The sequence below is a fragment of the Pseudomonas sp. AC016 genome (genome assembly GCF_979253365.1).
Genome location: NZ_CEEDCC010000001.1, coordinates 2871794 through 2987136, shown reverse-complemented (window position 1 = coordinate 2987136; position 115343 = coordinate 2871794). Strand labels below are relative to the sequence as shown.

Here is a 115343-nt window from a genome sequence, read left to right as displayed (position 1 = left end):
CTTCGATGGTGCAGAGGTTGACCTCCGAGGTCGCCAGCTTCTTGAGTGTGGTGTACAGCGTCGTGGTCTTGCCGGAACCGGTCGGGCCGGTCACCAGAATGATGCCGTTCGGCTGGCGGGTCATTTCCTGCCAGCGCCGCAGGTCATCGCTTGAGAAGCCCAACTGATCGAAGTCCTTGAGCAGCACCTCGGGGTCGAAGATCCGCATCACCATCTTTTCGCCGAACGCCGTGGGCAGCGTCGACAGACGCAACTCCACCTCGCCACCCTCCGGGGTCGTGGTCTTCACCCGGCCGTCCTGCGGCTTGCGTTTTTCGGCAACGTTCATCCGTCCCAGGCTCTTCAGGCGGCTGACAATCGCCATGACCACCTGCGGCGGAAACTGGTAAACGTTGTGCAGCACCCCGTCGATGCGAAAGCGCACCGTGCCCTGTTCGCGTCGGGGTTCGATGTGGATATCGCTGGCGCGCTGCTGGAATGCGTACTGGAACAGCCAGTCGACGATGTTGACGATGTGCGCGTCGTTGGCATCGGGTTCCTGATCGCTGGCGCCGAGCTTGAGCAGCTGTTCGAAGTTGCCCATGTTGCTGACTTTCTGTTCGGTGGCGCTGGCGCCGCTGACCGATTTCGCCAGCCTGAAGAACTCCACCCCGACGCGCTGGATGTCTATCGGGTTGGCGACCACGCGTTTGATCTGCAGCTTCAGCACGTGCTCCAGATCGGCTTCCCATGCGCGCACATAAGGCTGCGAACTGGCGATGGTCACCGATTCGCGATCAACGGCCACGGCCAGGATCTTGTGGCGCTGGGCGAAGGCGTAAGACATCAGCGGCGTGACGGCCGCGACGTTGATCTTCAGCGGGTCGATGCGCATGTAGGGCTGGCCACAGGCGTTCGCCAGCCAGGCGGTCAGCGTTTCGAGGTCGAGCTTCTTGCCGGGACGTTTCAGGTCATCGAACTGCTGGCTGGCCAGAAAGGCCAGCGGATGCAGCTGAATGTTCGCGGCGCTGCGCCGCTGGGTGACCGCTGTTTCTGCGTCGTCCTGACTGAGCAAGCCTTGGGCGACCAGATCACGGAGTACATCGTTCAGATCGAGCCAGCGATCCTGTGAAGACGGGGCCAGGGATGCCATGCACGCTCCTTGAGGCAGTTCATCATCGGAAGATGAACAAGACTAGCTGCCAAGCGTGCCAGTGTTGGGCCTTCTATGCGACCGGGAATTTCCAAACGGTAGTCATGGACTCAACCAGCAGCCAGCGCGACGAAGGTTTCCGAGGGCTGTAGCGATTCGCTATGTGTCAGTTCGATCGAGAATACATCGATCAGATTGCGCATTTTTTCGCCAATGACGCCTGCCCGGTGCCAGCTCAATCCGTCGACCTGCACGTCGATGGCCAGCAGCCCGTTCTCACGTGTCACCTCGATGTGGCAGGGCGTCAGGTACTGCATCGCGAACAGGTTCAGCACCTGGCACAACAGCGCGGGTTCTGCCTCGGCGAGGATCTGATAGCGCACACAGCAGGTATGGCTGGCGGACGACCAACTGTCGGGGCGGTGTGCAGGGGTGAGAACGGTTTCGAGCGTGGGCATGCCGGTTTCTCCTGTGCGATTGAGAGAAATTCTTGCACGCGCAAAAAGAAATATCTGGTCCATGATGGAATGAATTACGCTTGTTTTGACTTGTTAATGCGTGATTGATGCTTCTGGAGAATTGTTTATGTCTGTCGAGCTGGATGCCTATGATCGCAGGATTCTTGCCCTGCTCCAGGAGGATGCATCGCTGTCCAGCGCGCAGATCGCCGAGCAGGTCGGATTGTCGCAGTCGCCCTGCTGGCGTCGCATTCAGCGGCTCAAGGACGAAGGTGTGATTCGACGGCAGGTCGCTTTGCTGGATCGCAAGAAGATCGGTCTGAACACGCAGATATTCGCCGAGGTGAAACTCAATGCGCACGGGCGCTCCAACTTCACCGAATTCACCGACTCGATTCGCGGGTTTCCTGAGGTGCTGGAGTGCTATGTACTGATGGGGTCAGTGGATTTTCTGCTGCGCATCGTGACGCCCGACATCGAGGCGTACGAGCGGTTTTTCTTCGAGAAACTGTCGCTGGTGCCGGGGATTCAAGAGGTGAATTCGACCGTGGCGTTGTCGGAAATCAAGTCTACGACGAGCTTGCCGTTGCGGTGAGTACGATGCTTTGCATCATCTCACGAGCGGACGCAGAGCGTCCTGAGAGGCATTCCCACGCAGAGCGTGCGGCACGATCAGTGTTGTGGAGATTGATCGTGCCCACGCTCTGCGCGGGCATGCAGCCCGTGACGCTCTGCGTCACAGTCCGCAGCGTGCGCGCTGTTACAAACGCAACAGGGTCTTCCAGGCGCGACCCTGGAACACGGTCAGTGCCTGATGCACGCGAGCGTCCAGCACTTCGTCGCTGATGTCTTGATGAGCCAGTTCTTCCAGTTTTCTCAGCTCGCCATACAGACGATCAAGGTCCGGCAGGTCCAGCGCACCACGTGCCCAGTGCAGCCAGGACTGGATGCGCTCGATGCGGGGCAGCTGTTCGGCCAGATCTTCCGGCTGCTGCTGATACCGACCCAATTGCAGCGAGGTGGCTTCGTCGGCCAGCAAGCGTGGCAGCCAGCTGGCCAGCAGCGCGGCGCCCTGACGGTTGCCACGGTTGTTGCGATCCGTGGTCCAGCTGCGTTCCAGCAACCACCGCGAGGTGTTCAGCGAGAACTCGCCCCAACGGGTGTCCTGCAGCTCTTCAAGGAACTGCTCGTGAGCGGCAGCGCGCACGTCGCCGTCTTCCTGACCGGCCAACACCAGCGGACGCCAGTCTTCCAGCAAGGCGTCCAGCGCCGTACGCAGTTGAGCGGTCGATGCGCGTGGTGCGGCTTGGCCAAGGCTGCTGGTCAGTGCACGCAGTTCGGCGAGCAGTTCGACCCAGTCCTGCAGCAAACGCCAGTGGCCGTTGAAACGGTACTGCTCGGCCAGACGCTGGCTGCTGCCGAGCAGATGCCAGGCCAGTGCCGAGTAAGCGTCATCCAGCGGCGTTTCTGCCGTCAGTTCAGGCGCCGCGAGGCTCAGCGAGTAGCTGCTGGCGTCGAGCAGGCGATAGCCGCGCTCTGCCTTGCTGATGTCGCAGGGCATCAACGGCAGGGTTGCCGCCAGTTCGGCAGCCAGTTCCAGCAACGCAGCAGGCTCGCCTTCACGCAGCTCAAGCTCCAGCTCGCAGATTTCTTCCTTCTGCTTGCCCGCCACCACCTGGCCCAGATCCAGCGCGGCTTCGATCACGACCTTGGCCTTGCCACGGCCCCAGGCGATTTCAGCTTTCTCGCGCACGAAATCGGTGGTGAACAGCGGCTTGATGGTTTTCTTGTCCAGCTCGGCCAGTTGCTCGGGCCAGCAATCGCCTTCCAGCTTCTTGAGGTCCAGCTTGGCCTTGGGCAGGTCCCAGTTGTACTCATTGCGCTCGGACAGACCGGCCACGCTCTGACCACGGGTTTTCATGGTCTGAATGATCTGATCGCCGTCGCGGCGGATGCGCAGGGCAACCTTGGCGTGGGCCAGCTCACGCTCGGGCGTATCGAAATACTGGTTCGACAGCTCGAGGCGCTCCCAGCCACTTTTGTTGCGCTTCTTGAGCAACGGGTGTTCACGCAGTGCAGCGAGGGTCTCGCGGCTGACGCGGAGTTTGATTTCTGTTTCTTTTTGCATGGCCGGGGGAATCCAAACGCTTGAGCTGATATCGGGAGCGCAGCCCGTGACTGAATGGCTGCTGAGGGCGGCAGTGTACAGGACATGGCCCGTAACGGTTTATTCCTGGGTCGTTATGACCCTATGATGGGGCGTGTTTCGACCCGAATACAGGAAGCGCCCATGCCCTTGCCGTCCATGAAAGACCAGTTTGCAGCCTTGATCGCTGCGCCGTCGGTAAGCTGCACCCAGCCTTCCCTGGACCAGTCCAATCGTCCTGTCATCGACCTGCTGGCCGGATGGCTCGGCGATCTGGGGTTCGCCTGCGACATACAACAAGTGTCGCCCGGCAAGTTCAATCTGCTGGCGACCTTCGGCACAGGCCCTGGCGGTCTGGTACTGGCCGGGCACAGCGACACCGTTCCGTTCGACGAGGCCTTGTGGAAAACTGATCCCCTGAAGCTCACCGAAGTGGACGGGCGCTGGGTCGGTCTGGGCAGTTGTGACATGAAAGGTTTTTTCGCGCTTGTGATCGAAGCCGTGCGCGGCCTGCTGGATCAGCCGTTCAAGCAACCGTTGCTGATCCTCGCAACCTGCGACGAAGAAAGCTCCATGGCCGGTGCGCGGGCGCTGGCCGACGCAGGTCGCCCGCTGGGCCGTGCCGCAGTGATCGGCGAGCCGACCGGGCTCAAGCCGATCCGCATGCACAAAGGCGTGATGATGGAGCGCATCGATATTCTCGGTCGCAGCGGCCACTCGTCCGACCCGAGTCTGGGCCACAGCGCGCTGGAGGCCATGCATGACGCCATCAGTGAGCTCAAGGGGCTGCGCAAGCAATGGCAGCTCGAATACCGCAATCCTCAGTTCACCGTACCGCAGCCGACGCTGAACCTGGGCTGCATCCACGGCGGTGACAACCCCAACCGGATCTGCGGCCAGTGTTCCCTTGAGTTCGATTTGCGTCCGCTGCCCGGCATGGACCCGGATGTGCTGCGCTCGGCGATCCGTCAGAAGCTGCAACCGCTCGCCGAAATGCATCAGGTGAAGATCGATTACGCCCCGCTGTTCCCGGAGTGCGCCCCTTTTGAACAGGCCGCTGATGCAGAACTGGTGCGTGTCGCTGAACGACTGACCGGTCATACGGCGGCTGCGGTAGCATTTGGCACCGAAGCGCCTTATCTTCAGCGCCTTGGCTGCGAGACACTGGTGCTGGGGCCGGGCGACATTGCCTGTGCGCATCAACCGGGGGAATACCTCGAAATGTCACGCCTGGAGCCTACAGTGCATCTGTTACGCCAGTTGATCGAACATTATTGCCTGACCCCGCAGTGAGGCGGATCGGATAACCTTGAAAAGGAGAGTGCGCGTGTTGCCAAGCCTGTTCCGACGATAACCGCCCAGCGTTGTGCGTGTTTCTGCCCTTCGTCCATTTTTTCTACAGGCTCTTGCTGTCATGCCCGAATACGTTAACTGGCTTCGCCATGCGTCTCCCTATATCAATGCCCACCGCGACTGCACCTTCGTCGTCATGCTACCCGGTGACGGCGTCGCGCATCCGAACTTCGGCAACATCGTCCACGACCTGGTGCTGCTGCACAGCCTGGGTGTGCGGCTGGTGCTGGTCCACGGCTCGCGTCCGCAGATCGAAAGCCGTCTGGCGCAGCGCGGCATCACCCCGCGCTTTCATCGCGACATGCGTATTACCGATACCGAAACCCTTGAATGCGTGATCGACGCTGTCGGCCAGCTGCGCATCGCCATCGAGGCGCGCCTGTCGATGGACATGGCTGCCTCGCCTATGCAGGGCTCGCGTCTGCGGGTCACCAGCGGCAATGTGGTGACAGCGCGTCCGATCGGCGTGCTGGAAGGTGTCGATTACCAGCACACCGGCGAAGTGCGCAGGGTCGACCGCAAGGGTATCAACCGCTTGCTGGATGAACGTCATATCGTCTTGCTGTCGCCGCTGGGCTATTCGCCGACCGGCGAGATTTTCAACCTGGCGTGTGAAGACGTGGCGACTCGCGCGGCCATCGACCTGGCGGCCGACAAGCTGCTGCTGTTCGGCGCTGAAACAGGCTTGCTGGACGAGCACGGCCGGCTGGTGCGCGAATTGCGTCCGCAGCAGGTGCCTGCGCATTTGCAGCGCCTGGGCAGCAACTATCAGGCGGAACTGCTCGATGCAGCGGCCGAGGCCTGCCGTGGCGGCGTGGGTCGCAGTCATATCGTCAGCTACGCCGAAAACGGCTCGCTGCTGACCGAACTGTTCACCCGCGACGGTGGCGGTACGCTGGTGGCCCAGGAGCAGTTCGAACTGGTTCGCGAGGCGGCGATTGAAGACGTGGGCGGCTTGATGGACCTGATCACGCCGCTGGAAGAGCAGGGCATTCTGGTGCGTCGTTCGCGCGAAGTGCTGGAGCGCGAAATCACCCAGTTCAGCGTGGTCGAGCGCGAAGGGCTGATCATCGCCTGTGCGGCGCTGTATCCGATTGCCGATTCTCAGGCAGGCGAGCTGGCGTGTCTGGCGGTCAATCCCGAGTACCGGCATGGCGGCCGTGGTGACGAGTTGCTCGAACGCATCGAAAACCGCGCCCGCGCACTGGGGCTTACGACGTTGTTCGTGCTGACGACCCGTACCGCGCACTGGTTCCGCGAGCGTGGTTTCGAGCCAAGCAGCGTCGACCGCCTGCCTAGCGCGCGTGCGTCGTTATATAACTACCAGCGTAATTCGAAGATATTCGAGAAGGCGATTTGAGTCGTTGGCAAGCGTAATGATCGGCGTCCCATTCCGCAGTTACGCCATCACAAAGCGATGATGATCGTTCACACGCGCTCATCGTTATACACAAGTCCTCTTGGAGGAATACGATGATGATCGTTCCTACGCTCTGCGTGGGAATGCCTCCCAGGACGCTCCGCGTCCGCTCTCGAAGGTGGCGCAGATGCGTGGACAAGCTCCAGCGTTATCTACGTCATGCGCTCGGCTCACTGAATCCGCAATCTGTGCCATTTGTGACGCGGAGCGTCACGGGATGCATGCCCACGCGGAGCGATGGGCACGATCAGTGTCGAGGCAGACTCGTGTATAACGATGAGCGCTCTGCGTGGGAATGCCGCCCAGGATGCTCCGCGTCCGCTCTCGAATGTGGCGCAGATGTGTGCCACATTCGAGAGCGATGGGCACGATCAAGTCGGCTGCAGCCTCAGTTACTGATTGCCAGAATACTCGCCTGATACGACCCGACGAAGGTGTCGAAATCCACCACTTCTTCGGTCGCTTCCAGTTCGGTCTGTTCGACGATCGAGGTTTTCGCCAGTTCTTCGAAGTGCGCCTGCTCTTCGGCTGTCAGCGGGTGATTGCGGAAGTATTCGGCGTGAAGCTGGCTCTGGCGCAACGAGAACCCGGTGAAGCCTTCGTTGTGCGCCCTCATGCTTTCCAGCACCTGCGCCGACGGCGTCAGTGATGAATCGGCCACCTTCGCGTGCTGCACCGCCATCGACTTCAGATGCTCGTCAGTGCCCTGGGCTTCGTCGAGCAACTGCGCAATCGGTGTGATCTTCTGCAGCAGTTCGTTGGCCCAGTCTTTCAGTTTGATCGGGTCGTTGTTGCGCAGCAGTTCCAGATCAGGGCGACGTCCTTCCTTGACCACGGTCAGGAAGTTGGAGCCTGCATTCGAACACTCGTGGTCAGCCAGTTGCGGGCTTTCTTCAAGGGCGCAATACAGCACGAAGGCGTCGATGAAGCGCGACTGCTCCAGGCTGATGCCGGTCGGCAGAAACGGGTTGATGTCCAGGCAACGGACTTCAACGTACTGTACGCCACGCGACATTAGCGCCTGAATCGGACGCTCGCCCGTGTAGGTCACACGCTTGGGACGGATGTTGGAGTAGTACTCGTTCTCGATCTGCAGCACGTTGGTGTTGAGCTGCACCCATTCGCCGTTGGCGTCGTGCGTGCCGGTTTCGACATAAGGCGCATAGGGCGTGGCAACGGCCTTGCGCAGGCTGTCGGTGTAGCTGACCAGATCGTTGTAGCACGGTGTCAGATCGGCCTGAGCGTTGCTCTGGTAGCCCAGATCGCTCATGCGCAGGCTGGTCGCATACGGCAGGTACAGCGTGTCGCCGTCGAACTGTTCGAGCATGTGCGGTTGGCCGCGCAGGAAGCCTGCATCCAGCGCCGGTGAGGCACCGAACAGGTACATCAGCAGCCAGCTGTAGCGTCGGAAGTTACGAATCAGCGCGATGTAGGAGTGCGACTGGTAGTCACGCGCGTCACCGGCAAAATCTTCGGTCTGCTTCAACAACGCCCAGGCGTCTTCAGGCAGCGAGAAGTTGTAATGAATGCCTGCGATGCACTGCATGGTCTTGCCATAACGCAGGGCCAGGCCCTTGCGGTACACATATTTGAGCTTGCCGATGTTCGAGTTGCCGTAATAGGCAATCGGTATATGTTCTTCGTCCGGCAGCGGGCAAGGCATGGACGGGCTCCACAGCAGCTCGCGGTCCAGCTTGCTGTAGGCGAAGCGATGGATCCTGTCGAGGCTGTCGAGGGTCTGCACCGGGTCTTTGAGCGCCGGGGTGATGAACTCCAGCAGCGACTCTGAATAGTCGGTGGTGATCAGTCCATTGGTCAAAGCCGCGCCCAGAGCGGTCGGATGAGGCGTCTGCGCCAGGTGTGCCTGTTCGGTCACACGCAGGCATTCACGCTCGATACCGTGCAGGCACTGCTCCAGCAGAGAGAGGTTGTTGCGCTCGCCGAGCAAAGCCAGACGACGGTTTAAAAGTTCGCTCAAGGTGGAATCCTTCACGCATCGGTCGCCCCGATATGGGGGTGGACATGACGGTCTACAAGGGTGAAGAAAGGAACTGGCGTTTTCGCCTGGTTGGGGTCTTTTGACACCTGTTCGCAATCACGGCTCTTCGTCGTACCACCAAATGGACTCGGCACCACGCTAATGGTGCCGAAATTAACCCAAATCGGTCGTCTACAGCTAGATTCCGTTCTCAGCGATCACGTTCGTCCCGTGTTCATTGAAGTCTAGATGACGGCGAACGTGCCTTGAGCCTTGGCCACGAGCTTGTCGCCCTGAACGACTTCAGCTTCCACCACCAGCGTGCGACGTCCGGCGTGCAGTACTTTGGCGATGCACAGCACCTCGCCTTCGGACACACCGCGCACGTAGTTGATCTTGCATTCGATGGTCACGCTGCGCTGATCGAAGCCGTGGGAGCTGGAACAGGCCAGCCCCATGCTGATGTCCACCAGGCTGAAGATTGCCCCACCGTGCATCACATTGCCGCGATTGCGCAGGTGCGCCTCCAGCGGCAACGCAACTTCGGCGATGCCTTCGTCCAGACGCCGCAGCTCACAGCCCAGCATCTTGAAAAAGGCGCTGTGGGTCAGGTCTTCAGGAATATCCATCAGCGCTTCTTCAACTGCTTGGCGTTGGCGAACAGCGAGGCCATGGCGTTGTTGACGGGGGCAGCGGTGGTGGTTTCCTTGCGTGGTGCGCTGTTTTGCTGGCGCGGCGACGAGCCTGGACGTGCGCCACGGGCACCGTCGATTTTCTCGCCCGGCGTGTCGCTCATGCGCATCGACAGGCCGACGCGTTTGCGCGGGATGTCGACTTCCATGACCTTCACTTTCACCACGTCGCCGGCCTTGACCGCTTCACGCGGGTCCTTGATGAACTTCTCCGACAGCGCAGAGATGTGCACCAGACCGTCCTGATGCACGCCGATGTCGACGAATGCACCGAAGTTGGTGACGTTGGTGACCACGCCTTCGAGGATCATGCCCAGTTGCAGGTCCTTGAGGTCTTCGACACCGTCCTGAAACTCGGCAGTCTTGAACTCGGGGCGTGGGTCGCGACCCGGCTTTTCGAGCTCCTGCAGAATGTCGGTCACGGTCGGCAAACCGAAGGTCTCGTCGGTGAATTTCTTCGGGTCCAGACGCTTGAGAAAGCTGGCATCGCCGATCAGCGAACGGATATCACGGTCGGTTTCCGCCGCGATGCGCTGCACCAACGGGTAGGCTTCCGGGTGAACGGCCGAGGAGTCCAGCGGGTTGTCGCCGCTCATGACGCGCAGGAAGCCTGCGGCCTGTTCGAACGTCTTCTCGCCGAGACGAGCCACTTTCTTGAGCGCCGCGCGGGTTTTGAACGCGCCGTTCTCGTCGCGGTGAGCAACGATGTTCTGCGCCAGCGTCGTGTTCAGACCGGAAATGCGCGCCAGCAGGGCGACGGAAGCGGTATTCACGTCCACGCCCACGGCGTTCACGCAGTCTTCCACCACCGCATCCAGCCCGCGTGCCAGTTTCAGTTGAGAAACGTCATGCTGGTACTGGCCGACGCCGATGGACTTCGGATCGATCTTCACCAGTTCTGCCAGCGGATCCTGCAGGCGACGGGCAATGGACACTGCGCCACGAATCGACACGTCCAGGTCCGGGAATTCCTTGGCCGCCAGCTCCGATGCCGAATAAACGGATGCGCCGGCTTCGGAAACCATGACCTTGGTCATTTTCAGACCTGGGTATTTTTTGATCAGGTCGGCCGCCAGTTTGTCGGTTTCGCGGCTGGCAGTGCCGTTGCCGATGGCGATCAGATCGACCGAATGCTTGGCGCACAAGGCTGCCAGCACGGCGATGGTCTGGTCCCATTGGTTCTTGGGCACATGCGGGTAAACGGTGGCGTAGTCGAGCAGCTTGCCGGTGGCGTCTACCACCGCAACCTTGCAACCGGTCCGCAAGCCAGGATCGAGGCCCAGCGTGGCGCGCTGACCGGCCGGTGCGGCCAGCAGCAGGTCGTGCAGGTTATGCGCGAACACGTTGATCGCTTCGGTCTCGGCGCCGTCGCGCAACTCGCCCAGCAGGTCGGTTTCCAGGTGGCTGTAAAGCTTGACCTTCCAGGTCCAGCGCACCACCTCGGCCAGCCACTTGTCGGCAGGACGGCTTTGGTTCTGGATGCCGAAACGCTCGCCGATCATCAGCTCGCAAGGATGCATGGTGCCCGGCAGCTCTTCGCCGACTTTCAGCGCGGAACTGAGAAAGCCTTCATTGCGGCCACGAAAAATCGCCAGGGCGCGGTGTGAAGGCATGCTTTTGAGTGGTTCGTCGTGTTCGAAGTAGTCGCGGAACTTGGCGCCTTCTTCTTCTTTGCCGGGTACAACGCGCGCGCTGATCACGGCTTCCTGCTTCAGGAAGCCGCGCAGTTTGTCGAGCAGGGAAGCGTCTTCGGCGAAACGCTCCATCAGAATGTATTTGGCACCTTCCAGCGCGGCTTTTATATCGGCTACGCCTTTTTCGGCGTCGACGAAGCGGGCGGCTTCGGTCTCGGGTGTCAGGCTCGGGTCGTTGAACAGGCCATCGGCCAGCTCGCCCAGACCGGCTTCGAGGGCGATCTGGCCTTTGGTGCGGCGTTTCTGCTTGTACGGCAGGTACAAGTCTTCAAGGCGGGTCTTGGTGTCGGCCAGCTTGATGTCGCGGGCCAGTTCCGGGGTCAGTTTGCCCTGCTCTTCAATGCTTGCAAGGATGCTGACACGCCGGTCGTCCAGCTCGCGCAGGTAGCGCAGGCGCTCTTCCAGATGACGCAGCTGCGTGTCATCGAGGCTGCCGGTCACTTCCTTGCGGTAGCGGGAAATGAAGGGCACTGTCGAGCCTTCATCCAGTAGTGCTACGGCCGCTGCGACCTGTTGTGGGCGTACGCCGAGTTCTTCGGCGATGCGGCTGTTGATGCTGTCCATAAGACCACCTGGAGTTGTGAGCAAAAAACTGGGCTTTTACGGTTTGCCTTGCCAGCGCCTGGCGCGTCGAGGTTTATTTGCACGGCTGGCGAACTGCCATAAGTCTGGTGTTGCCTGACTTTGAGGGCGGCGCATTATACCCGGCGACGCCGGATTAGGGCATCGGCCGACGAGCGCGACCTTTTTGCCTCCTATTAAGAACGCTTAAGTGTGGCCCCCAGTAAAATCTGCTAACAATGCACACGGTGCGCATCACCGCAGCTACGCCATAATGCGCCCCGAGATCAAAGGAGCATCCGATGAGCAGCACCGCACAAAATGCTGAAGGCGAAAAAATCCTGATCGTCGATGACGATCCCGGGCTGAGCAGCCTCCTGGAACGTTTCTTCACCAGCAAGGGCTATCGTGCCCGCGCCGTGGCGAACGTGGAGCAAATGGACCGACTGTTGTCCCGCGAGGTCTTCAACCTTGTTGTTCTGGACTTGATGCTGCCTGGGGAAGATGGCCTTTCCGCTTGCCGTCGTTTGCGTGCAGCGAACAACCAGGTGCCGATCATCATGCTCACCGCCAAGGGCGATGAGTTGAGCCGTATCAAGGGCCTCGAACTGGGCGCCGACGATTATCTGGCCAAGCCGTTCAACCCGGACGAGCTGATGGCCCGCGTCAAGGCTGTCCTGCGCCGTCAGGCTGCACCGGTGCCTGGCGCGCCCGGCAGTGAAGACGAGTCGGTCAGCTTCGGTGACTATGTACTGTCGCTGGCGACCCGCGAGCTCAAGCGCGGTGATGAAGTGCACATGCTGACGACCGGCGAGTTCGCGGTCCTCAAGGCGCTGGTCATGCACGCTCGCGAGCCGTTGACCCGTGACAAGCTGATGAATCTGGCCCGTGGCCGGGAATGGGATGCACTGGAACGCTCCATCGACGTACAGATTTCCCGTCTGCGTCGCCTGATCGAACCGGATCCTTCCAAACCCCGTTATATCCAGACGGTCTGGGGCGTAGGCTATGTATTCGTTCCAGATGGTGCCGGAAATCGCTGACAGCTCGTTTGTCAGAACAGAACACCGAAGATCCTGCCAGCCACGTCGATAATCCTGCACGGATTATCGGCCAGCTGGTTTTTTGCGTTCGTACCTCGGGTCTGTCCCGCGTTCGGCAAACTTGCGAGCCCAGGCTCGCCCTGCAAAGTGTGTAGCTGCAGTTATGAAGACTCCGCTCTGGTTCCCGCAAAGCTTTTTCTCCCGCACCCTGTGGCTGGTGCTCATCGTCGTGCTGTTTTCCAAGGCGCTGACGCTGGTCTACCTGCTGATGAACGAGGACGTGCTGGTCGACAGGCAGTACAGCCACGGTGTCGCCCTGACCCTGCGTGCGTATTGGGCGGCCGATGAAAACGACCGGGAAGCGATTGCCGAAGCGGCCGGTCTGATTCGTGTGGTGGGCGGCGGAGTGCCGGAAGGCGAGCAGCACTGGCCTTACAGTGAGATCTACCAGCGGCAGATGCAGGCTGAACTGGGTGCCGACACCGAAGTGCGCTTGCGTGTGCATGCGCCGCCCGCGCTGTGGGTGCGAGCGCCGAGTCTGGGCGACGGGTGGCTGAAGGTGCCGCTGTATCCGCATCCGCTGCGTGGCCAGAAGATCTGGAGCGTGCTGGGCTGGTTCCTCGCCATTGGCCTGCTGTCCACAGCGTCCGCGTGGATCTTCGTGCGCCAGCTCAATCAGCCCCTCAAGCGACTGGTCTTTGCGGCTCGACAGCTGGGGCAGGGGCGCAGCGTGCGGCTGCCGATCAGTGACACGCCGAGTGAAATGGCCGAGGTGTATCGAGCCTTCAACCAGATGGCCGAGGATGTCGAGCAGGCGGGGCAGGAGCGCGAACTGATGCTGGCAGGCGTGTCCCACGATCTGCGGACACCACTGACCCGGCTGCGGCTGTCGCTGGAATTGATGAGCGACAACGAATTCACCGATGGCATGGTGCGCGACATCGAGGACATGGACGCGATTCTCGACCAGTTCCTGGCCTTCATTCGCGACGGTCGTGACGAGCAAATCGAGGAAGTCGACCTGGGTGATCTGGTACGTGAGGTGGTTGAGCCGTTCAACAGCGCCGAAGACACCATCCGCTTGTGTCTGGAACCGATTCCGCCGTTCCCCCTGCGTCGCGTCTCCATGAAGCGTCTGCTCACCAACCTGATCGGCAATGCCAGGCACCATGCAGGCAACGGCATCGAAGTGGCCGCCTATGTCTCGGGCGACCGGAATGCGCCCTACGTCGTGCTAAGCGTGCTGGACCGTGGCGCCGGTATCGATCCTTCTGAACTGGACACCATCTTCAACCCCTTCATCCGTGGCGACCGGGCGCGCAGTGGCAAAGGCACGGGGCTTGGACTGGCCATCGTCAAGCGCATCGCTGCCATGCATGGCGGCAATGTGGAATTGAGAAATCGTTCGGGAGGCGGCCTGGAAGCGCGTGTGCGTCTGCCGTTGGGGTTGATGTTGCCGAGGGATGCGGTTTAAAGCGTCATGTTGATCGTGCCAACGCGAAGCATTGGCACGATCCTACTCTGTTGAAGACTCAGCCTTTCCCTTTGGTCCGCGTCATGTGCGGGCCGCTGTTCTTTTCCAGGTACTCGATGATCATTCCGGCGACGTCCTTGCTGGTGGTCACCTCGATGCCTTCAAGACCCGGCGACGAGTTCACTTCCATCACCAGCGGGCCGTGATTGGAACGCAGAATATCCACACCCGCCACGCTCAGGCCCATGACCTTGGCCGCACGTAGGGCCGTCATGCGTTCTTCCGGCGTGATCTTGATCAGGCTGGCGCTGCCGCCACGGTGCAGGTTGGAGCGGAACTCACCCGGCTTGGCCTGGCGCTTCATCGAGGCAATGACCTTGTCACCGACCACGAAGCAGCGAATGTCCGCGCCACCCGCTTCCTTGATGTACTCCTGAACCATGATGTCCTGCTTGAGGCCCATGAATGCCTCGATCACCGACTCGGCAGCGGTCGCCGTTTCACACAGCACCACGCCGATGCCCTGAGTGCCTTCCAGTACCTTGATCACCAGCGGAGCGCCATTGACCATCTGGATCAAGTCGGGAATGTCATCCGGAGAGTGCGCAAAACCGGTGACCGGCAGGCCGATCCCGCGACGTGAAAGCAGCTGCAGCGAGCGCAGCTTGTCGCGTGAGCGGGCAATGGCCACGGATTCATTGAGCGGAAACACACCCATCATTTCAAACTGGCGCAACACCGCGCAGCCATAAAACGTCACGGACGCGCCGATGCGCGGAATCACCGCATCAAAGCCTTCCAGTGGCTTGCCGCGATAATGAATCTGCGGCTTATGACTGGCGATGTTCATATAGGCGCGCAGGGTATCGATCACCACCATCTCGTGGCCACGCTCAATACCAGCTTCGACCAGACGACGGGTGGAATACAGACGCGGGTTACGCGAAAGCACAGCGATCTTCATGCAGCACCTGAGGAAGTAGAGGCCGGGAACACCGGCTTGTCTTGTACATAAGTAATGCCCGGATTGACGACCAGTTGGCCGTCGATCAAGGCGTTGGAGCCCAGCAGCAGTCGATAACGCATCGACTTGCGGCATGCCAGTGTGAATTCCACTGGCCAGATGCGATCACCCAGGGCCAGCGTGGTGCGAATGACATAACGCACCTGTGCCTGACCGTTGGAGCTTTTGATGGTTTTCATGGCAACCAGCAGGGCCTCGCAGCGGCGATGTCGCAACTGAACCACGGTGCCCAGATGCGCGTTGAAACGAACCCACTTCTGGCCATCGCGTTCGAAAGGTTCTATTTCGGTCGCATGCAGGCTCGATGTGCTGGCGCCGGTATCGATCTTTGCCCGAAGGCCCGCCACCCCCAAATCAGGAAGCGCCACCCACTCGCGCAGGCCGATGACTGTCAGATGGTCGAATGTTTTCAATGCGATTCCGTATGTATCAAGACTTCTGCCAGGCGTCGGGGCTGATCCGCGCCAGGGCTTTGAACGCAGGTTTGGCGAACCAGTAACCCTGCATCAGGAAAATGCCGCAATCCGCGAGGAAATCCCGCTCCTCCACACTTTCTATTCCCTCGGCGATGACTTTAATCCCCAACTCCGAACACATTGTGACAACCCCACGAACAATAGCCTGACGCGCGCGATCGCGGTGGATATCGCGGATCAGATTCATGTCGAGTTTTATCAGGTCGGGTTGAAAATCGGCCAGCAGGGACAGGCCGGAATGGCCTGCGCCGAAATCGTCGATGGCGGTCATGAAACCGAACTCACGGTACTCGCGCAGGATATTGCTCAAGTGGCCCTGATCATCCACGTGCTCGGTTTCGATTGTCTCGAAAATCAGGCGGTCAATGGGAAAATTGTGTGCCTTGGCCGCTTCCAGTGTGCTGCGGATGCACAATTCGGGACGATACACGGCATTGGGCAGAAAGTTGATCGAAAGACGTTCGGTCATCCCTAGTCGTGCGGCACCCGCGATGGCTGTGGTCCGGCATGCCTGGTCAAAGCGATAGCGGTTCTGGTCCGTGACCTGGCTGAGCACCGAATGCGCGCCTTCGCCGTTGGGGCCGCGCACCAGCGCCTCATGAGCAAAGGTGGAATGGTCGCGCAGATCTACAATGGGCTGATAGGCATAGTCGAACGAAAAATTCAGTTCCGGACTGTTTGTACAGCCTTCGCACCCCTTTCTGGGGGCAGTCAATGAAGCTGGAAAGTCGGTCACGTCGCACTCCCTACGGGGTAAAGGCTGTGAAATTGAAGCAGTCTGTTTTTGACAGGCAAGGATCGGTTACTTCATGTTCGTGTCGATATGAGGTCTTGCACACGCGAACGCCCTTGGGGCCGTCGCTGATTGCAAAACGCCTGTAAACGTTCTGACTGTTATAAGGATGAGGAATTCATATGGCACAAAAGCCAGAAGAAGACGACAAGGTTCGTTTGGACAAATGGCTGTGGGCAGCGCGTTTCTTCAAGACCCGCGCCCTGGCCAAGGCCGCCATCGAAAGTGGCAAGGTGCACTGTCGCGGCGAACGCTGCAAGCCCGGCAAGGAGCCCCGCGTGGGCGACGAGTTTCAGATCCGCATGGGTTTCGATGAGCGCACAGTCGTGGTCGAAGCGCTGTCCGTCGTGCGTCGTGGCGCTCCCGAAGCCCAGACACTTTATCGCGAAACACCGGAAAGCATCACCCGGCGCGAGCATGCGGCCGCGCAGCGCAAGGCGGGCAACCTGGGCGTCACAACCGAGGGACGACCGACCAAGAAGCAGCGCCGTCAGATTTTCGATTTTCGTGGCGTCCAGCGCGACGTTTGAGTCCTGCCACCGAATGGCCAGGTGGTCGACCTGAAATGCCGTTCGGCTTGGAAGACTGCCCTATAGCTCCTAAAATGCCTGTCATACGGCTCGATGCAGTGTGTCTTCGGACACGCTGTGGCGCTTTCACGTCGACTGCCACCACCGATACTCACATCAGATACCTCTTTTATGAACGATACCCCGGACATCGATTTCACCCAGCGCTTCATCTTCGACGAAAGCGACGTTCGTGGAGAACTGGTCGCCCTCGAACGCAGCTACGCCGAAGTGCTCGCCAAACATCCGTACCCGGAACCGGTCGCAGAATTGCTTGGCGAACTGATGGCCGCTGCTGCCTTGCTGGTAGGCACGCTCAAGTTCGACGGTCTGCTGATTCTGCAGGCGCGCTCCAACGGCGCTGTACCTCTGTTGATGGTCGAGTGTTCGAGCGAGCGCGAATTGCGCGGCATCGCCCGCTACGACGAAGCGTTGATAACGCCGGGCGCAGGGCTGCAGGACCTGATGCCTGATGGTTCGCTGACGCTCACGATCGACCCTCGCAAGGGCAAGCGTTATCAGGGCATCGTTGCACTGGACGGCGTAGACCTCTCCGAGAGCCTCTCCAGCTATTTCGTGATGTCCGAGCAATTGGGCACGCGTTTCTGGCTCAAGGCCGACGGCCATCGCGCTCGCGGCCTGTTGTTGCAACAGTTGCCGGTGGCACAGATCCCCGATCCTGAAGAGCGGGACGCCAGCTGGGAGCACGTCATCACGCTGGCCAGCACCCTGACCGCCGAGGAAATGCTGAGCCTGGACAACGCGACCATCCTCCATCGCCTCTACCACGAAGACCCGCTGCGCCTGTTCGACATCCAGCCTATCTGCTTTCGCTGCAGCTGTTCGCGCGAGCGTTCTGCCAACGCGCTGGTCAGCCTGGGGCTCGAGGACGCACAACAGTTGGTTCAGGAGCACAACGGCACTATCGAGATCGACTGCCAGTTCTGCAACGAGCGCTATCTGTTCGATGCCACTGACGTCGCCCAGCTGTTCGCTGGCGGCGGTGTCGATTCGCCATCTGACACGCGTCATTAACCGTACCGCAAACAGCCCCCAGAATACGACGTGGGCCCTGTAATCCAGTTCTGACAGGAGGGTTCTACCATTCCTGAGCTTTTCTGGCATAATCCGGCCCACTTTTACGCTGTAGTAGTGGTAGTTTTTTTACTACAAAACCGTTTGGAGCACTCGGCCACTGGCCGACGGGGAACCTCATGACGCAAACCAACACCGCTGTGTACACCGATCTGAGCACCGACGAATTGGTCAAGGAAGCCCTTGCCCGCAACGAAGGCGAACTTTCCGACACTGGCGCACTGGTTGTGCAGACAGGCCATCGTACCGGCCGCTCGCCGGTCGATCGTTTTATCGTCGAAGAGCCGAGCACTCAGGATGCAATCGCCTGGGGCCCGATCAACCGCAAGTTCCCGGCCGAGAAATTCGACGCCTTGTGGAATCGCGTAGGTGCTTATCTGGCTGAACGCGAGCGCTTCGTTTCCCACGTTCATGTAGGTTCCGATCCTGCGCACTACCTGCCCGTCAAGATGACCACCGAGACGGCCTGGCACAACCTGTTCGGCCGTTGCCTGTTCATCAATCCTGAACAGTACAACCCGGCTGGCAAGGACGAGTGGGAAATCCAGAACGCACCATGGTTCGTCTGCGACCCTGAGCGCGACGGCACCAACTCCGACGGTACTGTCATCATCAACTTCGCAGCCCGCAAGGTGCTGATCGCGGGCATGCGTTATGCCGGCGAAATGAAGAAAGCCATGTTCTCCGTGCAGAACTTCCTGCTGCCGGCGTCCGATGTACTGCCGATGCACTGCGCAGCGAACATGGGTGAAGACGGCGACGTTACCCTGTTCTTCGGTCTGTCCGGTACCGGCAAGACCACCCTCTCGGCTGACGAAAGCCGTTACCTGATCGGTGACGACGAACACGGCTGGGGCGAAGGCGTGGTTTTCAACATCGAAGGCGGTTGCTATGCCAAGTGCATCGACCTGTCCGAGAAGAACGAGCCTGTCATCTGGAAAGCCATTCAGCACGGCGCTGTTCTTGAAAACGTCATCCTCGACGCCAACAAGAAAGCCGACTATGCCGATAGCAGCCTGACCCAGAACAGCCGTGCGGCCTACCCGCGTGAACTGATCGAAAAACGCGCACCGAAAAACCTCGGTGGCGAGCCGAACGCCGTGATCTTCCTGACCTGCGACCTGACCGGCGTACTGCCGCCTGTGTCGATCCTCAGCGAAGAGCAGGCTGCTTACCACTTCCTGTCGGGCTACACCGCACTGGTCGGTTCGACTGAAATGGGTTCGGGTTCGGGTATCAAGTCCACCTTCTCCACCTGCTTCGGCGCACCGTTCTTCCCGCGTCCGGCTGGCGAATACGCAGAGCTGCTGATCAAGCGCATCCGCGGTTTCGGCTCCAAGGTCTATCTGGTCAACACCGGCTGGACCGGTGGTGGCTACGGCGTTGGCAAGCGCTTCAACATTCCGACCACCCGTGGCGTGATTGCAGCAATCCAGAGCGGCGCGCTGATCGGTGCCGAAACCGAGCACCTGGACACCATCAACCTCGACGTACCGAAATCGGTTCCGGGCGTAGACACCAACCTGCTCAACCCGCGCAACACCTGGGCTGACAAGGCTGCCTACGACGAAGCCGCCAAGGCACTCGCTGGCCTGTTCGTGGAGAACTTCAAGAAGTTCGACGTGAGCGACGCCATCAAGGCTGCCGGTCCGAAGTTGTAATTAAACATTCTCGACGCCGCGCCTCAGCGCGGCGCTCGGAAATGCTCAAGCAAACGCCTCGACTTGTCGGGGCGTTTGCTTGTCCGGGATACTGCTCTGGTGTTGCACATCATGACAAGGAGCTGCGTTTTGACCCCGACCGATATCCTGATTCAACGTTTCGAGCCGCATCACCAGCAGGGCGTGTTCGATGTGATCCTGCCCATCCAGCGCGAAGAGTTCGGCATCGCCATCACCGCCGAAGAGCAGCCAGACCTCAAGGCCATTCCCGATTTCTATCAGAGCGGCACCGGAGACTTCTGGGTCGCCACGCACGGTGAGCAGGTCATCGGCACCATCGGGCTCAAGGACATCGGTGCGAGGCAGGCGGCGCTGCGCAAGATGTTCGTCGCCGCGCCGTTTCGCGGACGTGAATTCTCGGTGGCTGCCAAACTGTTGGACCGACTGATCGAAGACGCCAGGCTTAAAAGCGTCAGCGAAATATTCCTCGGCACCACCGACAAATTCCTCGCTGCACACCGCTTCTATGAGAAGCACGGGTTCAGCGAGGTCGCGAAGGTAGACCTGCCTGAAAACTTTCCGCTCATGGCAGTGGACAGCAAATTTTATGTCCTGGCGCTGGGAGGCTGATCGTCTGAAGGCTCGTTCTTCAGGCTGTTGAGCATGTCCAGTGCCGAACTGTCGCCCGAGATCAGGTTGTCCACATAGTTGGCCGGGTATTGCGCCTTTTCTATGGGCGGCAGGGCGTTGTAATGCTCAAGCAGCATGAACAGGGTCTGGGTGCTCTTGCCGGTTTCGTTGTATTCGTCGACGTAGCGTTGGCACATCTCACGGTTCCAGGCTTCCTGTTGTTGATAATTCTCTCGATAGGCAGCCTTTCGCTCATTGAGCGTGAAGTCGCCGCTTTCGTCATAGATGATCAGCCTGAGCGTGTCTTGCGATAGGCCGGCGAATGGATTTTTTGCCAGACCGTTGGTGAATCGAGTGGCTTGGCTGGCTCTTTCGAGCAGATCCGGATCCTGAGTGTCGGGGACCTCGGCATCGTGAATTGCCTTGTTGGTGTGGTAGCTGCTGTCGGTCAATTTGTCGATGACTGACCTGGCCAGCGTGCCCAGTTCTTTTTCGTCCAGCAGAGCATCGCGAGCGTTGGCACGTGCAGCACTGTCATTCAGTTGTTTGGCCATGCTGGAAAATGTAGCGCCGTCCGAGAAGCGACTAAAGGCGGCCGACACGTGGGTACTGGTATTTCTGTTTCCCGGGGAAGGGATGCCGGAGGCTACTTTATGGATGCTGCTGACAACTGCTGTCGATGGGGAGTGAGTGTCTATCATGATCGCGTCCTCGCGGTATTAGCTGGTCCATGGCAATGTCTGGAGACGGTTTAGCGACCATCGCCAAGCGGTGGAGTCTTCTGTGACGGACTGTTGTATGAGGACAGGGCTGGGCTTCCGACCGCTAGATGAATGGCTTTATAGCCTTCAGCTTGTCGAGCTTGTTTTATAGGCGGTAGATCATTGTAGTGGGCGAGGATCATGAAAAGGGTTTTGGTACTCTTGCCAGTTTCGTTGTCTTCATCTTCAAGACGTTTGATAACGATACTGTTCCACGCCTGATCCTGAGCGTAGTCCTCGGAAAATGCTGCATTTCTTTCATTTATCGTGTAGTCGCCTTGTTCGTCATAGATGATCAAGCTCAACTGATCTTGCGACAGACCCTGGAAAGGGTTTTTGGCACGTCCGTAGCTAAATTCGGTGGCCTGCCGGGCTCTCTCAAGTAATTCACTGTCTTTGGTATCTGGCACCTCTGCATCATGCAGCTCGCGATGAGCGTAATAGCCGGTACCGACCACGTTGTCGATAATCCCTGCAGCCAATGCGCCCAATTCTTTAAAGCTGAGAGTCTGATCGCGTGACTGCGCACGTGCTGCGCTTTCACTGAGTTGTCTGGCCAGCGTGGAGAGTGTGCTCTTGTCCGAACCGCTTATAGCCGTAACAGGCTCTTTCAAGGCCGTTGTCCCAAGCGTCACGGTTTCCACTTTGGTGACGGACTTGGTCGTATTGTGTGCTGCGGTGCCTGAGACAGGAAGGATTTCTATCATGCTCGCGTCCTCGCGGTAATAGCCAATCCATGGCGCTGTGTGCGTTATCTGTATCGGCCTGCGCTGAGTCATCTTTAATTTCCGTAAAGGCATGCGCGCCGAAACCGGCGCGCATGCCTCAGTCTTACTTCATCGTAAACTCCGCTGCCCATGCGTGGGTGGAGAAGTTGGTGACCCGAGAAGTGGCTGTGCAGACTGCTCCGCCCTCAGGGCTGGCTGTTCGGTTCCATTTAGGCACTTTAGCTCCACCTGCACCGGGTGCTTTTATGAAGGTGGTAGAGAATGTGCAAACTTTAGATCCCATCACGTAACGAACACTTGCGTAGTTGGTGTCTGGTGAGATAGTACTTTGCACGTTGTAGGAATCTGACGCTCCGGGTTGTACGATTAAACTGATCTGACTTCTGGCATTCAGCTGCGTTGACTTTTCATTACGAGTGACAGGCTTGTACTCGGCATGTTCCGTTCCGAGATTTTTAAACGTTATTGTCACGGCCGGCCCGGCCTGTGCTGTAAAGGTTGCGCCCAGTGTAGTCAGAGCAAGAAAGCTGAGCGCGATGTAGTTGCGTTTCATGGGTATGTCCTTAAGTTAAACGATTAACGTCATGTTATTTGCGGTGTTTCAGTGGCAGACAATCGGCGGCAACAGTTGCCCGAGGCCGAGTGGGATCGTCCGGTTGATAACGGATGTTGAGCGTTGGGGTTCAGGCGATGTACAGAGTCGCTGTTGTCCACTGCCAGAACTGTTAATCAGTTCTGGAGAAGGAAAGCAACAGGTTGTGATGGGTGTCTAAAATAAATAGCGAAGTAACATTTTTACTCTTGTGCTGCGTATAGTTCGGCTATTAACTGCGCGGGCGAAAGTTGATCTAGTAGACTTTGTCGATTGCTTAAACGTTATAGCCGCGCCCTTCATAGTCGAAGGGCACGGCCCGGAAATCACGTCACCGCATAGAACTTGCGTACATACCCTGTGCTGGTCCACTTGCACGGCGCGCCTTGGGCGACGAAGACGGTATCGCCGGTTTTCACCACAACCGCTTCACCGCCCTCGATGCCCAGCGTCACGCTGCCTTCGATGAGGTTCATCAGTTCGTGGATTCTGTGCGGACGCGAGATGCGCTCGTAAGGGGTGGAATCCCAGACGCCGATGCGCAGGGTGCTGGCGGTGTCTTCGAAGAGGTTGTTGCTGCGACACTGCGGCAGCGCGCTGATCATGATGGCGGGGTCTGGCGGAGACGATGGCGTGAGCATCGCGAGACGATCCAGGTGCGTGACGCCGGGCTTGTCCGGCCCGGTGGCCTGTGTGGCTGCGCAGAATGCCCAGAGGCTATCGGGTTGTGCTTCGATGCGCACTTGCGTGCCGCGGCCGATGACGGCGCTTTCGCCGGTACTGATCGTGATGCTGTCGGCGCCTGGGTTCAGGGTGACGACACCACGATGCACGACCAGCATTTCGGTGTAGGGATAAGCGTCTACCGACACTGAGGTGCTGGAATGAACGACACCGGCGGCGATGCCTGCCTCATCGACGAAGGCCGTGCGGCGTTCGTTGGCGAAGGGGTCGCTGGCGTCGAGAGGCCCCGGTGTGAATTCGGTATCGACAGGGCTGTGATCGGCGCGGGCCAGCAGCAGTACGGTGGGTTCAGGCATGGTTCTGGTCTCGAGAATGTTGTGTGGACTGTCGCGCAGCAAACACCGGATTGTGGGAGCGGACTTGTCCGCGAATGCAGTATTTCAACCATTGCATATTCGTCGGATGTACAGGCCCTTTCGCGGACAAGTCCCCACGAAGTGGCGCCAAGCGACGATGTGGCGGGGCTCCCACAACGCTGTGTTTCTGCAGTCAATCAGCGTTGTGAGATAGCAACTGGCGTCAACGCCACTGCGCTCAACCAATCGCCTGGGTAATCAACGTAAACTGGCGCACGCCCTGGCTGGGCTGCGGCACCGCGCCCATGCTCATGCAGGTCACGGCATCGACGCGTTTGAGGCCTGCTTCTTCCAGCCAGTCCGCCAGCCCGCCATTGGAGGGGATGTCGATGCGCACGAAGGCATACGGCACCTTGGCCAGCAACTGCTCGATCATGTGTTTGGCCTGATCCACGTCCTCGGCAACCACCGGGCCGATGCACAGGCCACGACCGAACGGACGCATCAGGGCGAAGGCCTTCAACTGGCTGTCGCGCTCGATGCCCACTGCGTGTTCGAGGTTATCGAGTACGTCGTTCATAACCGTCGAGCGATCCATGCCCGTGCCCGCATTGGCCAGCTCAATGACGCGCGCATGGTCGGTCTCGGTCAGGGCGCGGCAATGTTCGCCAGCCTTCAGGGCGGTCGGCGCTGGCAACTGTGCCTGGCCCTGACGCTGCTGAACTTCACCGAAGCTGACGAAGCCCATCTTCGCGTAGAGCGGCGCACCGTCGAGCGTGGCGTTGAGTACCGCTGTGCGGGGAGCGACGCTGCCGACGGCCATTTCCATCAGCTTGCGACCGATGCCCTTGCCTTGATAATCGTCGCTGACAATCACTAGGCCAATGGTAGAGAACTCGCCCTGATGGCAGGCGAATGCGCTGCCGATCAGTCGGCCGTTGTGCAGCGCGACAAAGCCCTCTGCCACGCGTTGCAGCATGGCCCAGTCTTCCAGGCGATGAGGCCATTTCAGGGCGATGGACAGTTCATGGGCGTTGACCACATCGGCGGCAGTCATCGAGCGGTATTCAAGGTCGAGGCGTTGCTGGGCGAGCATGATGTATCTCCCATCCAGAAGGATGCACAGGCGATAAAAGGATGCGGCAGGCTTGCTGTATCCCACCTGCGCGACGGGGTGACAAGAGGGTGACGAACATTCGGTAGATTTCACGATTGGCAGCTCGCCTGACCACAGTTACTGCTTAAATCGGTCGAGACTCCGGCAGCAAATGCTTGAGGTTTTTCAGCGCATTTCTGCCTTATATAGCTGCGCGAATCGGCTCGTTCCGGGCGCGGTACATTGTGCTGAGCAACAAGGGATGCAAAGGCGCAGTATCTGCGGTGCAAAGCCGCGTGTTTGAGCCGGGGCGCCCTGAAAAGGGTCAAAAAAGCGCCAAAAACCGGGGTTTGCCCAAGGCTGGAGCGCCCCGCAAAGTCTGCTGAGCGCGCACCCCAAAACGGTGCTTTCTATCAAGCAACCAGCACTTTTAACGCCATCTGCTGATTTCACGGTGTTGTAATGAGGGTGTGCTGCAGCGTGCAACGCGGTCCTTGCATCAGGGCCGGAACTGCTCGTCATGCCATGACCCCAACGAACTTTCAGGACCGCACACAATGAGCTTTCTTCGACCAAAATTCATTACGTTCGACTGCTACGGCACGTTGACCAACTTTCACATGGGCACCATGACGCGCGAACTCTTCGCCGACCGTGTTCCGGCCGAGCAGATGGATCAGTTCGTGAAGGATTTCTCGGCGTATCGCCTGGATCAGGTCATGGGTGACTGGATGCCTTACGACGAGATCCTGAAAGTCTCCTTGTCACGTGTCTGCAAGCGCTGGAATGTCGAATACCGTGGCGAAGGCCAGCTGTATTACGACGCCGTTCCGACCTGGGGTCCGCACGCCGATGTGCCGGCCGGTCTGGCGAAGATCGCCGACAAGATTCCGCTGGTGATCTTCTCCAACGCCAGCGACAGCCAGATCATGTCCAACGTCGAAAAGCTCGGCGCGCCCTTCTACAAGGTGTTCACGGCCGATCAGGCCAAGGTCTACAAGCCGCGTCTGGCGGCATTCGAATACATGCTCGACAACCTCGGCTGCGGTCCGGAAGACGTGCTGCACGTTTCCTCCAGCTTCCGCTACGACCTGTTCTCGGCCAACGACATGAAGATCAAGAACAAGGCGTTTGTGGCTCGCGGTCACGAACAGCCTGCGCACAGTTCCTTTGAATATCACCAGATTCCGGACATCGGCGGTCTGGCGGGACTGGTCGGCCTGTAAGCAGGACGACCCGCGACACGGCATTTTTCAAGGTGCTCTTCCATGAGTGACAAGGGGAACAAGATGCGCAGTGAGTCCTACTGGCTCGATACGGCTCCAGATTTCACCGGCGCGCAGGCTGGCGCGGTGGAGGGGCAGGCTGACGTGGTAGTGGTCGGTGGTGGGTTCACCGGACTCTCGGCAGCGCGTGCCTTGGCCTTGAAAGGTGCCAGCGTCGTGGTGGTGGATGCGGGCCGGGTGATCGGCGAAGCGTCCGGGCGCAACGGCGGGCAGTGCAACACGGGCGTGGCGCAGGATTACGCCTCGTTGAGCGCGACGCTGGGTGCAGCTCAGGCCCGCGAGTTCTACAAGGCCTATGAGAGCGCAGTACAAAGTGTTGTCGGCGTGATCGAGCAGGAAAACATTGCCTGCGACATCAAGCGCAACGGCAAATTGAAGCTTGCCGCCAAGCCGGGCCATTACGAAGGACTGGCGCGCACCTGCGAGCTGATCCGTCGTGAGGTCGATGCCGATGTCGAGCTGCTGTCGGCGCAGGACATTCGTTCCGAAATCGGTTCGGACGAGTTTCACGGCGGGCTTCTGCAGCGTAATGGCGTGCAGATTCACGTGGGACGCTTTGGCCTGGGTCTGGCCGATGCGGCGGTGCGTCACGGTGCGCGGATTTATCAGGACACAACGGTCAAGGACTGGAAAGCCAATCGCAACGGTTTTGTGGTCAACACCTCGAAAGGCTCGATTCAGGCGAAGCAGGTTTTTCTGGCAACAGGCGCCTGTCAGCACGGCGGACTGGGCTGGTATCGCCGCCGCATCGTGCCGGTCGGCAGTTTTGTGATCGCCACCGAAGTGCTCCCGCAAGCCTTGATCGATCAGTTGTTTCCCCACCAGCGTGCGTACGTGACCAGTCGTTTGATCGGCAACTATTTCCGTCTCACCCCGGATAACCGTTTGCTGTTCGGCGGCCGCGCCCGCTTCGCCATGTCCAACAGCAGTTCCGACGCCAAGAGCGGCAAGGTGCTGCAGGCGGCCATGATCCAGATGTTTCCGCAGCTGGCGCAGGTGAAGGTCGATTACTGCTGGGGCGGTCTGGTGGACATGACGTCCGATCGTTTGCCGCGTGCAGGCGAGCACGACGGGGTCTTCTACTCGATGGGCTACAGCGGGCATGGCGTGCAGATGTCGGTGCACATGGGCCAGATCATGGCCGACGTCATGGAAGGCAAGGCGCAGGCCAATCCCTGGAAAGACCTGAACTGGCCGGCTATTCCCGGACACTTTGGAAAACCGTGGTTTCTGCCTCTGGTCGGCGCGTACTACCGCTATCAGGACAGTCGACACTGAGTGTTTTGTTTCACCGTCGTCGTGTGTATTTGAAGGACGCTCCGGTCAACCGTGAGCAACTCGGAATTTCCCTTTTTCGACAGGTAGAACTGATATGGCTGACAAGAAAAACGATTCCCCGCTGATCACAGGCGAAGACAGCCTGCGCGTTTTCGAGGGTCTCAATCGCGGCCTTTCGCGTCGTGATGCGTTGCGTATGCTGGGCGTTGCCGGTGTGGTTGCGGCAGGCTCCACCAGCCTGTTCGGCGCCGCCGGCAAGGTCTTCGCCGATGACGACGCGGCGCCTGTCAAAGGCAAACCGGGCGGTCGTATTCGTGTGGCGGGCATGTCCAGCTCCACGGCTGACACGCTCGATCCTGCGAAGGGCGCACTGTCCACCGACTACGTGCGTCACTACATGTTCTACAACGGCCTGACCCGTTTCGACAGCCACCTGGTTCCGCACATGGAGCTGGCCGAGAAGATCGACAACAAGGACGCGACCGTCTGGACCATCACCCTGCGCAAGGACGTGACGTTCCACGATGGCAAGTCGCTGACCGCAGGCGACGTGGTGTTCTCGCTGTCGCGTCATAAAGACCCGGCCACCGGCTCGAAAGTACTGCCGCTGATGGCGCAGTTTTCCGAGATCAAGGCCACCGGCCCGCTGGAAGTGCAGATCACTCTCAGTTCGCCGAACGCCGAACTGCCATCGATTCTCGCTGTTTCCCACCTGCTGATCGTGCCCGAGGGCACTACCGATTTCAGCAAGGGCATCGGCACCGGTCCGTTCAAGGTCAAGGAGTTCAACCCTGGCGTGCGTTCGGTCAGCGTGCGTAACCCCAACTACTGGAAGCCGGGCCTGCCGTACCTGGACGAGATCGAATTCATTGCCATCGGCGACGAACCATCGCGAGTCAACGCGCTGCTGTCCGGCGACGTGCACATGATCAACGAGGTCAACCCGCGCTCCACCAGCCGCATCGCCGCCAGCGCCAAACACCGCGTGGTCGATGCGCCGTCCGGCAACTACACCGACCTGATCATTCGTCAGGACCAGATGCCCGGCAAGAGCCCCGAATTCACTGAGGCCATGAAGTACCTGCTGGACCGTGAACAGGTCAAATCAGCGGTGTTCCGTGGCTACGCCCGGGTCGGCAACGATCATCCGATTGCGCCTGGTTCGCGTTATTTCAATGCTGATCTGCCGCAACGCGCCTACGATCCCGAGAAGGCGAAGTTCCTGCTCAAGAAAGCCGGTATGGAAAAGATCACCATGGCCGTTGCTGCCTCACCTGCGGCCACTGGTTCCGTCGATATCGCCGTGCTGTTGCAGCAGTCGGCGAAACAGGCCGGGCTGACGCTCAACGTCAACCGCCTGCCAAGCGACGGCTACTGGTCCAACCACTGGATGAAGCACCCGCTGAGCTTCGGCAACATCAACCCGCGCCCGAACGCCGACGTGATCTTCTCGCAGTTCTTCCAGTCCTCGGCACCCTGGAACGAGTCGGGCTGGAAGAACGATCAGTTCGACCAGTTGCTGATGCTGGCCCGTGGTGAAACCGACGACGACAAGCGCGCCAAGATGTATGGCGACATGCAGACCCTGGTCAGCCAGAACTGCGGCATTGGCATCCCGGTATTCATCAGCAACATCGACGGCGTGGACAAGCGTATCCAGGGCTATTCCAGCAATCCGCTGGGCGGTTTCATGGGCTACATGTTCAGTGAGCAGGTCTGGCTGGACGCGTGAAAACGGCTGTGAATCGAGCGGGAGGATGCAGATGAATAGCAACACACTCGGGTTGATCCTGCAGCGCTTCGGTGCTGCGATCGTGACCCTGCTGATCGTTTCCATGGTGGTCTTCGCCATTACGGCGGTACTGCCAGGGGATGCGGCGCAGCAGGCACTTGGACAGTTCGCGACACCTGAACAGGTTGCGGCCTTGCGTACCAAGCTGGGCCTGGACCAACCGGGTGTGGTGCGTTATCTGACATGGTTGATGAACCTGCTGGGCGGCAACTTCGGGGAGTCGGTATCCAACGCGATGCCGGTTTCCGATCTGATCGCCGGACGTTTCCCCAACACCCTGATGCTGGCGGCGACCACCGCGCTGGTGTCGGTGCCGGTCGCCTTGATGCTGGGCATCGGGGCAGCCATGGGCCGGGGTGGACGGATCGACAGCGCCCTGAATTTCGTCACCCTGTCGCTGGTAGCTGTGCCGGAATTTCTGGTCGCCACGCTGGCAGTGCTGATCTTCGCCGTCAAACTGGGTTGGCTGTCGGCGCTGTCCTATGGCGGTGACGCCAGTACGCCGCTGCAATTCATCCGCACCTATGCACTGCCGGTCATGACGCTGTGCTGTGTGATCGTCGCTCAGATGGCGCGCATGACTCGCGCCGCCGTCATCGATCAGCTCGACAGTCCTTATGTTGAAATGGCGCGACTCAAGGGTGTGAGCCCTGTGCGTATTGTGTTGCAACACGCCTTGCCCAACGCCATCGGCCCCATCGTCAATGCGGTGGCCTTGAGCTTGTCGTACCTGCTGGGCGGGGTGGTCATCGTCGAAACTATCTTCAACTACCCAGGTATTGCCAGCCTGATGGTCGATGCCGTGACCAATCGCGACATGGCGCTGGTTCAGGCGTGCACCATGCTGTTCTGCGCCGCTTACCTTGGGTTGGTGCTGATGGCCGACCTGTGTGCAATTCTTTCCAACCCGAGGCTGAGAAACCAATGAACCCGATCATTGAGACATCTACGCCCGCCGCTCAAGTGCGAGCGCCTCGCAAGATCGCCTGGCTGGGTCTGGTGGGCGCTTCGGTCTGCTTCTTCTGGCTCATGATCGCGCTGTTCGGCCCGTGGCTCGCGCCGCATCCGGTGGGCGAGGTGGTGTCCGACAACGTCTTCGAAAACATCAGCGCGGCGTTCCCGTTCGGCACGGATTACCTAGGCCGCGACATGCTCAGCCGCGTGCTGATCGGCGCCCGCTTCACGGTCGGTCTGGCGTTGATCTCCGCCGTATTGGCCAGCGGTATCGGCACCATGTGCGCGCTGCTGTCGGTGGTTGCGCCCAAGTGGCTGGACGAAATCATCAGCCGCCTGATGGACGCGTTCATTTCGATTCCGAGCAAAATGCTGGCGTTGATCATGGTGTCTGCGTTCGGCTCTTCCGAAGTGCTGCTGGTGTGTACGGCGGTGCTGAGCTACACGCCAGGCGCGTTCCGTATCGCTCGCAGCATGGCGGTGAACATCGAAGCGCTGGAGTACGTGCAGGTGGCGCGCACCCGTGGTGAAGGTCGTCTGTACATCGCCTGCCGTGAAATTCTGCCGAACATGCTCAACCCGGTGCTGACGGATCTGGGCCTGCGTTTCGGCTTCATTGTGCTGTTGCTCAGCGGCATGAGCTTTCTCGGTCTGGGCGTGCAGCCGCCGGATGCCGACCTCGGTTCGCTGGTTCGCGAAAACATCGGCGGCCTCAATCAGGGCGCGCCGGCCATCGTGATCCCTGCGCTGGCGATCGGCTCGCTGACCATTGGCGTAAATCTGTTTATCGACCGTTTGTCATCGCGGCGCAGCCGACGCTCGGGAGGGCACTGAGATGAGTCAATTGATTCGGGTGCAAGACCTGCGTGTGGTGGCCGACACCGACAAGGGTGAGCTGGAAATCGTCAAGGGCGTGAGCTTCGCGCTGGAGAAAGGCGAAGTACTGGCGCTGATCGGCGAGTCCGGTTCCGGCAAGACCACCATCGCCCTGGCGCTGCTGGGCTATGCCCGACGCGGCTGCAAGCTGGCCGGTGGCGTGGTTCATGTCGGTGAGCACGACATGCTCAGCCTGCCGGAAAGCCAGTTGCAAGGCTTGCGCGGCAATCGGGTTTCGTACATCGCGCAAAGCGCGGCGGCGGCGTTCAATCCGGCGAAAAAGCTGATCGACCAAGTGATCGAAGGCGCGCTGATTCATGGCCTGGGCAGCCGCTCGGATCTGCAGCGAAAAGCCGTCGATCTGTTCCGCGACCTGGCGTTGCCCAACCCCGAAACCATCGGCCAGCGGTATCCGCATCAGGTGTCGGGCGGGCAGTTGCAGCGAGTCATGGCGGCCATGGCACTGATCAGCGACCCGTTGCTGGTCATCCTTGATGAGCCAACCACCGCGCTGGATGTGACCACCCAGATCGACGTGCTGCGCGCCTTCAAACGTGTGGTGCGTGATCGTGGCGCGACGGCGGTCTACGTCTCCCACGATCTGGCGGTCGTGGCGCAGATGGCCGATCAGATTGTCGTGCTCAATGGCGGAAAAATCATCGAGCAGGGCAGCACGGCTGCATTGCTCAAGGGGCCGGAAGACGAATACACGCGCAGCCTGCTCGCCGCCGCCCGGCCCGACGCGAAACTGTCGCCGGCCAGCGACATGGTCAAGGACGGCACGCTGCTGACCATCAAGGGCCTGACCGCAGGCTACGGCAAGAAGAACCTGCAAGGCATGCCGATGATCCGCGTGCTCGAAGACATTGACCTGACCATTCGCCGTGGTCAGGCCATTGGTGTGATCGGCGAATCCGGTTCGGGCAAATCGACCCTGGCCCGTGTGGTCGCCGGTCTGCTGGACCCGGCCAAAGGCAGCCTGACATTCGACGGTGCCGAGCTGTCCGGCGATCTCGCGGGGCGCACCGAAGACCAGTTCCGCCGTATCCAGATGGTGTTTCAGAACGCCGACACCGCGCTCAACCCCATGCACAACGTCAGCGCGATTCTGGCCCGCCCGCTGAAAATGTATTTCAACCTCAAGGGCAACGCACTGCGTGATCGCATCCACGAGTTGATGGACCTGGTAAGTCTGCCGCGCGAGCTGGCGGACCGGCGTCCCAATGAACTGTCTGGCGGTCAAAAGCAGCGCGTCAACCTGGCCCGTGCGCTTGCAGCCAAGCCGGACCTGATCCTGTGCGACGAAGTGACCTCGGCGCTGGATACCGTGGTCGGCGCCTGCATCCTCGAACTGCTCGGCGACCTGCGGCGCAAGCTGGGGGTTTCCTACCTGTTCATCAGCCATGACATTTCCACGGTGCGTGCGCTGTGCGATGACATCGTGGTGATGTACAGCGGCCACAAGATCGAAGAGGGCAGCCGCGACGCCTTCAGCCAGACGCCTTTTCATCCCTACACCGACCTGCTCGTGCATTCGGTGCCCGAGCTGCGTCAGGGCTGGCTGGAAGGCTGCGGCGTGACCAGCGGCAAGCTGCCGCCAATCAGCGCGCCATCGAATACGCCGGAGCTGTGTACCTTTCTCAATCGCTGCCCCGTGCGCATCGAAGGTCTGTGCAACAGGACGGCACCGGGGCGTCGCGTCATCGCAGGCGGCAGCGAAATCCTTTGTCATCGCGACGGCGGTGAATTGCAGGAACGTCAGAACGATCTGGACCCCGTCACCGTAGGAGCCTACGCATGAGTGGCCGTTTTGTAAGACTGGGCGAGCGTGATCGGCCAGTCGTCAACCTGATCGTCGACGGCGCACCTGTCGAAGCCTTGCAGGGCGACACGCTGATGGTGGCGCTGCTGACCGGAGGCAATGCCTTGCGTCAGTCCGAGTTCGACTCGGGACGTCGGGCCGGTTTCTGTCTGATGGGCGCCTGTCAGGATTGCTGGGTCTGGACCCGCAGCGGCGAGCGCCTGCGCGCCTGTTCCAACGAAGTCCGCGACGGGCTCGATATCGTCACCACCCAACCGGAGGCGAAATGGCCACTTCTCCACGGCTGAATGTCAGTCACACCGCCAGCCCGCGTGTGGTCATCGTCGGCGCCGGTCCTGCGGGCACCCGTTGCGCCGAAACGTTGTTGGCCGCTGGCATCAACCCGATTCTGATCGATGAAAACCGGCGTGATGGCGGACAGATCTACCGCCGCCAGCCCGAAGGCTTCAAGCGCGACTACTCGGCGCTGTACGGCACCGAAGCGGCCAAGGCGCGCGACCTGCATGAAAGTTTCGACCGTCTGCGCAGCCAGATCGATTACCGCCCCGACACCCTGGCCTGGAACCTGACCGCCGGCCAGCTCTGCTGCGTCAGCAAAGGTGTACACACGGTCTTGGAGTACGACGCGCTGATTCTTTGCGCGGGCGCCACCGACCGACTGATGCCGATCAAAGGCTGGCAACTCGCAGGCACCTACAGCCTGGGCGGCTCACAGATCGCGCTCAAGTCGCAGTCGGTTTCCATCGGCAGCCGTGTGGTATTCATGGGCAGCGGTCCGCTGCTGTATCTGGTCGCCAGCCAGTACGTCAAAGCCGGTGCCGACGTGGCGGCCGTGCTCGACACCTCACCGTTCAGCAAGCGTATCGGCGCGATGCCCAAGCTGCTGTCGCGTCCAGGTTTGTTGTTCAACGGCATGAAGCTGCTGGCTCAGTTGTACAGCGCCAAGGTGCCGGTGCATCTGGGCATCAAGCCTGAAGAAATTCTGGGTGACGAGAAGGATGGCGTGACCGGCGTACGCGTGAGGCTCGCCAACGGCAACGCCCTGACAGTCGACTGCGATGCGCTGGCACTGGGTTACCACCTGCGACCTGAAACCCAGCTCGCTGATCTGGCCGGTTGTGGCCTGCGTTTCGACGAAGCGTCCGGGCAATGGGTGCTGGCCGTGGACGACGACGGCCGCACCTCTGTCGCGGGTGTCTATGCCGCAGGCGATGGCGCGAAAATTCGGGGTGCCGATGCGGCCGAACAGGCAGGGCGTCTCGCCGCGCTGACCTTGCTGAGTGACCTGGGCAAGCCTGTGGATAACCAGCATGTGGATAACCTGCGGCAGAATCTTGAGGTCATGGATCGCTTCCGTGTCGGGCTGATGGAAGCCTTTCCCTGGCCGTCTGCGCAGGCGAAGGCGCTGCCTGATGAAGCCATTATCTGTCGCTGCGAAATGATCAGCGCGGGCGAACTGCGCGGCGTAGTGCGTGAAAAAGGCGCCTGTGAAGTCAACCGCGCCAAGGCTTTCAGCCGGGTCGGCATGGGTCGCTGCCAGGGGCGTTATTGCTCGCAGGCCGGAGCCGAAGTGATCGCTGCCGAATCCGGTGTGCCGGTCGAGCAGGTCGGCCGCCAGCGCGGACAGGCACCGGTCAAACCGTTGTCGATGATGACAGACGAGGTGGTGTCATGAAGCAGCCTAAGGTCGATGTACTGATTGTCGGCGGCGGCGTGATGGGCGCGGCGTCTTCGTTCTTTCTCCGTCAGCGCGGCAAGTCGGTGACACTGCTGGAGCGCGACGTAGTCGGCCAGTACGCCAGCGGCGTCAACTTCGGCAACGTGCGCCGTCAGGGTCGTCATCTGGATCAACTGGAGCTGGCCAACCGTTCCTTTGCGCTGTGGAAGCGCCTGCCGCAGCTGATCGGTGAAGACCTGGAATTTCTGCCCAGTGGCCACATGCGCGTCTGCTACCGCGAAGACGAAATTCCTGAGCTCGAAGCCTACGCTGCTGCCCCCGAAGCGCGTGAGCTGGACCTGCAAGTACTTCAGGGCAAAGCGCTGCACGAGCGTTTTCCGTTTCTGGGGCCGGACGTGAAGGGCGGCTCCTACGCGCCACACGACGGCCACGCCAACCCGCGTCTCGCCGCGCCTGCCTGGGCGCGTGCGGCGATACGTGCCGGGGCGAGGATCGAAGAGCGCACTGAAGTGCTGCACGTCGAAAAGGTCGGCAAGGAATTTCAGGTCACGACCACCGATGGCCGAATCTTCACAGCTGATCAATTATTGATCACCGCCGGAGCCTGGGGCGAAAAGCTCTCGTCGCAGTTCGGCGAGCCGGTGCCGCTGGAGACCTTTGGCCCGCAGATGTCGGTCACCGAGCCTGTGCCTTACGCGCTGCCGACGGTGATTGGCGTGTTCACCAAGATCCCCCACGAAGTGGTGTATTTCCGCCAGATCGCGCGCGGCAACATCGTCATTGGTGGTGGCGTACGCACCAGGCCGGACATGGTCAACCGTCGCGCGTATTTCGACCCCAACAGCCTCATCAATCACATGCAGCAGATGCGTCGCCTGCTGCCTGGCGTCGGCAACCTGAACATCATCCGCGTGTGGAGCGGCATCGAAAGCTACACGCCGGACTCATTGCCAATCATGGGCCCCAGCGGCAAGGTCGACGGCCTGTACTACGCGTTCGGTTTCTGCGGCCATGGCTTCCAGCTCGGCCCGGGCGTGGGCGATGTCATGGCCGAACTGATCAGCACCGGCAGCACCAGCACGCTGATCAGTCCGTTCGATATCCGCCGTTTTGCCGCCTTCTCAGAACTTGCGAGTAAAGCCTCATGACACCGCGTGCGCTGGACATCTTCAAACGTCTGATTGCCTTCGAAACCGTGTCGTCGGAGCCGAACATGGCGCTGATCGAATACGTTCGCGACCTGCTGGCGACCAAAGGCATCGAGTCGCTGATCGTCAAGGACGAGACCGGCAAGAAAGCCAATTTGTTCGCCAGTACCGGCCCGCGCGAGCAGCCCGGTGTGTTGCTCTCCGGGCACACAGACGTCGTGCCCGCCGCAGGGCAGGCGTGGACGATGCCGCCGTTTCAGGCCACGCTGCGTGACGGGCGCATCTATGGGCGCGGCACCTGCGACATGAAAGGCTTCATCGCGCTGGCCATCGACGCCATGCTCGATGCCGCCGACATGACCCTGACGCGACCGCTGCAAATGGCCCTGTCCCACGACGAAGAGATCGGCTGTGTCGGCGTGCGGCGCCTGCTGGACGTGCTTCATCTGGCACCTGTGCGCCCGTTTCTGTGTGTGGTGGGCGAGCCGACGCTGATGCAGTTCGCGGTCGGTCACAAGGGCAAGAGTTCTTACCGGACTTACTGTCGGGGTCAGGAAGCGCATTCCTCGCTGGCACCGCGTGCGGTCAACGCCATTCACCTGGCTAGCGACTTCATTGCCGAACTGCGCAAGAGTCAGAAACAGGTCGAACAGCAGGGCGTGCGTGACGAGGGCTACGACATTCCGTACAGCACCGTCCACATCGGCCGTATCGATGGCGGCAAGGCGCTGAATATCGTGCCCAATCTATGCACGCTGGAGTTCGAATACCGCAACCTGCCGGGCGACGATCCTGACCAATTGCTGGAGCAGTTGCGTGAGCGTGCCGAAGTGCTGGTGCGTGAAGCCAGGCAGCTGTCCGGCGTGGCAGCCATCGACATCGAAATCATGAACGAATATCCGGCGCTGGAGACCCATCCCAGCGTTGAAGCCGTGCGCATGCTGCACGCCTTCGCCGAGCCCGGCACGCAGCACATCAAGGTCTCGTACGGCACCGAAGGCGGCCTGTTCGCCGGTCGCCTCAACGTGCCAGTGGTGGTCTGCGGGCCGGGCTCCATCGAGCAGGCGCACAAGCCTGACGAGTTCATCGAAGAGAGTCAGATGAATGCAGGCGAGCGTTTTCTGCAAAGTCTGCTGGGCTCGCTGAAGCAGTAGAGGCTGCCGTGCGGGCGCGAAATTCAGCAGCGTTTGCCGCCCGCATTCCCTGCTTTCAGCATCCTGGACTGTGATGGCTGCTTAGACTGGCAGTCATCCCGGAACAGGACTCGACCGACCATGCTCAAGCACCATTTGAAAGACCCCAGCCTGCTGGTAGAACGCGCCTACGTCGATGGGCAGTGGATCGTGGCCGACGATGGCGCGACCCTGGACATTACCGACCCGGCCACCGGCGACGTCATCGCCCAGGTTCCGGCGCTGCAAGGCGCTGAAACCCGCCGAGCCATCGAAGCTGCTGACCGCGCATGGCCTGCCTGGCGCGCGCGTCCGGCCGCCGAGCGTGCAGCGTTGCTGGAGCGCTGGCATCAGGCGATGCTGGAAAACGTCGAAGATCTGGCGCTGATCATGACCCTTGAGCAGGGCAAGCCGCTGAACGAATCTCGCGGCGAAATCCGCTACGGCGCCAGCTTCGTCAAATGGTTCGCCGAAGAAGCGCGTCGCTCGTATGGTGAAACCATTCCTGCGCCGAGTGCGGATCGTCGTCTGATGACGCTCAAGCAACCGGTCGGCGTTTGTGCGGCCATCACGCCGTGGAATTTCCCCAATGCGATGATCACGCGCAAGTGCGCGCCAGCCCTCGCGGCAGGCTGCCCGATCATCGTCAAACCATCGGACCTCACGCCGCTGTCGGCGCTGGCACTGGCGGTGCTGGCCGAGCGCGTGGGTATCCCTGCAGGTGTGTTCAACGTCATCACCGGCATGCCGGCCGGCATCGGTGAAGAACTGACCGGCAACCCGGTGGTGCGCAAGATTTCCTTCACCGGCTCGACCGCGGTGGGCCGGTTGCTGATGCGCCAGAGCGCCGAGCACATCAAGCGTTTGAGTCTGGAACTGGGCGGCAATGCGCCGTTCATCGTGTTCGACGATGCCGATCTGGAGCAGGCGGTCACCGGCATCATGCTCAGCAAGTTTCGCAACGCCGGACAGACCTGCGTGTGCGCCAACCGCATTCTGGTGCAGGACGGCATCTACGACCGTTTCGCCGCACGTCTGGTAGAAGAAGTCGCCAAACTCAAGGTCGGCAACGGCCTGGAAGACGGCGTGACCATTGGCCCGCTGATCAACCCGGCAGCGGTCAGCAAAGTCGCTCGGCACATCGACGATGCCCTGAGCCAGGGCGCAAAACTGCTGTACGGCGGCATGCCGGACGGCGACAGCCAGTTCGTCCAGCCGACCGTGCTGGGCGATACCCACGCAGGCATGCTGCTGGCCAACGAAGAAACCTTCGGCCCCGTCGCCCCGCTGATGCGCTTCACCGACGAAGCCCAGGCACTGGCACTGGCCAACGCTACGCCTTACGGCCTGGGCGCGTATTACTTCACCCAGGACCTGCGTCGTTCATGGCGTTTCGGCGAGGCGCTGGAATTCGGCATGGTCGGTCTCAACACCGGCATCATCTCGATGGAAGTCGCGCCGTTTGGCGGGGTCAAGCAGTCGGGCCTGGGCCGTGAAGGCTCAAGCTACGGATTGGACGAATATCTGGAAGTGAAGGCGTTTCACGTCGGCGGGCTTTGAGGCGCGTCTAAAGTCGCCCGACACAACAAAAAACGCCGCAGCGCTCAAAGAGCCTGCGGCGTTTTTTGTTGCTCAGCCTCAATCAGACTGTATGCAGGTACCAGTTGTACTCGAGGTCGGAGATGGAGTGTTCGAACTCCTCCAGCTCGCTCTCTTTACAGGCCACGAAGATATCGATGTATTTCGGGTCGATGTACTTGGCCATGACCGCACTGTCGTCCAGCTCGCGCAGGGCATCACGCAAGTTGTTCGGCAGGCTTTGCTCATGCTGCTCGTAGGAGTTGCCTTCCACCGGTGCGCCTGGCTCGATCTTGTTGACGAGGCCGTGGTGTACGCCTGCCAGCACGGAAGCCATGAGCAGATACGGGTTGGCATCGGCACCGGCTACGCGGTGTTCGATACGCACGGCATCGGCTGTGCCGGTCGGAACCCGGATGGCAACCGTACGGTTGTCCAGGCCCCAGGTCGGCGAGTTGGGTACGTAGAACTGGGCACCGAACCGGCGATACGAGTTGACGTTCGGGCACAGGAACGCCATCTGCGCCGGCAGGGTCTCGAGCACACCGCCGATCGCATGACGTAATGCGGCGTTCTGCTCGGGATCCTCGCTGGTGAAGATATTCTTGCCATCGCGATCCAGGATCGAGATGTGGACGTGCAGACCATTACCTGCCTGACCCGGATAGGGCTTGGCCATGAAGGTCGTGTCCATTTCGTGGTCGTAGGCGATGTTCTTGATCAGACGCTTGAGCAGTACGGCGTAGTCGCACGCCTTGATGGCGTCGGCCACGTGGTGCAGGTTGACTTCGAACTGGGCCGGGGCGCTTTCCTTGACGATGGCGTCAGCCGGAATGCCTTGCTCTTTCGCACCTTCCAGAATGTCCTGAAGGCAGTCGACGTATTCGTCGAGGTCGTCGATGAGGTAAACCTGGGTCGAATGCGGGCGTTTGCCAGAGATCGGCGAGCGCGGCGGTTGCGGACGGCCGTTCACGTTCTCCTGATCGATCAGGTAGAACTCCAGCTCGAATGCGGCGCAGATGGTCAGGCCCATTTCGTCGAACTTGGCGACGACTTGGCGCAGCACTTCACGCGGGTCGGCGAAGAACGGATCGCCTTCGAGTTCGTGCATGGTCATCAGCAATTGCGCGGTAGGGCGCTTTTGCCATGGCTCGTTGCACAGGGTATCGGGGATTGGATAGCAGATTCGGTCAGCATCGCCGATGTCCAGGCCCAGGCCGGTGCTTTCCACCGTGGAGCCATTGATATCCAGAGCAAATAAAGAGGCTGGCAGGTTGATGCCTTTCTCGTAAACCTTATGGAGGCTGGTGCGTTCGATGCGTTTGCCACGCACCACACCATTCATATCTGCAATCAGAAGGTCAACGTACAGAACCTCAGGATGTTCCTTAAGGAACGCGTTCGCTTCATTAAGCTGAACGGCACGCGGGGGTACCGACATGATGCAACACCTTTGTTGTTAAAAATATCAATCATCAATGATTACGGGTCTCAGTCAATCCGAAAGCCATGATGAAGTCAATAGAGCCTGTATGTGCCCTAAAACTGCTCCAGAAAGCCTTTTTTGCTGCTATTTGGGGCGTTTTTTTGGGCCTTCGGCTGCCTTGGAATACGCGCCAGGACTGCCTGTCTTCTATTTTTAACGGATTGTTGTATAAAAAAATGAACAAGGCTAAGCTCGATCGCAACCCATAAAGCAATAATACCGGGGGTTCAATGCTGCGCCTTCCCTTGACCGGCATGACCAAGTCCAATCCGCAGAACGGTCATCATGCCTGTGATATCAGTGCTCATGGTGCGCCATCGCTGATGATGAGGGCACCCGGACTGCCATTGCGCGTTACCCGTTTCATTCCCAATGCTGGACACTACCACTATAGCGGCCTCGTCAGTGTGACGGCGGCTATGTGGAATTGTGCCTGCACAGGTGTCACCTTACGCCTTCTTGGCTCCTTAAACGAGTTGTACACCATGACGCCGACGCGTCGAAAAAACGCCTGATCGCGATCAGGACACCAAAACCCTGAGGTATTTATGAGTACCAACCTCGACCAGCTCACCGATTGGTTGAAAGAACACAAGATTACCGAAGTCGAATGCATGATGTCCGACCTCACCGGGATCACTCGCGGCAAGATCTCCCCGACCAACAAATTCATCGCTGAAAAAGGCATGCGTCTGCCTGAAAGCGTGTTGTTGCAGACGGTGACCGGCGACTACGTAGAAGACGATATCTACTACGAGCTGCTGGACCCGGCCGACATCGACATGATCTGCCGCCCCGACCAGAACGCGGTGTATCTGGTGCCCTGGGCCATCGAGCCCACTGCGCAGGTGATTCACGACACCTACGACAAGCAGGGCAACCCCATTGAGCTGTCCCCGCGCAACGTCCTCAAGAAAGTCCTCAAACTCTACGCCGACCAAGGCTGGCAGCCGATCGTGGCGCCGGAGATGGAGTTCTACCTGACCAAGCGTAGCGATGACCCGGACTATCCGCTGCAGCCTCCGGTCGGCCGCTCGGGACGTCCGGAAACCGGCCGCCAGTCGTTCTCCATCGAAGCCGCCAACGAATTCGATCCGCTTTTTGAGGACGTCTACGACTGGTGTGAGTTGCAGAACCTTGATCTGGACACGCTGATCCACGAAGACGGCACGGCGCAGATGGAAATCAACTTCCGTCACGGCGATGCCCTGTCGCTGGCCGACCAGATTCTGGTGTTCAAGCGCACCATGCGCGAGGCCGCACTCAAGCATGACGTCGCAGCAACGTTCATGGCCAAGCCCATGACCGGCGAGCCCGGCAGCGCCATGCACCTGCACCAGAGCATCATCGAAATCGAGACCGGCCAGAACATCTTCTCCAACGAAGACGGGACGATGAGCGAGCTGTTCCTCAACCATGTCGGCGGTCTGCAGAAATTCATTCCCGAGCTGCTGCCGCTGTTCGCGCCAAACGTGAACTCGTTCCGGCGCTTTCTGCCGGACACTTCCGCGCCCGTGAACGTGGAGTGGGGTGAAGAAAACCGCACCGTCGGCCTGCGTGTGCCGGATGCGGGTCCGCAGAACCGTCGGGTGGAAAACCGCCTGCCGGGCGCCGACGCCAATCCGTACCTGGCCATTGCCGCCAGCCTGCTGTGCGGCTTCATCGGCATGGTCGAGGGCATCAACCCGAGCGCGCCGGTAGTGGGCCGCGGTTACGAGCGCCGCAACCTGCGCCTGCCGCTGACCATCGAGGATGCGCTGGAACGGATGGAAAACAGCAAGACCATCGAAAAGTACCTGGGCAAGAAATTCATCATGGGTTACGTCGCGGTCAAGCGCGCCGAGCATGAGAATTTCAAGCGCGTGATCAGCTCCTGGGAACGCGAGTTCCTGCTGTTCGCCGTCTGACCCGGCAGGGCGTCGCTGCCTGAAACGGCGACGTCCCGCTGACTGACCTGATTAAAAGGAAGTGCTGCATGAGTGCCAACCACAACCCGCAAACCCTCGAATGGCAAGCCTTGAGCAGCGAGCATCACCTGGCACCGTTCAGCGACTACAAACAACTGAAAGAAAAAGGCCCGCGCATCATTACTCGCGCCGACGGCGTTTATCTGTGGGACAGCGAAGGCAATCGCATTCTGGACGGCATGTCCGGCCTGTGGTGCGTGGCCATCGGCTATGGCCGCGAAGAACTGGCCGATGCCGCCAGCAAGCAGATGCGCGAGCTGCCTTATTACAACCTGTTTTTCCAGACCGCCCATCCACCGGTGCTGGAACTGGCCAAGGCGATTTCCGACATCGCGCCTGAAGGCATGAACCACGTGTTCTTCACCGGCTCCGGTTCCGAAGGCAACGACACCATGCTGCGTATGGTCCGTCATTACTGGGCGCTCAAGGGCCAGCCGAACAAGAAGACCATCATCAGCCGCATCAACGGCTATCACGGCTCCACCGTCGCGGGCGCGAGCCTGGGTGGCATGACCTACATGCACGAGCAGGGCGATCTGCCGATTCCGGGCATTGCGCACATCCCGCAGCCGTACTGGTTTGGCGAGGGCGGTGACATGACGCCGGATGAGTTCGGCGTGTGGGCAGCCGAGCAACTGGAGCAGAAAATTCTCGAACTGGGCGTCGACAATGTCGGTGCGTTCATCGCCGAGCCGATTCAGGGCGCGGGTGGCGTCATCGTGCCGCCTGACACCTACTGGCCGAAGATCAAGGAGATCCTTTCGCGCTACGACATCCTGTTAGTCGCCGATGAAGTGATCTGTGGTTTCGGGCGCACCAGTGAGTGGTTCGGTAGCGATTTCTACGGCCTCAAGCCGGACATGATGACCATCGCCAAAGGCCTGACCTCAGGCTACGTGCCCATGGGCGGTCTGGTGGTGCGCAACGAAATCGTGGCCGTGCTCAATGAAGGCGGCGATTTCAACCACGGTTTCACCTATTCGGGTCATCCGGTGGCCGCCGCCGTGGCGCTGGAGAACATTCGTATCCTGCGCGAAGAAAAGATCGTCGAACGGGTCAAGTCTGAAACGGCACCATATTTGCAAAAGCGTCTGCGTGAGTTGAGTGATCATCCACTGGTGGGCGAGGTCCGTGGCGTGGGGCTGCTGGGCGCCATTGAGCTGGTCAGGAACAAGGCAACCCGCGAGCGTTACACCGACAGGGGCGCAGGCATGATCTGCCGAACCTTCTGCTTCGATAATGGCCTGATCATGCGGGCCGTGGGCGATACCATGATCATCGCGCCGCCACTGGTGATCACGTTCGAGCAGATTGATGAACTGGTGGAGAAGGCTCGCAAGTGTCTGGACCTGACCCTGGCGGCATTGGAAGGGTAGGTATAACGCGCACCTGATTATGGGAGCGGACTTGTCCGCGAAGGGGTCGTACAGCCGATGAATGTTCAGCGACTGAAACGCAGCATTCGCGGACAAGTCCCACCAGGTTTGCTGCGTCTCAGTGGCTTGCGTTTTGTTTGATGGAAGGCAGTTATCCACAGAAAAAAGCGTTTCTTCAGCGGGACAAGGGCTGTTCGACAGGTGTCGGCTTGAAAGCCTGCCCATGAACTTGCCAGACTAATGGCTACAAGCCGCTAATCTAATCGGTCAGTGATAAAAAACATTGGAGCTACGCATGAAAAAATTTGGCAAGACCCTTCTCGCCCTGTCCATGATGGGCGTCGTGGCAACCGCTGCGCAGGCCGATGACAAAGTGCTGCACGTCTATAACTGGTCCGATTACATCGCGCCTGACACCGTTGCCAAGTTCGAGAAGGAATCGGGCATCAAGGTCGTCTACGACGTGTTCGACAGCAACGAGACGCTCGAAGCCAAATTGCTGGCCGGTAAGTCCGGTTACGACATCGTGGTCCCGTCCAACAACTTCCTCGCCAAGCAGATCAAGGCTGGCGTCTATCAGGAACTGGACAAGTCCAAGCTGCCTGACTGGAAGAACCTGAACGAATCGCTGCTCAAGGCGGTGTCGGTCAGCGACCCGGGCAACAAGCACGCCTTCCCGTACATGTGGGGCTCGATCGGCATCGGTATCAACCCGGAGAAGGTCAAGGCTGCGCTGGGTGCCGATGCGCCGGTGAATTCCTGGGACCTGCTGTTCAAGCCCGAGAACGCGGCCAAGCTGAAGTCGTGCGGCATCAGCTTCCTCGACTCGCCGACCGAAATGCTGCCGATTGCCCTGCATTACCTGGGTTATCCGACCGATTCGCAGGACAAGAAGCAACTGGCTGAAGCCGAAGCCCTGTTCATGAAGATCCGTCCTTCGATCGGCTACTTCCACTCGTCCAAGTACATCTCGGACCTGGCCAACGGCAACATCTGCGTCGCAGTGGGCTACTCGGGTGATATCTACCAGGCCAAATCCCGTGCCGAAGAAGCGGGCGGCAAGGTCAAGGTTGCCTACAACATTCCGAAGGAAGGTGCTGGCAGCTTCTACGACATGGTCGCCATCCCCAAGGATGCCGAAAACGTCGAAGGCGCCTACAAGTTCATGACCTTCCTGATGAAGCCGGAAATCATGGCCGAGATCACCAACGCGGTGCGCTTCCCGAACGGCAACGCAGCGGCCACGCCTCTGGTCGACAAGGCAATCACCAGCGATCCGGGCGTCTACCCGCCTGCTGACGTACAGGCCAAACTGTATGCCATCGCGGATCTGCCTGCCGCGACTCAGCGGATCATGACCCGCAGCTGGACCAAGATCAAATCAGGTAAATAAGCCTGTCATGAAACCTGTGGAAGCTGCGTAGCCCTCGGCGCGCAGCTTCCAACAGACAGGAAAATTGCCGAAAACTTTGCTGGTTGGACTCATAGACGGTAAGTTGCGCGCCGGTTTTGTCGTCCGGATGCCATCCGGCTTTCAGGCCTCTCTGTTAAAAGGATTCATGTTGTGTCTATTTCTAATCTTTCCAAAGCCTTGCTGGTGACTGCCGGTATGACACTGGCAGCCAGTGCTCAGGCCGAATCCACCGTGCATATTTATAACTGGTCCGATTACATCGGCAAGACCACGCTGGCCGACTTCGAAGCCGCGACGGGCATCAAACCGATGTACGACGTGTTCGATTCCAACGAAACCCTGGAAGCCAAGCTGCTGGCCGGTCGCACCGGCTATGACGTAGTTGTGCCGTCCAACCATTTCCTCGGCAAGCAGATCAAGGCAGGCGCCTTCCAGAAGCTCGACAAGTCGCTGCTGCCCAACTACAAGAATCTCGACCCGGCGCTGCTCAAGCGTCTGGAGAAGAACGATCCCGGCAACCAGTACGCCGTGCCTTACCTGTGGGGCACCAACGGCATCGGTTACAACGTCGAGAAGGTCAAGGCGGCGCTGGGCGTCGACAAGATCGACTCCTGGTCGGTGCTGTTCGAGCCGGAAAACATCAAGAAGCTGTCCAGCTGTGGCGTAGCGTTCCTCGACTCTGCGGACGAGATGCTGCCTGCCATGCTCAACTACCTCGGGCTTGACCCCAACAGCACCAAGGAAGCCGATTACAAGAAGGCCGAAGCCAAGCTCATGGCGATTCGTCCTTACGTGACCTACTTCCATTCCTCCAAATACATCACGGACCTGGCCAACGGCGACATCTGCGTCGCGGCCGGTTTCTCGGGCGATGTGTTCCAGGCCAAGGCCCGCGCCGAAGAAGCAGGCAAAGGCGTGAAGCTTGCGTACAGCATCCCGAAAGAGGGCGGCAACCTGTGGTTCGACATGCTGGCAATTCCGGCTGACTCGAAAAACGTCAAGGCCGCCAGCGCGTTCATCAACTACCTGCTCGATCCCAAGGTGATCGCTCAGGTCAGCGATGAAGTCGGCTACGCCAACCCCAACCCGGCCTCGGGTGAGTTCATGGATCAGGCGATCCGCTCCGACGAAGCGGTCTATCCGCCGCAGGAAGTGCTGGACCGGTTGTTCGTGAACAGCGAGTTGCCACCCAAGGTGCAACGTCTGATGACCCGCAGCTGGACCAAGGTCAAGTCGGGCAAATAACAATCCAGCGCCCGGCCGTTTTGGCCGGGCTGCCTATCATGTTGGGAGTTTCACCCATGGCAGTTGCCTCCGGCGCCTACAAGAAAGCCCTCGAAGGCGGTCAGCAACCCAAACAGGTGCTGGTCAAGATCGATCGCGTCACGAAAAAATTCGACGAGACGATTGCTGTGGACGACGTGTCCCTGCAAATCAACAAGGGTGAGATCTTCGCCCTGCTCGGCGGATCGGGCTCCGGCAAGTCCACTCTGCTGCGCATGCTGGCAGGCTTCGAACGTCCGACCGAGGGTCGCATCTACCTCGACGGCGTCGACATCACTGACATGCCGCCGTACGAACGTCCAATCAACATGATGTTCCAGTCCTACGCACTGTTCCCGCACATGACCGTGGCCGACAACATCGCCTTCGGTCTCAAGCAGGACAGGCTGGCCAAGTCGGAAATCGACGCCCGCGTGGCCGAAATGCTCAAGCTGGTGCAGATGACCCAGTACGCCAAGCGCAAGCCGCATCAGCTTTCGGGCGGGCAGCGTCAGCGTGTCGCCCTGGCCCGCTCGCTGGCCAAGAAGCCCAAACTGCTGCTGCTCGACGAGCCCATGGGCGCGCTGGACAAGAAGCTGCGTTCGCAGATGCAGCTGGAGCTGGTGGAAATCATCGAGCGCGTGGGTGTGACCTGCGTGATGGTGACTCACGATCAGGAAGAGGCCATGACCATGGCCGAGCGCATCGCGATCATGCACCTGGGCTGGATCGCCCAGATCGGCAGCCCGATCGACATCTACGAAACCCCGACCAGCCGTCTGGTGTGTGAATTCATCGGCAGCGTCAACCTGTTCGAAGGCGAAGTGATCGAGGACATGGAAGGCCATGCGCTGATCCGCAGCCCCGAGCTTGAGCGCAATATCTATGTCGGCCACGGCGTGAGTACGTCCGTGGAAGACAAGAGCATCACCTACGCACTGCGCCCGGAAAAACTGCTGATCACCACCGAGCAGCCTGGCTTCGAGTACAACTGGTCGCGCGGCAAGGTCCACGACATCGCCTACCTGGGCGGTCATTCGGTGTTTTACGTCGAACTGCCCGGCGGCAAGCTGGTGCAGTCCTTTGTGGCCAACGCCGAGCGTCAGGGCGCACGTCCGACCTGGGGCGATGAAGTCTACGTGTGGTGGGAAGACGACAGCGGCGTGGTACTGCGCTCATGAAAATCCGCAAGATCAAGCGCGCCTTCGAGCGCATCATGCCCACCGGTCGGCAGATGGTCATTGGCGTGCCGTTCCTCTGGTTGTTTCTGTTCTTTGCGCTGCCGTTCCTGATCGTCATCAAGATCAGCTTCGCCGAGGCTGACGTCGCCATCCCGCCGTACACGGAAATCTTCAGCTACGCCGAAGAGAAGCTGCAGCTGGTGCTGAACCTCGCCAACTACACCTTGCTGACGGGCGATGACCTGTACGTTTCGGCGTACCTGGGTTCGCTGAAAATGGCGTTCATCAGCACGCTGCTGTGCCTGCTGATCGGCTACCCGATGGCCTACGCCATCGCCAATGCGCGCAAGGACATCCAGACGGTTCTGTTGCTGTTGATCATGATGCCGACCTGGACCGCGATCCTGATCCGCGTCTATGCCTGGATGGGCATTCTCAGCAACAACGGCCTGCTCAATGCGTTCCTGATGTGGCTGGGCCTGATCGACGAGCCGTTGCAGATCCTCAACACCAATCTGGCGGTGTACATCGGCGTGGTCTATTCCTACCTGCCGTTCATGATCCTGCCGCTGTACGCCAACCTCGTGAAGCACGACACCAGCCTGCTGGAAGCCGCGTCCGATCTGGGGTCGAGCACCTTCAACAGTTTCTGGAAGATCACTGTGCCGCTGTCCAAGAACGGCGTGATCGCCGGCTGCATGCTGGTGTTCATCCCGGTCGTCGGCGAGTTCGTGATCCCCGAACTGCTGGGCGGGCCGGAAACCCTGATGATCGGCCGCGTGCTGTGGCAGGAATTCTTCAACAACCGTGACTGGCCCGTGGCTTCGGCGCTGGCGGTCATCATGCTGCTGGTGCTCATTGTGCCGATCATCCTGTTCAACCGCAGTCAGGCCAAAGAACTGGAGGGCAAGGCATGAAGACCTTTCGATTCTCGAACCTGATGCTCGTCCTCGGTCTGCTGTTCATCTATGCGCCGATGGTCATTCTGGTCATCTACTCGTTCAACGCCTCGCAACTGGTGACGGTCTGGGGCGGCTGGTCGGTGAAGTGGTATGTGGGCCTGCTGGATAACTCGCAGCTGATGGGCTCGGTGATGCGCTCGCTGGAAATCGCCTGCTACACAGCCATCGCGGCGGTGGCGCTGGGGACAATGGCGGCGTTCGTGCTGACCCGCATCACACGCTTCAAGGGCCGGACGTTCTTCGGCGGGCTGGTCACGGCACCACTGGTGATGCCGGAAGTGATCACCGGTCTATCGCTATTGCTGCTGTTCGTGGCGATGGCGCAACTGATCGGCTGGCCACAGGAACGCGGCATCGTGACCATCTGGATCGCGCACACCACGTTCTGCGCGGCTTATGTGGCGGTCGTGGTGTCGGCGCGTCTGCGTGAGCTGGACCTGTCGATTGAAGAGGCGGCGATGGACCTGGGCGCGCGTCCTTGGAAGGTGTTCTTCTTGATCACCATCCCGATGATCGCGCCATCGCTGGCGGCGGGCGGCATGATGTCCTTCGCACTGTCGCTGGACGACCTGGTCCTGGCCAGCTTCGTCTCCGGACCGGGCTCGACGACCTTGCCGATGGAAGTGTTCTCGGCTGTGCGTCTGGGCGTGAAGCCTGAGATCAACGCGGTGGCGAGCCTGATTCTGCTGGCCGTCTCGCTGGCGACCTTTCTGGTCTGGTTCTTCACCCGCCGTGCGGAAAACAACCGCAAACGCGCGATCCAGCAAGCCATCGAGGAAAGCGCTGCCGATTCCTGGAAACAACCCGACCCACGCCGCGCTCCGGCTGCGTGATGCCCCCAAGAAGTTGATCGTTCCCACGCTCTGCGTGGGAATGCCTCCCAGGACGCTCCGCGTCCGCTCTCGAATGTGGCGCAGATGTGTGCCCAGGCTCCAGCGTTATCCACGTCATGCGCTTGGCTCACTGAATCCTCAGCCTGTGCCATTTGTGACGCAGAGCGTCACGGGATGCATGCCAACGCGGAGCATTGGCACGATCAATATCGCGCAATGATCGTTCCTCACGCTCCGCGTGGGAATGCCGCCCAGGACGCTCCGCGTCCGCTCTCGAATGTGGAGCAGATGTGTGCCCAGGCTTCAGCGTTATCCACGTCATGCGCTCGGCTAACTGAATCCTCAGTCTGTGCCATTTGTGACGCAGAGCGTCACGGGATGCATGCCCACGCTCTGATGGGCACGATCAGTATCGAGGCGGACTTGTGTATAACGACGAGCACGATCACTGTCCTCGCTCACTGCCCCGGCACGAACCTCAACACCCCTTCGGTGTGCTCGACCACGTCCTGTTCGCTGAAGTGCTGTTTCATGTACTCGCCATTGATGTAGGCCTTGGCCTGATCCGAGTAGTGCTTGTCGAACGGTACGCCGCTCTGGCCGACGGGGTTGATGCCCAGGCTGTTGGCCGGGTCGGCGAAGTCGATGATGCGGCGGGTCGAGGGGCCGTAGTTCACGGGCCACGGCGCAGGGCGAATGCTGGCTGACAGGTTGTTCGGCACTTCATGCGTACCCGGCGCTGGGTAAGGGCCAACGTTCAGCACTTTATCCAATGGCTTCTGCGAGCCCAATGGATGTCCATGGGTCAATGTGTGCGCTCTGCCCCAGACCCATTCGTCCGGGTTGTTGCCATACAGGGATTTGAGGTGCGAAACGCTGGCGCGCCACGCAACCTTGACGGTGTTGGCGCGGCTTTCTTCGTGAGGTGAGTTGCGGTTGTTCCACCAGGGCGAGTCGGCATCGGCGGCCAGACGCGGCAGGGCCATGTCCAGCGAGCGTGTCGTCAGTAGCGTCTGGAACAGGTCATCGCCCAGTTCATCGTGGAAGGTTTCTTCAGTGATGTCGAACAGGAACTGGTTGAACAGCGTCGCACCCACCGAGTCCAGCGAATACTCGCCGTTCCAACTGGCCATCCGCTCCACCAAAGCAAGTTCCTCGGGGTCGCTGACGACTTTGCGCAGCACCGGAATCAGCGGCCGGAGGATGCTCGGCGCGTAATCAGTCCGTGTACCCAGTTGCAGTTTCTTGTTGGCCTCCACATCCCACTTGACCGAGGCGTCGCTCAGCTGACGGTCAAGCTGTTGGCCACGCTCAGGCGGGTTGTAGTAACCCGGAATCTGCATCCCGGTGGGCGAGAGCGGCTGGAAGTTGGCCGACACGATGTAGCCACGTGCCGGATTCTCTTCCTGCGGGTTGGCGCTGAAGGGGTAAAAACCCAGTTTGTCGGCCTGCGCCGTGCTGCCATCGAGGATATAGGTCGGGTTGACGCCTTCCGGCCGGATCGGCAATTGCGCCGTTGCCCACCAGCCGATGTCACCCTTGGCATTGGCCCAGACGATGTTCAGGCCGGGCGCCTGGATCTTCTCGGCCGCGCTGCGCATCTTCTCTCGCGTGTCGGCGCGGTTGGCCTCATAGAAACCGTCCAGCACCGGGTTGTCCGACACCAGGAACGACCACCACATGGCGATGGGCACCTGTCCTGCATTCTTGCCCATCGCGTCATTGACGACAGGGCCGTGCGGCGACTCCAGAAGGCTCAGCGTGACAGGCGCCTGGCCCTTGACCGCAATTTGCTGTTCGGTGCGGGTCATCTCGACCCACTGACCGTGATACCAGACCTGATTGGGGTTTTCAGGATTGGTCTTCTCGGCGATCAGGTCCATGTCGTCGTTCTGGAACATGGTCAGGCTCCAGCCAAAGTCCATGTTGTGGCCCAGAAACGCGAACGGGTTCAGCGGCTGAAAATGCCCATACAGCTCAAAGCCCGGTGCTGACAGCTGCGCCTCGTACCAGGCGGCAGGCACCGAGAAGCGGATGTGCGGGTCGCCCGCCAGAATGGGTTTGCCGCTTTGCGTGCGGCTGCCGGAAATCGCCCAGGCATTGCTGCCTTCGAATTGCGGCAGGCCGGCCTGTTCAAATGCTTCATTGCTCAGTTTCGCCAGCGCGCCAAGGCCTTTCCAGTCCGCGCCGGTCAGCGCGGGTTTCTGGTCCAGCATGCCGTTCGGGTGCCAGTCCAGATCGAAAACCTTAAGGTACTGCGGGCCCAACTGGTCGCGCACATAGGTCATCAAGGGTTCGGTACGCAATGCCGAAGCAAAACTGTAGGCGAGATAGCCGCCGATGCTGAGCGTGTCTTCAGCGCTGAACGGCCGCTTGGGGATGCCCAGTGCGTCGGACTCCATCGGCCTTGCGTGGGTGTCCTGATACTGATTGATACCGTCGAGATAGGCTTCAAGGGCCTTCCACATCGGCGTGTTCTTGTCCTGACGTGCCACATAGGCCGCCGCGTGATCACGGATGCGCAGGCTGCGGAACAGTTTGTCGGTCTCGATCAGATTCGGACCCAGGATTTCGGCCAGTTCGCCACGCGCCAGACGCCTTATCATTTCCATCTGGAACAACCGGTCCTGAGCCTGGACATAACCCAGGGTGCGGTACAGATCCGCTTCGTTTTCGGCGCGTATATGCGGCACACCGCGTTCGTCGTAGCGCACACTGACCGGCCCCTGCAGACGGCTCATGGCAATCTCGCCCTCGCGCACCGGCTGTTTGCTGTGGATGTACCAGCCTGCGCCACTGGCAACGATGGCGACGATGATGGCAAGGGCGATCAGGCTGCGTTTCATCCGGGTCCTCAATGGGTGGCGTATTGCGGGGATGAAGGCTACCGTTTTGGCTCAGGACTGGGTAGTGAAGATACCAGGCAGATACAATGCGTGAGTTTTGTGAAAGACGTTTGACTGTGTCGGTCTGGCTTGTCATGTCCAGGCAGACAGAAGACTATCCCTGCATCATTTTCTCGCGGCGCTTGCCCGAATCTGGAAGGCCCATGTCCGTAACGTTCGACCCCGATAATCTGCGTGCCAGCCTGTTGCCGCTCGGCCTCATCGATCCGCTTTCGCCGGATGGACAGGCGTACCAGCGCTTCTATGGACTGGGCGGTCTGGGCGGGGAGAACGTCATTCGCAGCTGGCTCGGGCGGCTGGATGTGGCGGGGTACGAGATCGTCGGACAGGTGTGGATTCCCGAGAATGCCGTCGCGACGCTGTTTCTGTTCCACGGTTTCTATGACCACATGGGCCTGTACCGTCACGTGATCGAGTGGGCGCTGGGGCAGGGCTTTGCGGTGATTTCCTGCGACCTGCCGGGGCACGGGCTTTCCAGCGGCAGCCGCGCAAGCATCAACGACTTTGCGGAATATCAGGCCGTGCTGCAGCAACTGCTGCTGGAAGCACAAGCCCTCAGACTGCCGCAGCCCTGGCACCTGTGTGGCCAGAGCACCGGCGGTGCCATCGTGATCGATCATTTGCTCAATCAGGGTGCCGACAGCCCAGCGCAAGGACAGGTGATTCTGCTGTCGCCACTGGTGCGCCCGCGTGCCTGGGGCTGGTCGCGGCTCAGTTATTACCTGCTCAAGCCCTTCGTGACCGGCATCGCCCGACGTTTCACCGAAAACTCCAACGCCCCGGCGTTCCTGCCGTTCCTGCTGGCCGACCCGTTGCAGCCCAATCGACTGCCGACCGCCTGGGTCGGTGCGCTGGCGCAATGGATCGTGCGCATCGAAAGCGCGCCACGCAGCACACGCAGCCCGTTGATCATTCAGGGTGAGGCGGACATGACGGTGGACTGGCTGCACAACCTGAGCGTTCTGAAGGACAAATTCAGCGAACCGCAGATCCTCATGCTCGGCCCCGCTCGCCATCACCTGGCCAACGAACTGCCAGAGTTGCGCGCACGGTACTTCGATTTTCTGGCGGAGCGGTTGCGTTAGCGTTTCTGAGTCGCGCCTGTGATCAAGGCTTTGACCTGACGGCGTAGACGGAAGTTGTCGACCGCCAGAATGACCATCATCACCGCGCTGAGTGCGCCAAAAGCGTCCTCGCCCAGTCCCGCCCAGAATAGCCATGCCAGGACTGCCATGACCACCGCAGTAGCGAGCAATGCGATTGAGTCCTTCATACGAACGCCAACCGATGTTTGTAGCCGTCTCGACCTGGTGCCGAAGGGTTGTAGATCCCTGGATAAGCGCTCAGGTAGTGGGACAGCCAGTCCGGCTTCAGGTTGTATTTCTGAGCGGTGAACAATACGTCAGACAGCGATGTTCCGCCTGAAATCGTTCTCCCGGTTGCAACGGCAATGCTACCGATCACAGCGCCCACGTAGAAAGCAGCCGCGACCGATGCAATAACCGAAAGCGCCTCCAGCTTTGTGGTAGCGCCGATAATCTCACCCATCGTCGCACCACGCCCGAGCTTCTCCAGCGTGCCCAATATTGTCGTCGCAGTACTGACGGCCGTCGTCACCGAACCGAACAGGGCGTCAGGTGCTGGCAGATTCAAGGCATCCATGTTTTCTTTGAAGTATTTATAAAAGTCCGACATAACAGCTCCTTCTGTATCAATTACTGACTGGGATTCAAACTCGACGTACTTTGCCCGACCGCAAGTCCTGCGCGGATCGCGGCGAGCGCCGCCTGATAGTACGCCTGACCTTCCGGTGATTCGGCGAAGGTCGAAAACTCTTCCAGCTCCGGGTCCGACAGCTCGCGATAGACGTACAGCAGCGTGTTGTTCAGGTCGGCACTGATCTGCGCCATCAGGCGCTCGCGCTGGCCTTCGAGCATGCCTTGCGCCTGACCTCCGCCCAACAGGCCGGGAATCATCTGGCTAAGGCTGTCGGCAGCTACACCGGCGATGGCGAGGCTGACTTCGGCACCGGCCTGTTTGGCGGGCAGCGCTTGTGCCAGATGGCCGATCAACAGTTGGCGGGTCGCGTCGGCTTCAATGTGCGGCAGTCCGTCGGCGTGTTTGGCCAGTTGATCGGCGCGGGTCGCGGTCAGTTCGGCGTTGACGATCTTGCGGCCCAGTGGCGACTGGAAGAATTGCAGCGAGGGGTTGGGGTCCTTCAGCGCTTCACGCAGGCGTCGTGCGGCACGCTGATCCATGGCCTGCGGTGCAAAACGCTGATTGCTGTTATTGACCAGTGCCTGAAAAACCGCAGGTGGCAGGTTATCCCGGTAGCGCTGTTGCGCAGCTTTCAAGGCATCGTTGAAGTGCGCGCGCTGGTCCGGCCAGCCTGCAGCCTTGTACAACTGGTCATAGCTGTCTGCCCACGCAGGCGCAGTGCACAACATCAACAACAAAACAAACAAACGGCGCATTAGGGACTCCTGTCGGCAGGTCGCTATTCTCCGGGTGTTACCGGGGACTTGTCGAGTTATCACTGCCCTTGCGCAGCGAAATCTACCGCATATGACGCGCCACATACGCGCCTCTGTCGGATTTCAGGGCTTATGGATATGATGCGCCGCATGCGCATACCCTCCGATCACCCGCTGCTGCTACGAATCGTCGACGACCTGGCCGCAAACGGCTGGTCGCAGCAGAATATTTTCCTGCCCGACAGTCTGACCCTCGAACTCGAACAAGAGTGCCGCAAGCGCGCTGCCGAAGGTGAACTGGAGCCCGCCGGTATAGGCCGGGGGCTTGCGCATGAAGTGCGCGAGGGGATTCGCGGTGACCGGATCCAGTGGCTGGAGGCAGGTCAGGCAGACTGCTGCGACCGTTATCTGGAACTGATGGACAGCCTGCGCCAGGCACTCAACCGCGGTCTGTTTCTGGGCCTTGAGGATTACGAAAGCCATTTCGCCCAGTATCCGCCCGGCGCTTTCTATCTGCGCCACGTGGACCGCTTCCGTGATGACGACAAACGCATGGTGTCGGCGGTGCTGTACCTCAACAATGCCTGGCTGCCGGAACATGGCGGTCAGTTGCGCATGTACCTCAAGGACGAGGTGGCGTATGACGTGCAGCCTACGGGCGGTTGTCTGGTTGTGTTTCTCTCCGGCGAGATTCCCCATGAAGTGCTGCCCGCAACCCGGGACAGGCTGTCACTGACCGGCTGGTTCAGGCGCCGTGGCGACGAGGTTTTTCCTTAGGTCTTGCCCGAATTCATGAAAACACTTTCATCAAGTCGTTCAGCTGTTTTTACGCGGCTCGGGCTATCGTTGCACGGCCCGACATTACGTCGATCACGTCTGGAGACATCATGAAGTCGCTATTTTCTGGAGCTGTCGTTGCAAGCGTTCTGCTGGGCGCTTCGATGCTGGTCAGCGCCGCTGACATCCCGCGCACCGCATCGGCGCCGGGTGCCGAGGTCTACATCATCTCGCCGAAGGATGGCGAGACCGTCACCTCGCCCTTCAAAGTGCAGTTTGGCTTGAAAGGCATGGGCGTTGCGCCTGCCGGTGTGGACGTCCCCGAGACCGGGCACCACCACCTGCTGATCGACGTGAAAGACCAGCCTGCGATGGATACGCCATTGCCGATGACTGACAACATCCGCCATTTCGGCAAGGGCCAGACCGAAACCGAAGTGAACCTGCCGCCGGGCCAGCACACCCTGCAACTGCTGGTCGGTGACAAGAGCCACATCCCGCTGAACCCGAGCGTCGAGTCGAAGAAGATCACCATCAATGTGAAGTGATGGGCGGCGTTGGTCGCACTCCGAACAGTGGAAGGCGGCTTGCTGGCGATGGCGTCAGTTCAGTCACTGATGATCGTTCCTACGCTCCGCGTGGGAATGCCTCTCAGGACGCTCCGCGTCCGCTCTTGAATGTGACGCAGAGCGTCACGGGTCGAGGCGGCAGATGCAGACTTCAGCGCTTCTTCTGACCTGACGCCATCGCCGGCAAGCCGCCTCCCACGGTTGCGGTGCAGTTCAACCAAACACCAGCCCCGACGAGCGCAGCAGTTCCTGGGTGTAGGGCTGCTGTGGCGCGGCGAAAATCTCCCTCGACGGGCCTTGCTCGACCACTTTGCCGTCCTTGATCACGATCAGATCGTGCGCCAGCGCGTGTACCACTGCCAAGTCGTGGCTGATGAACAGATAGGTCAGGCCGTGACGAATCTGCAGGTCTCGCAGCAGTGCGACGATCTGTTTCTGCACGGTGCGGTCGAGCGCCGAGGTCGGTTCGTCCAGCAGGATCAGATCAGGTTCGAGCACCAGCGCACGGGCAATGGAAATGCGCTGGCGTTGCCCTCCGGAAAATTCATGCGGGTAACGATGCCGACTGGCCGGGTCCAGCCCGACTTCGCCCAGCACTCGGATCACGGTTTCCTCACGTTCTTTGGCTGTGCCAATACCATGCGTGACCAATCCCTCAGCGATAATCTGCGCCACCGTCATGCGCGGGCTCAGGCTGCCGAACGGGTCCTGAAACACCACCTGCAACTGGCGACGCAGCGGACGCATCAAGTGCTGGCTGTGCAGGCTCAGTTCCTTGGTGCCGAAACGGATACTGCCTTCGGAGTCGACCAGTCGCAGAATGGCCTGACCCAGCGTGGACTTGCCCGAACCCGACTCGCCAACGATGCCCAGTGTCTTGCCCTTGAGCAGTTCGAAACTCACGCCATCCACCGCCTTCACAAACTGCTGCTCGCGCTTGAACCAGGATTTCGCCAACGGAAACCAGACCTTCAGGTCCAGCACCGACAGCAGCGTGTTGGTATGCGTCGAGGGCACCGGCTCGCCATCGGGCTCGGCGTTGATCAGCAACTGGCTGTACGGATGCTGCGGGCTATTGAACAGCGTCTCGCAGTCAGCCTGTTCGACGATCTCGCCCTCGCGCATCACACAAACCCGCTGTGCGATGCGACGCACCAGATTGAGGTCATGGCTGATCAGCAGCAGCGACATGTTCAGCCGCTGTTGCAGGGACTTGAGCAGTTCGAGGATTTTCACCTGCACCGTCACGTCCAGCGCTGTGGTCGGTTCGTCGGCGATCAACAGATCAGGCTCGTTGGCCAGCGCCATGGCGATCATGATGCGCTGGCGTTGCCCGCCGGACAGTTGATGCGGATAGGCGTTGAGGCGCGACAGCGGATCCCGGATGCCCACCAGTTCCAGCAGCTCAAGGGTACGATTCAAGGCGGCTTTGCCCTTCAGGCCCTTGTGGGTCACGAGGATTTCGCCAATCTGCTTTTGCACCGTGTGCAGCGGGTTCAGCGAACTCATGGGCTCCTGGAAGATCATCGCCACCCGGTTTCCGCGCAGGCTGCGCAATTGCTTGTCGCTGGCGCTGACCAGATCCAGCCCGTCATAACGAATCGAGCCCTGGGTGCTGACCGTCTTGCCCGGCAACAGACGCAGGATCGAATGCGCCGTCACCGACTTGCCCGAGCCGGATTCGCCCACCAGCGCCAGGCATTCGCCACGCCGGATGTCGAGGCTGACGCCATGCACCACTTCGTGGCCGTTGAAGGCGACTCGCAGATCGCGTATTTCAATCAGGTTGTCGTGCATGTCAGCTCCGGGGATCGAACGCGTCACGGCAGGCTTCGCCGATGAACACCAACAGGGACAGAATCAGCGCCAGCGCGACGAAGGCAGTCAGGCCCAGCCACGGCGCCTGCAGATTGCGCTTGGCTTCGCCAATCAGCTCGCCCAGCGAAGCGCTGCCTGCTGGCATGCCGAAGCCGAGAAAATCCAGCGCGGTAAGGGTGGCGATGGAACCCGTCACGATGAACGGCAGGTAGGTGAGCGTGCTGGTCATGGCGTTGGGCAGGATGTGTCGCCACATCAGCGCGGCATCGGTCAGACCCAATGCGCGGGCCGCTTTGACGTATTCCAGATTGCGGCCGCGCAGGAACTCGGCGCGCACCACGTCCACCAGCGACAACCATGAAAACAGCGCCATGATCCCCAGCAGCCACCAGAAATTCGGCGACACGAAGCCCGACAGAATGATCAGCAGGTACAGCACCGGCAGGCCCGACCAGATTTCCTGAATGCGCTGGCCGATCAGGTCGGTCATGCCGCCGTAATACCCCTGAATCGCCCCGGCACAGACCCCGATCACCGTGCTGATCGCCGTCAGCAGCAGCGCGAACAGAATCGAAATCCTCGCCCCGAACAGCACCCGCGCCAGCACATCGCGCGCCTGTTCGTCGGTGCCCAGCCAGTTATGGCCATCGGGCGGGCTGGGCGAGGGCGCTTCCAGGTCGTAGTTGATGGTGTCGTAGCTGAACGGGATCAGCGCGAACATCATCCAGCCGTCCTTCGCGGTGATCAGTTGGCGCACATAGTCGCTGGAATAATCCGGTTCGAAGGGCAGCTCGCCGCCGAAATCGGTTTCCATGTAGGTGTGAAACGCCGGGTAATACAGCTCGCCGTCATAGCTGAGCAGCAACGGCTTGTCATTGGCGATCAGCTCGCCGCACAGGCACACCAGCATCAGACCGACGAAGATCCACAACGACCACCAGCCGCGCCGGTTGGCCTTGAACAGCGCCATGCGTCGCTGGCTCTGGGGAGAGAACTCGAACATCAGGCGCTCCTCGCGGAAAAATCGATGCGCGGATCGACCAGCATGTAGCACAGGTCGCCCACCAGTTTGATCAGCAGGCCGAACAGGGTGAACAGGAACAGCGTGCCGAACACCACGGGGTAGTCCCGCGACACCGCCGCCTCGTAGCTCATGCGGCCCAGCCCGTCGAGGCCGAAGATGGTTTCGATCAGCAGCGAACCGGCGAAGAACACCTCGATCAGCGCCTGCGGAATACCGGCAATCACCAGCAGCATGGCGTTGCGGAACACGTGGCCGTACAGCACGCGATGTTCCGTCAGGCCCTTGGCCCGCGCCGTGACCACGTACTGGCGGCTGATCTCGTTGAGAAAGCTGTTCTTGGTCAGGATGGTCAGTGTCGCGAAGCCGCCGATCACCAGCGATGTGACGGGCAGCACCAGGTGCCACAGGTAGTCCTTCACCTTGCCCCAGGTGCCGAGGCTGTCGAAGTTTTCCGAGAACAGGCCCTGCGCCGGAAACCAGCTCAGGTAGCTGCCACCGGCAAACACCACGATCAACAGAATCGCGAACAGGAATGCAGGCGTGGCGTAGCCGATGATCACCAGCGTGCTGCTCCACACATCGAAGGCGCTGCCGTGCCGTACTGCCTTGCGAATGCCCAGCGGAATGGAGATCAGGTAGGTGATCAACGTCGCCCATAACCCGAGCGACAGCGACACCGGCAGTTTCTGCGCGATCAGCTCCGTCACCGGCGCGCCGCGAAAGAAGCTGTTGCCGAAGTCCAGTTGTGCGTAGTTCTTGAGCATCAGCCACAGGCGTTCATGCATCGGTTTGTCGAAACCGTAATGCTCCTTGATCGACTCGATCAGCGCCGGGTCCAGACCGCGCGTGCTGCGGCTGGCAGTACCGCTGGAGGCCACTTCGCCGCCGCCTCCACCGACGCCGTTGGGGCTGAAACCCTGAATCCGTGCGATGGCCTGTTCCACCGGCCCGCCGGGGGCAGCCTGCACGATCAGAAAATTCACAATCAGAATGGCCAGTAGCGTAGGAATGATCAGCAGCAGGCGTCGGATTACGTAAGCCAGCATCTCAATGCTCCTTCGCAGCGGTGGTCTTGCTGCCGAGCGCAGCAGCCTGGGCGTTGGTCAGCGCGGTCGGGCTGATCTGCCACCAGGTTTCCAGGCCGACGTCGTAGATGGGCGCGGTGTCGGGCCTGCCGAAACGGTTGGCGTACACCAGCGGCGTGCCCTTGGAGAAATAGTTGGGGATCATGTAGTAACCCCACTGCAACACCCGATCCAGCGCACGGGCGTAGTGCACCATGTCGTTGCGGCTGTTGGCGGCCACCAGCCCGTCGATCAGGGTGTCCACGGCCGGGTTGCGCAGCACCATGGCGTTGGAACTGCCGACTTCGGTGGCGCTCTGCGAGCCGTACAGGTTGTAGAGGTCACGGCCCGGCGAGATCAGCGGATTGCCGCTCTTGGGAAAGGTGACCACGATCATGTCGTAGTCCCGGGCGTTGAGTCGGTTGATGTATTGCGCGGAGTCGATGCGCAGGAAATCCAGCGTAATCCCGATCTGCGCCAGCGTGCGTTTGAACGGCAGAATCAGGCGATCAAAACCGCCCTGGCCGTCGAGAAAGCTGAACACCATCGGCTCGCCTGCGGCGTTGACCAGTTTGTTGTCTTTCGGGTGCCATCCGGCTTCGGCCAGCAGCTTGAGGGCCTGTACCTGTTTATCGCGGATGTAGCCGTTGCCGTCGGTCTTCGGCGGCTGGTAGACCTGAGTGAACACCTCGTCCGGCACCTGACCCCGCAAAGGCTCGAGAATCTTCAGCTCGGCTTCGTCCGGCAATTGGGTCGCGGACATTTCGCTTTTCGGAAAGTAGCTCTGCTGGCGCACATAGAAATTACGCATCACCCGGCGGTTGATCCAGTCGAAATCCCACAGCATCGACAGCGCCTGCCGCACGCGACGGTCCTTGAAAATCGGGTTGTCCAGATTGAACACAAAGCCCTGTGCGGCGACCGGGCGCTGGGTGGCCAGGATGTTTTTCTGCAAGCGCCCGTCGTCGATGGCCGGGCCGCTGTAGCCGACGGTAAAGCCCGCCGAGGAGTACTCCCGGTTGTAATCGAATGCCCCGGCCTGCAGCAGCTGGCGGGCGATTTCCGTGTCGCCGTAGAAATTCACAGTCAGGGTGTCGAAGTTGTACAGGCCACGGCTGACCGGCAAGTCCTTGCCCCACCAGTCCTTGACCCGTTCGAAGACCACGCTGCGTCCGGCGTCGACCTTGGCGACGCGGTACGGCCCGTTGCCCAGCGGTGGCTCGAAACCGCCGCCGTTGGCGAAGTCCCGGTCTTTCCACCAGTGCTTCGGCAAAATGTGCAGGCTGGCGATGTCGAGGGCCAGCATGCGGTTGAGGTTGTTCTTGAAGTTGAAGCGTATCTGCAGCGGCCCTTCGATGGTCACGTCCTTCACGTCGGCGAACATCGGGCGATAGCTGAAGCTGGCCTTGGTGGTCATCAGCTCGTAGGTGTAGCGCACGTCCTCTGCTGTGACCGGCTGGCCGTCGTCGAAGCGCGCCTTGGGGTTGAGGTAAAACCGGACCCACAGACCGTCCGGGTCCACTTCCATTTTTTCGGCGATCAGCCCGTAGACGGTGTAAGGCTCGTCGAGCGAGCGATAGGCCAGCGGCGAGTAGACCCACGTGTCGAGCTGTACGACACCGATGCCTTGATCGACGTAAGGATTGAGGTAATTGAACTGACCGATTTCTTCGGCTGACCGGGTCAGCGTTCCGCCCTTGGGGGCGTCCGGGTTGACGTAATCGAAGTGCTTGAAGCCGGCCGGGTATTTCGGTGCCTCGCCGTAGACAGTCAAGGCATGTGTCGGCGTGGCCAGCGCGACCTGCCAACAGGTGCACAACACCGCAACACCCAGCAGCAGGCGTCGCAGAAGACGGATTTGACGCGACATGATGGGGCTATCCTCGTACGCACGAATGACGCCATGCGGCGAAAAAAGGCCTCCGGCCGGGGAAGGTGGATGAAACCTGTGGCCGGAGGGGGCGAGCTCGCAAACAGGACGCGACCCACGGAGCGGTTATGGGTCGCGCCTTCACCCTCAGAAGTGATACGTCATGCGTGCGAACAGCGTGCGGCCCAGCGGGTCGGCGTAGCGTGGGTCATAGCCGGACTGGAAGTTGTAGGCCTGATTGGAGAACGGCGGGTTGCGGTCAAACATGTTGCGCAGGCCCGCATCGACATCCAGCACCTTGTCGAAGGTATGACCGACCGACAGGTCCCACAGCGCATACGAGGCGACACGCGCGTTGGTGGTGCGGTCGTAATCGTTGTAGCCCGTGGTGAAGCGGTTGGTGATGGATGCGCGAGTGTTGCCCAGCGACCAGGAACCCACCAGCACGTGTTTCCAGCGCGCAATCACGCCATCGCCCTGGAAGTCGCCGACCTTGTCGGTGTACGGACCGTCGATGATGTTCTGGAAGTCATAACGGGTCACGTAAGTGCCGGTCATGCCCAGGCCGAACTGACCATAGGGCGTGTTCGGGAAGCGATAGTCGAGGCTGACGTCCACACCGCTGGTCTTGACGATGCCCAGGTTGGCGTTGCCGGTCACGATGTTGGCGATGGAACCGTCAGCGTTGCGCACGTAGCGATCGGCGTAGGTGCTCGGGTCATCGAAAACGGCCGATTCCGGGAACGACTGGATCTGGTTGGAGATGTGAATCCACCAGAAATCCAGACCCATCGATAGGTTGCTGACTGGCTGATACACGAAGCCCAGTGTCACGTTACGGGCTTTTTCCGGCGCCAGTTCGGTGTTGCCGCCACTGTTGTTGAGGAACTGCTGCGCACAGTCACGACCGGCATTGCCGCCTGGCTGCACGGTGCCGCCGGCACACAAGACAGGGTCGTTGTAATAACCCTGACTGAACGTAGTGCTGCGTGGCGCGTACAGTTCATAGAGCGACGGCGCGCGGAAGCCCTCGCTGTAGGCGCCACGGACCACCAGTTGCTTGATCGGCTGATAGCGGAACGAGTACTTGGGGTTGGTGGTGCTGCCGAAGTCGCTGTATTTGTCGTGACGAACCGCTGCACTCAGCTCCAGGCTGTCCAGCACCGGTACGTTCAACTCGGCGTATTCAGCTTTCACGCTGCGCTCACCCGATACGCTGCCTGCGGCATCCGCCCCGAGGCTGCTGACGTCGTTGACGAACGCTTCATACTGTTGATGCATCTTCTCTTTGCGGTACTCGCCGCCCAGTGCCAGACCGGCCGGGCCTGCGCCGAACCAGTCGCCGATTTCCCGGCTGATACGGCCATCGATTCCTGCCACACGGCCCACAGCGCTGGAGTATTGCCCGTGGTATTCGTTGGCATCGATCAGCGCCTGACCGGCGGCGGTCTGCGGCCCGAACGGGTTGATCACGCCATTGGCCAGACCATTGATCATCGCCGCGTCACTGACGTAGCCGTCAGTGAGGGTGGACAGCACCTTGTTCTGGTTGTACGAAGCGCCGACGTTGTAATCCCAACCGCCGACCAGACCGTCGAAGTTCAGCAGAAAGCGCTGGCTGGTGTTCTGGTCACTTGAACCGCGAGGTCCGGCGGCGGTTTCGCGCCATGCGGTGTCGACCGGTTGCGTGGGGTCGAGCGTAAAGTTGGTCGGTGCCGGGGTGATGCCATTGCCGGGATAGAACGGCGACGACGAATCCAGCGACAGGCCGGTGAGTGGGGCCGGCCCAATGTCGGTGTGGTTGTTGTTGCGTGCCCAGAAGTATTCGAGGCTGACGTTGTGGTCGTCGGCCAGCTTGCCGGTGGCCTTGCCGAAGAACGAGGTCTTTTCGGTCTGCGGGATCAGGTCGATGTACTCGCGGGTGCTGAACCGGCAGATGCCGTTGCGGGCGATCAGGTTAGGCCCGGAGCAGTTGGTGCCCAGCGGGTTTGAAGAGTTGTCACCCTGAAAATAGTTGCCGGGGTACGCGGTGCCGGAGGTCTGGTTGAGACCGCGGCCCGGTACATAATCCCGTGCGAACGAACGGTCGTTGGCGTCCAGATTCTGCTGCTTGTTGTAGTTGACCACACCCATCACGTTGAAGCGGTCTTCTTCCAGATCACCGAAGCCCCAGCTGGCGCTCATATCCTTGGTCGCGCCGCCGCCACTGTGAGTCGGTGTCTCGCCGCCCAGGGTCAGGGATCCATCGGTCAGGGTCTTCTTGGTGATGAAGTTGATCACGCCGCCAATGGCGTCGGTGCCGTACAAGGCCGATGCACCGTCACGCAGGACTTCAACCCGATCGATGGCGGCGAACGGGATCATGTTCAGGTCGATGGCACTGCCGTTCGGCGAACCGACACCCGAGATGGCGTTGTTGGCCAAGCGGCGTCCGTTGAGCAGCACCAGTGTCTTGTTCGGGCCAATACCGCGCATGTCGGCGAAGGATGCTCCGCCTGTTCCTGCACCGATGGAGCCTGCGCTGTTGTTGATCGACTGGCTGCCGGTAATGCGCTGGACCATTTCCTGAGTGGTGGTCACGCCCTGTTTCTTCAGGTCGTCGGCGCGCAGGATGGTGATCGGCACGGCGGTTTCGGCATCGACCCGGCGAATCGCCGAACCGGTCACTTCAACGCGTTGCAGCTGGGTCGTGGCAGGCACGACGGCGGCAGCGGAGACGGATTCGCTGGCGGTGTCCGCTTCGACGGCCTCGGCCGCATGGGCACCGCTCATGCCCATGGCCAGGGCGCACAGCAGGGCGCGAGGGTGACGGCGGACCGCGAGGGCCAGTGGCTTGAGGGTGTATCCGGGAAGATTCATCAGCATGGTTATTTCCGACTTGGTCCAGACATTATTGAAATGGCCTTGTGAGCCCTCTGTTCCTGCGCGGTTGTGCCGTGCGGGAGTTCCACTGCGTTGGTTTCCAGCAAGCCGCTCCCCTCCAGGGGCTTTTCAGCCCACGGACGATGGTGTTGGCGGGAGTCGGTTCAGCGGGTTTCGCCGGGGCGAAACCCTCAATTCATTTGGCCGTCATGACGGAAATCTTCGTGATGCCGGAGCGTTCGATGGATGCCATGGCCTTGGCCACCTGGCCATAGTTCACGTCGGTGTCGGCCTGCAGCTGGACGCGGATGTCCGGGTCCTTGGCCTTCTCGTCCTGCAGGCTTTTCTCCAGCAGTTCGGGGGCGATTTCCGATTTGGCGAGGAAGAACTTGCCGCTCTGGTCGACGCTGACCACCACCGGATCCTTCTTCTCGGCCGGGGCGACCGAATCGGTCTTGGGCAGGTTGACCTTGATCGCGTTGGTCATCAGCGGCGTGGTGACGATGAACACCACCAGCAGCACGAGCATCACGTCCACCAGCGGCGTGACGTTCATTTCGCTGAGCACTTCATCGCTGTCTTGAGTGGAGAACGACATTAGCTTGCCTCCCGCACGGCATGGCCTTGCTTGCTGGCGATGGGTTGACGGGATACGGCGAAGGCACTGCGCTGGGCGAGGGCGTCGAAGTCATGGGCGAAGTCGTCCATGTCGGCCACAGCCAGCTTGAGGCGGCGCAGGAAGAAGTTGTAGATCAGTACCGCAGGCACAGCGACCGCGATGCCGACGCCGGTGGCGACCAGTGCATGACCGATGGGACCAGCGACCGCTTCAAGGCTGGCCGAGCCGGTCAGGCCGATGCTTTGCAGCGCTTCCATAATGCCCCAGACCGTTCCGAACAGGCCGATGAAGGGCGCTGTGCTGCCGATACTGGCGAGAATCGCCTGGCCGCTTTCCAGCGAGCGACGTTCCTTCTGGATCTGCTGGCGCAGGTTGCGCTCCAGGCGGTCCGAGCGGTTGATGGTGTGTGCCAGTTGCTGCGTGGTACGCGGTGATTCGTCCACCGCCATGGCTTCGAAACCGCTGTTGGCGATGCGTGCCAGCGAGCCAGGATATTGCGACGCATGTTCGGCGGCGGTGAGCAGGTCCGGCGCGCCCCAGAAGGCTTTGGTGAAGTGTTTGTTCTGGGATTTCAGCTTCACGTATTGCGCGGACTTGATCAGCAACAAGGCCCAGCTCAGCACGGAAAACAGAATCAGCGCCCAGAGCACGGCGGGTACGATCATGGAAGAGAGCGATGCGTTCATGGTTTACACCTCACCAGCTTTAATAGAATTGTCAGTGGTCATACGCCGGATCATTCCGGCAGCTTGAAATCGATGGTCTGTGTCGCGAAGCCTTCAATCGGTGTGTCGCCGCGCTTGGCCGGAATGAACTTCCAGTTGCGCACCGCTTCCACCGCCGCTTCGTCGAGCACCGGTTTGCCGCTGGATTTGGTCACCTCGACCGTGCCGGCACGGCCGTTGGGCAGCACCTTGATGCGCAGCACCACGCGGCCTTCCCAACTGCGTCGCAAGGCCAGGCCCGGATATTCGGGCGGCGGGTTGCCCAGGCTGGCGAGCCCGGAGACCGCTGCGCTTTCCTTCACGGGTGCTGCTGGCGCTGCCGGAGCAAGTGGCGCAGGCGTCGGCGTCGGTGGTGCTGCTGGCGCGGGGGTTGCGACCGGTTTTGGCGGTGCAGGCGGCGTCGGCTTTTTCACAGGCTCAGGTTTCTTGACCGGCTTGGGCTTCTCGACCTTCGGCTTTTCGATGGGCTTGGGCGGCGGCTCGACTGCGTCCGGGTCCTCGACCGGTTGTTCCGGCTCGGGCGGCGGTGGCGGGGGAGGCGGCGGAGGTGGTGGTTCAGGCGGCGGCGGTGGCTCCGGGGTTGGAGGTGTCGGGCTGGTCAGCTCAATGGTCATTTCAGGAACTTGTGGCGGAACTTCCGGCACTTCCGGTTTGGCAGTTTGCATGTACCACCACACGGCACCGTGAATAAGTACCGAGGCTGCGATCAACACGAAGACGTGCGATTTTTTCAGGCCGCCAGGTCGCGAAGTATTGGCCTTGAAGGGAATGCTCTGCCACACCGTCGGACTTTCTTCCGGCGGCGGTACAGGGACCGCTTTCATTATTACCGCATCATTCATTAACGCTCCCTCGGGTAGTTGAAGGGCAATAAAAGTCCGTTCAAACATTGGCGAATGTTCGAATGATGGAGACCTGCACATTCGTTGACGCGCACGACGCCGTCGAGCCTGAGGAGGCACAAACTCAAGAGGGCAAAGCGCGATATTCAATCAGGGCGATAGCATTGCGAATCCTTGCTTATTAGTTATGTCCACTACGAGCAAACGTGTTGCTTGATAACAGTCCTGCTTTGCAACCGCTGTGCCAGAAATGGTTGGTGGTATGCCTGTATGCAGCGTTCCAGAGCGGATGTCGCATTCCTGTACCTTTCTTTCGATTAAGCGCTGTTTCAGTAGGAGTCACCTTCAAATGAATAGTGCAGATACCCATTCAAAGGCCGAACTACGCCCCTCTGAGGAGTCAGACGAATTGAAAAATACATGACCGCTCGGTCATAAAATCACGTGCACCATTACTGTAAGGCTCGAGTCAAGTTGGTGCGTTAGTTGGTCATTTATTCACGGCAAGTGGCTCCGGCTATAAAAGATTGCAGGTCGAGTTAAATATAAAGCTCAGCCATGGATTGAGTGATGGCTAAGTGATGCTAATCAAAATAAATTGTCGAACGATAAGTGTGTTGGTGCGAAGTTTTCCGTTGTTAGTTAGTAATGGGCGCACAGCAGTACGCAAGCGCTTGCCGATAAGGCAGAGCAAGGGTGTTCGGTTATTGATTCAAGGCTTGCGCCTTGTGTGTTGAATCAGTCGGAAGGGTATGTCGGTAAGGTCGAACATGAAGCCGTTACAGCGGGCAGGCCCGTTGCGGGCGCAGCCATTTGAGCCCGTGAAGGGCGTTGCAGCGGTCTGGCATTAGCTGGATGTGGCATGGGTAGACTCCTTTCCTGGCAAGGCACACGACTTGTGGTCTGGCATTGCACTGTTAATGGACGACTCTGCGTCCGAAAACTGCACTTTGGTGCGTGTGGGCACCTCCTGTGTGCAGCGCATGCCACTGGTTCATGGCACGGCCGTTCCACTTGGAAGATCTGTGCCAATTGTGTCTTTTTGTATCATGAAGATTACAGACGGCAGCAAACGCGCCGTATAGACGCGCTTGTCACCTGAATCGAACCCTTGGCGTTCAGGCACGTCCACTTTCTTTGGCAAGACAAAAGAGGTGGCCGACATGACAACCGATTTCATCCTGACAAACGAAGTGCCTAAAGAAGATCCTGCCAGCCCGCAGCTGGGCCAATACGACCGTGAAGCCGATCCGGTGCTTAATATGAATGCCAACAAGCCGGGCGCAGGCTCTGAGAAGGGCGACGAGGTTTTGGAGCGCACCCAGCACGATGAGGCTTATGAGGACGACGAGCCTGAGGTGTATTCGGATGACCCGGATATCGTGGCGGATGAGGGTGGTGGTGTGTCGCCGGGCTGATGAAGGCGGCACTGCTCAAGCATCCCTTGTCGAGACCTTGAGCCGTGCGCTTTGAAAGCAGGCGTTACCAGAACGCAGCGGGCGCGGCGAGCGCCTTGCTGAATACCTCGATGGCGCGTTCGACATCGGTTTGCGTGGTGTAGCGACCGAGGCTGACGCGTACACTGGCCAGTGCCTTATTGGTATCAAGCCCCATCGCCAGCAGCACGTGCGACGGTGCATTGCTCGCCGAGTTGCAGGCCGAGGTCGAGGACAGCGCCAGCGCGTGAGACAGCTGCGCACTGGTGAATCCGCTGCGCGTGATGCACAGGTTCAGGGTGTGCGGAATGCGTTGCTCAGGACAGCCATTAAGCTGCACGTCTGGCAGTGCCAACAGCCCTTCGCGCAGATGACTGCTCAGCTCCGCGATACGACGATTTTCCGCGTCAGCCTTGTTGACCGCCAGCGCAAACGCTTCGCCCATGCCGACGATCTGATGCGTCGCCAGAGTACCGGAACGAAAACCGCCTTCATGACCGCCGCCATGAATTTGCGCCTGCAGCAACGCATGAGCACGCGGGCCTACATACAGCGCACCAATACCTTTCGGGCCATACGCCTTATGAGCCGAGAACGACATCAGATCGACCGCCAGACTCGCCAGATCCACCTTCACTTTGCCGACCGCCTGCGCCGCATCGACGTGAAACAGCGCGCCATGTTCGCGCACCAGCGTGCCGATGCTGGCGATATCGGTGAGCGTGCCCAGCTCGTTATTCACCAGCATCAACGACACCAGCAACGTGTCTTCACGCAATGCCGCCTGCACGGCCTGCGGCTGGATCAGCCCATTAGCGTCCGGCTGCAACCAGGTCACGGGAAAGCCTTGGCGTTCCAGCGTTTTCACCGTGTCGATGACGGCCTTGTGTTCCACAGCACTGGTGATGATGTGGCGACGTTGCGCCGTGCTGTCATGGGCGAGGCCCTTGATCGCCAAGTTATTGGACTCGGTCGCGCCAGAGGTCCAGATCACCGTATCGGCAGGCGCACCCACTGCATCCGCCACCTGACGTCGCGCCTGCTCGACCGCCTGCCGCGCCACCTGCCCGTAACCATGCCCGCTGGACGCCGGATTACCGAAATGCCCTTCGCGCCCCATACAGGCAACCATGGCTTCAATGACCTGCTCATCGACAGGCGTGGTAGCGGCGTAATCCAGGTAAAGGGCGTTGTTGGTCATGGGCAATTCGCTTGTTTATCGGGTCAAGGTTGATGCTGAAAAGATTACCGACGCCGACGCGAAAAATTTTTGATATTTGTGCGGATTGCCTGGCTATGTGTGAAAAATAATTCTGCTTCAAGTGCGTTTGGGTGATAAAAATTTTACAGGTTAATTGGCGGGGGTTAGTTTTATGCCAATAGTTGCGTAAATACCGGTCGTACGGCGGCGATCAGAGTTGGAAAACCCCAGGACGCTCCGCGTCCGATACAGAGCCCGAACCACTAACACAGGAACCCACATGGACAAGTTCGACCGCGCCATCCTGGACAGCCTGCAAACCGACTGCACACGCTCGGTTGCAGACATTGCCGAGCGCATCGGCCTGGGCAGCACCGCCTGCTGGCGACGCATTCAGAAGCTGGAAGAAACCGGCATCATCGACCGCCGCGTCGCCCTGCTCAACCCGCAGCGCCTTAACGTCTCCGTCAGCGTCTTCGCCGCGATCCGTACCAACCAGCACAACGCCGCTTGGCTCGAACAGTTTCACAACGCCGTCGGCGATTTGCCCGAAGTGGTCGAGTGCTACCGCATGGCCGGTGACACCGACTACCTGCTGCGCATCGTCGTTGCCGACATCGCGGGCTACGACGCGGTGTACAAACAACTGATCAGCATCCCCGGCATTACCGACGTCAGCTCCAGCTTCGCCATGGAGCAGATCAAATTCACCACAGGCCTTCCCCTGCGGTATGCGTCGTTTGGTGGGTAAGCGGGCAGACAATGTCCGTTCGGGGCATGGCCACTGATATCAACCGAACCAACTCCATCGTGTTCCGTCACATCAAGAGTCGGTGCCGGGCAACTGCAGCGTCGCGGCCCTGATGGCCGTGCGTGACGCGCCTGTCATTCGCACCTCACATCCCTCTCGAACCTGACTCGACGGGTCAGCGTTTTCGTCGTCAAGGCATCAAGGGTCGGTCTTGCACCGCATGCCCCTGGTGCTCTACTCATGAGCATTTTTACCCAAAGGGAATTCCAATGCGCCCGCAGACCTCATTCATCTTCGACCTGGACGGGACGCTGACAGACAGCGTTTATCAAAACGTTGCGGCCTGGAAAGAAGCCCTCGACTCGGAAGACATTCCCCTCGCCATGTGGCGTATTCACCGGAAAATCGGCATGAGCGGAGGCCTCATGTTGAAATCCCTGTCTCGCGAAACCGGTCTGGACATCAGCGAAGAACAGGCCGAACGCCTCAGCGAAAAACATGCCCGCGCCTACGAGCGGTTGCAGGGGCAGATCATCGCGCTGCCCGGCGCAATCGAACTGCTTGAGACCCTCAGCCAAGAGAACCTGAAATGGTGCATCGCCACCAGCGGCGGCGTCGATACCGCCAACATCAACCTCAAGGCATTGGGGCTCGAGGCGGACAAGATCGACATCATCACACGTGACGACGTCCACTACGGCAAGCCCGACCCCGACCTGTTTCTGGCTGCCGCAAAACACATGAACGTGCCCATCGACGAATGTCTGGTGATCGGCGACGCCATCTGGGACATGCTCGCTGCCCGACGCTGCAAGGCCACAGGCATCGGGGTGCTCTCCGGCGGCTACGACATTGGCGAGCTGGAACGGGCAGGAGCGTTGAGGGTGTATGAAGATGCTCTGGATCTGCTCGATCATCTGGACGAGATTGCCTCGCGACCTTGACGGTTCGTGGCTGAAATCCGGGCAGTCGGGATCGAGCCGGGCCAGGAGCACTCATCAGAGGCGGGGGGATCACCGTTGGTGTAGTCGAACCGTCGACACGGGGAACGACCCGCTGCGCTTGTACGTCAGACCTGTATCGACTCACTTGAAAAGGTACAGCTCAATGGACAAGACGATCACCGTGGACCAACTGGCGACCACCGACCTCTCGTCAATCAATGAGATCTGGCTCGGCGGGACGCACACCCAACTGTGCCTGTGGCGTGGCGAACAGATCGTCACCCACGACATGCTCAGCGAAGGCACTCACGATCAGAACGCCCGACGCCTGTGCCTGCAACTGGTCAACCCTGACGATCAGGCGGCGGTGGCCAGCGTCGAGGTGATCGTGCGTGAGCGGCTGGAAGGGAGAGAGGGCGAGTTTTATCCGGCTGAGGATGTGGATACATATCAGTGAATACTTTGATGACCCACGAAATCAGCGGGGACCTACGAGTTGGCGAGGCGTAGCACCCGGCAAGGTGCTTCTCGTCACTGAGCAAGGCTCTTCCCCAATACGTCATGACGGGATTTAGCTCAAGCCAGCCCATTCATAGACCGGTTTCCTTAACAGTGCGCTCATATGCCTCCCTGTTGCTAAGGGAAACAAAGGTGGCGACCAGCAGCGTCAGGGACAGGGTGATACAAATGATATTGGTGCCACTCCAACCCACGTAGCCGAGCAACAGTGAAGGTGAAAACGCACCCAGCGTTGCGCAAATGGCAATCGCCAGATCGTTCTTTCCCTGCACTCGGAAAGCTTGGGGAGTGTTGGCCAGAGATTGTGCTAGCAGGGCACCACCGCCTACATAAGTCAGGTTCCAGCCAAGCCCCAGAATGATCAGTGAGAGCGTCATGGCTCCGTAGCTGCTTGAACCAAGATTGACCGCCGCACAGACGGTCAGCATGACCAGTCCGGAACAGATCGTCAGTTTGATGCCAAGCCTTTGAATGATCGCCCCGGTCACGAAGGAAGGGGCGAACATGGCGATGACATGCCACTGGATAGCTAGTCTGACGTCCGAGAAGTCGTGATGCGTATGCTTCATGTGCATGGAGGCCTGAATCATCAGCACATTCATGATCCCGTATCCCAACGCGGCCACAGCCATGGCGATCACTATCACGCTGCCCAAGGGCTTATTCTTTCCTTCCGCTTTAGCTTCAGATGCATGACTTGTGCGAGTCGCTGAAGAGTCGCCGGGCAGACACAGGGTTATCAGCGCCGAGACGAGGGCGAGGCCTATGAATGAGGCGTAACAGAGTGAGAAAGCCTGAAAGCCGTTCAGATCCCTCAGCAGTTCAGTTAGCGCCGGTCCCGCTACTGCTGCGATAACGCCCCCCGCCACTACCAGTGACAGGGCTCTGGGTTTGAGCTTCTGATCGAGGTTGTCGGTTGCCGCGAATCGGTTGAAATTAGCAACGGCAATATAAATACCCAGCGCGGAATGGCTGATGATCAACAGGAAAAAACTGTTCGCCTGAACCCCGCAGTAGCCAGCGATACCGGATAGCGCCAATGGGATTGTACCCAGCAGAAAGCATCTTTTTCTGCCCAGGCGGCTCATCAGCCATGAAGCAGGGTAAGTCGCCACCAATACGAACAGAAACTGAAAGCCATAGGGTACGGTAGACAGGATCAGCGTCGGTGCCAGCAACGAGCCGACGATGGCCGCCATTGTTACCGACATGACAGCGGTCGTGAGGTTAATGGACTGGGCCGCGAAGTACAGGTATGTCCTGGGTGGTAACTGATCAGTCATAGGGCGGTCGAGTTCTCTTGATGTGGCAGTCGATGGTTCATTGCATGTCGTCGCATTGGGATGCACTTGCTTCGATCACGTCATGAATATTCCCATTGGCGAGGCCTCTAGAGACGCACAGTGGATCTGTTTTTCGATCAACTGTTAGACTCATTTTCCTAACAGTTCTGTGGCCCCGTCATGCTCCCCGATAGCTTTTACGACACCCTCAAGCAGCGGCTCAGGGCTGGCGACTGGTCGTCTGGAGAGCGTTTGCCTTCAATCCGGAAACTGGCTTCCAGCGCCGGAGTGAGCTACCACAACGTGGTCTCGGCCTATGGGCGTTTGGTGAGTGAAGGTCTGTTGGCTTCGCAGCCTGGGCGCGGTTATTTCGTCGTTCACGGCGGGGAGCCGGGTAGGGTGTGGCGAGAGCCTGAATGCACGGTTGGTGATCCGCTCTTCAGGCTTCTGCAGGCCGGCCCGACCTACACGAAGCTAGGCTGCGGGTGGCTGCCTCCGGCATGGCGGGATACGGCGCTATTGGCCAAAGCCATTCGCAGAACGGCGCGTCTGGAGCAAAGTTCTTTGGCGGAGTACGGCGACATCCACGGATTCCTGCCATTACGAAAACAGCTTTGCGTTCTGTTGAAAGGTCTCACTCGCATAGACATTCGCCCTGATCAAATATTGACCACTCTGGGTGCTACGCAGGCGCTTGATTTGATCGCTCGGTTATTGATCAAGCCGGGCGATCACGTTTTCGTCGACGAACCGGGAAACGGTAACCTGATCAAACTGATTCAGCTTGCTGGCGGTCATGCGGTAGGTATTCGACGGACCCGGGAAGGTCCTGATATCGAGGAAATGAAGCGTTATCTGCTCACTCATTCGGTCAAAGCGTTTTTCTGCAACAGTACCTTCCATAACCCCACTGGCGGCAACATCAGCCCGCACAACGCTTTCAACGTCTTGCGCCTGGCCGTCGAGCACGATTTCTTTGTCGTTGAAGACGACGTCTACGGTGATTTCAGCCCTACGGCTCGGCAGACATTTGCAGAGTTGGATAACCTGGATCGCGTCATCTACATCGGCAGTTTTTCCAAGTGCCTGTCGGCATCACTGCGCGTGGGTTACATCGCCTGCGCGCAAGCGTTGATCGAGCCATTGGTTCGTTTGAAACTGCTGACTTGCGTGGCCGTCCCTGCTTTTTGCGAGCGGTTCGTGAACACCATTCTGGCCGATGGCACTTACGCTGGGCACATGAAGAACGTCCAGCAGAAGCTCGTGACCCAGCAGACTCTGACCCAGAGGTGTCTGCTCAAGCAGGGCTGGCAGTTCGAAATAGCACCGGAAGGCGGCATGTTCATATGGGCGCGCCATCCGGAGATTTCTGATACGCAGGACTTCGTGAGCAAACTCGAAAAACAAAAAATCCTGTTGATGCCGGGCTCATCATTTTCGGTGACGCGAGATTATCGAGATTTCATTCGCCTCAACTGCTCGCATTTTTCAGCGACGCTGGAGAGCCATTTCTCAGTGTGATGTGTTGCGGCACGGGTAGGGGTTCTAACTATGCAGGTGCGCATCGCATTTTTCAGTAGCGCTTTATACATAAAATAATTACCCATCTTATTGCATTTATAATGTGTCACTTTGATATTGTTTTGTGGGCTTGCCAAAAAGCCCGTCTAAATAAATCTTCATCCTTCCCCACAAAAAACTGATGTCTGATTAATAAGCTGAACAGCAAGCCAATGGCTGCCTATGAATGATGGCCATTTCCAATAAGAGTGTTTTGCTGTGCCTGATAGCTAATTAAACAGCCTGCTTTCAAGTGGAGAAGTAAACGATGACGTATACCGTAAAACAGTACGGCTGGATTCGTGACGTACCGGATCATCGAGATCATCTGTACGCCGCGCCCGTCGAGCAGTTGGCCTCGCTTCCACGTCATGTGGATCTGCGTCCTCATTGCCCCAATATCTACGATCAGGGCCAGTTGGGCAGTTGCACAGCGAATGGTATTGCAGCTGCCATTCAGTTCGATCGCATGAAACAGAAGCTTGTCCCCGCGTTCACGCCGTCCCGGTTGTTCATCTATTACAACGAGCGTGTCATCGAGCACACCGTGGAGTCGGACAGCGGTGCAATGATTCGTCACGGTATCAAAAGCGTTGCCGAGCAAGGCGACTGCGATGAAGCTGAATGGCCGTACGACATTACCAAATTTACTGTCAAGCCCACCAAATCCTGCTACGCCCACGCCAAGCGGTACAAGGCTGTCTCCTACCAGAAAGTCGCCCAGAACCTGAACCAGATGAAAGGGTGTCTGGCCGCTGGATATCCTTTCGTCATAGGTTTTGGCGTCTATGAAAGCCTCGAAAGCGATGAAGTCGCCAAGACAGGCATTGTCCCGATGCCAGCCCCCAACGAGAAATTGCTCGGCGGCCATTGTGTGCTCGCGGTGGGCTACGACGATGCGAAACAGGTCTTCATCATGCGCAACTCCTGGGGCGTCAAATGGGGCATGCATGGCTACTTCACCATGCCGTACAGCTACCTGATGGACCCGAATCTTGCATCGGATTTCTGGACGATCAGGATTGTCGCGGCGTAGTACCGAGGCAGAAGGTGTGGTCAGCGATCACACCTTCAGCAGGCGCTTTTTACTTGGGACTGGGGCCGAATCGATTGCCGTCGCGTTGTCCTTCCTGGCAACTGAATATGAGAGGGACTATCGGTACCAGCATCCACCAGCCACTGCGATCAGTGTCATGAAGCCTGCGAACGCCTACGGCGAGCCCTGGAAGGAAGACCGCGATGGAATAGAGGGCGGAGATCAACTGGTCAGTGCCCAAGAAACCATCGAGAAAACCGAGGACTATGGATATCAGGAGGTTTATCAAAAAAAACGTCCAGAATTCTTGTCTGCGCGCTCTGCCTTCAAAGACGGCATATTTCCTCAAGACTTCAAAATACCAGAATGTCGATTCTGGAGCATTTGATAACACCGCGCCTGGTGTCCATATGATATCTCTCGATGCATTGCAGTGCGAGCAGGTATCCCCTTTTTCAGTCAGTTCCTTTGCGCAGTTGTGACAAAACGCCATGTCATTCCTTGTTGATTTGAATTGGTGTGTTTATATAAAACTCAGGTTGCTAGGTGTCTCGATGAAAGGGCGAAGATCCTGAAGCAAAAAAACAGAACTGCCAAGCTTGAAGTGCGTTCGTTAACAACTATGTCGACCTGGAAACAATTCGAGGCGATAATGGGTTCAAGCGCGATGGTTTGCAATTGAGCACTTTAGTCAATCGGGCAGAAACTTAAGCTCATACTATTAGACGTTTTTGAAACATGCTCTTATGAAATCGATGACCTCTCAGTTTGAGCGTCACGTGGATACAGCGTGCACGTCTATTGGGCGACCAAAACGTGGTCAATACTCTGTGGATTCAAAGGTGTCAGGGCTGGGGTACGCTACAACTATCGCCTTCCTTGGCAGCACATGTGATCAGCAGTTAACGTCGCAGTATTCAAAAGGCATCAAGCCCTGCTTTGATCCCCGCCTGCAGCGCCATTGCCACCATGCTTTCGACATCATCGGCCTCGACGATGCAGCCCACGTACTCATCGCCTCCCGTGTACACATGCAGGTAGCGTTTACCAAAGCCTGTCAGCCAGAGATCGAAATCCCCTAGCACCTGCTCAAGCGTCATTTCATGGTTTTTCTGGTAGATAAATGGTTGTTGAATCCCGCTAGCCTTGACCAGATAAGGTGCCAGAAACTCGAAACCATCGTGACTTTTCCAGTCCAGAGCCAGTAATGCCAGATGTTCCAGGCGCTGACCCTTCCCCTGATCGAGCACCCCCTCGGTCAATGCATCGGCGGGATCTTCGCCCATTCCATAACTACGCATTACCCGCCTGATAAGCCTTGCCTGCTCTTTATCGGGCATGCGATTCAGAAGGCGGTGAGCAAAAGCCTTGAGTTCAGCGCGAAAAGGATGGAGCTCACGCATGATCGCAGCATCACTCAACGGCGGCTCATCAGGCGGCGGTTGCTGGAAACGGCCGCCGAATAAACGATCGAGAATTCCCAACGGTTGTCTCCTCTTTGAATGCTCTGAAGAGCTTGCAGTGCACTTGAGGGTGCCTGTGACGTTTTCGAACGTGCTCTCATGGCGTCAATAAAAGCCCGTAGTTCGAGCGGCACATGAACGCGGTTCGGATAATACAGATAAAACCCCGAAAACTAAGGCTTCTAGGGCTCAAGCAACGGCAACAGGCGTCCACGCTCTATTTCCTCCAGAAACTGCACCTCAAACGAACAACCAATCCCGGTACCCGCTCTTATGGCGTAGATCAGCGTGTCAGCGTCATTGGTGATCAGCGGGCCTTGTGCCGGTAGGCGAAGATCCGGCCGTCGAAGTTGAGCTCCCGGCGACACGGGCTAGCAGGGTGCGCTCATGCCGGTCCGTGGGTAAGCAAAATATCTTTGAGCTAGCCAAAACGCGTTCTACACGTCAAATTCAGCAGCATTGATGATAGGGCTGTTTAGACCGTCGCTGAGTCGACGTGCGTCACTCGGTATATCTATATTATGGCGCTTGTTTTCGAACGGACAGGCTAGTTATTTCATCAGCAGGGAATGTGAAAATGAGCGAATCCAACTGTCTCCAAACCGCTGAAAATCCCACGGCGTTGAATTTTTGCAGCAGGAACTCTCTTCGCTACACAGTGCTGGTGGGGTTTGTGGCTCTGCTGACCGGTTGCGGTCAGATTTCATCCGTTCGTTCCTTTTCTACAGCGTATTCAACGCCCGAGGCCGGCGACAAAGTGAAATTGCGAGTCATTACTTTTGGAATGGTAAGAGGAATACCGAACTCTGATTGTATTGATTTTCGTTTGCCCGGAGCTGGCGTGATGGTAGTAGGTCGAGACGGTTACGCCAATCGTAATGGAGAGCGGCTTGATATGGCTCTCGAGGATGATAGCCGTATGCCGGGCGTCCGCAGTGAACTCCTGATAGCTGCTGGGCAACCAATCGCTTTTCATTACATTGGCCAGCAGTGCTACAACATGTTTTCGTTCATCCCGCAGGCTGGCGCGGAGTATCAACTGGAGGCCACGAGTGCCTACAAGTGCTCTGTCAGCTTGAGGCAAAGGGTGGTGGGCGAGACAAAAATTTCATCTGTGCGCCTCAATGAAAGTAAATTATGCAGGGTGTTGGATAATTTCTAAGTGCGGGACTTCTTCCGATCTGTCCATGAGCCCGATTTGACGATTGGCCTCTCAAACAACAAAAAATAGATGAAATGACTCTGTCACACCTCTACCGGATAGAATTCACCTGACTCAGATATGAGACCGCCTGCATGCATTGCCCCTACTGCAACTCCAATCTCGTGGACGCCGACGATGGAGCGATGCGATGTTCTTCGTCCGGAGCTTTGCTCAGTGCACCTGTGAGCAAGGTCTTTCGCCTTCGTTACAGCTTTTGCGAGACCATCAATAACCACTCCACACAGCGGGAGCCTGGTCAGTGGTTCTGTCCAGGATGTGGCATCCCGATGCCGGCAACGGGATGTCGATCATGTGGGCAACCCTTTGAACCAGCGCTTTTGCGACGTCTCGTTGAGCTCAATCCCCATGTTGGTTAACCCGGAAAGCGACCGCCCACCTGAACGTCATGCCTCGTCCCGAAGTCATAAACCTACTTCAGCCATGCTCCCCAAGGTGCCTCATGAGTTTGATACCCGAACTGAACAGCGATGCCAACGTGCTGATATGCGGAGCCAGCCGGGGTATCGGCCTGGCACTGTGCGCGGCTTTGCTTGCTCGCGATGACGTGGCTCAGGTATGGGCAGTCGCGCGAGAAGCCAGCACCTCCACAGGGCTGGCAAAGCTTGCAGAGCAATATGGCCAGCGCCTCCAGCGAGTCGACTGCGACGCGCGCAATGAACAGGCCCTCGAAGCGCTTGTGAGTGAGACGCTTGAAGGATGCGAGCATCTGCACCTCGTCATCAGTGCGCTTGGCATTCTTCATCAGGACGGCGCAAAACCGGAAAAGGGTCTGGCACAACTGACGCTCGCGAGCATGCAAGCGAGCTTCGCGACCAACACCTTTGCGCCAATCCTGCTGCTTAAACACCTGCTCCCTTTATTGCGCAAACAACCTTCCACCTTCGCGGCGCTTTCCGCGAGGGTTGGTTCTATTGGCGATAACCGACTGGGCGGCTGGTACAGCTACAGAGCCAGCAAAGCAGCGCTCAACCAGTTACTGCACACAGCCAGCATCGAATTGAAACGCCTGAACCAGGCCTCTACTGTTCTGGCCATACACCCAGGTACGACTGATACGGAGCTGTCTCAGCCATTTCAGGCGAACGTGCCTGAAGGACAACTCTTCAAACCGGCTTTCTCGGCGGAGCGCATTATCGAGGTGGTAGGAGCGCATGGGCCGGCTGACAGTGGGACTTTCTGGGATTGGGACGACAAGCCTATTGTGTGGTGAGTTATTACATTCTCGAAAACAATGTTGTGACCCGCCAGGTTCGTCATGGCTGATCGGCTGCTCGACGCATGGCTGAGATACGAGGCCCGGATTTTTTGGCCATAAGCGAACCGCGATGCGTATACACGTGCGTTAGTGAAGGATGAAGCGCTAATGGGCGCCACGGTCTAAAACGACATTGAGCATGCCCAAGGCACCGGGGTCGCAAGCTGCCGACCACGACGGGTTCCTCCGATGTGAGCGATCATCCGACCGCACCTAACATTTCTTTTCAGAACTCAGAGAGACTGGATAATGTCGATCAACCGATTCGAATTCACTACACGTTTGCTTATCGATGCGGGCGTCCAACAAGGGATGCGGATCCTGGACGTGGGCTGTGGTTCGGGTGATGTATCTTTTCTGCTGTGTGATTTGGTGGGAGGAAGCGGAGAGATCATCGGAGTTGATCATGACGCCGGTTCTGTTGCCATTGCACGCCAGCGCGCCGCAGCACATGACCATCCTTCGCTTAGTTTTTTTGAGGGCGAACTCCTGGAGCTGCAAGAGTCTATCGGTACTTTTGACGCGATAGTCGGGAGGCGCGTCCTGATGTATCAACGGGATGCGGTGGCGACCATCCGAGCATTATCGAAGTGCCTGCGCCCCGGTGGCGTCATGATCTTCCAAGAACACGATACAACGTTGGCGCCTGCCAGCCTTGATCCTTTCCCTTTGCATAAAAGAGCGCAACGCTGGATACAAGAGATGATTGCGCGCGAAGGGGCGGATCTACACATGGGTTTCAATTTGCACAGATTTTTTACCGAGGCAGGCATGACCGTTGAAAGCGTGCGGGCGGAATGCCTGGTACAGACGCCTGATGCACCCTACAGCCTTGGTGCCATTGTTCAAGCATGCTTGCCGCGCATCATTGCTCTGGGAGTGGCCAAGGCAGACGATATCGAAATCGAAACGTTGCAAGAGCGTCTGGATCAGGAGCGTTCAGCTTCTCCAGGCATCTACATCGGCGATGTGATGTTCGGGAGCTGGGCGCGGAAAGTTTGATGCTTTCAGAAGCGTAGGCGGATATGCGTGAATGAATGTCTGCAACTGGCCGATATGTGACGCTCACGAACGACGGCTTTCGGGCGGAAGCGGTCATTGCAACGTTGTTGGTAGAGGATTGGGACCTGGATGCGCAAATATGCAGCCGGCAATTGACTTCACCTAGCGAGACAGCCATATCTGATTTTCAACGTGGCGAAGGTTATTCTGAAAATGGTACAAGTGGATGCAAACCTGATTTCTGACTGGCAAACATTCCACAGTGTTTTCGCAGAACAGTTCGGCTTTCCTGGCTTCTACGGTCGCAATATGGACGCCTGGGTTGATTGTCTTTCTTACCTTGATGACCCCAGCGCAGGAATGTCGTCTATCCACGTTCAAAACGGACAAACGCTCTCATTAGTCATCGACAATGCTCAAAGCTTCAAGCGCCGCTGTCCTGAACAATTTAAAGCGCTTGTGGAATGTGCAGCTTTTGTGAACTGGCGAATGGTGGTTGCTGGCGGCGCCCCGCTCTTGGCACTTGCTTTCAACGTTTAAGTGCTCGCCCACCTCAATCCACAGGCACTTCGAATGCCACGGTGATCGAATGGGCCACCGAATTTGCGACGTTCGAGCTGAAAACCCGCTCAACAAAAAGGGCCCGTCTGGGCCCTCTTTCGGGTGAGGCTGCTTTACTTCTTCAGCCATCCCTCAACGACATCCGCACCGTGCTCTGCCTTCCATTCCTTCAAGGCCTTGTGATTTCCACCTTTGGTTTCGATCACTTCACCTGTATTCGGATTTTTGTAGACCTTTAGCTCGCGTGGTTTGCGTGTGCCTGCAGGTTTGTCTGCGCTTTGGCCACGAGCCGGTGTCTGTGGACCCAGCAGATTAATGATGTGCTTTAGGCTGAAGCCGTACTGCTCAAGCAGCTTGCGCAGCTTGGTTTCGAACTCGATCTCCTTTTTTAGTCCCTCATTGCCCTTCATCGTTTCCAGTGCCTGGAGCTGCTCGGCGAGGTGCTTTTCCAACTGGCGGTACTCTGCAAGCTTGGACATATTTTTCCCTATGAATGATCGTGTGTGGTTATTACGATCGATTGAGTCGTTTACAAGTTCAGCCTATTTCCGGGGCGTCAGTCGGCTCCTGGCGCCAACCGGTCCCATCGGATCGCTCGAATCCCGGCTACCAAATAAGGCACGGCTCACAAGCGACAGCCATGCGTAGGGCATAGACTGTTGCTGTGAGCTGTTGCACATGCGCTACGACGGAGGAGCTTCATTTATGGACAATAAACTGACATCCACAATCGCGATCATTACAGGGGCGGCTCAAGGGATTGGCGCCGCAATTGCGCGACGGTTCGTACAGGAAGGCTGCTTTGTTTACGTCACTGATGTAAACGATGTGCTCGGAAGAGCGACTGTAACGGCATTGGGAGACCGTGCCTGTTATCTGGATCTTGATGTCCGATGCGAAGAAGATTGGCAGCGAGTGACAGCGCATGTGCTGGAGGCGCACGGCCGCCTCGATGTGGTGGTGAACAACGCTGGCATTACCGGGTTTGAGGAGGGTGCCGTGCAGCACGACCCAGAGCATGCGAGTCTGAAGGACTGGCAGGCCGTGCATCGCACCAATCTCGATGGAGTGTTTCTTGGGTGCAAGTACGCCATACGTGCCATGCGCCATACCGGGGCTGGTTCCATTATCAATATTTCTTCTCGCTCCGGAATGGTTGGTATTCCTGGCGCGGCTGCATACGCTTCGTCCAAGGCCGCCGTTCGCAATCACACCAAGACGGTGGCGCTTTACTGCGCCGAGCAGGGACTGAAAGTTCGATGCAACTCGATCCACCCAGCCGCCATCCTCACCCCTATGTGGGAACCAATGTTAGGCGCTGATGCCGGTCGTGAAGAGCGAATGGCTGCACTCGTTCGAGACACTCCACTCAGAAGATTTGGACTGCCCGAAGAAGTAGCAGCGGTGGCCCTGTTATTGGCCAGCGATGAGGCTACGTACATTACCGGCAGTGAGTTCAACATTGATGGAGGTCTGTTGGCGGGGGCGGTAGCCACTCCAGTGGTATTGGATGAAAGCGAAGCCTGAGAACTGCCTGAGAGAATGGCTGCAATTGGTCGATAGCAGCCCCTCTCCGGCGATCCCTCAACGCGTTGCAGTCAGTCCTGTGTCGAAGGGGTCGTTTTCGGACATTCCACACACGGCGTGGATTGAACAGGAGCAGGTATCGGTCAGAAACCATCATTGCGATGATGTAAGACGACGCATTAAAACCCGGTATCGGCCTTTAGCTGATCGGGCACGTTGAGAAACGAGGAATAAGACATGGAATATCGGATTCAGATTGCTTCGGACGTGATCCGTGATGGATTGGGACTGGAGCTCATCAACGCTACCAATCAAATATGCGCCGAGGTCTTCAGATGTGATGCTGATAACACATTGAAAATTTCGCTATTCGCTGAGGATCTGCCATTTGTTCAGGTTGAAAAGTTAGTGCAGATCGCCCGAAAAGAATTAGCTTGCTATGAGGACGGCACACCCCTGCCCCCTGCTATCCCTCTCCAAAGCTCATAGAAAAGGCCTTCGGACAGCCCCTCCTAACCACTGCTGATCTTCAGGTGCCGGAAGGGATCGTTTCGTACACTTGGGAGACGGCGTGGTGAGCAGCGGTGGCTATCGACCCGATTCCGTTAAAGTCCGGTTTATACATATTGCGGGCAAAGGGCGAATGATGGTCCATATTCATAACATCGTGGCGTCCTGGAATCCGTTCAGTCCCATGCGCTTATGCAGTTTTCCACCATGGCTACTTGCCGTCGCGTACTGATCCATTTTTGAAGTTGGATAGGGTGAAGCTTTTAAGCGGCGAGAGAATGATCAAGCACAGAACCCCGAAACAAAAAAGCCCGCACATGGCGGGCTCTTCAAAAAATTCTTTTCGGACTGTTCAAAAAACGTCCAAACAACTAGGCGTCGTTTGAACTGGATCGTAAGACGCCCGAATTATAAGGGCTCTGCTGACGGCATGTCAGTTAGGCATACACGTGGGCATACACGGTCCAGCTCGCTATGGTTAGTAATCACTCATTTGGATGATTCATTTCCCTACCTGTACGGTCTTCAGCAAGTGGGTCCCATTTCGAATCAGAGCAAGCCTGACTGCTTGTCCCCTCCGAGCGGCGATCATTTTGGTAAAGCCCTCTTCGTTGGAGACTTTCTCACCATCAATCGCCACGAGCATATCGCCTAGCAAGACATCTGCTTTGTAAGCAGGACTGTCATCGACGATGGTCCGCACCACGACTCCTTGGTTTGTCTGCAGCAGTTGTCTTTCTAAATCGTTCAGATTGCGCACAAACACCCCGAGCCGAAACCTTCCTTTCACAAAGTAAATCGCTCCATAGTCGGATCGGTTTACAGTAATTGGTACATAAGTGGTGGTGCTCCCGTAGGTGGTAGTCGTGGCATTTCCGTAAGCAGTGACCGGGCCACCTGGGCCATAGGCATTGGCACTTCCTGAAGTGAAGGAAGTATTGGTGGTGGGAGTCGTGATCGGCATGCTTGAGGTAATGGAGCCGGTATATTTCGGTAGATATACCAGAACCAAATCTGCTCCTACCGCTTTGCCTTGCTCCAATGCGTCCTCTTCAGAAACCCTTTCTCCGCTGTTGAAGCGCGACTCGCCGATGATCACGTATCCCCGTCTCGCGTACCTGTCGACGATTTGATCGGAATCGCCGAATGCTGACCTTTCGATAAGTGGCGTCGTAGGAGGCGTCGAAGCTCGTTTTGCGGAGATCTCTTCAGGCGTTGCGCCGGAACTCGGGATATAAAACTCTTTATAGCCACTGGCGCATCCGGTCATGGCCAACATCATGGTCATTGCCAACATGGGGTAAATGGATTGCTTTCTCATACGAACCGATCCTTGCTCCAGAGACCTCATTGTCTATCTCCAGTATGGCGTAATGCTGCTATCCGATACAGGTGCATCCTCAAGCCTTGGCCTGGTGACGTGCTGCGCAACGAGACTGCAAAAAATCATGAACGAGAAAGAGCATCATTGCTGAATCTGTAATGATGGCCCGTTCTGCTGCGGATAGCTCAGGGCTGGCATTGGTCAACCGAGTCAGATGCGTCAACCTGTCAACTAACTTAAAAAACGCAGCCACTACCACGAAGGCGCGGGTTCTTCGTCCCGTATCCTTCCGAAACACCCAGGGTCCCCGCCAACCTACCGGACGATGGGAAAAGCCAGGGGGTGAACCGTCGTTCACCAGGTTCACCTGTTCACTAAGCTGACGAAACGTTAGCTACTCAAGATGCGCGGGTTCCCTGCCCCGTGTTCTTCAGATACCCCTAGGGTCCCCCGGCGGTATTCGACGCGTCAGATCGGTGCGTCATCCCCCTTCATTCCAACGAGCGCGGCTTCTCAGACGCTCAGGGCCTTGTGAGCCCGGGGTTGTACAACCATATGTCAATATCCTCGCCGGCCATCGCCGTGAGGCAACCCAAAGAGCCCACGTGGAGAACCCTCTAAACTGAGCGCTTTCCGCTGTTGGTTATGCGATCTACGGGGATCGGGGGACGTACCTGATCTAAACTGATGTTACGCATGTTACGCATGTTACGAATCTAGTTATGCGTTTGAATCTTAAGGGTTTTCTACGTGTAACATTGTTTTTTCATGGTCTGCATGAAGCGCGTTACGAGTCAGTAGGTGTTACATCGTGAAGGAATCCGAAAACTGTTAATGTCCAAGTCACGGCTCTTAGGCGGAGGCGCTCCGCCGATCAATATTTTGTGCTTACCCTTACAAAAAACGCTTCACATTGATCGAAGGTAGCGTCAGAGTTTCACGCGCGGGATGCAATCTTCAGATAAGGCGCGGATTTAGCTAGGAAGCTCGTCGGCCTGATGTTGGATTTCAACTGCCAGATCAGCATCTTTTGCAAGGATCGCAGCGACGTACTCTGAGCGATGCCGATTGCCTGATTCGAACCGTTAAATGCGAGCATTCCACGCTCAGACATTCGCAGACCAACTTCACTTGTCGTTCCGGCAACAAGGGTGAGTGCTTTATCCGTTTTTGCGACCGGGCGATCTCCACGGACTATTTGAGGATTTCCGCTTCCGTCGTTTCCTTCCCCAGCATTCGTTGCAGTTCAGGGATTTGCTTGAGCGCATTGCTCGGTTTTGAAGCAGGCAACACCCTTTTACAGCAGTGTCCACCGACAGGCTTCCGTCCTGATACAGCCTAGGCGCCACAGAACCACTGGTTAGCATTCATGCCGTCGCGCCGAGACACCACCGACACGCTTTTCATGGCTCAAGGCTTTCGTGAACCATGGTCAGTTTTTGCTCCGGTCTCCAGCAGCACCGCCATCTCTGGCCCGAAAGCACCCTACTCATCTCTTTATTGTCAATCATCAACGTAACCGTTCGCCTGCCCTGTTTTCATGGAGCGCGTTCAAAAGTCAAAAACAATCGTTCACTTTTGAAAAATACCAACTGATTGATCCCTTTAAATTGATACGATCCTTCCATGGTGCTGCTCAAGGAGCTAAGACGTCTCCCGATGGTAAAGCACCTATGAAGGACCTTTGGCCGAAAATCGTAGAAGGAAGGCTATGAAGTGGAGCAAATCACTTAACAGCAAAGCCATTCCTATAGCCAAAAAATAATCAGAACTATTAAGGAGCTTGAATATGAGTGGAGAGTTGAAAGAACAAAGTAACCCTTTTTCAACGGGGGGCGGCGGAGTTAATTTCGAAACTCGCATACAGGCTTCCTTTATATTGGCGTTGCTGTCAGGGATTTCTGTTCCTGGTCTACCTGTTACTAGTAAGGCGCGTGAGCTAAGATTTCAAGTAAAATATGAGGGTACGAACACTGATGATTTCGTGCTCATTGCTAATAATGCCGCAGGTAAAGAAAGCAGACTGTTTGCTCAGATTAAGCACGCAATTACGATAGGCCCACAGGACTCAATATTCGCTGAAGTAATTAAAAGTGCTTGGGAGGATTTTAAGACTGAGCGTTTAAATGACCGGCCTTTTGCGATCGCTTTGATTACCGGCCCACTTCCCAAGAAGGATGTTTCAAGTACACTTCCAGTGCTTGAGTGGGCAAGATATTCTGCTACGGCTGAGGAGTTTATTAAAAAATCTCACACAAAAGGTTTTACTAGTAAAGAAAAACTCGAAAAGTTAGAGGTTTTTAGGATTCAGCTTAAGTCTGCTAATGGGGGGCTAGATTTAACTAATGACGAGCTTTGGCAATTCCTGCGGATTTTTTATTGTCTTTCATTTGATCTAGATTCAAGTTCGTCTATCGTGGGCAGCATGATGGGCGCGCTCATCCGTTGTCACTCCGAAGAAGCCCCGCACTTAGTTGTGGCTAGACTTTTCACATGCGCTCAAGAGTTTAATCAGAATGCTGGGACACTAACTGCAACGAGCGCCCCTCAGGATCTGATTGATCTATTCCAGCGCTCGGTATCGTACGGCTTTGATGAGGATATCAGAAAGCTCCGTGAGCGCGGTGATCACATATTCAATGGTATCTCTACGACCATAGGTGGGATCCACATTCAGCGCGAAGAAGATGTATTAGCGCTTGAGGACGCTCTACAGTCTTGTGAGTTCGTGTTCGTTACTGGCGAAAGAGGCGCTGGAAAGTCAGGTGTGGTTAAGGACTTTATTTCTACTAGACTTAACGACTTCGTGGCATTCTATTTGCGAGCTGAGGATTTGGACAAGAGCCATCTCAATGATGTCTTCAGCGCCATTGGGATGAAGTCAACATTAGGTGCGTTGACAGTGCAATTGTCTCTCGTTGCAAATAAAGTATTAGTCATCGAGTCGGCCGAGAAAATACTAGAGTTGAACTATCAGGCCGCTTTTGTTGACTTGCTAAAGTTTATTAAGGGGCAGGGTGGCTGGAAGGTAATCGCCACTGGACGTGACTATGCCTATCAAAAAATTGCTTTTAATTATCTCCAGCTGTGCCAGATTTCTTTCTCTACTATTAATGTCAGAGGTTTCTCCAGTCCGCAACTTGATGAGCTTTACTCTCAGGCTCCTATGCTTAAACCATTGGTGGAGAATGAATCATTATCAGCAATTATTAAAATTCCGTTTTTCACTGACCTGGCCGTGCGAGCAATCAGCAATGGTGCGATATTTGGCGGTGCCGACACCGAGTCGGAGTTCCGCCATGTCGTATGGAATACAGTAATTTCCAACGACGCTGATCGTAGAGGAGGGCTCCATACTAGGAGAAAGCTTACATTTATTAGTATTGCAAAAAAAAGAGCTAAGGAAATGCTTTTTGGAGTACATGAAAGGGATTTTGATCCTGAGGCTGTCTCAGCGCTGGAAGCAGATCATTTAATTTTCAAAGATAAGCGCGCTTTCATAAGTCCTAGTCATGACGTTCTTGAAGACTGGGCGTTGGAAGAGTTTGTTGACGAGGAATATTGTTCAAGCGCAGGCGACCCACATGTGTTCTTAACCGCCATTGGAAGTGAGCCAGCAATTAACCGCGGCTACCGATTATGGTTGCAAAGGAAGCTAAATTCAGACGACGATGAATTGATCGATTTTGTAGATCAAATACTGTCTAATCCATCCATCGAAAATTATTGGAAGGACGAAACTATTACAGCAGTACTCCAGGGAGATAACCCTGGCGGGTTCTTGGGCGCGCTGAAGACTATCTTGTTAAAAGATAATAATGAGCTACTACTCAGGTTCATGTTTGTATTGCAAATTACTTGCCAAAGACCTTGGGCTGGTCTTGGTGCTCACGCCTTCAAAGTATCTGATGATCCTATTGATGTACTGATTTTGCAGCCCTACGGAAACGGATGGGCAGCTCTGCTAAATTTTGTATATGATGTGCGAGATCAACTCGCGACCTCATGTTTGCCAAGTGTCATGGAGACTATCAGCGCTTGGGGGGAAGGATTGAATATACAAAATAATCTGCCTGAGGAAGCTCGAGTTGTGGGACTCCTAGCCCTGCATTTGCTTGAGCCTATTAAGGACGCATATCGGCAAGAAGAACTCAGACGTAAGATTCTCGACGTTATACTAAAGGTATCTCCGGTAATTCGAGAAGAATTTGAGTCGCTAGTTGATAAGGATGTTTTTGTGCCGAAAAGAAATCCGCATCGACTGGCGTACGTTAAAGAACTTTGTCAGTTAATTCTACAGGGGGCGAATGTCGTTGCTTTGTGTAAGCATTCTCCAGATTTCGTCATTAGACTAGCTCGCCATGAGTGGTTTAAGGAACTGACAACAGACGAGTTTGGCTCACACCATAGGATGGATATCGAAGCGTCTTTTGGGTTAGATACGGAGCGATCTTTTACCTCCGCGAGCGGCTTGAAAGGGCCATTCAAATATTTGCTGATGTTTAGCCCAAAACTAGGCCTCGATTTTATTATTGAGTTATGCAATTGGTCCGTTGATGCGCTCTCCAAAACTAGTCTTGCTATTGAAGTTAATGATTCGCCTGTTTTTAATCAGCCAGACGAAATTGCGTTAAGTACGGTTAAGATTCAACTAAATGATGAGGTTGTCATCGAAAGTTTTTCCTCATTCCAGTTGTGGAGTGGTTATCGCGGGTTTTCAAACATTCCCAGCATACTTCAAAGCGCTTTAATGGCATTGGAGAACTGGTTAATCAACTATGTAGAGCAGGGCGATGACAGCAATGAAATTGAGTGGATATACAATTATATTTTAAAATCTAGTAACTCTGTGTTGCCCACAGGAGTGTTGGCGTCGATTGCGACAGCTTTTCCAGATAAGGTTGCAGGCGCTGCATTTCCATTGCTTAGATCTAGTGAGTTCTACGCTTTGGATCTTCGACGTCAGAGCCAAGAGCATCTGCCTGGAGGGTTTTTTGGTGATCCATTCAATAATGATCCTTGGTCAAAACTTTACGCTCAAGAGCGAGCTGAAGCATCAAAAAGGCTTTGGCGTAATCATAGCTTAGAGCGTGTGCTTGTAGTCTTTCAGCTCGATGAAACGCTGAGAGATAATGCTTTGAAAATCGTAGATGACTTGAAAGCTCAGGCATTGCATTCTCAAAATGAAAACTTACGCTTCACGCTACATCGAGTGGACTCTAGGAATTTTAGTGTTGTTAGCGATAAAGAAAGCCAGGCATTGTATTTGCGAAATGAAGCTGAGTTGCCTCAAGATCTGAAGGTTGTAACAGAGAACTTTGCTCGGCAGCAACAATATGATTCTAGAATACACAAGCTTTATGTTTGGGCGAAGAAAAACTGGGATGACGGAGATCCCGATCGGGCTAGGTATTCCACCTGTTTCGAAGCATTGGCAGAGTCACGATTGTTGGTTGCTGTGCTACAAGACAAAACAGTAGAGACTCAATTTCGTCAGATGGCAGTGGGTGCAATTAGGACTACCGCTGCACTGTGTGTGCGAGATGAACTTGAAAATCTCGAGGATTACGATCTGCATTGGGTTGTAACTGTAGTTCTGGAGACTGTTATAGAATCCGCTGACGCTTTTGACAGCTTAACGGCGAGCGACGCTACAGATAGTTACGGCACAGTAGCATGTGCTTTCGTTCTTTCAAGGTTTTTTACAATGGAAGTAACCACAGAAGCTTTAGTGGCGTTAAAGTACCATATGGGTTGTGCACTGACACATCCGAATTTCCATGTTCGTGCATCTGCTGCTAAAGGAATTAGTCGTTATTTATGGGCGGTGGATCCTGATTTCGCATCTCATTGTTTGCAAGGCGCTATGGCCTATGGGAATTTTGAAATTAAAGAGGTTCACACCAATCATTACCTCAGATATCAATGTGATGCTGAACATGAGTTTGAAGAGTTGCGCGAAAAAAACTCGTGTTTCCGGACGGACTTCTCTGAGGGTCGAATCGCTGATTCACTAGCCGTAAATTCAATTGATGAATGCCCTCTTGAAGTTGTTCATCTACCAATGTTGATGCTCCCAATTGGAGCGAATGAGGCCGAGCACCAACTTATACTAAGAAAGGTTGTGGGTTTCGTATATGATCATCAGTACAAAGAGTACCGTCAGGAAAATGAATTCCGGTTGGATACCGATTCAGTTAAAGCAATCCAGGAGTGCTTGGTGGCGCATATTTTACATTCTCGAGAATTTGAGTTTGAGTCCGTGCGTGATCTGTTAATACTTGGCTGCTCTCGGGCACCGACATTCACGCATCTTGTCAAGCTTTCTTTTGATGTGAAGATGGAAAAAAGCTCCGATTTTGACGCGATTTGGGCACTTTGGCAGGTTTTAGAACCTGGTTTAGAGGAGATCGCAAAGACTGATGTTAACTCGCGGTACTCTGGACGGGAAAGCGATCTGAATCGACTATTGCGCAGCATGCTTTACTTGGGGTTTACGGATAACGGTCATCCTAGCAATAAAATATGTTTGGAGCGTGGTAAAAATTATTTGCTAAATTTCGCAAGAAAAAATGGACAAAATAGCCATGTCTTTGAATCACTTTGCTCATTGATGTATCGTTATCCTGAAATGTTCTTTGCTGATGGGATAAGTATCGCGGCGGAGAAATACGAAAAAGATCCAGGGATTATTAGTATGCAAATGAACTCGACTTATTATTTGGAGATGGCGATTGCGAGATATTTACAGATCGACAACCGTGGGCCGCTATCCCGGAAAATGCATAAGTCTTTTCTGAGTTTGCTCACTGGGGTCGTTGAAACGGGGTCCGCAAGGGCTTATTATCTTAGGGATAACCTTGTCAGTGCGCGAAGAATAGCCGTCTGAGTTAAAAGCTCGTTTCCTAGTTTGAGAAGAAGTTGACCAAAAAGGGCCCGCGAAGGCCCTTTTTTGGGTGAGGCTGTTTTACTTCTTCAACCACCCCTCGACGACTTCAGCGCCATGTTGTGCTTTCCATTCTTTCAGTGCTTTGTGATTCCCACCTTTGGTTTCTATTACTTCACTGGTGTTCGGATTTTTGTAGACCTTGAGTAAGCGCTGTTTACGTGGGCCAGCAGGTTTGTCAGAGATCTGGCCTGGGGCCGATGCATGTGGGTCCAGCAGATTGACGATGTGCTTCAGGCTGAAGCCATAGTGCTCAAGCAGCTTTCGCAGCTTCGTCTCGAACTCGACTTCTTTCTTCAGTCCATCATCACCCTTCATTTTTTCCAGTGCCTGGAGTTGCTCGGCGAGGTGTTTTTCCAGCTGGCGGTACTCTGCGAGTTTGGACATTGTGTTTCCCTTATATATGGCTGTATTTGGTATTAAGATCGGTAGCGCCTATCACAAGTTTGGCACTATTTTCGGCGTATCAGTTGGCTTTCAATGTGCGCCATTTCCGCTTTAATTGCCTTGATCGTCAGCATTTGTATCTGACTGACTTTAGCTGACGTCGCGTTGATGGTTTTCAACAGTGCAGCCAGATGAGCTTTCCGAGCCTTGAGCATGTCAGCCCAGCTCATGCTGTTTTGTAGTGGCTTGTTCACTGCTTTCATCCGTTCGTTGCTCCAGTTGGCTCACGAGTGCAGCCTGTTGAGGTGTCGAAATATCGTTGAGCTGAAGCAGATCCTGCGCGCTATATCTGCGCGCCCGGTCGGATAGTTCATGCCACGTCCAGTTCCCGACGGTTTCACCTTCCTGCGGAACCGCCATTTTCAATAGGCTCACTTGATCAATGCCGAGCAGGTTGTAATTCGCCCAGAGCCGTCCGCCTACATCGAAGAGTGTCTTAGCAGCCTCGTTCCATTTCTCTTCCAGCACTGTTTGAGAAAGCCACAGGGCGTCGCGTTCTATGCCCTTGTGCTTTTCCTGCGCTTCGGCGATGTATCGATCTACGGTGAGCAGCTCCTGCTCCAGCGCGGATATGATCAGGCCTTGTCGACGATCATGTTCGGCAGCGGTTGCCAGGTTTTTTGCGGCTTTTTGCGCATCGGAGTTGGCGGTCTTTTCGCCTTCGGTGTCGCCCCATGCGACGGCCTGTGCATAAGCGGTCGCAGCGTCCGTTTCGGCCTGCCGGGCTTTGGCCATGTCCTCTACCGCTTGTTTTTTTATCTGTTCTAGACGGGTGCTGAGGCTCTGACGTTTTTCATTCAGCTCCTGCTCATCGGCTTTCCAGTTGTTCATGGCCTCGATGTAACCCGCCATCAGGGAATCGCTATTAGCGAGGGTTTCGCGGCGATTGATTTTCTGGTCCAACAGGGCAGCGTTGTGTTTGCGTGCATCGAAACGCCTTTTCAGCTCGTTGTACTTGTCGCGCAATTCGCGCTCCTGGGCAGGCTCAATGGACTGCTCACTTTCCAGCGCGGCTTCAAAAGGCAGCAGCTGGGTATGCAACTGGTCAGCCTCGTTCAGCAGTCGATCGCGGCGGTCTTTCAGTTCTTGAATCTCATTCATGTGTCTGGTCTCTGTTCAATTCGACTGGGAGCTGGTTGAGTGGCTGGCGAGGCCGGGAATCAGCCGGCGCTACCTCGATCAGCAGGCATGCCCTTAGGCGGCCCGAGCCTCGCTTTCAGCCAATCCCGGAATCGTCTTCACGACGTAACAGCGTTGCGTGCCCAAGCCGGGTAGTCGGACCAGAGTCGATGCTTTGCCGTCGTTCCCAGGCTCAATGACGCCGCGCTGCAGCAGCTCCTTGTTCACTGCGTTGATGTTCATGCCCCGGAATATCTCCGAGCGCCATGACTCGGGCAGTACGTAGTAGGTGTTGGTCGTGTGCAGGGCATCGCCCAGGCCGTGTTCCATCGTCTTGCGAAAGCCAAGCCGGTCGATGGTGCGCGGACCGTGTTCATCAACCTTCGCCGCAGCTGATTCCCAGCGGGTAAAACGGCTCTCGCCGAAGCGCTCGATGACCTGGCGCAGTCGCGCCAAGATCGCATCACCTTCGAAGTTGCCGGCACCCCCGCGCTCGTTCATCCAAGCGTTGAGGCACACCCGCGCAGCGGTTGTCGCGGTGCCGTCGGGCCAGCCGGTTATCCCCATTGCCGTGGCCAATTCTCCCGCTGCAGCGGCGAGGCCAAAGCGAGCGGCGGCGCGGTGAGCTTGTCCGCTCGCCGACGCAGGCAACGATCGGGCGATAAAGCCTTCCAGCGTGCGGCGCAGAATGGCGGAACAGGCGTGACGCTTATCGGGTTCGCACAAGGCTATGAGAAACGCGGTAAGAGGTGTGCCGTAGTATTTGGCGACCCGCGCTTTGAGTGCGTCCGACAGCGCCGCTGCATCATCAAAGCCGTTCAATGCGTCGAACATGCCCAAGCCTTTGCTGGCATCGGCGGGGACTGCGAGCATGCGTACTTCCATGCCCGCTTTGAGCTCCTTGTTCGCTTCGGCCATGTGCTGGGCTAGCGTCTTCTCGCCGGTGGAGAGGAACAGCAAACGCCACTCCTGCACTTGCCGACCCGCCTGGCCTCGATCATTGGCCCGTGCCTTGCCGGTGCCGTTGCCGAGCATGTACACCGTCTCTCCGATGATGCGCGGATCGCACATGCCAATCTCGTCCAGCACCAGCAGGCCGTCGGAATGCGCGGCGGCGATGGATTCCAGTGCGTTGTCGATTGAGCGTCACGAACGCACCAACTTATGGCCGGATTCTGCGACGGTATTTGAGCGGCCACACATGGATGACTGATCAACGCTTTTTGCGTTTGATGCTATCGGCGCTTATCAAGCTGCTGGGTCAGCATGTGGGCTCTCCGCGATTTAGTTCTTCGTTCGTAGAGGAAAAAAGCTGCTCAGCTTTGCGCACGCAAATATTGAACACAACTAAACGTTGGGTGACGCTCCCTGATTTGACCAAGAATCAGATTGGCGCATGTTTTTACGAGATTTCTCAGCTTGGCCAGCAGGACGTAATCAGGCTGTGGCTGCCCGATTGCGAACCGACACAAGTATTAGAAAGCTTGCCAAGTCTCTTTGGGTTGATGTCTATGGTTAATGCTCATGCCCCCAGCGGTGCGAGCATTCCAGTGGTGAGGTGGGCTGTTACCCAGTCGTGAGATTACGGTAGATCCTGCCCGCCATTTGGGTACCGGCATCTGCAGATACGTCCGACTGCCTTAAGACATCCATTCTTAACACCATGCATCTCGATGGCGTTGATCGCGTAATTTGAGCTGGTCGGTTCGAGCCGGCATGCGTCTCGCAATCGGGCTGGTGCAACTCGCTGATGCTAGCGGATTGCAGCGATGGCGAAAGCCTTAATCACCGCGGCTTGCGCAACGAAATGACATAGTAGTGGCTCAACACATCTTTCTTACCCTGCAACGCATTGAATCACCCAGGCTTGACCACGACACCAATAGTATCGATTCGATAAAACTCCCAGCCATGCTCCGCATGAAAGTTCACGACGTTCTGTAGATGACCGCTGCCTCATTGCCGTGCTGTTCCTTTGCTCAAGCCTCAATGTTCGGCGGTACCTGAACTATTTTGTCGATATACACTCTTGATAATCTTACAAATGCTTGCATTCCCTTGAACCCAAATCGTCGCTGCTCTATAGCTTGCCCAGTGGCGGTCGAAAAGCGTTGTCAGAAATCTGGCTTCTATGAAAATCCGCAAGGCTCGGCATACCTAAATCTAAACTAGATCGATGACGTATCACAGATAAAATGGCGAGTGCACCCTGGTAATTAATTTAGGAGAAATTATGCTTTTTAAAACTGACGAAGAGATGATTGCCGAGAAATATTTTCGCTCTTCCCATGACGTTGGTTCTTTGTTCGGAATCAGTGCAGGCCTTAGTTGCCTGCAGTTTGATGATCCGCGCCCGTTCGCGATGATCGTTACAGCACTATTTTTCTTGTGGGGCTATTTATCTGGAATCTCTTACCGGCGTATTGCCAAAGCGTACCTGAAGCAATACTCAGGTTTGCTGGGGGGCGCTCGGTTTGCGGTAACAAAATTGCCTCTTGTAGTGATTTGCCTGACGTTTCTCTCCTTAATCATGATGGGATTCCTGACAGCTGATCGCATTTCATCATGGGGGCATTACTTGCCGCCGCCACCTTTTTGAGCGCTCACTGTCAAGTATCGCGGAAAGGAAAGCAGCGCAGTGATCGCTTGTCTCCCGGCTGCTTTTCCTGCACGTAGCCCAGACGTCGTTTAAAAAGTAGGCGAAGGCTAACAGTGCTCTTCGCCTGACTGGTCTATGCCAGCTTTGCAGCCACCTCTTCGGCAACTATGGTGTGGTAACGCTTCATTCGGCAGCTTGGTCGCCAGCTGACCGGCGGCCTCATGGTGGTGAAGACTCGTCTGCACAACGACGCGACCAGTTTTTCAACAGTTGGATAGCCTTCTGTGAAAGCAGGGCGGTTCTGGACAGCTCGGTCTCGACCAAAGAGGAAAGGTGCGCGGTTTTGCAATCCAAGTTCATATGCTTCCAGCGCAGCTCGAAAGTCTCGCTACGGCGGATACCTGTCTCAGCCGCCAGTTGGATGATGGGGTTATCCATGGATTGTGATACATCAGCACAGGTGCCGTGAGCACGTCGCTCACGAAGCTCTAAAGCGCCGAGAATATCGCCAACGGATGACGCTTAAGCGCTTCCAGACGTTTGATTTCCGAGTATGCGCCTCTACGCTTCGGAGCAATTTCGGAGATGTAGCGATCAATGAATTGATGAAAGGCGGTGCGTTCAGCCTCGACGCGAGAGACAAAGATGCCCCGGTCGATTTCGCTTTCGATCATGCGCGCCCAGGCTTGGGCATCGGACTTGGTTTCGAAGGTTTTTCGCTGGGCTGGATAGCCCTTACGGCGAATTTGAGCTTCCCACTGTCTTTATCAACGGCTGGGCCGCGATTCCTGATTGTTGCCATTTCGACCATTCCCGCCACACTTGAGTGTGGCAAATTTGTGGCAAAAACGACTTCAGGACTCGGACAGGTTTCTGTCAGGAGCGCTATGCCCTTGTAATACAAGGGATAGAAGATGGTGCACCAGGCGGGATTCGAACCCACGACCCCTGCCTTCGGAGGGCAGTACTCTATCCAGCTGAGCTACTGGTGCAACGCGGGCGCCATGATACTCATCTGATGGGCGGGCGTCCATGCTGGCGAGCGGCTGTTGTCGATTTCGCACGCTTTACCTATCCCGCGCCTGCAAACCAGACAAAACCTCCATTCCCACCTCAACACCCGTTCTTTTTTTCGAACAGGCTATTGTCCTTTAACCCCGCAGTCCCTAGGATTCGTTTGAGATTTCAAACGCTCTTGTTCGGTCTTCGCGCTTTTTATACGCCGCGCATCGCTCAGGCCGATGGAATGTTTTCCCGGCGATGACTTCCAATTGGGGTGCATCGATATTCATTTTTTCGCTCCGCCCTTGTGCGGTGCTGTTTAGGAGGCCGACATGCAGCTCAAAGATTCCAAACTGTTCCGCCAGCAAGCCTACATCAACGGCCAGTGGCTGGATGCGGACGGTGGTCAGTCGATCAAGGTCAATAACCCTGCAACCAACGAGATTCTCGGGACTGTGCCAAAAATGGGCGCGGCCGAGACGCGTCGTGCGATTGAAGCGGCTGACAAGGCGTTGCCGGCCTGGCGTGCGTTGACCGCCAAGGAGCGGGGCAATAAGTTGCGTCGCTGGTTCGAGCTGATGATCGAGAACCAGGACGACCTGGGTCTGTTGATGACGCTGGAGCAGGGCAAGCCGCTGGCCGAGGCCAAGGGCGAGATTGCGTATGCCGCTTCCTTTATTGAGTGGTTCGCGGAAGAGGCCAAGCGCGTCTATGGCGATGTGATTCCCGGTCACCAGCCGGACAAGCGTCTGATCGTGCTCAAGCAGCCGATTGGTGTGACGGCTGCGATTACGCCGTGGAACTTCCCGGCCGCGATGATCACCCGTAAAGCCGGTCCTGCGCTGGCGGCGGGTTGCACCATGGTGCTCAAGCCTGCTTCGCAGACGCCTTACTCGGCACTGGCGCTGGCTGAACTGGCCGAGCGTGCGGGTATTCCGGCGGGCGTGTTCAGTGTGGTGACGGGCAGCGCGGGCGATATCGGCAGCGAGCTGACCGGTAACCCGATCGTGCGCAAGCTGTCCTTCACGGGCTCGACCGACATTGGTCGTCAGCTGATGGCCGAATGCGCCAAGGACATCAAGAAAGTCTCGCTGGAACTGGGCGGCAATGCGCCGTTCATCGTGTTCGACGATGCCGACCTGGATAAGGCGGTTGAAGGCGCGATGATCTCCAAGTACCGCAACAACGGTCAGACCTGCGTCTGCGCCAACCGCATCTATGTGCAGGACGCGGTGTACGACGCGTTCGCCGAGAAGCTCAAGGTTGCCGTGGGCAAGCTCAAGATCGGTAACGGTCTGGAAGAGGGCATCACCACCGGTCCGCTGATCGACGACAAGGCTGTGGCCAAGGTCAAGGAACACATTGCCGATGCCGTGAGCAAGGGCGCCAAGGTGCTGTCGGGTGGCAACAGCATGGAAGGCTCGTTTTTCGAGCCGACTATTCTGGTCAATGTGTCGAAAGATGCCGCCGTCGCGAAGGAAGAAACCTTCGGCCCGCTGGCACCGCTGTTCCGCTTCAAGGATGAAGCCGAAGTGATCGAGATGGCCAACGACACCGAGTTCGGTCTGGCGTCGTACTTCTATGCTCAGAACATGAGCCGCGTGTTCCGTGTGGCCGAGGCGCTGGAGTACGGCATGGTGGGTATCAACACCGGCCTGATCTCCAACGAGCTGGCACCGTTCGGCGGCATCAAGTCCTCGGGCCTGGGCCGTGAAGGCTCCAAGTACGGCATCGAAGATTATCTGGAAATCAAATACCTCTGCCTGTCGGTCTGATCCAGACTGCGCAACCAGAGTTATTGCAGCCGATGGCGCGCGAGAGCGACGTGTCATCGGCTTTTGCTGCACCCGAAACTTATTGGTGGCCTGAAGGCTGCGACAGTCGATCATCGTATGCTGTTGCAACTGATCCAGCCCGCTTGATCCTTGAGCTACGCCGACCGATGAGCGGCGAATGAGGAATACATGAGCAAGACAAACGACTCCCTGATGCAACGCCGCCATGCTGCCGTCCCGCGCGGCGTGGGTCAGATTCACCCGATCTTCGCTGCTTCGGCGAAGAACGCCACCGTTACCGACGTTGAAGGTCGTGAGTTCATCGACTTCGCGGGCGGCATTGCGGTGCTGAACACCGGTCACCTGCACCCGAAAATCGTTGCGGCTGTGCAGGAACAGCTGACCAAGCTGACGCACACCTGCTTCCAGGTGCTGGCTTACGAGCCGTATGTCGAGCTGTGCGAGAAGATCAACGCCAAGGTGCCGGGTGATTTCGAGAAGAAAACCCTGCTGGTCACCACCGGTTCCGAAGCGGTCGAAAACGCCGTCAAGATTGCCCGCGCTGCCACGGGTCGTGCTGGCGTGATCGCGTTCACCGGTGCTTACCACGGCCGCACCATGATGACCCTGGGTCTGACTGGCAAGGTCGTACCGTACTCGGCCGGCATGGGCCTGATGCCCGGCGGTATCTTCCGCGCGTTGTACCCGTGCGAGCTGCATGGCGTGAGCGTTGACGATTCCATCGCCAGCATCGAGCGCATCTTCAAGAACGACGCTGAGCCGAAAGACATTGCCGCCATCATCATCGAGCCTGTGCAGGGCGAAGGTGGTTTCTATGTGGCGCCGAAGGCTTTCATGCTGCGTCTGCGCGAGCTGTGCGACAAGCACGGCATTCTGCTGATCGCTGACGAAGTGCAGACGGGTGCTGGCCGTACCGGCACTTTCTTCGCCATGGAACAGATGGGCGTTGCTGCTGATCTGACCACTTTCGCCAAGTCCATTGCAGGCGGCTTCCCGCTGGCGGGCGTGTGCGGCAAGGCCGAGTACATGGATGCCATCGCGCCCGGCGGTCTGGGCGGCACTTACGCCGGTAGTCCGGTCGCCTGTGCGGCGGCGCTGGCGGTGCTGGATATCTTCGAAGAAGAGAACCTGCTGGAGCGTTGCAAGTCGGTCGGCGAGCGTCTGGTCACTGGCCTGAAAGCCATCCAGGCCAAGCACCCGGTCATCGGCGAAGTCCGTGCGCTGGGCGCGATGATCGCGCTGGAGCTGTTCGAAGACGGCGACTCGCACAAGCCGAACGCGGCGGCCGTGGCTCAGGTTGTGGCCAAGGCGCGTGACAAGGGCCTGATCCTTCTGTCGTGCGGCACCTACGGCAACGTGCTGCGCGTGCTGGTCCCGCTGACTGCCGAAGACGAACTGCTGACCAAAGGTCTGGCCATTCTCGAAGAGTGTTTCGCTGAAATTGCCTGATCCACTGTGCGGTCACGGATTGGTTGATTTGTGACCAAACAGACAAAAAAAGCCCGTTTCGACGGGTTTTTTTTGGTCTGAACGAAGGTATTTCACTGTTTTGGCTATATCCGGGCGAAGGCTTTGGCTAAGGTGAACGCATCGATGTCGGAGAGTCCTGATGACTGCTGTAGTTTTACCCGCGGTACCTCGCGTATTGATTGCTGAGTCTGATCCGTGGGTTCGCGAAACACTCAGCGAGCTGGTACTGAGTGTGCGTGGCGATATCGAACTGGAGATGTGCACCGACGGCAGGCAAGCCATCGAATGGATGAAGAAACACCTGCCGGATCTCGTCATCGCTGCGCGTGAACTGCCCGCCATCGATGGACTGAGCCTGTTGCGCGGCATTCGTAACCTGCGTCGTCAGCCGCCGATCCCGTTCATCCTGATCAGCAACCGCAGTGATGCGGCCAGCGTGCGTGAAGTCCTGCCGCTCGCGCCAACGGCTTATCTGACCAAACCCATCGATACCGTTGGCCTGAAGCAGCGTCTGGAAGAACTGTTGCTGGGACGTCGTGCGGCTGCACCGGGCGACATGCCTGCGCTGACGCCAGGCCTGACATTGATGAAGTTTCTGGAAAAGCGTCGCGACGTGGCTGATGGTGCGCCGCTGTTCGTTGACGTGCCCAATGCGATTCAACTGAGCCAGGGGGCGAGCGGTCTTGATGCAACGCTGCTGGAGCAGGAGTTGCGCAACGATCCGCACATTACGGCTGTGCTCATTGCGGCCGCGAACACGGCGGCTCAGCATTTGGGAAAGCCTGTGCAGACCCTGGGCGGCGCGATGGCGGTACTCGGCGCGCCGCAAACGGCGGCTATCGCATCGGGTCTGGCCAAAAAACGTATGGCGGTGCTGACCAGCGATGCGCTGTTGGCCAAGGCCAGTCAGTTCTGGACCCTGTCGCAACGCACAGCGGATTACGCTCGGATTCTGGGCGGCATGCTGGAGCTGGATGTCGAGCGCTGTTTCTGCGCCGGGATGCTGCAATCGCTGGGCGATCTGGCGGTGCTGGGCTGTCTGCAGGAATGGCTGCTGGCGGGCGGTGAGCTGAATGAACAGGCCATCGATCAGGCGCTGGAGCAATATTCGGCATCTTTTGGTTCTGCACTGCGCACCCGCTGGCGTCTGCCGCTGGAACTGCGCGAGCTGATCGCGGCGGTCTATCAGTACAACACCGGCATCTACAAGCGCGAGGTGCTGGCAATGAACCTCGCAGGGCAGATGGCGCAGTTGGGCGAGGAAGAAAGCGTCACCCAGCTGCTCAAGACCAAGTCGGCCAAGCTGTTGAAGCTGAGCGTTGGGGATCTGCAGCGTTTGCGTAAGAAACTGACGGGCGTGACCGATCCGAGTCTGCTGGCACCTTTGGTGGTGGAGCCTGAGGAGGGTGAGGAAGAGGGCATTGAGTACGACGGGCCTGATCTTCTGGACCTGACACCTGAACCGCCAGCGGCTGAAGAGCCGGAGGCTGAGTCCGAACCGACGATCGAGGATGTGCCGAAGGGCTAGTGCGCGTGGCGTGTGCTCTGTTTCCAGACAGCAGGTCTTGCCGAGTGAACGCGTTTTTGCACGAGGTTCCACCACGCAACCTGGGGCCGCTACGCAGCCCATCGCTGCCGTCGTAACCTCCGAGAGCTCCCACGGCCTCCGGGCAGAAGCAGGTTTCAGCAAATTACAAAGTGTTTGATAAGAGGCGGCTAGTCCGCAATTTGGTTTCCCACGCTACCCATGAGTGGCTGACCTGACGCCATCGCCGGCAAGCCGCCTCCCGCAGTCCCTATCACCGCGAAGATTCAAGCTGTTGTCAGCCAGACCCGTCAGCAAAGGAACCATCTGATGCCTACCCTCGACCTGCAGCATCTCTACAACAAAGCCTGGCTGTTCGCCTCCCACGCTCATGTTGGGCAGACGATGACCAGCTCGGATCTGCCTTACACCACCCACGTGGCGATGGTCGCCAATGAGTTGATCTTCGCCCATCGCGAGGAGCCCGTCGGTGCATTCGAGATTGCCCTGCCTGCCGCGCTGTTGCATGACGTGGTGGAGGACACCGATGTGACGACGACGCAGTTGCAGGAGGCGTTTGGCGCAGAGGTCGCATCGACCGTTGCGTGCCTGAGCAAGAACCTGATCGTGCCGTTTTCCGAGGAGCGTTACTTTCAGGGTATCGCCGAACACTCCCGTGAAGCGGCGGCGGTCAAGCTGTGCGACCGCATCACCAATCTGCAGTCAGCGCCTGCCAAATGGACATACGCCAAGCGGGCGTCCTATCTGGTCGAGTCCGAGCAGATCCTGAAGGCGCTGGGTCACGCGAACGGTTACCTCAGGCAGCGGCTCAGCGACACCATGGTGCGTTATCAGGCGCTGTATGTGGATGGCTTTGAGGCTGTGTGACGACCAAAATCGGGCTGCATGCCGAAGCGGAGCATCGGCACGATCAGATCACGCACGCAGCCTCAATGATTGATGATCGTGCCCATCGCTCCGCGTGGGCATGCATCCCGTGACGCTCCGCGTCACAAATGGCACAGACTGAGGATTTAGTCAGCCGAGCGCATGACGTGTAAAACGCTGGAGCTTGGGCACACATCTGCGCCACATTCGAGAGCGGACGCGGAGCGTCCTGGGAGGCATTCCCACGCAGAGCGTAGGAACGATCATCATCGTATTCCTCCAAGAGGACTTGTGTATAACGATGAGCGCGCAGCATCGGCACGATCAGATCACGCATGCAGCCTCAATGACTGTGACTGCGCCCCACATGCGAGGGCTCGCCTTCGGGTGAGGCGACGGCGCCGGTCACTTCCAGTCTTTCCAGAATCGCGCAGTGATCAGTCTCGCCGCTGCCGCAACGTTGGCGCAGGTCGAGCAGTTGTTGCTGCAGTGCCTGAAGGCTGGCGACGCGGGCGTTGACGTGTTCGATGTGCTCGTCGATCAGCGCATTGACGCTTTCGCATTGATCCTGCGGACTGTCGCGCAGACTCAGCAGACTGCGAATCTCTTCCAGCGTCATGTCCAGGCTGCGGCAGTTGCGGATGAACGACAGCCGCTCCACATGGGCCTGGGTGTACAGCCGGTAGTTGCCATCGCTGCGTGCGGGCGCGGGCAGCAGGCCTTCGCGTTCGTAATAACGGACCGTTTCGACCTGCGTATCCGTCAACTTTGCCAGTTCACCGATCTTCATGGGCTGCCTCTCGTTTTTAGCGCTTGACCCTATAGTGGCTACAGGGTGTTCACTTGGCAACAAGCAGAATCCAGGAGCGCGCCAAATGGGCCCGATCAGCAAAGTTACCCCGACACACGGTCATGACGAGCACGAAGAAGTGCACGCAGAGCACGCGCATTCGTGCTGTTCCAGCAAGGCAGCGCCTGCCGTTGTGACGCTCGATAACGCCTCGTCAGCCGATGCGCGTTTGAGCAGTTTCCGTATCGAGGCGATGGACTGCCCGACCGAGCAGACTCTGATCCAGAACAAGCTGGGCAAGCTGGCAGGCGTGCAGAAACTGGAATTCAACCTGATCAATCGCATCCTCGGCGTCTGGCATGACCTGCCGTCGACCGATCCGATCCGCGACGCCATCGGTTCGCTGGGCATGCAAGCCGATCTGATCGAAGAGGGCGCCGATTCAAACGTCGCCGCTGCACCTGCGCCGAAAAAACACTGGTGGCCGCTGGCGCTGTCCGGCGTCGCTGCGTTGGCTGCGGAAGTGGTGCACTTTGCTTCGCTGGGCCCGACTTGGGTCGTCGCGCTGCTGGCGCTGGTGTCGATCTTCAGTTGTGGCCTCACCACCTACAAGAAAGGCTGGATTGCGCTCAAGAACTTCAACCTGAACATCAATGCGTTGATGAGCATCGCCGTGACCGGCGCTGTGCTGATCGGCCAATGGCCTGAAGCTGCGATGGTGATGTTCCTGTTTACCGTGGCCGAGCTCATTGAAGCCAAGTCGCTGGACCGTGCACGCAATGCGATCAGCGGCCTGATGCAGTTGACGCCGGAGCTGGCAACGGTTCGTCAGGCGGACGGAAGCTGGCTTGAAATGGATGCCAAAACGGTCGAACTGGAAGCTATCGTGCGTGTAAAGCCGGGCGAGCGTATCGCGCTGGACGGTGAAGTCGTGTCCGGGCAATCGACCATTGATCAGGCCTCGATTACCGGCGAAAGCCTGCCGGTCGAGAAGGCGGTCGGCGACAAGGTGTTTGCGGGCACCATCAATCAGGCGGGCTCGCTGGAGTACCGCGTTACGGCTGCGGCGAACAACTCGACGCTGGCGCGGATCATCCACGCAGTAGAAGCCGCTCAGGGTTCGCGTGCACCGACCCAGCGCTTCGTTGACAGCTTCTCGCGCATCTACACGCCGGTGGTGTTTGTCGTGGCATTGGCGGTTGCGCTGGTGGCTCCACTGTTTTTCGGCGGCGCGTGGTTCGACTGGATCTACCGCGCGCTGGTGCTGCTGGTTGTAGCGTGCCCGTGTGCGCTGGTGATCTCTACGCCTGTGACTATCGTCAGTGGCTTGGCGGCTGCGGCGCGCAAGGGGATTTTGATCAAGGGCGGCGTGTACCTGGAAATGGGCGAGAAGCTGGATTACCTGGCCCTCGACAAGACCGGCACCCTGACGCATGGCAAGCCGGTGCAGACCGACTACGTGGCGTTGCAGGCTGATGCAGCCGACACCGCGCCTGCCATCGCCGCCAGCCTTGCGGGCCGCTCGGATCACCCGGTTTCCCAGGCCATTGCCAAGGCGGCCGAAGCGGGCGCTGCTGTGCATGAGGTGGTGAATTTCGAAGCGCTGGGCGGGCGCGGCGTGAAGGGCGAGATCAATGGTCGCCTGTACCACTTGGGCAATCATCGTCTGGTGGAAGAACTGGGGCTGTGCTCGCCTGAGCTGGAAGCACGTCTGGACGCACTGGAAATACAGGGCAAGAGCGTGGTGCTGCTGCTCGACTCAACCGGTCCGCTGGCGCTGTTTGCGGTTGCCGACACGGTCAAGGAAACCAGTCGTCAGGCCATCGCCGAGTTGCATGAGCTGGGTATCAAGACGCTGATGCTGACCGGCGACAACCCGCATACCGCCAAGGCGATTGCCGATCAGGTGGGTATCGATCAGGCGCAGGGCAACCTGCTTCCTGCGGACAAACTGGCTGCGATTGAAGGGCTGTATGCGCAGAACCATCGCGTCGGGATGGTCGGCGACGGCATCAACGATGCGCCTGCGCTGGCACGTTCCGAGATCGGTTTTGCGATGGCGGCGGCGGGGACTGATACGGCGATCGAGACGGCGGATGTTGCGCTGATGGACGACGATCTGCGCAAGATTCCGGCGTTCATCCGCCTGTCGCGCAGGACCTCGGCAGTGCTCAAACAGAACATTGTGCTGGCGATTGTCACCAAGGTGCTGTTCATCGGCATCACCTTCGCCGGACTGGCGACCATGTGGATGGCGGTGTTTGCTGACATGGGCGTGAGTTTGCTGGTGGTGTTCAACGGGTTGCGGTTGCTCAAGAAGTGAGCAGTCTTTGAACCTGATCATGCCCATGCCCGGCGTCACATTCGAGAGCGGACGCGGAGCGTCCTGAGAGGCATTCCCACGCGGAGCGTAGGAACGATCATTACGCGATATTGATCGTGCCCATGCTCTGCGTCACGTTCGAGAGCGGACGCGGAGCGTCCTGGGAGGCATTCCCACGCGGAGCGTAGGAACGATCATTACGCGAGAGTAATCGTGCCCATGCTCTGCGCGACGTTCGAGAGCGGACGCGGAGCGTCCTGGGAGGCATTCCCACGCGGAGCGTAGGAACGATCGTTGCGACAGTGATCGTGCCCATGCTCTGCGTCACACCGCGGAGCGAGTGCTCTACCGACCAAACCGCTCCTGTCCCCAGGCGATGAGTGTTTCGAGCAGTGGCCTGAGGACGTTGCGGGTCGGTTCGGCCAGGTCCGGGCGGTAGTGGAAGGGGGCGAATTCTTCCATGTAGGTGCTTTGCGCCAGTTCCAGCTGCACGGCGTGGATGTTGTTCGCCGGGTCGCCGTAATGGCGGGTGATGTGGCCGCCCTTGAAGCGGCCGTTCAGCACGTGGCTGTAATCCTTGGCAGATGCACAGACCTGTTCCAGCCTGCTGGCCAGTTCCGCGTCGCAGCTGGTGCCGTTGAAGGTGCCGAGGTTGAAGTCCGGCAGACGGCCATCGAACAGGTGCGGGACGTGGCCACGAATCGAGTGTGCATCGAACAGCAGCGCGTAGCCGAACTCGTCGCGCAACCGTTTGAGCTCCTGCTCCAGCGTCTGGTGATACGGCGTCCAGATCTGCTCCAGATACTGTGCGCGTTCTTCAGCCCCTGGTGCCCGGCCTTCCTTGAACAGCGGCACGCCGTCGAACAGGATCGATGGAAACAGCCCCGTGGTCGCACCGGCATACATTGGTTTGTCGTCAGACGGACGATTCAGGTCGATGACGAATCGCGAATACTCGGCCGCCAGGGTGCTGGCGCCCAGTTCGGCAGCGAAGTCGTACAGACGCGGAATGTGCCAGTCGGTGTCGGGCAGGCTCAGCGCTTCGTCCACCAGCCCGGCTTCCACCGCAGGCGTGAGCTTGAGGCCCGCGTGTGGCATGCTGATCAGCAGCGGAAGTCGGCCGCGAGTGAATGTCAGAACGTTGTCCACAATCTTCTCCTTTAAACCAGTGATTCGACGCCATGACGCACGACGCGTTTGTCCAGATCGCCGCCCAGCCAGTACGCCAGATCAGCCGGTCGCTCGATGTCCCAGGCGACGAAATCTGCCGTCTTGCCGACCTCCAGCGAGCCGTGTGTATCGCCCATGCCCAGCGCCTTGGCGGCGTTGAGTGTGACGCCTGCCAGTGCTTCTTCAGGTGTCATGCGGAACAGCGTGCAGGCCATGTTGAGCATCAGGCGCAGCGACAGGCCGGGCGAGGTGCCAGGGTTCATGTCGGTGGAAATCGCAATGGGCACGCCATGTTTGCGCAGCGCATCCATGGGCGGCAGTTGCGTCTCGCGCAGGAAGTAGTAAGCGCCCGGCAGCAGCACGGCGACCGTCCCCGACGCGGCCATGGCGATGACGTCGTCTTCGGTCATGAACTCCAGATGGTCCGCCGACAGGGCCTTGTAGCGCGCCGCCAGACTTGAACCGCCCAGCGACGAGAGCTGTTCGGCGTGCAGCTTCACCGGCAGGCCGAGCTGGCCTGCGGTGATGAACACCTGCTCGACCTGCGCCGGGGAAAACGCCAGGTACTCACAGAACGCGTCCACGGCATCCACCAGCCCTTCGGCGGCCAGCGCCGGGAGCATTTCGTTGCAGATGTGGTGGATGTAGTCGTCGGCGCGGTTGGCGTATTCAGGCGGCAGCGCGTGGGCGGCCAGGCAGGTGCTGCGCACTGTGACCGGCTGGGTGTTGCCGAGGCGACGAATCACGCGCAGCAATTTGCGTTCGTTTTCCAGATCCAGCCCGTAGCCGGACTTCATCTCGACAGTGGTCACGCCATCCTTGAGCAGATGCCGCAAGCGACGTTCTGCGCTGATGTACAGCTCGTCTTCGGTCGCGGCACGGGTAGCCCGTACGGTGCTGGCGATGCCACCGCCTGCGGCTGCGATGTCGGCGTAGCTCACGCCTTGCAGCCGCTGCTCGAATTCGCCGCTGCGGTTGCCGCCGAACACGGTGTGTGTGTGACAGTCGATCAGACCGGGCGTGACCCACGCTCCGCCCAGATCGACGCAACTCTCAGCGTCCTGTTCCGCCAGTTGATCCAGAGGCCCGATCCATTCGATGTACGCTCCGGAAGTCACGATGGCGGCATCCTCGATGATCGAGTACGTGCCGTGTGCCATGGTTGCGATGTGACAGTTCTTCCAGAGCGTTTTCATCCGGGGCCTCCTCAGGCTAGGGGACAGATTTCAGCGATTTGGGTTTCACCCATAGACGGTAGGCGATGACCAGCAGCACGATCCAGACCGCGCCGACGATCAGCGCGGCGCGGTTGTCCGGGAAGTACCCCAGCACGCCGAAGATAAACAGCATGAAGACGATGGCGGCGGCTGGCGCATACGGCCAGAACGGCACCGGGAATTTCAGCTCGGCGACTTCTTCGGCGCTCATGGCGCGGCGCATCGCGACCTGGGTCAACAGGATCATCAGCCAGACCCAGACGGTGGCGAAGGTGGCCAGCGAGGCGATCAGCAGGAACACGTCTTTGGGGATCAGGTAGTTGAGCACCACACCGCCCAGCAGTGTCACGCCCATGACCACGACAGTCATCCACGGCACGCCTTGCCGTGACAGGTGGGCAAAACTGGCCGGTGCCTGACCGTCGCGCGCCAGCCCGTACATCATGCGGCCTGCGCCGAAGATGTCGCTGTTGATGGCTGACACGGCAGCGGAAATCACCACGATGTTGAGAATGGTGGCGGCCGACGCGATGCCCAGATTGTCGAAAATCTGCACGAACGGGCTGCCCTGCGTGCCGATCTGTGGCCATGGATAAATGGACATCAGCACGAACAGCGTCAGTACGTAGAACAGCAGGATGCGCAGCGGCACGGCATTGATCGCACTCGGCAGCGAGCGTTGCGGATCCTTGGCTTCACCGGCGGTAATCCCGATGACCTCGATGCCGCCGAAGGCAAACATCACCACGGCAAACGAGGCGATCAGACCCGCGACGCCGTTGGGCATGAAACCGCCATGCGCCCACAGGTTGGCGATGCCGATCTCCGTGCCTGTGGTCGAGCTGCCGATGCCGAACAGCATGATGCCGAAGCCCGCCAGAATCATTGCGATGATCGCGCCGACCTTGAGCAGCGACAGCCAGAATTCGGTTTCGCCAAAGACTTTCACGTTGCACAGGTTCAGCGCAGCAATCAGGAACACGATGCCCAGCACCCAGATCCAGCGCGGCACTTCCGGGAACCAGAAGCCCATGTAGATCCCGAATGCGGTGACGTCGGCGAGGCAGACGATGATCATCTCGAACGCGTAGGTCCAGCCCAGTACGAAGCCTGCCAGCGGGCCCAGATAGCGTGTGGCGTAGTGGCTGAACGAACCGGCCACCGGATGGTGCACGGCCATTTCGCCCAGCGCACGCATGACCATGAATACCGCCGCGCCGCCGATCAGATAGGCCAGCAATACGGCGGGGCCTGCCTGTTGAATTGCCGAGGCCGAGCCGTAGAACAACCCTGTGCCGATGGCAGAGCCCAGGGCCATGAAGCGAATGTGGCGGGCTGATAACCCGCGTTTCAAACCATCTCGTGACGTCATTTCAGGTCCATTTCATTACTGGTATGGCTATAGCTGCGAGAACGCCTGCATTCGGCTTCCCGCAGCGATTGACCATGGCGAGCCCTGCCAGGCTCGCGGTGCATCACAGACTCGGTAGCAGACGTGCAGGAACCAAAGGGTTCAGGCAAGTGGAGGACAACAGCTGGCTGGCAGCTTCGATGTCCGGTGCGAAAAAGCGGTCTTTGTCGTAGGACGGGACCTTGCTGCGCAGCAGGGCACGGGCCTGCTCCAGTTTCGGAGAGGTTTTCAGTCCATTGCGCAGGTCCAGACCCTGACACGCAGCCAGCCATTCTACGGCAAGAATCCCGCGAACGTTTTCTGCCATTTCCCATAACCGCTTGCCGGCGGCTGGCGCCATCGACACATGGTCTTCCTGGTTGGCCGACGTCGGCAGGCTGTCCACGCTGTGCGGGTGGGCCAGCGCCTTGTTTTCGCTGGCCAGCGCGGCGGCAGTGACTTGGGCGATCATGAAGCCGGAATTGACCCCGCCGTTGGCCACCAGGAACGGCGGCAGTTGCGACATGTGCTTGTCCATCATCAACGAAATGCGGCGCTCGCTGAGCGAGCCGATTTCGGCGATGGCCAGCGCCAGGTTGTCTGCCGCCATGGCGACCGGCTCGGCGTGGAAGTTGCCGCCGGAGATCACATCATTCTCGGCAGCGAACACCAGCGGGTTGTCGGACACGGCGTTGGCTTCGATTTCCAGCACTTCGGCAGCCTGACGCAGCTGAGTCAGGCAGGCGCCCATGACCTGGGGCTGGCAGCGCAGCGAGTAGGGGTCCTGAACCTTGTCGCAGTTGCGGTGCGACTCGGACACTTCGCTGCTTTCACCCAGCAGGTCGCGGTAGCAGGCGGCAGAATCGATCTGTCCGCGCTGGCCACGTGCGGCATGAATGCGTGCGTCGAATGGCGAGCGCGAACCCAGCACCGCCTCAACCGTGAGCGAGCCGCAAGTCAGGGCGGCGGCGAACAGGTCTTCGCCTTCGAACAGGCCGCGCAACGCGTAGGCGGTCGAAACCTGCGTGCCGTTGAGCAGCGCCAGACCTTCCTTGGCGGCCAGGGTCAGCGGCGTCAGGCCTGCGACTTTCAGGGCATCGGCTGCATTGAGCCATTCGCCCTTGTAGCGCGCCTTGCCTTCACCCAGCAGCACCAGCGACATGTGCGCCAGCGGCGCGAGGTCGCCGGAGGCACCCACCGAACCCTTGAGCGGAATGTGCGGATAGACCTCGGCATTGATCAGCGCAATCAGCGCGTCGATGACCACCCGACGAATCCCCGAAAAGCCCCGGCTCAGGCTGTTGACCTTGAGCACCATGATCACCCGCACCAGTTCATCACTGATCGGCTGGCCGACACCGGCGGCATGGGACAGCACCAGCGAGCGCTGCAGATTCTCCAGGTCTTCGCTGGCGATGCGCGTCGAGGCCAGCAAGCCGAAACCGGTGTTGATGCCGTAAGCGGTGCGGTTCTCGGCGAGGATGCGCTCGACGCACGCCACGCTGTCGTCGATCTGCTGGTCTGCGCTGGCATCGAGCGTCAGGGTCACAGGCTGCTGATAAATGGCGCGCAATTGTGCCAGGGTCAGTTGGCCGGGAATCAGGTTGAAAGCGTGGGCAGATGGGGTGGTCACGATGCAGCTACTCCTTGATTGATGTCGGGCGTGCGCGTTTCTTGAACGCGCCGCCGTCGGCCCTGCGTGGATAACGCCGGGCCTTGACCGCTTTTTATTGGGTTGCCGCGTGTTCGCGGCAGCGCTGGAAAATCCTTTCCAGCGTCTGTTGTTCGTTGATCAGTGCTGCGCTGCTGGCGATGTCCGGCGCCAGCCAGCGGTCTTCGTCATAGGCGGGAACCCGCTCGCGTAACAGTTGCCAGGCGATGTTCGTCCCGACGCCGAAGCGCTGGGCCTTGAGGAATTCGAAGGCCTGCGCCGCGAGCAGGTATTCGATGGCCAGAATCTGCGTCGCATTGCCCAGCACCTTGTGCAGCTTCAGTGCGGCGCTGGTGCCCAGGCTCAGGTGATCTTCCTGCAGGCCGGACGTGACGTAGTTATCCACAACCGCCGGTTGCGCCATCTGACGGTTTTCCGCGCACAGCGAGGCGGCGACGTACTGGACGATCATCATTCCCGAGTTGACGCCCGGCTGGCTGACCAGAAACGCGGGCAGGCCGCTGACCATCGGGTTGATCAGGCGGTCCAGACGACGCTCGGCAATCGAGCCCAGTTCGGCGACAGCCATGCACAAAAGGTCCGCCGCCATCGCCACGGACTGACCGTGCGGATTGGCCTGGGACACCACGCGATAGGCGTCGGGCGTGCCGAGCAGCAGCGGGTTGTCGGTGACCGAATTGAGTTCGGTCTCGATCTGGCGAATGGCATGTGCCAGTTGATCGCGGGTGGCGCCATGCACTTGCGGAATCGAACGGATGCTCAGCGCATCCTGAGTGCGAATACCCTGACTGCTGGCGAGCACTTCGCTGCCTGCCAACAGGCTGCGCAGGTTGCTGCCGACTATCTGCATGCCGGGATGTGGCTTGAGGGCGAGGATGGTTTCATCGAAGGCGTCCAACTGACCGCGCAGCGCTTCGAAGGTCATGGCACCGATCACGTCGGCCCACTGGGTCAGGCGTTCGGCGTCGGCGATAGCCAGACAGCTCAGGCCGGTCATGCAGGGCGTGCCGTTGACCAGGCACAAGCCGTCCTTCGCGCCCAGCGTCACGGGTTTGAGACCTTCCTCATCCAGCGCCTGCTGTGCCGAGACGATCTGCCCGCGATAGCTGACCTGACCGACGCCCAGCAATGCGACGCCGACGTGCGCCATGTGGGTCAAGTAACCGACCGAGCCCTGCGCCGGGACCTGTGGCGTGATGCCGCGATTGAGCAGGGCCAGCAGCGCTTCGACCACTTGCCGATGAATGCCGGATTTGCCCTGGCTGTAATTGAGCAGGGCGGCGCAGATGATCGCGCGGGTCTGCTCGTCGGCCAGCGGTGCGCCGACGCCACAGGCATGGCTGAGCAGGGTGTTGCGCGACAGACGACTGAGCTGTTCGACTTCCAGCGAGACATTGCACAGCGCGCCCAGGCCGGTGTTCACGCCATAGGCGCGCTCGCCGCTGGCGACGATCTGCCGGACGATGGCCTGGGCGTTGTCGATCCTCGCCCACGCGGCGTCGGACAGCACCAGTTGCGCGCCATGCCGGGCGACGGCCACCACATCCTGCCAGCGCGCCGGGGCGTCGCCGATGACGATCTGTTCTGCTCGCGACATCTGCAACGGTCCTTAAAGAGTGGCCACGCGGCGCTGAACGAAACGGTCCACGTAATCGTCAGCGGGCGAGTGAAGGATTTCTTTCGGCGTGCCGACCTGAATCAGCCGCCCGTCCTTGAGAATCGCAATCCGGTTACCGATGCGCACCGCTTCGTCCAGATCGTGGGTAATGAACACAATGGTCTTGTGCAGCTTGGCCTGCAGTTCCAGCAACTGGTCCTGCATTTCGGCGCGGATCAGCGGGTCGAGGGCGCTGAACGCTTCGTCCATCAGGATGATGTCGGTGTCGGCCGCCAACGCGCGGGCCAGACCGACCCGCTGGCGCATGCCGCCGGACAGCTGATGTGGGTACTTGTTTTCGTAGCCGCTCAGGCCGACCGTGGTGATCCAGTGCCGGGCGCGCTCATCACACAGCGCCTTGGTCTCGCCGCGTACTTTCAGGCCGTAGGCCACGTTGGCCAGCACGGCCTTGTGCGGCAACAGGCCGAAGCTCTGGAACACCATGCTGATCTTGTGTCGGCGAAACTGGCGCAACGCTTCCATGTCGTAGCGCAGGATGTCCTCGCCATCGACCAGAATCTCACCGCTGGTAGGATCGATCAGCCGGTTGAAGTGGCGCACCAGCGTGGATTTGCCCGATCCGGACAGGCCCATGATGACGAAGATCTCGCCACTGGCAATCGACAGCGACAGGTCGTTCACGCCGACGACGCAGCCGGTTTTGGCCAGTACCTGATCCTTGCTCTGATTCTGCTGGACCATCGCCAGCGCTTCCTTTTCGCGGCTGCCGAAAATCTTGAACACATTGCGTACGACGATCTTGTTCTGTTCCGCACTCATCATTTCTGCGCCTCATGCCGTGGGCGGCCGTAGGCCTGCGTGATGCGGTCGATCACGACCGCCAGAATGACGATGGCCAGTCCCGCTTCCAGTCCACGTCCAACGTTCAGCGTCTGAATGCCGACGAGTACGTCTTCGCCCAGACCACGAGCGCCGATCATCGAGGCAATCACCACCATCGACAGCGCCATCATGGTGGTCTGGTTGATCCCGGCCATGATGCTGGGCATTGCCAGCGGCAGTTGCACGCCGAACAGTTGCTGCCAGCGGTTGGCACCGAACGCGTTGATGGCTTCCATGACTTCGCCATCGACCTGACGAATGCCCAGATCGGTCAGGCGGATCAGCGGTGGAGCGGCGTAGATCACGGTGGCGAAGATCGCCGGGACCTTGCCCAGACCGAACAGCATCAGCACCGGAATCAGGTAAACGAAGCTGGGCATGGTCTGCATGATGTCCAGCAGTGGCATCAGCACCGAGCGCAGACGATTGCTGCGCGCCGAGAGAATCCCCAGCGGGATGCCGATCAGCACGGCGATGATCGTGGCGACCAGCATCAGCGCCAGGGTCTGCATCAGTTTGTCCCACAAGCCGACCGCGCCAACCAGAAACAGCAGGCCGACGATCACGACTGTGGTGACGACCTTGCGCGTGGCGTGCCAGGCGATGCCGCCGACGATCAGCAGCATCAGCCACCAGGGCGCCATGCGCAGCAGGCCTTCCAGATTGACGATGGCCCACAGCAGGGTGTCGGAGATGTGCCGGAACACATCGCCGTATTGGGTCACCAGCGAGTCGACGCCGTCATTGACCCAATTGGCGATCGAGAAAGTGAAGCTTTCAGGGAACATAAGCGGCTCTCAAGTAAGGTGTATCGGACCCACGAACGGGCAACCGGACCGGCACTGTCAGCCCGGCTGCCCAGTCGTTTACAGCGAGGCGTCCACCTTTTTCGCGGCGTCTTCACTGACCCACTGGTGCCAGACTTCCGGGTGTTCTTTCAGGAAGATCCGGGCAAGCTTCGGCGATTCGATGCGGTCCTTGGCCATGCGTCCCAGGTTCTGGTTGAGCAGGTCGATCGGCAGATTGACCTTCTCCAGCATCGCAACCAGCTCAGGCGCCTGATCATGGAACACTTTGGACACGCCGACCTTGATATCGATCGTCTTGTTTACCCCGGCTTTCTCTTCCAGACGCACCAGATCCACCTGGCCCATCAGCGGCGTCGGCGACCAGTAATACGTCAGGATCGGCTCGCCACGCTTGTAGCTGGACAGGATAGCCGCGTCCAGCGCAGGGCCGGTGCCCGGCCGGAAGTTGGTGTACTTGTTCTCCAGACCGTAGCTCTTGAGCATCTCGCTGTTTTCCAGCTCGCAGGTCCAGCCGGCCGGGCAGTTGTAGAAACGGCCCTTGCCGGGTTCTTCCTGATCCTTGAACACCGCCGAGTATTGCGCCAGGTCACTGATGGACTTGAGATTCGGCGCCTTGGCTTCCAGCTTGCGCTTGGCATCGCCTTCGATCACGTAGCGCGGCACGTACCAGCCTTCGACCGCACCGACGATAGGCGCGCCGACACCGACCACTTTTCCGGCCGCCGCCGCCTTGTTCCACACCTCGCTGCGACCCACCCATTCTTCAGCGAAAATCTGAATGTCGTTGGTGCTCAGGGCGTTTTCCATGGCAATGGAGTTGCCGGGTAGGGCGTCCACGGTGCAGCCGTAACCCTTGTCCATCACAATCTGCAGGATGTCGGTCAGCAGCATGGCGCTTTCCCAGTTCAGGCCCGCAAATTTCACCGGTTTGCCCGATTCACACCAGTTGGCGGCCTGACTCGCTCCAGCGCTGGCAAGCAAGCCAGCGGATACCAGAGTGGTCAACAGGGCCTTTTTCATATTCATTGTCGATGCTCCTACGCCTGAAAGGGATGGTGGCAGCTTCAAAACAGGCATCCGGCCTTCGGGCGTTTTCACGCCCGTTCCCGAGGGCTGTCGGTGATGACCGACAGATCCCTTAACGTCCGATCATCGGCAGGTTCAAGCCCTGCTCTTTGGCACATTCGATAGCAATGTCATATCCCGCGTCGGCATGGCGCATGACGCCAGTGGCCGGGTCGTTGTGCAGCACGCGGGCGATCCGTGCAGCGGCTTCGTCGGTGCCGTCGCAGACGATCACCATGCCCGAGTGCTGCGAGAAGCCCATGCCGACGCCGCCGCCGTGGTGCAGAGACACCCAGGTTGCGCCGCTGGCGGTGTTGAGCAGGGCGTTGAGCAACGGCCAGTCGGAGACTGCGTCGGAGCCGTCGCGCATGGCTTCGGTTTCGCGGTTGGGGCTGGCGACCGAACCGGAGTCCAGGTGGTCGCGGCCAATCACCACCGGTGCCGACAGCTCGCCGCTGCGCACCATCTCGTTGAACGCCAGACCGAGCTTGGCGCGCTGGCCCAGACCGACCCAGCAGATACGGGCGGGCAGACCCTGAAAGCTGATGCGCTCGCGGGCCATGTCCAGCCAGTTGTGCAGGTGTTCGTCGTCCGGGATCAGTTCCTTGACCTTGGCGTCGGTCTTGTAGATGTCCTGCGGGTCACCCGACAGCGCGGCCCAGCGGAACGGGCCGATGCCTCGGCAGAACAGCGGACGGATGTAGGCCGGAACAAAGCCTGGGAAATCGAAGGCGTCCTTGACGCCGACTTCCTTGGCCATCTGGCGGATGTTGTTGCCGTAGTCGAAGGTTGGAATACCGGCTTTCTGGAAGGCCAGCATGGCTTCGACGTGTTCTGCCATTGACTGCTTGGCGGCCTTGACCACATTGGCCGGCTCGCTTACCGAGCGGGCGCGGTACTCGTCCCAGCTCCAGCCTTTTGGCAGGTAGCCGTTGAGCGGGTCATGGGCGCTGGTCTGGTCGGTGACCATGTCCGGGCGCACGCCA

At 58.5% G+C, this 115343-nt stretch carries 98 protein-coding genes, 1 tRNA gene and 2 pseudogenes (2 of these 101 running past the window's edge); 51 read left to right on the top strand and 50 right to left on the bottom strand.

What is annotated here, in order from left to right:
• Window positions 1-1132 carry the 5' portion of a type IV pilus assembly ATPase TfpB gene (tfpB, locus tag AC0IXS_RS13500; protein WP_025996704.1) on the bottom strand. 653 nt of this gene lie to the left of the window's left edge, so the window shows 1132 of its 1785 coding nt (coding positions 1-1132); its start codon is at window positions 1130-1132; the stop codon falls past the left edge of the window.
• Window positions 1133-1242: 110 nt separating this feature from the next.
• Complete coding sequence (locus tag AC0IXS_RS13495) at window positions 1243-1590, bottom strand: hypothetical protein (RefSeq protein WP_320470648.1); 348 nt, start codon at window positions 1588-1590, stop codon at window positions 1243-1245.
• Between the two features lie 127 nt (window positions 1591-1717).
• Here AC0IXS_RS13495 and AC0IXS_RS13490 point away from each other — a divergent pair, with 127 nt between their 5' ends.
• A complete protein-coding gene (locus tag AC0IXS_RS13490; protein ID WP_069142707.1) occupies window positions 1718-2185 on the top strand; it encodes an Lrp/AsnC family transcriptional regulator in 468 nt (155 codons plus the stop codon).
• Between the two features lie 165 nt (window positions 2186-2350).
• Here AC0IXS_RS13490 and AC0IXS_RS13485 read toward each other — a convergent pair whose 3' ends face one another.
• The gene (locus AC0IXS_RS13485) at window positions 2351-3718 is read right to left on the bottom strand and encodes a CYTH domain-containing protein (RefSeq protein WP_122667926.1); all 1368 of its coding nucleotides are present in this window, start codon (window positions 3716-3718) and stop codon (window positions 2351-2353) included.
• Between the two features lie 162 nt (window positions 3719-3880).
• Between AC0IXS_RS13485 and argE (AC0IXS_RS13480) the strand changes: the two genes are divergently transcribed.
• Both argE (AC0IXS_RS13480) and argA read left to right on the top strand, forming a co-directional pair.
• Window positions 3881-5029 carry an acetylornithine deacetylase gene (argE, locus tag AC0IXS_RS13480; protein WP_122667925.1) on the top strand — a complete coding sequence of 383 codons (1149 nt, stop codon included), beginning with the start codon at window positions 3881-3883 and terminating at the stop codon, window positions 5027-5029.
• 121 nt (window positions 5030-5150) lie between these two features.
• The gene (argA, locus tag AC0IXS_RS13475; RefSeq protein ID WP_025996699.1) at window positions 5151-6449 is read left to right on the top strand and encodes an amino-acid N-acetyltransferase; all 1299 of its coding nucleotides are present in this window, start codon (window positions 5151-5153) and stop codon (window positions 6447-6449) included.
• Between the two features lie 448 nt (window positions 6450-6897).
• Here the strand turns inward: argA and gshA are convergent, their stop codons facing one another.
• The 3 genes from gshA to AC0IXS_RS13460 form a co-directional block, all read right to left on the bottom strand.
• Window positions 6898-8487, bottom strand: coding sequence for a glutamate--cysteine ligase (gene gshA / locus AC0IXS_RS13470; protein ID WP_057409578.1), 1590 nt, complete (start codon window positions 8485-8487; stop codon window positions 6898-6900).
• A 245-nt stretch (window positions 8488-8732) separates the two neighbouring features.
• Window positions 8733-9116 (bottom strand): PaaI family thioesterase, encoded by a 384-nt coding sequence (locus tag AC0IXS_RS13465; RefSeq protein WP_057409579.1) that lies wholly within the window; start codon window positions 9114-9116, stop codon window positions 8733-8735.
• Window positions 9116-11437, bottom strand: coding sequence for a Tex family protein (locus tag AC0IXS_RS13460; protein ID WP_043306735.1), 2322 nt, complete (start codon window positions 11435-11437; stop codon window positions 9116-9118). The genes AC0IXS_RS13465 and AC0IXS_RS13460 overlap by 1 nt, the downstream gene beginning before the upstream one ends.
• Window positions 11438-11736: 299 nt before the next feature.
• On the opposite strand from AC0IXS_RS13460, the gene ompR reads away from it, so the two are divergent.
• Window positions 11737-12477: an osmolarity response regulator transcription factor OmpR gene (gene ompR, locus AC0IXS_RS13455; RefSeq protein ID WP_004880573.1), complete on the top strand. Its 741-nt coding sequence runs from the start codon at window positions 11737-11739 to the stop codon at window positions 12475-12477.
• Window positions 12478-12640: 163 nt separating this feature from the next.
• Window positions 12641-13951, top strand: a complete 1311-nt coding sequence (locus AC0IXS_RS13450; RefSeq protein WP_025996695.1) for an ATP-binding protein — start codon at window positions 12641-12643, stop codon at window positions 13949-13951.
• A gap of 58 nt (window positions 13952-14009) precedes the next feature.
• Here the strand turns inward: AC0IXS_RS13450 and rimK are convergent, their stop codons facing one another.
• The 3 genes from rimK to rimA are packed head-to-tail and all read right to left on the bottom strand — an operon-like array spanning window position 14010 to window position 16187.
• Window positions 14010-14915, bottom strand: a complete 906-nt coding sequence (gene rimK, locus AC0IXS_RS13445) for a 30S ribosomal protein S6--L-glutamate ligase (protein ID WP_003318100.1) — start codon at window positions 14913-14915, stop codon at window positions 14010-14012.
• On the bottom strand, window positions 14912-15388 hold the full coding sequence (rimB, locus tag AC0IXS_RS13440; RefSeq protein WP_004880568.1) for a retropepsin-like aspartic endopeptidase RimB: 477 nt from the start codon (window positions 15386-15388) through the stop codon (window positions 14912-14914). The genes rimK and rimB overlap by 4 nt, the downstream gene beginning before the upstream one ends.
• 16 nt (window positions 15389-15404) lie before the next feature.
• Entirely contained in the window at window positions 15405-16187 is a 783-nt protein-coding gene (rimA, locus tag AC0IXS_RS13435) for a S6 modification regulatory phosphodiesterase RimA (protein WP_004880566.1), read from the bottom strand.
• A gap of 179 nt (window positions 16188-16366) precedes the next feature.
• Here rimA and AC0IXS_RS13430 point away from each other — a divergent pair, with 179 nt between their 5' ends.
• The 4 genes from AC0IXS_RS13430 (at window position 16367) to AC0IXS_RS13415 (ending at window position 20199) form a co-directional block, all read left to right on the top strand.
• A complete protein-coding gene (locus tag AC0IXS_RS13430) occupies window positions 16367-16774 on the top strand; it encodes an RNA-binding S4 domain-containing protein (RefSeq protein ID WP_004880564.1) in 408 nt (135 codons plus the stop codon).
• A 171-nt stretch (window positions 16775-16945) separates the two neighbouring features.
• Window positions 16946-17848, top strand: coding sequence for an Hsp33 family molecular chaperone HslO (gene hslO, locus AC0IXS_RS13425; protein WP_449121915.1), 903 nt, complete (start codon window positions 16946-16948; stop codon window positions 17846-17848).
• 179 nt (window positions 17849-18027) lie between these two features.
• Entirely contained in the window at window positions 18028-19569 is a 1542-nt protein-coding gene (locus AC0IXS_RS13420; protein ID WP_004880560.1) for a phosphoenolpyruvate carboxykinase, read from the top strand.
• A gap of 129 nt (window positions 19570-19698) precedes the next feature.
• Window positions 19699-20199: a GNAT family N-acetyltransferase gene (locus AC0IXS_RS13415; protein WP_025996692.1), complete on the top strand. Its 501-nt coding sequence runs from the start codon at window positions 19699-19701 to the stop codon at window positions 20197-20199.
• Here AC0IXS_RS13415 and AC0IXS_RS13410 read toward each other — a convergent pair.
• From AC0IXS_RS13410 to AC0IXS_RS13390, 5 genes are all read right to left on the bottom strand, one after another.
• The gene (locus AC0IXS_RS13410; RefSeq protein WP_081021769.1) at window positions 20175-20900 is read right to left on the bottom strand and encodes a hypothetical protein; all 726 of its coding nucleotides are present in this window, start codon (window positions 20898-20900) and stop codon (window positions 20175-20177) included. The two genes, AC0IXS_RS13415 and AC0IXS_RS13410, sit on opposite strands and share 25 nt — an antisense overlap.
• 50 nt (window positions 20901-20950) lie before the next feature.
• The gene (locus tag AC0IXS_RS13405) at window positions 20951-21667 is read right to left on the bottom strand and encodes a hypothetical protein (protein WP_057409597.1); all 717 of its coding nucleotides are present in this window, start codon (window positions 21665-21667) and stop codon (window positions 20951-20953) included.
• Window positions 21668-21791: 124 nt separating this feature from the next.
• Window positions 21792-22241 (bottom strand): hypothetical protein, encoded by a 450-nt coding sequence (locus AC0IXS_RS13400; RefSeq protein ID WP_057409582.1) that lies wholly within the window; start codon window positions 22239-22241, stop codon window positions 21792-21794.
• Window positions 22242-22606: 365 nt separating this feature from the next.
• Window positions 22607-23320, bottom strand: coding sequence for a cupin domain-containing protein (locus tag AC0IXS_RS13395; protein ID WP_122667923.1), 714 nt, complete (start codon window positions 23318-23320; stop codon window positions 22607-22609).
• Between the two features lie 238 nt (window positions 23321-23558).
• The gene (locus AC0IXS_RS13390; RefSeq protein ID WP_057409584.1) at window positions 23559-24416 is read right to left on the bottom strand and encodes a GNAT family N-acetyltransferase; all 858 of its coding nucleotides are present in this window, start codon (window positions 24414-24416) and stop codon (window positions 23559-23561) included.
• 557 nt (window positions 24417-24973) lie between these two features.
• Between AC0IXS_RS13390 and AC0IXS_RS13385 the strand changes: the two genes are divergently transcribed.
• The 11 genes from AC0IXS_RS13385 (at window position 24974) to AC0IXS_RS13335 (ending at window position 37982) form a co-directional block, all read left to right on the top strand.
• Window positions 24974-25642 (top strand): haloacid dehalogenase type II, encoded by a 669-nt coding sequence (locus AC0IXS_RS13385; protein WP_004880547.1) that lies wholly within the window; start codon window positions 24974-24976, stop codon window positions 25640-25642.
• A 63-nt stretch (window positions 25643-25705) separates the two neighbouring features.
• Window positions 25706-26980 (top strand): NAD(P)/FAD-dependent oxidoreductase, encoded by a 1275-nt coding sequence (locus AC0IXS_RS13380; protein ID WP_043306756.1) that lies wholly within the window; start codon window positions 25706-25708, stop codon window positions 26978-26980.
• Between the two features lie 94 nt (window positions 26981-27074).
• Entirely contained in the window at window positions 27075-28712 is a 1638-nt protein-coding gene (locus AC0IXS_RS13375; protein ID WP_025996685.1) for an ABC transporter substrate-binding protein, read from the top strand.
• A 31-nt stretch (window positions 28713-28743) separates the two neighbouring features.
• Window positions 28744-29700, top strand: a complete 957-nt coding sequence (locus AC0IXS_RS13370) for an ABC transporter permease (RefSeq protein ID WP_057409586.1) — start codon at window positions 28744-28746, stop codon at window positions 29698-29700.
• Entirely contained in the window at window positions 29697-30560 is an 864-nt protein-coding gene (locus tag AC0IXS_RS13365) for an ABC transporter permease (protein WP_025996683.1), read from the top strand. The genes AC0IXS_RS13370 and AC0IXS_RS13365 overlap by 4 nt, the downstream gene beginning before the upstream one ends.
• Before the next feature lies 1 nt (window position 30561).
• Entirely contained in the window at window positions 30562-32403 is a 1842-nt protein-coding gene (locus tag AC0IXS_RS13360; RefSeq protein WP_057409587.1) for an ABC transporter ATP-binding protein, read from the top strand.
• Complete coding sequence (locus tag AC0IXS_RS13355) at window positions 32400-32711, top strand: (2Fe-2S)-binding protein (RefSeq protein ID WP_029243592.1); 312 nt, start codon at window positions 32400-32402, stop codon at window positions 32709-32711. The genes AC0IXS_RS13360 and AC0IXS_RS13355 overlap by 4 nt, the downstream gene beginning before the upstream one ends.
• Window positions 32690-34099: an FAD/NAD(P)-dependent oxidoreductase gene (locus AC0IXS_RS13350; RefSeq protein ID WP_122667920.1), complete on the top strand. Its 1410-nt coding sequence runs from the start codon at window positions 32690-32692 to the stop codon at window positions 34097-34099. The genes AC0IXS_RS13355 and AC0IXS_RS13350 overlap by 22 nt, the downstream gene beginning before the upstream one ends.
• A complete protein-coding gene (locus AC0IXS_RS13345; protein WP_122417436.1) occupies window positions 34096-35250 on the top strand; it encodes an NAD(P)/FAD-dependent oxidoreductase in 1155 nt (384 codons plus the stop codon). Before AC0IXS_RS13350 ends, AC0IXS_RS13345 begins: the two co-directional genes overlap by 4 nt.
• Window positions 35247-36404 (top strand): acetylornithine deacetylase, encoded by a 1158-nt coding sequence (gene argE / locus AC0IXS_RS13340; protein WP_471824858.1) that lies wholly within the window; start codon window positions 35247-35249, stop codon window positions 36402-36404. Before AC0IXS_RS13345 ends, argE (AC0IXS_RS13340) begins: the two co-directional genes overlap by 4 nt.
• Before the next feature lie 120 nt (window positions 36405-36524).
• Window positions 36525-37982: an NAD-dependent succinate-semialdehyde dehydrogenase gene (locus tag AC0IXS_RS13335; RefSeq protein WP_057409591.1), complete on the top strand. Its 1458-nt coding sequence runs from the start codon at window positions 36525-36527 to the stop codon at window positions 37980-37982.
• 82 nt (window positions 37983-38064) lie between these two features.
• On the opposite strand, the gene AC0IXS_RS13330 is transcribed toward AC0IXS_RS13335, so the two are convergent.
• Complete coding sequence (locus AC0IXS_RS13330) at window positions 38065-39441, bottom strand: glutamine synthetase family protein (protein ID WP_029243588.1); 1377 nt, start codon at window positions 39439-39441, stop codon at window positions 38065-38067.
• Between the two features lie 593 nt (window positions 39442-40034).
• Here AC0IXS_RS13330 and AC0IXS_RS13325 point away from each other — a divergent pair.
• From AC0IXS_RS13325 to AC0IXS_RS13295, 7 genes are all read left to right on the top strand, one after another.
• Window positions 40035-41393, top strand: coding sequence for a glutamine synthetase family protein (locus tag AC0IXS_RS13325; RefSeq protein ID WP_057409593.1), 1359 nt, complete (start codon window positions 40035-40037; stop codon window positions 41391-41393).
• A gap of 68 nt (window positions 41394-41461) precedes the next feature.
• On the top strand, window positions 41462-42829 hold the full coding sequence (locus AC0IXS_RS13320) for an aspartate aminotransferase family protein (RefSeq protein ID WP_122667918.1): 1368 nt from the start codon (window positions 41462-41464) through the stop codon (window positions 42827-42829).
• Between the two features lie 295 nt (window positions 42830-43124).
• On the top strand, window positions 43125-44222 hold the full coding sequence (locus AC0IXS_RS13315; protein WP_004880509.1) for a polyamine ABC transporter substrate-binding protein: 1098 nt from the start codon (window positions 43125-43127) through the stop codon (window positions 44220-44222).
• A gap of 171 nt (window positions 44223-44393) precedes the next feature.
• A complete protein-coding gene (locus tag AC0IXS_RS13310; protein WP_122690872.1) occupies window positions 44394-45488 on the top strand; it encodes a polyamine ABC transporter substrate-binding protein in 1095 nt (364 codons plus the stop codon).
• Between the two features lie 56 nt (window positions 45489-45544).
• Window positions 45545-46687 carry a polyamine ABC transporter ATP-binding protein gene (gene potA / locus AC0IXS_RS13305; RefSeq protein WP_004880506.1) on the top strand — a complete coding sequence of 381 codons (1143 nt, stop codon included), beginning with the start codon at window positions 45545-45547 and terminating at the stop codon, window positions 46685-46687.
• Window positions 46688-46722: 35 nt separating this feature from the next.
• On the top strand, window positions 46723-47604 hold the full coding sequence (locus tag AC0IXS_RS13300; protein WP_161987302.1) for an ABC transporter permease subunit: 882 nt from the start codon (window positions 46723-46725) through the stop codon (window positions 47602-47604).
• Window positions 47601-48482 carry an ABC transporter permease subunit gene (locus AC0IXS_RS13295; protein ID WP_004880501.1) on the top strand — a complete coding sequence of 294 codons (882 nt, stop codon included), beginning with the start codon at window positions 47601-47603 and terminating at the stop codon, window positions 48480-48482. Before AC0IXS_RS13300 ends, AC0IXS_RS13295 begins: the two co-directional genes overlap by 4 nt.
• A gap of 458 nt (window positions 48483-48940) precedes the next feature.
• On the opposite strand, the gene AC0IXS_RS13290 is transcribed toward AC0IXS_RS13295, so the two are convergent.
• Window positions 48941-51328: a penicillin acylase family protein gene (locus tag AC0IXS_RS13290; RefSeq protein ID WP_471824854.1), complete on the bottom strand. Its 2388-nt coding sequence runs from the start codon at window positions 51326-51328 to the stop codon at window positions 48941-48943.
• A gap of 203 nt (window positions 51329-51531) precedes the next feature.
• On the opposite strand from AC0IXS_RS13290, the gene bipL reads away from it, so the two are divergent.
• Window positions 51532-52473, top strand: coding sequence for a phospholipase BipL (bipL, locus tag AC0IXS_RS13285; protein WP_122667916.1), 942 nt, complete (start codon window positions 51532-51534; stop codon window positions 52471-52473).
• Here the strand turns inward: bipL and AC0IXS_RS13280 are convergent.
• Genes AC0IXS_RS13280 through AC0IXS_RS13270 form a run of 3 tightly spaced genes read right to left on the bottom strand, consistent with a single transcriptional unit; the run spans window position 52470 to window position 53862 of the window.
• Window positions 52470-52661, bottom strand: a complete 192-nt coding sequence (locus tag AC0IXS_RS13280) for a hypothetical protein (protein WP_122667915.1) — start codon at window positions 52659-52661, stop codon at window positions 52470-52472. The two genes, bipL and AC0IXS_RS13280, sit on opposite strands and share 4 nt — an antisense overlap.
• A complete protein-coding gene (locus AC0IXS_RS13275) occupies window positions 52658-53083 on the bottom strand; it encodes a hypothetical protein (protein WP_057410367.1) in 426 nt (141 codons plus the stop codon). The genes AC0IXS_RS13280 and AC0IXS_RS13275 overlap by 4 nt, the downstream gene beginning before the upstream one ends.
• Before the next feature lie 20 nt (window positions 53084-53103).
• On the bottom strand, window positions 53104-53862 hold the full coding sequence (locus AC0IXS_RS13270; protein ID WP_122667914.1) for a DUF2059 domain-containing protein: 759 nt from the start codon (window positions 53860-53862) through the stop codon (window positions 53104-53106).
• 141 nt (window positions 53863-54003) lie between these two features.
• Here AC0IXS_RS13270 and AC0IXS_RS13265 point away from each other — a divergent pair, with 141 nt between their 5' ends.
• Window positions 54004-54639: a 2OG-Fe(II) oxygenase gene (locus AC0IXS_RS13265; RefSeq protein ID WP_032650564.1), complete on the top strand. Its 636-nt coding sequence runs from the start codon at window positions 54004-54006 to the stop codon at window positions 54637-54639.
• Window positions 54640-54749: 110 nt separating this feature from the next.
• The gene (locus tag AC0IXS_RS13260) at window positions 54750-55187 is read left to right on the top strand and encodes a DUF4399 domain-containing protein (protein WP_029244427.1); all 438 of its coding nucleotides are present in this window, start codon (window positions 54750-54752) and stop codon (window positions 55185-55187) included.
• A 234-nt stretch (window positions 55188-55421) separates the two neighbouring features.
• Here AC0IXS_RS13260 and AC0IXS_RS13255 read toward each other — a convergent pair whose 3' ends face one another.
• The 8 genes from AC0IXS_RS13255 to AC0IXS_RS13220 form a co-directional block, all read right to left on the bottom strand.
• Window positions 55422-57005: an ABC transporter ATP-binding protein gene (locus AC0IXS_RS13255; RefSeq protein ID WP_122690870.1), complete on the bottom strand. Its 1584-nt coding sequence runs from the start codon at window positions 57003-57005 to the stop codon at window positions 55422-55424.
• A gap of 1 nt (window position 57006) precedes the next feature.
• Window positions 57007-58029, bottom strand: coding sequence for an ABC transporter permease (locus AC0IXS_RS13250; RefSeq protein WP_471824850.1), 1023 nt, complete (start codon window positions 58027-58029; stop codon window positions 57007-57009).
• On the bottom strand, window positions 58029-59096 hold the full coding sequence (locus AC0IXS_RS13245; RefSeq protein ID WP_004880477.1) for a microcin C ABC transporter permease YejB: 1068 nt from the start codon (window positions 59094-59096) through the stop codon (window positions 58029-58031). The genes AC0IXS_RS13250 and AC0IXS_RS13245 overlap by 1 nt, the downstream gene beginning before the upstream one ends.
• A gap of 1 nt (window position 59097) precedes the next feature.
• Window positions 59098-60984 carry an extracellular solute-binding protein gene (locus AC0IXS_RS13240; RefSeq protein WP_043306715.1) on the bottom strand — a complete coding sequence of 629 codons (1887 nt, stop codon included), beginning with the start codon at window positions 60982-60984 and terminating at the stop codon, window positions 59098-59100.
• Between the two features lie 147 nt (window positions 60985-61131).
• Window positions 61132-63849, bottom strand: coding sequence for a TonB-dependent receptor (locus AC0IXS_RS13235; RefSeq protein WP_161987300.1), 2718 nt, complete (start codon window positions 63847-63849; stop codon window positions 61132-61134).
• Window positions 63850-64042: 193 nt separating this feature from the next.
• A complete protein-coding gene (locus AC0IXS_RS13230; RefSeq protein ID WP_004880470.1) occupies window positions 64043-64444 on the bottom strand; it encodes an ExbD/TolR family protein in 402 nt (133 codons plus the stop codon).
• Window positions 64444-65151, bottom strand: a complete 708-nt coding sequence (locus AC0IXS_RS13225; protein ID WP_004880467.1) for a MotA/TolQ/ExbB proton channel family protein — start codon at window positions 65149-65151, stop codon at window positions 64444-64446. The genes AC0IXS_RS13230 and AC0IXS_RS13225 overlap by 1 nt, the downstream gene beginning before the upstream one ends.
• Window positions 65152-65201: 50 nt before the next feature.
• Window positions 65202-66032: an energy transducer TonB gene (locus AC0IXS_RS13220; protein WP_471824847.1), complete on the bottom strand. Its 831-nt coding sequence runs from the start codon at window positions 66030-66032 to the stop codon at window positions 65202-65204.
• Between the two features lie 1163 nt (window positions 66033-67195).
• On the opposite strand from AC0IXS_RS13220, the gene AC0IXS_RS13215 reads away from it, so the two are divergent.
• Window positions 67196-67450, top strand: coding sequence for a hypothetical protein (locus AC0IXS_RS13215; RefSeq protein WP_043306470.1), 255 nt, complete (start codon window positions 67196-67198; stop codon window positions 67448-67450).
• A 64-nt stretch (window positions 67451-67514) separates the two neighbouring features.
• Here AC0IXS_RS13215 and AC0IXS_RS13210 read toward each other — a convergent pair whose 3' ends face one another.
• The gene (locus AC0IXS_RS13210; RefSeq protein WP_449121921.1) at window positions 67515-68669 is read right to left on the bottom strand and encodes a cysteine desulfurase family protein; all 1155 of its coding nucleotides are present in this window, start codon (window positions 68667-68669) and stop codon (window positions 67515-67517) included.
• A 280-nt stretch (window positions 68670-68949) separates the two neighbouring features.
• Here AC0IXS_RS13210 and AC0IXS_RS13205 point away from each other — a divergent pair, with 280 nt between their 5' ends.
• From AC0IXS_RS13205 to AC0IXS_RS13195, 3 genes are all read left to right on the top strand, one after another.
• Window positions 68950-69420, top strand: coding sequence for an Lrp/AsnC family transcriptional regulator (locus AC0IXS_RS13205; protein ID WP_057409683.1), 471 nt, complete (start codon window positions 68950-68952; stop codon window positions 69418-69420).
• A 269-nt stretch (window positions 69421-69689) separates the two neighbouring features.
• On the top strand, window positions 69690-70364 hold the full coding sequence (locus AC0IXS_RS13200) for an HAD family hydrolase (protein WP_004880459.1): 675 nt from the start codon (window positions 69690-69692) through the stop codon (window positions 70362-70364).
• Window positions 70365-70527: 163 nt separating this feature from the next.
• Window positions 70528-70821, top strand: coding sequence for a hypothetical protein (locus AC0IXS_RS13195; protein ID WP_004880456.1), 294 nt, complete (start codon window positions 70528-70530; stop codon window positions 70819-70821).
• Window positions 70822-70954: 133 nt separating this feature from the next.
• Here AC0IXS_RS13195 and AC0IXS_RS13190 read toward each other — a convergent pair whose 3' ends face one another.
• Window positions 70955-72166: an MFS transporter gene (locus AC0IXS_RS13190; protein WP_471824843.1), complete on the bottom strand. Its 1212-nt coding sequence runs from the start codon at window positions 72164-72166 to the stop codon at window positions 70955-70957.
• 180 nt (window positions 72167-72346) lie between these two features.
• Here AC0IXS_RS13190 and AC0IXS_RS13185 point away from each other — a divergent pair, with 180 nt between their 5' ends.
• Both AC0IXS_RS13185 and AC0IXS_RS13180 read left to right on the top strand, forming a co-directional pair.
• The gene (locus tag AC0IXS_RS13185) at window positions 72347-73687 is read left to right on the top strand and encodes an aminotransferase-like domain-containing protein (RefSeq protein WP_471824841.1); all 1341 of its coding nucleotides are present in this window, start codon (window positions 72347-72349) and stop codon (window positions 73685-73687) included.
• A gap of 307 nt (window positions 73688-73994) precedes the next feature.
• The gene (locus AC0IXS_RS13180) at window positions 73995-74762 is read left to right on the top strand and encodes a C1 family peptidase (protein ID WP_057409679.1); all 768 of its coding nucleotides are present in this window, start codon (window positions 73995-73997) and stop codon (window positions 74760-74762) included.
• 49 nt (window positions 74763-74811) lie between these two features.
• On the opposite strand, the gene AC0IXS_RS13175 is transcribed toward AC0IXS_RS13180, so the two are convergent.
• Together AC0IXS_RS13175 and AC0IXS_RS13170 are read right to left on the bottom strand one after the other, a co-directional pair.
• The gene (locus AC0IXS_RS13175; RefSeq protein ID WP_081021774.1) at window positions 74812-75255 is read right to left on the bottom strand and encodes a DUF805 domain-containing protein; all 444 of its coding nucleotides are present in this window, start codon (window positions 75253-75255) and stop codon (window positions 74812-74814) included.
• Window positions 75256-75679: 424 nt separating this feature from the next.
• Complete coding sequence (locus AC0IXS_RS13170; protein ID WP_471824837.1) at window positions 75680-76246, bottom strand: DUF6630 family protein; 567 nt, start codon at window positions 76244-76246, stop codon at window positions 75680-75682.
• 556 nt (window positions 76247-76802) lie between these two features.
• Between AC0IXS_RS13170 and AC0IXS_RS13165 the strand changes: the two genes are divergently transcribed.
• From AC0IXS_RS13165 to AC0IXS_RS13150, 4 genes are all read left to right on the top strand, one after another.
• Window positions 76803-77387: a hypothetical protein gene (locus tag AC0IXS_RS13165; protein WP_244652896.1), complete on the top strand. Its 585-nt coding sequence runs from the start codon at window positions 76803-76805 to the stop codon at window positions 77385-77387.
• A 502-nt stretch (window positions 77388-77889) separates the two neighbouring features.
• Window positions 77890-78660, top strand: a complete 771-nt coding sequence (locus AC0IXS_RS13160; RefSeq protein WP_471824835.1) for an SDR family NAD(P)-dependent oxidoreductase — start codon at window positions 77890-77892, stop codon at window positions 78658-78660.
• Window positions 78661-78954: 294 nt separating this feature from the next.
• Window positions 78955-79707 carry a methyltransferase domain-containing protein gene (locus AC0IXS_RS13155; protein WP_122689405.1) on the top strand — a complete coding sequence of 251 codons (753 nt, stop codon included), beginning with the start codon at window positions 78955-78957 and terminating at the stop codon, window positions 79705-79707.
• Between the two features lie 192 nt (window positions 79708-79899).
• Complete coding sequence (locus tag AC0IXS_RS13150; RefSeq protein WP_471824833.1) at window positions 79900-80247, top strand: barstar family protein; 348 nt, start codon at window positions 79900-79902, stop codon at window positions 80245-80247.
• A gap of 134 nt (window positions 80248-80381) precedes the next feature.
• Here the strand turns inward: AC0IXS_RS13150 and AC0IXS_RS13145 are convergent, their stop codons facing one another.
• Window positions 80382-80747: a histone-like nucleoid-structuring protein, MvaT/MvaU family gene (locus AC0IXS_RS13145; protein WP_029244415.1), complete on the bottom strand. Its 366-nt coding sequence runs from the start codon at window positions 80745-80747 to the stop codon at window positions 80382-80384.
• 226 nt (window positions 80748-80973) lie between these two features.
• Here AC0IXS_RS13145 and AC0IXS_RS13140 point away from each other — a divergent pair, with 226 nt between their 5' ends.
• Both AC0IXS_RS13140 and AC0IXS_RS13135 read left to right on the top strand, forming a co-directional pair.
• Complete coding sequence (locus AC0IXS_RS13140) at window positions 80974-81795, top strand: SDR family oxidoreductase (RefSeq protein ID WP_471824831.1); 822 nt, start codon at window positions 80974-80976, stop codon at window positions 81793-81795.
• 237 nt (window positions 81796-82032) lie between these two features.
• Window positions 82033-82284 (top strand): hypothetical protein, encoded by a 252-nt coding sequence (locus AC0IXS_RS13135; RefSeq protein WP_069142739.1) that lies wholly within the window; start codon window positions 82033-82035, stop codon window positions 82282-82284.
• Between the two features lie 523 nt (window positions 82285-82807).
• Here the strand turns inward: AC0IXS_RS13135 and AC0IXS_RS13130 are convergent.
• Complete coding sequence (locus AC0IXS_RS13130) at window positions 82808-83626, bottom strand: PDZ domain-containing protein (protein WP_471824829.1); 819 nt, start codon at window positions 83624-83626, stop codon at window positions 82808-82810.
• Window positions 83627-85418: 1792 nt separating this feature from the next.
• On the opposite strand from AC0IXS_RS13130, the gene AC0IXS_RS13125 reads away from it, so the two are divergent.
• Window positions 85419-90518 (top strand): hypothetical protein, encoded by a 5100-nt coding sequence (locus AC0IXS_RS13125; protein WP_471824827.1) that lies wholly within the window; start codon window positions 85419-85421, stop codon window positions 90516-90518.
• A gap of 78 nt (window positions 90519-90596) precedes the next feature.
• Here AC0IXS_RS13125 and AC0IXS_RS13120 read toward each other — a convergent pair whose 3' ends face one another.
• From AC0IXS_RS13120 to AC0IXS_RS13105, 4 genes and pseudogenes are all read right to left on the bottom strand, one after another.
• On the bottom strand, window positions 90597-90962 hold the full coding sequence (locus tag AC0IXS_RS13120; protein ID WP_471824825.1) for a histone-like nucleoid-structuring protein, MvaT/MvaU family: 366 nt from the start codon (window positions 90960-90962) through the stop codon (window positions 90597-90599).
• A 65-nt stretch (window positions 90963-91027) separates the two neighbouring features.
• Window positions 91028-91225, bottom strand: a complete 198-nt coding sequence (locus AC0IXS_RS13115; protein WP_471824823.1) for a hypothetical protein — start codon at window positions 91223-91225, stop codon at window positions 91028-91030.
• Window positions 91179-92123 carry a chromosome segregation protein SMC gene (locus tag AC0IXS_RS13110; RefSeq protein ID WP_471824821.1) on the bottom strand — a complete coding sequence of 315 codons (945 nt, stop codon included), beginning with the start codon at window positions 92121-92123 and terminating at the stop codon, window positions 91179-91181. The genes AC0IXS_RS13115 and AC0IXS_RS13110 overlap by 47 nt, the downstream gene beginning before the upstream one ends.
• A gap of 93 nt (window positions 92124-92216) precedes the next feature.
• Window positions 92217-93287, bottom strand: a pseudogene (locus tag AC0IXS_RS13105) (DUF927 domain-containing protein); the annotation flags it as partial.
• A gap of 59 nt (window positions 93288-93346) precedes the next feature.
• Here AC0IXS_RS13105 and AC0IXS_RS13100 point away from each other — a divergent pair.
• Window positions 93347-93721, top strand: coding sequence for a hypothetical protein (locus AC0IXS_RS13100; RefSeq protein ID WP_471824819.1), 375 nt, complete (start codon window positions 93347-93349; stop codon window positions 93719-93721).
• Between the two features lie 2 nt (window positions 93722-93723).
• On the opposite strand, the pseudogene yidD reads toward AC0IXS_RS13100, so the two are convergent.
• Window positions 93724-93882: pseudogene (gene yidD, locus AC0IXS_RS13095) on the bottom strand (membrane protein insertion efficiency factor YidD); the annotation flags it as partial.
• A 492-nt stretch (window positions 93883-94374) separates the two neighbouring features.
• Here yidD and AC0IXS_RS13090 point away from each other — a divergent pair.
• On the top strand, window positions 94375-94740 hold the full coding sequence (locus tag AC0IXS_RS13090) for a hypothetical protein (protein ID WP_449121723.1): 366 nt from the start codon (window positions 94375-94377) through the stop codon (window positions 94738-94740).
• Between the two features lie 219 nt (window positions 94741-94959).
• Here the strand turns inward: AC0IXS_RS13090 and AC0IXS_RS13085 are convergent, their stop codons facing one another.
• Window positions 94960-95178 carry a tyrosine-type recombinase/integrase gene (locus tag AC0IXS_RS13085; protein ID WP_471824816.1) on the bottom strand — a complete coding sequence of 73 codons (219 nt, stop codon included), beginning with the start codon at window positions 95176-95178 and terminating at the stop codon, window positions 94960-94962.
• A 77-nt stretch (window positions 95179-95255) separates the two neighbouring features.
• Here AC0IXS_RS13085 and AC0IXS_RS13080 point away from each other — a divergent pair, with 77 nt between their 5' ends.
• Window positions 95256-95639, top strand: coding sequence for a hypothetical protein (locus AC0IXS_RS13080; protein WP_471824814.1), 384 nt, complete (start codon window positions 95256-95258; stop codon window positions 95637-95639).
• Window positions 95640-95655: 16 nt separating this feature from the next.
• Here the strand turns inward: AC0IXS_RS13080 and AC0IXS_RS13075 are convergent.
• Window positions 95656-95732, bottom strand: a tRNA-Arg gene (locus AC0IXS_RS13075).
• Window positions 95733-96074: 342 nt separating this feature from the next.
• On the opposite strand from AC0IXS_RS13075, the gene gabD reads away from it, so the two are divergent.
• The 4 genes from gabD (at window position 96075) to AC0IXS_RS13055 (ending at window position 101421) form a co-directional block, all read left to right on the top strand.
• Window positions 96075-97517 carry an NADP-dependent succinate-semialdehyde dehydrogenase gene (gene gabD / locus AC0IXS_RS13070; protein WP_004880425.1) on the top strand — a complete coding sequence of 481 codons (1443 nt, stop codon included), beginning with the start codon at window positions 96075-96077 and terminating at the stop codon, window positions 97515-97517.
• Between the two features lie 189 nt (window positions 97518-97706).
• Complete coding sequence (gabT, locus tag AC0IXS_RS13065) at window positions 97707-98987, top strand: 4-aminobutyrate--2-oxoglutarate transaminase (RefSeq protein ID WP_004880423.1); 1281 nt, start codon at window positions 97707-97709, stop codon at window positions 98985-98987.
• 160 nt (window positions 98988-99147) lie between these two features.
• Window positions 99148-100536, top strand: a complete 1389-nt coding sequence (locus AC0IXS_RS13060) for an HDOD domain-containing protein (RefSeq protein ID WP_471824812.1) — start codon at window positions 99148-99150, stop codon at window positions 100534-100536.
• Between the two features lie 327 nt (window positions 100537-100863).
• A complete protein-coding gene (locus tag AC0IXS_RS13055; protein WP_122435975.1) occupies window positions 100864-101421 on the top strand; it encodes an HD domain-containing protein in 558 nt (185 codons plus the stop codon).
• Between the two features lie 343 nt (window positions 101422-101764).
• Here AC0IXS_RS13055 and cadR read toward each other — a convergent pair whose 3' ends face one another.
• Complete coding sequence (gene cadR / locus AC0IXS_RS13050) at window positions 101765-102211, bottom strand: Cd(II)/Pb(II)-responsive transcriptional regulator (protein WP_137202685.1); 447 nt, start codon at window positions 102209-102211, stop codon at window positions 101765-101767.
• Window positions 102212-102296: 85 nt separating this feature from the next.
• On the opposite strand from cadR, the gene AC0IXS_RS13045 reads away from it, so the two are divergent.
• Window positions 102297-104534: a heavy metal translocating P-type ATPase gene (locus AC0IXS_RS13045; RefSeq protein WP_137202686.1), complete on the top strand. Its 2238-nt coding sequence runs from the start codon at window positions 102297-102299 to the stop codon at window positions 104532-104534.
• 345 nt (window positions 104535-104879) lie between these two features.
• Here AC0IXS_RS13045 and hutG read toward each other — a convergent pair whose 3' ends face one another.
• The 9 genes from hutG to hutU all read right to left on the bottom strand — a co-directional run.
• Window positions 104880-105683: an N-formylglutamate deformylase gene (gene hutG, locus AC0IXS_RS13040; RefSeq protein ID WP_137202687.1), complete on the bottom strand. Its 804-nt coding sequence runs from the start codon at window positions 105681-105683 to the stop codon at window positions 104880-104882.
• An 11-nt stretch (window positions 105684-105694) separates the two neighbouring features.
• Window positions 105695-106900: an imidazolonepropionase gene (gene hutI / locus AC0IXS_RS13035; protein WP_137202688.1), complete on the bottom strand. Its 1206-nt coding sequence runs from the start codon at window positions 106898-106900 to the stop codon at window positions 105695-105697.
• 16 nt (window positions 106901-106916) lie between these two features.
• Window positions 106917-108293, bottom strand: a complete 1377-nt coding sequence (locus tag AC0IXS_RS13030; RefSeq protein ID WP_025995364.1) for an amino acid permease — start codon at window positions 108291-108293, stop codon at window positions 106917-106919.
• A gap of 103 nt (window positions 108294-108396) precedes the next feature.
• Window positions 108397-109944 carry a histidine ammonia-lyase gene (hutH, locus tag AC0IXS_RS13025; protein WP_191958126.1) on the bottom strand — a complete coding sequence of 516 codons (1548 nt, stop codon included), beginning with the start codon at window positions 109942-109944 and terminating at the stop codon, window positions 108397-108399.
• A gap of 94 nt (window positions 109945-110038) precedes the next feature.
• Window positions 110039-111580 carry an HAL/PAL/TAL family ammonia-lyase gene (locus AC0IXS_RS13020; protein ID WP_471824807.1) on the bottom strand — a complete coding sequence of 514 codons (1542 nt, stop codon included), beginning with the start codon at window positions 111578-111580 and terminating at the stop codon, window positions 110039-110041.
• Between the two features lie 12 nt (window positions 111581-111592).
• Window positions 111593-112423: a quaternary amine ABC transporter ATP-binding protein gene (locus AC0IXS_RS13015; protein WP_471824805.1), complete on the bottom strand. Its 831-nt coding sequence runs from the start codon at window positions 112421-112423 to the stop codon at window positions 111593-111595.
• Entirely contained in the window at window positions 112420-113271 is an 852-nt protein-coding gene (locus AC0IXS_RS13010) for an ABC transporter permease (RefSeq protein WP_004880400.1), read from the bottom strand. Before AC0IXS_RS13010 ends, AC0IXS_RS13015 begins: the two co-directional genes overlap by 4 nt.
• Before the next feature lie 78 nt (window positions 113272-113349).
• On the bottom strand, window positions 113350-114318 hold the full coding sequence (locus AC0IXS_RS13005; protein ID WP_057410929.1) for an ABC transporter substrate-binding protein: 969 nt from the start codon (window positions 114316-114318) through the stop codon (window positions 113350-113352).
• A gap of 112 nt (window positions 114319-114430) precedes the next feature.
• On the bottom strand, window positions 114431-115343 hold the 3' portion of the coding sequence (gene hutU, locus AC0IXS_RS13000) for a urocanate hydratase (protein ID WP_235806311.1). Its footprint extends 818 nt past the window's final position; 913 of the gene's 1731 nt are visible here — the last part of the coding sequence; its start codon lies off the right edge, out of view; its stop codon occupies window positions 114431-114433.

Excerpts from the sequence above, each read along its gene's own strand:
- AC0IXS_RS13160 (WP_471824835.1), top strand. The coding sequence starts at position 77,890 with ATGAGTTTGATACCCGAACTGAACAGCGATGCCAACGTGCTGATATGC.
- AC0IXS_RS13155 (WP_122689405.1), top strand. The coding sequence starts at position 78,955 with ATGTCGATCAACCGATTCGAATTCACTACACGTTTGCTTATCGATGCG.
- bipL (WP_122667916.1), top strand. The coding sequence starts at position 51,532 with ATGTCCGTAACGTTCGACCCCGATAATCTGCGTGCCAGCCTGTTGCCG.
- AC0IXS_RS13420 (WP_004880560.1), top strand. The coding sequence starts at position 18,028 with ATGACGCAAACCAACACCGCTGTGTACACCGATCTGAGCACCGACGAA.
- AC0IXS_RS13185 (WP_471824841.1), top strand. The coding sequence starts at position 72,347 with ATGCTCCCCGATAGCTTTTACGACACCCTCAAGCAGCGGCTCAGGGCT.
- AC0IXS_RS13400 (WP_057409582.1), bottom strand. The coding sequence starts at position 22,241 with ATGAAACGCAACTACATCGCGCTCAGCTTTCTTGCTCTGACTACACTG.
- AC0IXS_RS13080 (WP_471824814.1), top strand. The coding sequence starts at position 95,256 with ATGACGCTTAAGCGCTTCCAGACGTTTGATTTCCGAGTATGCGCCTCT.
- AC0IXS_RS13135 (WP_069142739.1), top strand. The coding sequence starts at position 82,033 with ATGGAATATCGGATTCAGATTGCTTCGGACGTGATCCGTGATGGATTG.
- AC0IXS_RS13370 (WP_057409586.1), top strand. The coding sequence starts at position 28,744 with ATGAATAGCAACACACTCGGGTTGATCCTGCAGCGCTTCGGTGCTGCG.
- AC0IXS_RS13385 (WP_004880547.1), top strand. The coding sequence starts at position 24,974 with ATGAGCTTTCTTCGACCAAAATTCATTACGTTCGACTGCTACGGCACG.
- AC0IXS_RS13205 (WP_057409683.1), top strand. The coding sequence starts at position 68,950 with ATGGACAAGTTCGACCGCGCCATCCTGGACAGCCTGCAAACCGACTGC.
- AC0IXS_RS13275 (WP_057410367.1), bottom strand. The coding sequence starts at position 53,083 with ATGTCGGACTTTTATAAATACTTCAAAGAAAACATGGATGCCTTGAAT.
- ompR (WP_004880573.1), top strand. The coding sequence starts at position 11,737 with ATGAGCAGCACCGCACAAAATGCTGAAGGCGAAAAAATCCTGATCGTC.
- AC0IXS_RS13145 (WP_029244415.1), bottom strand. The coding sequence starts at position 80,747 with ATGTCCAAGCTTGCAGAGTACCGCCAGTTGGAAAAGCACCTCGCCGAG.
- cadR (WP_137202685.1), bottom strand. The coding sequence starts at position 102,211 with ATGAAGATCGGTGAACTGGCAAAGTTGACGGATACGCAGGTCGAAACG.
- AC0IXS_RS13325 (WP_057409593.1), top strand. The coding sequence starts at position 40,035 with ATGAGTACCAACCTCGACCAGCTCACCGATTGGTTGAAAGAACACAAG.
- AC0IXS_RS13110 (WP_471824821.1), bottom strand. The coding sequence starts at position 92,123 with ATGAATGAGATTCAAGAACTGAAAGACCGCCGCGATCGACTGCTGAAC.
- AC0IXS_RS13355 (WP_029243592.1), top strand. The coding sequence starts at position 32,400 with ATGAGTGGCCGTTTTGTAAGACTGGGCGAGCGTGATCGGCCAGTCGTC.
- AC0IXS_RS13010 (WP_004880400.1), bottom strand. The coding sequence starts at position 113,271 with ATGTTCCCTGAAAGCTTCACTTTCTCGATCGCCAATTGGGTCAATGAC.
- AC0IXS_RS13460 (WP_043306735.1), bottom strand. The coding sequence starts at position 11,437 with ATGGACAGCATCAACAGCCGCATCGCCGAAGAACTCGGCGTACGCCCA.
- argE (WP_122667925.1), top strand. The coding sequence starts at position 3,881 with ATGCCCTTGCCGTCCATGAAAGACCAGTTTGCAGCCTTGATCGCTGCG.
- AC0IXS_RS13125 (WP_471824827.1), top strand. The coding sequence starts at position 85,419 with ATGAGTGGAGAGTTGAAAGAACAAAGTAACCCTTTTTCAACGGGGGGC.
- AC0IXS_RS13280 (WP_122667915.1), bottom strand. The coding sequence starts at position 52,661 with ATGAAGGACTCAATCGCATTGCTCGCTACTGCGGTGGTCATGGCAGTC.
- AC0IXS_RS13115 (WP_471824823.1), bottom strand. The coding sequence starts at position 91,225 with ATGAAAGCAGTGAACAAGCCACTACAAAACAGCATGAGCTGGGCTGAC.
- AC0IXS_RS13315 (WP_004880509.1), top strand. The coding sequence starts at position 43,125 with ATGAAAAAATTTGGCAAGACCCTTCTCGCCCTGTCCATGATGGGCGTC.
- AC0IXS_RS13350 (WP_122667920.1), top strand. The coding sequence starts at position 32,690 with ATGGCCACTTCTCCACGGCTGAATGTCAGTCACACCGCCAGCCCGCGT.
- AC0IXS_RS13220 (WP_471824847.1), bottom strand. The coding sequence starts at position 66,032 with ATGAATGATGCGGTAATAATGAAAGCGGTCCCTGTACCGCCGCCGGAA.
- AC0IXS_RS13085 (WP_471824816.1), bottom strand. The coding sequence starts at position 95,178 with ATGGATAACCCCATCATCCAACTGGCGGCTGAGACAGGTATCCGCCGT.
- AC0IXS_RS13165 (WP_244652896.1), top strand. The coding sequence starts at position 76,803 with ATGAGCGAATCCAACTGTCTCCAAACCGCTGAAAATCCCACGGCGTTG.
- gabD (WP_004880425.1), top strand. The coding sequence starts at position 96,075 with ATGCAGCTCAAAGATTCCAAACTGTTCCGCCAGCAAGCCTACATCAAC.
- AC0IXS_RS13130 (WP_471824829.1), bottom strand. The coding sequence starts at position 83,626 with ATGAGAAAGCAATCCATTTACCCCATGTTGGCAATGACCATGATGTTG.
- argE (WP_471824858.1), top strand. The coding sequence starts at position 35,247 with ATGACACCGCGTGCGCTGGACATCTTCAAACGTCTGATTGCCTTCGAA.
- AC0IXS_RS13335 (WP_057409591.1), top strand. The coding sequence starts at position 36,525 with ATGCTCAAGCACCATTTGAAAGACCCCAGCCTGCTGGTAGAACGCGCC.
- AC0IXS_RS13225 (WP_004880467.1), bottom strand. The coding sequence starts at position 65,151 with ATGAACGCATCGCTCTCTTCCATGATCGTACCCGCCGTGCTCTGGGCG.
- AC0IXS_RS13395 (WP_122667923.1), bottom strand. The coding sequence starts at position 23,320 with ATGCCTGAACCCACCGTACTGCTGCTGGCCCGCGCCGATCACAGCCCT.
- AC0IXS_RS13380 (WP_043306756.1), top strand. The coding sequence starts at position 25,706 with ATGCGCAGTGAGTCCTACTGGCTCGATACGGCTCCAGATTTCACCGGC.
- AC0IXS_RS13255 (WP_122690870.1), bottom strand. The coding sequence starts at position 57,005 with ATGCACGACAACCTGATTGAAATACGCGATCTGCGAGTCGCCTTCAAC.
- AC0IXS_RS13045 (WP_137202686.1), top strand. The coding sequence starts at position 102,297 with ATGGGCCCGATCAGCAAAGTTACCCCGACACACGGTCATGACGAGCAC.
- AC0IXS_RS13215 (WP_043306470.1), top strand. The coding sequence starts at position 67,196 with ATGACAACCGATTTCATCCTGACAAACGAAGTGCCTAAAGAAGATCCT.
- AC0IXS_RS13055 (WP_122435975.1), top strand. The coding sequence starts at position 100,864 with ATGCCTACCCTCGACCTGCAGCATCTCTACAACAAAGCCTGGCTGTTC.
- AC0IXS_RS13270 (WP_122667914.1), bottom strand. The coding sequence starts at position 53,862 with ATGCGCCGTTTGTTTGTTTTGTTGTTGATGTTGTGCACTGCGCCTGCG.
- AC0IXS_RS13485 (WP_122667926.1), bottom strand. The coding sequence starts at position 3,718 with ATGCAAAAAGAAACAGAAATCAAACTCCGCGTCAGCCGCGAGACCCTC.
- AC0IXS_RS13320 (WP_122667918.1), top strand. The coding sequence starts at position 41,462 with ATGAGTGCCAACCACAACCCGCAAACCCTCGAATGGCAAGCCTTGAGC.
- AC0IXS_RS13330 (WP_029243588.1), bottom strand. The coding sequence starts at position 39,441 with ATGTCGGTACCCCCGCGTGCCGTTCAGCTTAATGAAGCGAACGCGTTC.
- AC0IXS_RS13180 (WP_057409679.1), top strand. The coding sequence starts at position 73,995 with ATGACGTATACCGTAAAACAGTACGGCTGGATTCGTGACGTACCGGAT.
- AC0IXS_RS13360 (WP_057409587.1), top strand. The coding sequence starts at position 30,562 with ATGAGTCAATTGATTCGGGTGCAAGACCTGCGTGTGGTGGCCGACACC.
- AC0IXS_RS13250 (WP_471824850.1), bottom strand. The coding sequence starts at position 58,029 with ATGTTCGAGTTCTCTCCCCAGAGCCAGCGACGCATGGCGCTGTTCAAG.
- AC0IXS_RS13235 (WP_161987300.1), bottom strand. The coding sequence starts at position 63,849 with ATGCTGATGAATCTTCCCGGATACACCCTCAAGCCACTGGCCCTCGCG.
- AC0IXS_RS13005 (WP_057410929.1), bottom strand. The coding sequence starts at position 114,318 with ATGAATATGAAAAAGGCCCTGTTGACCACTCTGGTATCCGCTGGCTTG.
- AC0IXS_RS13090 (WP_449121723.1), top strand. The coding sequence starts at position 94,375 with ATGCTTTTTAAAACTGACGAAGAGATGATTGCCGAGAAATATTTTCGC.
- AC0IXS_RS13140 (WP_471824831.1), top strand. The coding sequence starts at position 80,974 with ATGGACAATAAACTGACATCCACAATCGCGATCATTACAGGGGCGGCT.
- AC0IXS_RS13230 (WP_004880470.1), bottom strand. The coding sequence starts at position 64,444 with ATGTCGTTCTCCACTCAAGACAGCGATGAAGTGCTCAGCGAAATGAAC.
- AC0IXS_RS13345 (WP_122417436.1), top strand. The coding sequence starts at position 34,096 with ATGAAGCAGCCTAAGGTCGATGTACTGATTGTCGGCGGCGGCGTGATG.
- AC0IXS_RS13430 (WP_004880564.1), top strand. The coding sequence starts at position 16,367 with ATGGCACAAAAGCCAGAAGAAGACGACAAGGTTCGTTTGGACAAATGG.
- AC0IXS_RS13015 (WP_471824805.1), bottom strand. The coding sequence starts at position 112,423 with ATGATGAGTGCGGAACAGAACAAGATCGTCGTACGCAATGTGTTCAAG.
- AC0IXS_RS13405 (WP_057409597.1), bottom strand. The coding sequence starts at position 21,667 with ATGATAGAAATCCTTCCTGTCTCAGGCACCGCAGCACACAATACGACC.
- AC0IXS_RS13030 (WP_025995364.1), bottom strand. The coding sequence starts at position 108,293 with ATGACGTCACGAGATGGTTTGAAACGCGGGTTATCAGCCCGCCACATT.
- AC0IXS_RS13195 (WP_004880456.1), top strand. The coding sequence starts at position 70,528 with ATGGACAAGACGATCACCGTGGACCAACTGGCGACCACCGACCTCTCG.
- AC0IXS_RS13190 (WP_471824843.1), bottom strand. The coding sequence starts at position 72,166 with ATGACTGATCAGTTACCACCCAGGACATACCTGTACTTCGCGGCCCAG.
- AC0IXS_RS13260 (WP_029244427.1), top strand. The coding sequence starts at position 54,750 with ATGAAGTCGCTATTTTCTGGAGCTGTCGTTGCAAGCGTTCTGCTGGGC.
- hutI (WP_137202688.1), bottom strand. The coding sequence starts at position 106,900 with ATGAAAACGCTCTGGAAGAACTGTCACATCGCAACCATGGCACACGGC.
- AC0IXS_RS13450 (WP_025996695.1), top strand. The coding sequence starts at position 12,641 with ATGAAGACTCCGCTCTGGTTCCCGCAAAGCTTTTTCTCCCGCACCCTG.
- AC0IXS_RS13390 (WP_057409584.1), bottom strand. The coding sequence starts at position 24,416 with ATGCTCGCCCAGCAACGCCTCGACCTTGAATACCGCTCGATGACTGCC.
- AC0IXS_RS13120 (WP_471824825.1), bottom strand. The coding sequence starts at position 90,962 with ATGTCCAAACTCGCAGAGTACCGCCAGCTGGAAAAACACCTCGCCGAG.
- AC0IXS_RS13265 (WP_032650564.1), top strand. The coding sequence starts at position 54,004 with ATGCGCCGCATGCGCATACCCTCCGATCACCCGCTGCTGCTACGAATC.
- AC0IXS_RS13245 (WP_004880477.1), bottom strand. The coding sequence starts at position 59,096 with ATGCTGGCTTACGTAATCCGACGCCTGCTGCTGATCATTCCTACGCTA.
- potA (WP_004880506.1), top strand. The coding sequence starts at position 45,545 with ATGGCAGTTGCCTCCGGCGCCTACAAGAAAGCCCTCGAAGGCGGTCAG.
- AC0IXS_RS13375 (WP_025996685.1), top strand. The coding sequence starts at position 27,075 with ATGGCTGACAAGAAAAACGATTCCCCGCTGATCACAGGCGAAGACAGC.
- argA (WP_025996699.1), top strand. The coding sequence starts at position 5,151 with ATGCCCGAATACGTTAACTGGCTTCGCCATGCGTCTCCCTATATCAAT.
- AC0IXS_RS13300 (WP_161987302.1), top strand. The coding sequence starts at position 46,723 with ATGCCCACCGGTCGGCAGATGGTCATTGGCGTGCCGTTCCTCTGGTTG.
- hslO (WP_449121915.1), top strand. The coding sequence starts at position 16,946 with ATGAACGATACCCCGGACATCGATTTCACCCAGCGCTTCATCTTCGAC.
- AC0IXS_RS13020 (WP_471824807.1), bottom strand. The coding sequence starts at position 111,580 with ATGTCGCGAGCAGAACAGATCGTCATCGGCGACGCCCCGGCGCGCTGG.
- AC0IXS_RS13495 (WP_320470648.1), bottom strand. The coding sequence starts at position 1,590 with ATGCCCACGCTCGAAACCGTTCTCACCCCTGCACACCGCCCCGACAGT.
- AC0IXS_RS13290 (WP_471824854.1), bottom strand. The coding sequence starts at position 51,328 with ATGAAACGCAGCCTGATCGCCCTTGCCATCATCGTCGCCATCGTTGCC.
- AC0IXS_RS13100 (WP_471824819.1), top strand. The coding sequence starts at position 93,347 with ATGACTGATCAACGCTTTTTGCGTTTGATGCTATCGGCGCTTATCAAG.
- AC0IXS_RS13210 (WP_449121921.1), bottom strand. The coding sequence starts at position 68,669 with ATGACCAACAACGCCCTTTACCTGGATTACGCCGCTACCACGCCTGTC.
- AC0IXS_RS13410 (WP_081021769.1), bottom strand. The coding sequence starts at position 20,900 with ATGATAGACACTCACTCCCCATCGACAGCAGTTGTCAGCAGCATCCAT.
- AC0IXS_RS13175 (WP_081021774.1), bottom strand. The coding sequence starts at position 75,255 with ATGGCGTTTTGTCACAACTGCGCAAAGGAACTGACTGAAAAAGGGGAT.
- AC0IXS_RS13060 (WP_471824812.1), top strand. The coding sequence starts at position 99,148 with ATGACTGCTGTAGTTTTACCCGCGGTACCTCGCGTATTGATTGCTGAG.
- AC0IXS_RS13465 (WP_057409579.1), bottom strand. The coding sequence starts at position 9,116 with ATGGATATTCCTGAAGACCTGACCCACAGCGCCTTTTTCAAGATGCTG.
- AC0IXS_RS13295 (WP_004880501.1), top strand. The coding sequence starts at position 47,601 with ATGAAGACCTTTCGATTCTCGAACCTGATGCTCGTCCTCGGTCTGCTG.
- gabT (WP_004880423.1), top strand. The coding sequence starts at position 97,707 with ATGAGCAAGACAAACGACTCCCTGATGCAACGCCGCCATGCTGCCGTC.
- AC0IXS_RS13200 (WP_004880459.1), top strand. The coding sequence starts at position 69,690 with ATGCGCCCGCAGACCTCATTCATCTTCGACCTGGACGGGACGCTGACA.
- AC0IXS_RS13240 (WP_043306715.1), bottom strand. The coding sequence starts at position 60,984 with ATGTCGCGTCAAATCCGTCTTCTGCGACGCCTGCTGCTGGGTGTTGCG.
- AC0IXS_RS13365 (WP_025996683.1), top strand. The coding sequence starts at position 29,697 with ATGAACCCGATCATTGAGACATCTACGCCCGCCGCTCAAGTGCGAGCG.
- rimK (WP_003318100.1), bottom strand. The coding sequence starts at position 14,915 with ATGAAGATCGCTGTGCTTTCGCGTAACCCGCGTCTGTATTCCACCCGT.
- AC0IXS_RS13490 (WP_069142707.1), top strand. The coding sequence starts at position 1,718 with ATGTCTGTCGAGCTGGATGCCTATGATCGCAGGATTCTTGCCCTGCTC.